General features: G+C 43.3%; 116 protein-coding genes (2 of these 116 cut by a window edge). 37 read left to right on the top strand and 79 right to left on the bottom strand.

The features are described from left to right. Positions 1-1,418 carry the 3' portion of a bifunctional tRNA (5-methylaminomethyl-2-thiouridine)(34)-methyltransferase MnmC2/FAD-dependent 5-carboxymethylaminomethyl-2-thiouridine(34) oxidoreductase MnmC1 gene (mnmC, locus tag QQK21_RS06025; RefSeq protein WP_284191292.1) on the top strand. The gene continues 595 nt to the left of window position 1, outside the view, so 1,418 of the gene's 2,013 nt are visible here — the last part of the coding sequence; its start codon lies beyond the left edge, outside the window; the stop codon is at positions 1,416-1,418. Between the two features lie 99 nt (positions 1,419-1,517). Here the strand turns inward: mnmC and QQK21_RS06020 are convergent, their stop codons facing one another. Further along, positions 1,518-2,048: an NADPH-dependent FMN reductase gene (locus QQK21_RS06020; protein WP_284191291.1), complete on the bottom strand. Its 531-nt coding sequence runs from the start codon at positions 2,046-2,048 to the stop codon at positions 1,518-1,520. Between the two features lie 134 nt (positions 2,049-2,182). Beyond that, a complete protein-coding gene (locus QQK21_RS06015) occupies positions 2,183-2,446 on the bottom strand; it encodes a YfcL family protein (protein WP_284191290.1) in 264 nt (87 codons plus the stop codon). 157 nt (positions 2,447-2,603) lie between these two features. On the opposite strand from QQK21_RS06015, the gene QQK21_RS06010 reads away from it, so the two are divergent. Next, positions 2,604-4,742 carry an LruC domain-containing protein gene (locus QQK21_RS06010; protein ID WP_284191289.1) on the top strand — a complete coding sequence of 713 codons (2,139 nt, stop codon included), beginning with the start codon at positions 2,604-2,606 and terminating at the stop codon, positions 4,740-4,742. A gap of 13 nt (positions 4,743-4,755) precedes the next feature. Continuing rightward, the gene (locus tag QQK21_RS06005) at positions 4,756-5,235 is read left to right on the top strand and encodes a hypothetical protein (protein ID WP_284191288.1); all 480 of its coding nucleotides are present in this window, start codon (positions 4,756-4,758) and stop codon (positions 5,233-5,235) included. A gap of 43 nt (positions 5,236-5,278) precedes the next feature. Here QQK21_RS06005 and QQK21_RS06000 read toward each other — a convergent pair whose 3' ends face one another. Further along, positions 5,279-5,809 (bottom strand): elongation factor P hydroxylase, encoded by a 531-nt coding sequence (locus QQK21_RS06000; protein ID WP_284191287.1) that lies wholly within the window; start codon positions 5,807-5,809, stop codon positions 5,279-5,281. Between the two features lie 211 nt (positions 5,810-6,020). On the opposite strand from QQK21_RS06000, the gene QQK21_RS05995 reads away from it, so the two are divergent. Further along, a complete protein-coding gene (locus QQK21_RS05995; protein ID WP_284191286.1) occupies positions 6,021-6,644 on the top strand; it encodes a trimeric intracellular cation channel family protein in 624 nt (207 codons plus the stop codon). Between the two features lie 48 nt (positions 6,645-6,692). On the opposite strand, the gene aroC is transcribed toward QQK21_RS05995, so the two are convergent. Together aroC and prmB are read right to left on the bottom strand one after the other, a co-directional pair. Continuing rightward, complete coding sequence (aroC, locus tag QQK21_RS05990) at positions 6,693-7,778, bottom strand: chorismate synthase (RefSeq protein WP_284191285.1); 1,086 nt, start codon at positions 7,776-7,778, stop codon at positions 6,693-6,695. A gap of 178 nt (positions 7,779-7,956) precedes the next feature. Continuing rightward, the gene (prmB, locus tag QQK21_RS05985) at positions 7,957-8,889 is read right to left on the bottom strand and encodes a 50S ribosomal protein L3 N(5)-glutamine methyltransferase (RefSeq protein ID WP_284191284.1); all 933 of its coding nucleotides are present in this window, start codon (positions 8,887-8,889) and stop codon (positions 7,957-7,959) included. Positions 8,890-8,951: 62 nt separating this feature from the next. Between prmB and smrB the strand changes: the two genes are divergently transcribed. Further along, positions 8,952-9,482 (top strand): endonuclease SmrB, encoded by a 531-nt coding sequence (gene smrB / locus QQK21_RS05980; RefSeq protein WP_284191283.1) that lies wholly within the window; start codon positions 8,952-8,954, stop codon positions 9,480-9,482. An 18-nt stretch (positions 9,483-9,500) separates the two neighbouring features. Here smrB and flhB read toward each other — a convergent pair whose 3' ends face one another. The 28 genes from flhB to QQK21_RS05840 all read right to left on the bottom strand — a co-directional run bounded on the left by flhB (position 9,501) and on the right by QQK21_RS05840 (position 36,837). Further along, positions 9,501-10,631, bottom strand: coding sequence for a flagellar biosynthesis protein FlhB (gene flhB / locus QQK21_RS05975; RefSeq protein ID WP_284191282.1), 1,131 nt, complete (start codon positions 10,629-10,631; stop codon positions 9,501-9,503). 9 nt (positions 10,632-10,640) lie between these two features. Then, entirely contained in the window at positions 10,641-11,423 is a 783-nt protein-coding gene (fliR, locus tag QQK21_RS05970; RefSeq protein WP_284191281.1) for a flagellar biosynthetic protein FliR, read from the bottom strand. Between the two features lie 11 nt (positions 11,424-11,434). Beyond that, positions 11,435-11,704, bottom strand: a complete 270-nt coding sequence (gene fliQ, locus QQK21_RS05965) for a flagellar biosynthesis protein FliQ (protein WP_284191280.1) — start codon at positions 11,702-11,704, stop codon at positions 11,435-11,437. A gap of 12 nt (positions 11,705-11,716) precedes the next feature. Beyond that, positions 11,717-12,592, bottom strand: coding sequence for a flagellar type III secretion system pore protein FliP (fliP, locus tag QQK21_RS05960; protein WP_284191279.1), 876 nt, complete (start codon positions 12,590-12,592; stop codon positions 11,717-11,719). Continuing rightward, positions 12,579-12,998 (bottom strand): flagellar biosynthetic protein FliO, encoded by a 420-nt coding sequence (gene fliO / locus QQK21_RS05955; RefSeq protein WP_284191278.1) that lies wholly within the window; start codon positions 12,996-12,998, stop codon positions 12,579-12,581. Before fliO ends, fliP begins: the two co-directional genes overlap by 14 nt. Before the next feature lie 3 nt (positions 12,999-13,001). Continuing rightward, positions 13,002-13,406 (bottom strand): flagellar motor switch protein FliN, encoded by a 405-nt coding sequence (fliN, locus tag QQK21_RS05950; protein WP_284191277.1) that lies wholly within the window; start codon positions 13,404-13,406, stop codon positions 13,002-13,004. A 17-nt stretch (positions 13,407-13,423) separates the two neighbouring features. After that, on the bottom strand, positions 13,424-14,476 hold the full coding sequence (gene fliM / locus QQK21_RS05945) for a flagellar motor switch protein FliM (protein WP_284191276.1): 1,053 nt from the start codon (positions 14,474-14,476) through the stop codon (positions 13,424-13,426). 7 nt (positions 14,477-14,483) lie between these two features. Then, positions 14,484-14,981: a flagellar basal body-associated protein FliL gene (fliL, locus tag QQK21_RS05940; protein WP_284191275.1), complete on the bottom strand. Its 498-nt coding sequence runs from the start codon at positions 14,979-14,981 to the stop codon at positions 14,484-14,486. 36 nt (positions 14,982-15,017) lie between these two features. Beyond that, positions 15,018-17,006, bottom strand: coding sequence for a flagellar hook-length control protein FliK (locus tag QQK21_RS05935; RefSeq protein ID WP_284191274.1), 1,989 nt, complete (start codon positions 17,004-17,006; stop codon positions 15,018-15,020). Positions 17,007-17,163: 157 nt separating this feature from the next. Continuing rightward, positions 17,164-17,604 (bottom strand): flagellar export protein FliJ, encoded by a 441-nt coding sequence (gene fliJ, locus QQK21_RS05930; protein WP_284191273.1) that lies wholly within the window; start codon positions 17,602-17,604, stop codon positions 17,164-17,166. Between the two features lie 3 nt (positions 17,605-17,607). Further along, entirely contained in the window at positions 17,608-18,939 is a 1,332-nt protein-coding gene (gene fliI, locus QQK21_RS05925) for a flagellar protein export ATPase FliI (RefSeq protein WP_284191272.1), read from the bottom strand. After that, positions 18,939-19,739 (bottom strand): flagellar assembly protein FliH, encoded by an 801-nt coding sequence (gene fliH, locus QQK21_RS05920; RefSeq protein ID WP_284191271.1) that lies wholly within the window; start codon positions 19,737-19,739, stop codon positions 18,939-18,941. Before fliH ends, fliI begins: the two co-directional genes overlap by 1 nt. Positions 19,740-19,763: 24 nt before the next feature. Then, positions 19,764-20,810: a flagellar motor switch protein FliG gene (gene fliG / locus QQK21_RS05915; RefSeq protein WP_284191270.1), complete on the bottom strand. Its 1,047-nt coding sequence runs from the start codon at positions 20,808-20,810 to the stop codon at positions 19,764-19,766. Further along, positions 20,800-22,488 (bottom strand): flagellar basal-body MS-ring/collar protein FliF, encoded by a 1,689-nt coding sequence (gene fliF, locus QQK21_RS05910; RefSeq protein WP_284191358.1) that lies wholly within the window; start codon positions 22,486-22,488, stop codon positions 20,800-20,802. Before fliF ends, fliG begins: the two co-directional genes overlap by 11 nt. A gap of 79 nt (positions 22,489-22,567) precedes the next feature. Continuing rightward, positions 22,568-22,879 (bottom strand): flagellar hook-basal body complex protein FliE, encoded by a 312-nt coding sequence (gene fliE / locus QQK21_RS05905; RefSeq protein WP_284191269.1) that lies wholly within the window; start codon positions 22,877-22,879, stop codon positions 22,568-22,570. Positions 22,880-22,975: 96 nt separating this feature from the next. Further along, a complete protein-coding gene (locus QQK21_RS05900) occupies positions 22,976-24,376 on the bottom strand; it encodes a sigma-54-dependent transcriptional regulator (RefSeq protein ID WP_284191268.1) in 1,401 nt (466 codons plus the stop codon). Next, positions 24,373-25,437 (bottom strand): sensor histidine kinase, encoded by a 1,065-nt coding sequence (locus QQK21_RS05895; protein ID WP_284191267.1) that lies wholly within the window; start codon positions 25,435-25,437, stop codon positions 24,373-24,375. Before QQK21_RS05895 ends, QQK21_RS05900 begins: the two co-directional genes overlap by 4 nt. A gap of 123 nt (positions 25,438-25,560) precedes the next feature. Further along, positions 25,561-27,027 carry a sigma-54 dependent transcriptional regulator gene (locus tag QQK21_RS05890; RefSeq protein ID WP_284191266.1) on the bottom strand — a complete coding sequence of 489 codons (1,467 nt, stop codon included), beginning with the start codon at positions 27,025-27,027 and terminating at the stop codon, positions 25,561-25,563. A 255-nt stretch (positions 27,028-27,282) separates the two neighbouring features. Beyond that, the gene (gene fliS, locus QQK21_RS05885; protein ID WP_284191265.1) at positions 27,283-27,693 is read right to left on the bottom strand and encodes a flagellar export chaperone FliS; all 411 of its coding nucleotides are present in this window, start codon (positions 27,691-27,693) and stop codon (positions 27,283-27,285) included. An 11-nt stretch (positions 27,694-27,704) separates the two neighbouring features. After that, on the bottom strand, positions 27,705-28,028 hold the full coding sequence (locus QQK21_RS05880) for a flagellar protein FliT (protein ID WP_284191264.1): 324 nt from the start codon (positions 28,026-28,028) through the stop codon (positions 27,705-27,707). After that, positions 28,012-30,036, bottom strand: a complete 2,025-nt coding sequence (fliD, locus tag QQK21_RS05875) for a flagellar filament capping protein FliD (RefSeq protein WP_284191263.1) — start codon at positions 30,034-30,036, stop codon at positions 28,012-28,014. Before fliD ends, QQK21_RS05880 begins: the two co-directional genes overlap by 17 nt. Positions 30,037-30,056: 20 nt before the next feature. After that, a complete protein-coding gene (gene flaG, locus QQK21_RS05870; protein ID WP_284191262.1) occupies positions 30,057-30,485 on the bottom strand; it encodes a flagellar protein FlaG in 429 nt (142 codons plus the stop codon). Positions 30,486-30,556: 71 nt separating this feature from the next. Beyond that, complete coding sequence (locus QQK21_RS05865) at positions 30,557-31,690, bottom strand: flagellin (protein WP_284191261.1); 1,134 nt, start codon at positions 31,688-31,690, stop codon at positions 30,557-30,559. Between the two features lie 228 nt (positions 31,691-31,918). Then, entirely contained in the window at positions 31,919-33,052 is a 1,134-nt protein-coding gene (locus tag QQK21_RS05860) for a flagellin (RefSeq protein WP_284191260.1), read from the bottom strand. Positions 33,053-33,289: 237 nt separating this feature from the next. Further along, complete coding sequence (locus QQK21_RS05855) at positions 33,290-34,423, bottom strand: flagellin (protein ID WP_284191259.1); 1,134 nt, start codon at positions 34,421-34,423, stop codon at positions 33,290-33,292. A gap of 74 nt (positions 34,424-34,497) precedes the next feature. After that, positions 34,498-35,250 (bottom strand): SDR family oxidoreductase, encoded by a 753-nt coding sequence (locus tag QQK21_RS05850; RefSeq protein ID WP_284191258.1) that lies wholly within the window; start codon positions 35,248-35,250, stop codon positions 34,498-34,500. A gap of 152 nt (positions 35,251-35,402) precedes the next feature. Continuing rightward, positions 35,403-36,311, bottom strand: coding sequence for a Dyp-type peroxidase (locus tag QQK21_RS05845; protein ID WP_284191257.1), 909 nt, complete (start codon positions 36,309-36,311; stop codon positions 35,403-35,405). A gap of 61 nt (positions 36,312-36,372) precedes the next feature. Then, the gene (locus QQK21_RS05840; protein WP_284191357.1) at positions 36,373-36,837 is read right to left on the bottom strand and encodes a DUF2919 domain-containing protein; all 465 of its coding nucleotides are present in this window, start codon (positions 36,835-36,837) and stop codon (positions 36,373-36,375) included. Between the two features lie 117 nt (positions 36,838-36,954). Between QQK21_RS05840 and QQK21_RS05835 the strand changes: the two genes are divergently transcribed. Beyond that, positions 36,955-37,296, top strand: a complete 342-nt coding sequence (locus tag QQK21_RS05835) for a DUF2956 domain-containing protein (RefSeq protein WP_284191256.1) — start codon at positions 36,955-36,957, stop codon at positions 37,294-37,296. Between the two features lie 40 nt (positions 37,297-37,336). On the opposite strand, the gene QQK21_RS05830 is transcribed toward QQK21_RS05835, so the two are convergent. Next, on the bottom strand, positions 37,337-37,624 hold the full coding sequence (locus tag QQK21_RS05830; protein ID WP_284191255.1) for a winged helix-turn-helix domain-containing protein: 288 nt from the start codon (positions 37,622-37,624) through the stop codon (positions 37,337-37,339). A gap of 200 nt (positions 37,625-37,824) precedes the next feature. On the opposite strand from QQK21_RS05830, the gene QQK21_RS05825 reads away from it, so the two are divergent. Genes QQK21_RS05825 through QQK21_RS05810 form a run of 4 tightly spaced genes read left to right on the top strand, consistent with a single transcriptional unit; the run spans position 37,825 to position 40,188 of the window. Beyond that, positions 37,825-38,178: an ArsC family reductase gene (locus tag QQK21_RS05825; protein ID WP_284191254.1), complete on the top strand. Its 354-nt coding sequence runs from the start codon at positions 37,825-37,827 to the stop codon at positions 38,176-38,178. 11 nt (positions 38,179-38,189) lie between these two features. After that, complete coding sequence (dapE, locus tag QQK21_RS05820; protein WP_284191253.1) at positions 38,190-39,323, top strand: succinyl-diaminopimelate desuccinylase; 1,134 nt, start codon at positions 38,190-38,192, stop codon at positions 39,321-39,323. Positions 39,324-39,325: 2 nt separating this feature from the next. Then, complete coding sequence (locus tag QQK21_RS05815; RefSeq protein WP_284191252.1) at positions 39,326-40,009, top strand: M15 family metallopeptidase; 684 nt, start codon at positions 39,326-39,328, stop codon at positions 40,007-40,009. Beyond that, entirely contained in the window at positions 40,009-40,188 is a 180-nt protein-coding gene (locus QQK21_RS05810; protein WP_284191251.1) for a DUF2897 family protein, read from the top strand. Before QQK21_RS05815 ends, QQK21_RS05810 begins: the two co-directional genes overlap by 1 nt. Positions 40,189-40,197: 9 nt before the next feature. On the opposite strand, the gene QQK21_RS05805 is transcribed toward QQK21_RS05810, so the two are convergent. Continuing rightward, entirely contained in the window at positions 40,198-40,974 is a 777-nt protein-coding gene (locus QQK21_RS05805) for a Zn-ribbon-containing protein (RefSeq protein ID WP_284191250.1), read from the bottom strand. 2 nt (positions 40,975-40,976) lie between these two features. Then, complete coding sequence (gene syd, locus QQK21_RS05800; RefSeq protein ID WP_284191249.1) at positions 40,977-41,522, bottom strand: SecY-interacting protein; 546 nt, start codon at positions 41,520-41,522, stop codon at positions 40,977-40,979. A 313-nt stretch (positions 41,523-41,835) separates the two neighbouring features. Here syd and QQK21_RS05795 point away from each other — a divergent pair, with 313 nt between their 5' ends. The 3 genes from QQK21_RS05795 (at position 41,836) to xni (ending at position 46,747) form a co-directional block, all read left to right on the top strand. After that, the gene (locus QQK21_RS05795; protein WP_284191248.1) at positions 41,836-44,103 is read left to right on the top strand and encodes a tetratricopeptide repeat protein; all 2,268 of its coding nucleotides are present in this window, start codon (positions 41,836-41,838) and stop codon (positions 44,101-44,103) included. A gap of 380 nt (positions 44,104-44,483) precedes the next feature. Beyond that, complete coding sequence (ppnN, locus tag QQK21_RS05790) at positions 44,484-45,848, top strand: nucleotide 5'-monophosphate nucleosidase PpnN (protein WP_284191247.1); 1,365 nt, start codon at positions 44,484-44,486, stop codon at positions 45,846-45,848. Positions 45,849-45,958: 110 nt separating this feature from the next. Then, positions 45,959-46,747, top strand: a complete 789-nt coding sequence (gene xni, locus QQK21_RS05785) for a flap endonuclease Xni (protein WP_284191246.1) — start codon at positions 45,959-45,961, stop codon at positions 46,745-46,747. Positions 46,748-46,775: 28 nt separating this feature from the next. On the opposite strand, the gene rlmM is transcribed toward xni, so the two are convergent. The 7 genes from rlmM to pomA all read right to left on the bottom strand — a co-directional run bounded on the left by rlmM (position 46,776) and on the right by pomA (position 53,504). Next, positions 46,776-47,867 carry a 23S rRNA (cytidine(2498)-2'-O)-methyltransferase RlmM gene (rlmM, locus tag QQK21_RS05780; protein WP_284191245.1) on the bottom strand — a complete coding sequence of 364 codons (1,092 nt, stop codon included), beginning with the start codon at positions 47,865-47,867 and terminating at the stop codon, positions 46,776-46,778. Beyond that, complete coding sequence (locus tag QQK21_RS05775) at positions 47,864-48,262, bottom strand: DUF423 domain-containing protein (RefSeq protein ID WP_284191244.1); 399 nt, start codon at positions 48,260-48,262, stop codon at positions 47,864-47,866. The genes rlmM and QQK21_RS05775 overlap by 4 nt, the downstream gene beginning before the upstream one ends. Further along, a complete protein-coding gene (locus tag QQK21_RS05770) occupies positions 48,252-48,875 on the bottom strand; it encodes an alpha/beta fold hydrolase (RefSeq protein WP_284191243.1) in 624 nt (207 codons plus the stop codon). The genes QQK21_RS05775 and QQK21_RS05770 overlap by 11 nt, the downstream gene beginning before the upstream one ends. Further along, the gene (locus tag QQK21_RS05765; RefSeq protein WP_284191242.1) at positions 48,868-49,776 is read right to left on the bottom strand and encodes a transcriptional regulator GcvA; all 909 of its coding nucleotides are present in this window, start codon (positions 49,774-49,776) and stop codon (positions 48,868-48,870) included. Before QQK21_RS05765 ends, QQK21_RS05770 begins: the two co-directional genes overlap by 8 nt. A 404-nt stretch (positions 49,777-50,180) precedes the next feature. Beyond that, a complete protein-coding gene (gene thiI / locus QQK21_RS05760; RefSeq protein ID WP_284191241.1) occupies positions 50,181-51,629 on the bottom strand; it encodes a tRNA uracil 4-sulfurtransferase ThiI in 1,449 nt (482 codons plus the stop codon). Positions 51,630-51,775: 146 nt separating this feature from the next. Then, the gene (locus tag QQK21_RS05755; RefSeq protein WP_284191240.1) at positions 51,776-52,729 is read right to left on the bottom strand and encodes a flagellar motor protein MotB; all 954 of its coding nucleotides are present in this window, start codon (positions 52,727-52,729) and stop codon (positions 51,776-51,778) included. Between the two features lie 10 nt (positions 52,730-52,739). Then, the gene (gene pomA, locus QQK21_RS05750) at positions 52,740-53,504 is read right to left on the bottom strand and encodes a flagellar motor protein PomA (protein ID WP_284191239.1); all 765 of its coding nucleotides are present in this window, start codon (positions 53,502-53,504) and stop codon (positions 52,740-52,742) included. A 264-nt stretch (positions 53,505-53,768) separates the two neighbouring features. On the opposite strand from pomA, the gene xseB reads away from it, so the two are divergent. Genes xseB through dxs form a run of 3 tightly spaced genes read left to right on the top strand, consistent with a single transcriptional unit; the run spans position 53,769 to position 56,806 of the window. Beyond that, a complete protein-coding gene (gene xseB / locus QQK21_RS05745) occupies positions 53,769-54,014 on the top strand; it encodes an exodeoxyribonuclease VII small subunit (protein WP_284191238.1) in 246 nt (81 codons plus the stop codon). A gap of 23 nt (positions 54,015-54,037) precedes the next feature. Further along, positions 54,038-54,922, top strand: coding sequence for a (2E,6E)-farnesyl diphosphate synthase (ispA, locus tag QQK21_RS05740; RefSeq protein ID WP_284191237.1), 885 nt, complete (start codon positions 54,038-54,040; stop codon positions 54,920-54,922). 18 nt (positions 54,923-54,940) lie between these two features. Next, a complete protein-coding gene (gene dxs / locus QQK21_RS05735) occupies positions 54,941-56,806 on the top strand; it encodes a 1-deoxy-D-xylulose-5-phosphate synthase (RefSeq protein WP_284191236.1) in 1,866 nt (621 codons plus the stop codon). A 42-nt stretch (positions 56,807-56,848) separates the two neighbouring features. Here dxs and truC read toward each other — a convergent pair whose 3' ends face one another. After that, on the bottom strand, positions 56,849-57,577 hold the full coding sequence (truC, locus tag QQK21_RS05730) for a tRNA pseudouridine(65) synthase TruC (RefSeq protein WP_284191235.1): 729 nt from the start codon (positions 57,575-57,577) through the stop codon (positions 56,849-56,851). Continuing rightward, on the bottom strand, positions 57,577-57,891 hold the full coding sequence (locus tag QQK21_RS05725; protein WP_284191234.1) for a YqcC family protein: 315 nt from the start codon (positions 57,889-57,891) through the stop codon (positions 57,577-57,579). Before QQK21_RS05725 ends, truC begins: the two co-directional genes overlap by 1 nt. A 75-nt stretch (positions 57,892-57,966) precedes the next feature. Between QQK21_RS05725 and QQK21_RS05720 the strand changes: the two genes are divergently transcribed. After that, positions 57,967-59,004: a DUF3549 family protein gene (locus QQK21_RS05720; RefSeq protein ID WP_284191233.1), complete on the top strand. Its 1,038-nt coding sequence runs from the start codon at positions 57,967-57,969 to the stop codon at positions 59,002-59,004. 3 nt (positions 59,005-59,007) lie between these two features. Next, positions 59,008-59,307 (top strand): DUF3301 domain-containing protein, encoded by a 300-nt coding sequence (locus QQK21_RS05715; protein ID WP_284191232.1) that lies wholly within the window; start codon positions 59,008-59,010, stop codon positions 59,305-59,307. Here the strand turns inward: QQK21_RS05715 and QQK21_RS05710 are convergent. Beyond that, entirely contained in the window at positions 59,273-59,773 is a 501-nt protein-coding gene (locus QQK21_RS05710; RefSeq protein ID WP_348541466.1) for a GNAT family N-acetyltransferase, read from the bottom strand. The genes QQK21_RS05715 and QQK21_RS05710 overlap by 35 nt on opposite strands. A gap of 522 nt (positions 59,774-60,295) precedes the next feature. Here QQK21_RS05710 and QQK21_RS05705 point away from each other — a divergent pair. Further along, entirely contained in the window at positions 60,296-60,583 is a 288-nt protein-coding gene (locus QQK21_RS05705; RefSeq protein WP_284191230.1) for a hypothetical protein, read from the top strand. Positions 60,584-60,658: 75 nt separating this feature from the next. Here the strand turns inward: QQK21_RS05705 and sucD are convergent, their stop codons facing one another. From sucD to sdhC, 8 genes are all read right to left on the bottom strand, one after another. After that, positions 60,659-61,531: a succinate--CoA ligase subunit alpha gene (gene sucD, locus QQK21_RS05700; protein ID WP_284191229.1), complete on the bottom strand. Its 873-nt coding sequence runs from the start codon at positions 61,529-61,531 to the stop codon at positions 60,659-60,661. Next, positions 61,531-62,697: an ADP-forming succinate--CoA ligase subunit beta gene (gene sucC, locus QQK21_RS05695; protein WP_284191228.1), complete on the bottom strand. Its 1,167-nt coding sequence runs from the start codon at positions 62,695-62,697 to the stop codon at positions 61,531-61,533. Before sucC ends, sucD begins: the two co-directional genes overlap by 1 nt. 198 nt (positions 62,698-62,895) lie before the next feature. Then, entirely contained in the window at positions 62,896-64,104 is a 1,209-nt protein-coding gene (odhB, locus tag QQK21_RS05690; protein WP_284191227.1) for a 2-oxoglutarate dehydrogenase complex dihydrolipoyllysine-residue succinyltransferase, read from the bottom strand. A 28-nt stretch (positions 64,105-64,132) separates the two neighbouring features. Next, on the bottom strand, positions 64,133-66,958 hold the full coding sequence (gene sucA, locus QQK21_RS05685) for a 2-oxoglutarate dehydrogenase E1 component (RefSeq protein ID WP_284191226.1): 2,826 nt from the start codon (positions 66,956-66,958) through the stop codon (positions 64,133-64,135). Between the two features lie 95 nt (positions 66,959-67,053). Further along, positions 67,054-67,764, bottom strand: coding sequence for a succinate dehydrogenase iron-sulfur subunit (locus tag QQK21_RS05680; protein ID WP_284191225.1), 711 nt, complete (start codon positions 67,762-67,764; stop codon positions 67,054-67,056). A gap of 14 nt (positions 67,765-67,778) precedes the next feature. Then, positions 67,779-69,545: a succinate dehydrogenase flavoprotein subunit gene (gene sdhA, locus QQK21_RS05675; RefSeq protein WP_284191224.1), complete on the bottom strand. Its 1,767-nt coding sequence runs from the start codon at positions 69,543-69,545 to the stop codon at positions 67,779-67,781. Further along, on the bottom strand, positions 69,546-69,890 hold the full coding sequence (gene sdhD / locus QQK21_RS05670; protein WP_284191223.1) for a succinate dehydrogenase, hydrophobic membrane anchor protein: 345 nt from the start codon (positions 69,888-69,890) through the stop codon (positions 69,546-69,548). It lies immediately after the preceding gene. After that, positions 69,884-70,276, bottom strand: a complete 393-nt coding sequence (sdhC, locus tag QQK21_RS05665; protein WP_284191222.1) for a succinate dehydrogenase cytochrome b556 subunit — start codon at positions 70,274-70,276, stop codon at positions 69,884-69,886. Before sdhC ends, sdhD begins: the two co-directional genes overlap by 7 nt. 395 nt (positions 70,277-70,671) lie before the next feature. Here sdhC and QQK21_RS05660 point away from each other — a divergent pair, with 395 nt between their 5' ends. Next, positions 70,672-71,961 carry a citrate synthase gene (locus QQK21_RS05660; RefSeq protein WP_284191221.1) on the top strand — a complete coding sequence of 430 codons (1,290 nt, stop codon included), beginning with the start codon at positions 70,672-70,674 and terminating at the stop codon, positions 71,959-71,961. A 73-nt stretch (positions 71,962-72,034) separates the two neighbouring features. Here the strand turns inward: QQK21_RS05660 and QQK21_RS05655 are convergent, their stop codons facing one another. Continuing rightward, the gene (locus QQK21_RS05655; protein WP_284191220.1) at positions 72,035-72,793 is read right to left on the bottom strand and encodes a Nif3-like dinuclear metal center hexameric protein; all 759 of its coding nucleotides are present in this window, start codon (positions 72,791-72,793) and stop codon (positions 72,035-72,037) included. Between the two features lie 121 nt (positions 72,794-72,914). Between QQK21_RS05655 and QQK21_RS05650 the strand changes: the two genes are divergently transcribed. Beyond that, on the top strand, positions 72,915-73,667 hold the full coding sequence (locus tag QQK21_RS05650; protein WP_284191219.1) for a DUF1853 family protein: 753 nt from the start codon (positions 72,915-72,917) through the stop codon (positions 73,665-73,667). Positions 73,668-73,743: 76 nt separating this feature from the next. Here QQK21_RS05650 and pgm read toward each other — a convergent pair whose 3' ends face one another. Next, a complete protein-coding gene (pgm, locus tag QQK21_RS05645; protein WP_284191218.1) occupies positions 73,744-75,390 on the bottom strand; it encodes a phosphoglucomutase (alpha-D-glucose-1,6-bisphosphate-dependent) in 1,647 nt (548 codons plus the stop codon). Between the two features lie 87 nt (positions 75,391-75,477). Next, a complete protein-coding gene (gene seqA, locus QQK21_RS05640) occupies positions 75,478-76,020 on the bottom strand; it encodes a replication initiation negative regulator SeqA (protein ID WP_284191217.1) in 543 nt (180 codons plus the stop codon). A 141-nt stretch (positions 76,021-76,161) separates the two neighbouring features. Here seqA and QQK21_RS05635 point away from each other — a divergent pair, with 141 nt between their 5' ends. From QQK21_RS05635 to fldA, 3 genes are all read left to right on the top strand, one after another. Further along, positions 76,162-76,926, top strand: coding sequence for an alpha/beta fold hydrolase (locus QQK21_RS05635; RefSeq protein WP_284191216.1), 765 nt, complete (start codon positions 76,162-76,164; stop codon positions 76,924-76,926). A 92-nt stretch (positions 76,927-77,018) separates the two neighbouring features. Next, positions 77,019-77,240 (top strand): DUF2788 domain-containing protein, encoded by a 222-nt coding sequence (locus QQK21_RS05630; protein WP_284191215.1) that lies wholly within the window; start codon positions 77,019-77,021, stop codon positions 77,238-77,240. A gap of 50 nt (positions 77,241-77,290) precedes the next feature. Then, positions 77,291-77,824 (top strand): flavodoxin FldA, encoded by a 534-nt coding sequence (gene fldA, locus QQK21_RS05625; protein ID WP_284191214.1) that lies wholly within the window; start codon positions 77,291-77,293, stop codon positions 77,822-77,824. Positions 77,825-77,860: 36 nt separating this feature from the next. Here the strand turns inward: fldA and QQK21_RS05620 are convergent, their stop codons facing one another. After that, positions 77,861-78,367, bottom strand: coding sequence for a DUF4442 domain-containing protein (locus tag QQK21_RS05620; RefSeq protein WP_284191213.1), 507 nt, complete (start codon positions 78,365-78,367; stop codon positions 77,861-77,863). 207 nt (positions 78,368-78,574) lie between these two features. Between QQK21_RS05620 and fcrX the strand changes: the two genes are divergently transcribed. Beyond that, complete coding sequence (fcrX, locus tag QQK21_RS05615; RefSeq protein ID WP_284191212.1) at positions 78,575-79,021, top strand: ferric iron uptake transcriptional regulator FcrX; 447 nt, start codon at positions 78,575-78,577, stop codon at positions 79,019-79,021. A gap of 97 nt (positions 79,022-79,118) precedes the next feature. On the opposite strand, the gene glnS is transcribed toward fcrX, so the two are convergent. After that, complete coding sequence (glnS, locus tag QQK21_RS05610) at positions 79,119-80,789, bottom strand: glutamine--tRNA ligase (protein ID WP_284191211.1); 1,671 nt, start codon at positions 80,787-80,789, stop codon at positions 79,119-79,121. Between the two features lie 252 nt (positions 80,790-81,041). After that, positions 81,042-82,529 (bottom strand): N-acetylglucosamine-specific PTS transporter subunit IIBC, encoded by a 1,488-nt coding sequence (nagE, locus tag QQK21_RS05605; RefSeq protein WP_284191210.1) that lies wholly within the window; start codon positions 82,527-82,529, stop codon positions 81,042-81,044. A 477-nt stretch (positions 82,530-83,006) separates the two neighbouring features. On the opposite strand from nagE, the gene nagA reads away from it, so the two are divergent. From nagA to QQK21_RS05580, 5 genes are all read left to right on the top strand, one after another. Continuing rightward, on the top strand, positions 83,007-84,143 hold the full coding sequence (gene nagA, locus QQK21_RS05600) for an N-acetylglucosamine-6-phosphate deacetylase (RefSeq protein ID WP_284191209.1): 1,137 nt from the start codon (positions 83,007-83,009) through the stop codon (positions 84,141-84,143). Positions 84,144-84,145: 2 nt separating this feature from the next. Further along, entirely contained in the window at positions 84,146-85,360 is a 1,215-nt protein-coding gene (nagC, locus tag QQK21_RS05595; protein WP_284191208.1) for a DNA-binding transcriptional regulator NagC, read from the top strand. A 78-nt stretch (positions 85,361-85,438) separates the two neighbouring features. Next, positions 85,439-87,025 carry a cation:proton antiporter family protein gene (locus QQK21_RS05590; protein ID WP_284191207.1) on the top strand — a complete coding sequence of 529 codons (1,587 nt, stop codon included), beginning with the start codon at positions 85,439-85,441 and terminating at the stop codon, positions 87,023-87,025. A 226-nt stretch (positions 87,026-87,251) separates the two neighbouring features. Beyond that, complete coding sequence (gene asnB / locus QQK21_RS05585) at positions 87,252-88,916, top strand: asparagine synthase B (RefSeq protein WP_284191206.1); 1,665 nt, start codon at positions 87,252-87,254, stop codon at positions 88,914-88,916. A gap of 393 nt (positions 88,917-89,309) precedes the next feature. Next, a complete protein-coding gene (locus tag QQK21_RS05580) occupies positions 89,310-90,698 on the top strand; it encodes a peptide MFS transporter (RefSeq protein WP_284191205.1) in 1,389 nt (462 codons plus the stop codon). A 56-nt stretch (positions 90,699-90,754) separates the two neighbouring features. Here QQK21_RS05580 and QQK21_RS05575 read toward each other — a convergent pair whose 3' ends face one another. Then, positions 90,755-93,412, bottom strand: a complete 2,658-nt coding sequence (locus QQK21_RS05575) for a beta-N-acetylhexosaminidase (protein ID WP_284191204.1) — start codon at positions 93,410-93,412, stop codon at positions 90,755-90,757. A gap of 374 nt (positions 93,413-93,786) precedes the next feature. On the opposite strand from QQK21_RS05575, the gene QQK21_RS05570 reads away from it, so the two are divergent. The 4 genes from QQK21_RS05570 to rluF all read left to right on the top strand — a co-directional run bounded on the left by QQK21_RS05570 (position 93,787) and on the right by rluF (position 96,795). Continuing rightward, positions 93,787-94,671, top strand: coding sequence for a TraB/GumN family protein (locus QQK21_RS05570; protein WP_284191203.1), 885 nt, complete (start codon positions 93,787-93,789; stop codon positions 94,669-94,671). Positions 94,672-94,814: 143 nt separating this feature from the next. Then, positions 94,815-94,955 (top strand): DUF3149 domain-containing protein, encoded by a 141-nt coding sequence (locus QQK21_RS05565; RefSeq protein ID WP_284191202.1) that lies wholly within the window; start codon positions 94,815-94,817, stop codon positions 94,953-94,955. A gap of 149 nt (positions 94,956-95,104) precedes the next feature. After that, positions 95,105-95,686: a DNA endonuclease SmrA gene (gene smrA, locus QQK21_RS05560; protein WP_284191201.1), complete on the top strand. Its 582-nt coding sequence runs from the start codon at positions 95,105-95,107 to the stop codon at positions 95,684-95,686. Between the two features lie 107 nt (positions 95,687-95,793). Continuing rightward, positions 95,794-96,795, top strand: coding sequence for a 23S rRNA pseudouridine(2604) synthase RluF (rluF, locus tag QQK21_RS05555; protein WP_284191200.1), 1,002 nt, complete (start codon positions 95,794-95,796; stop codon positions 96,793-96,795). A gap of 72 nt (positions 96,796-96,867) precedes the next feature. Here the strand turns inward: rluF and QQK21_RS05550 are convergent, their stop codons facing one another. The 15 genes from QQK21_RS05550 to QQK21_RS05480 form a co-directional block, all read right to left on the bottom strand. Beyond that, the gene (locus QQK21_RS05550) at positions 96,868-97,302 is read right to left on the bottom strand and encodes a hypothetical protein (protein ID WP_284191199.1); all 435 of its coding nucleotides are present in this window, start codon (positions 97,300-97,302) and stop codon (positions 96,868-96,870) included. A gap of 151 nt (positions 97,303-97,453) precedes the next feature. Continuing rightward, positions 97,454-98,077, bottom strand: a complete 624-nt coding sequence (gene prfH / locus QQK21_RS05545) for a peptide chain release factor H (protein ID WP_284191198.1) — start codon at positions 98,075-98,077, stop codon at positions 97,454-97,456. Continuing rightward, positions 98,074-99,246: an RNA ligase RtcB family protein gene (locus tag QQK21_RS05540; RefSeq protein ID WP_284191197.1), complete on the bottom strand. Its 1,173-nt coding sequence runs from the start codon at positions 99,244-99,246 to the stop codon at positions 98,074-98,076. Before QQK21_RS05540 ends, prfH begins: the two co-directional genes overlap by 4 nt. A 309-nt stretch (positions 99,247-99,555) precedes the next feature. Further along, positions 99,556-100,020 (bottom strand): hypothetical protein, encoded by a 465-nt coding sequence (locus tag QQK21_RS05535; RefSeq protein WP_284191196.1) that lies wholly within the window; start codon positions 100,018-100,020, stop codon positions 99,556-99,558. Positions 100,021-100,171: 151 nt separating this feature from the next. Then, on the bottom strand, positions 100,172-100,561 hold the full coding sequence (locus QQK21_RS05530; protein ID WP_284191195.1) for a hypothetical protein: 390 nt from the start codon (positions 100,559-100,561) through the stop codon (positions 100,172-100,174). Between the two features lie 18 nt (positions 100,562-100,579). After that, on the bottom strand, positions 100,580-100,951 hold the full coding sequence (locus tag QQK21_RS05525; protein WP_284191194.1) for a hypothetical protein: 372 nt from the start codon (positions 100,949-100,951) through the stop codon (positions 100,580-100,582). Positions 100,952-101,158: 207 nt separating this feature from the next. Beyond that, the gene (locus tag QQK21_RS05520; protein WP_284191193.1) at positions 101,159-101,305 is read right to left on the bottom strand and encodes a hypothetical protein; all 147 of its coding nucleotides are present in this window, start codon (positions 101,303-101,305) and stop codon (positions 101,159-101,161) included. Positions 101,306-101,628: 323 nt separating this feature from the next. Then, on the bottom strand, positions 101,629-101,997 hold the full coding sequence (locus QQK21_RS05515; protein ID WP_284191192.1) for a lysozyme inhibitor LprI family protein: 369 nt from the start codon (positions 101,995-101,997) through the stop codon (positions 101,629-101,631). A 289-nt stretch (positions 101,998-102,286) separates the two neighbouring features. Next, on the bottom strand, positions 102,287-102,763 hold the full coding sequence (locus QQK21_RS05510; protein ID WP_284191191.1) for a hypothetical protein: 477 nt from the start codon (positions 102,761-102,763) through the stop codon (positions 102,287-102,289). Continuing rightward, positions 102,760-103,719 (bottom strand): peptidoglycan-binding protein, encoded by a 960-nt coding sequence (locus QQK21_RS05505; protein ID WP_348541468.1) that lies wholly within the window; start codon positions 103,717-103,719, stop codon positions 102,760-102,762. Before QQK21_RS05505 ends, QQK21_RS05510 begins: the two co-directional genes overlap by 4 nt. 562 nt (positions 103,720-104,281) lie before the next feature. Beyond that, on the bottom strand, positions 104,282-104,719 hold the full coding sequence (locus tag QQK21_RS05500; RefSeq protein WP_284191189.1) for a hypothetical protein: 438 nt from the start codon (positions 104,717-104,719) through the stop codon (positions 104,282-104,284). After that, entirely contained in the window at positions 104,716-105,408 is a 693-nt protein-coding gene (locus QQK21_RS05495) for a hypothetical protein (protein WP_284191188.1), read from the bottom strand. Before QQK21_RS05495 ends, QQK21_RS05500 begins: the two co-directional genes overlap by 4 nt. A gap of 371 nt (positions 105,409-105,779) precedes the next feature. Beyond that, the gene (locus QQK21_RS05490) at positions 105,780-107,366 is read right to left on the bottom strand and encodes an AbgT family transporter (protein WP_284191187.1); all 1,587 of its coding nucleotides are present in this window, start codon (positions 107,364-107,366) and stop codon (positions 105,780-105,782) included. Between the two features lie 217 nt (positions 107,367-107,583). After that, on the bottom strand, positions 107,584-107,709 hold the full coding sequence (gene ykgO / locus QQK21_RS05485; RefSeq protein ID WP_284191186.1) for a type B 50S ribosomal protein L36: 126 nt from the start codon (positions 107,707-107,709) through the stop codon (positions 107,584-107,586). Then, a complete protein-coding gene (locus QQK21_RS05480) occupies positions 107,710-107,970 on the bottom strand; it encodes a type B 50S ribosomal protein L31 (RefSeq protein WP_284191185.1) in 261 nt (86 codons plus the stop codon). Between the two features lie 113 nt (positions 107,971-108,083). Here QQK21_RS05480 and tsaA point away from each other — a divergent pair, with 113 nt between their 5' ends. Then, positions 108,084-108,779, top strand: a complete 696-nt coding sequence (gene tsaA / locus QQK21_RS05475) for a tRNA (N6-threonylcarbamoyladenosine(37)-N6)-methyltransferase TrmO (protein ID WP_284191184.1) — start codon at positions 108,084-108,086, stop codon at positions 108,777-108,779. Positions 108,780-108,888: 109 nt separating this feature from the next. After that, on the top strand, positions 108,889-110,604 hold the full coding sequence (locus QQK21_RS05470) for a proline--tRNA ligase (RefSeq protein ID WP_284191183.1): 1,716 nt from the start codon (positions 108,889-108,891) through the stop codon (positions 110,602-110,604). A gap of 80 nt (positions 110,605-110,684) precedes the next feature. Here QQK21_RS05470 and QQK21_RS05465 read toward each other — a convergent pair whose 3' ends face one another. Then, positions 110,685-111,530 carry a class II glutamine amidotransferase gene (locus tag QQK21_RS05465; RefSeq protein ID WP_284191182.1) on the bottom strand — a complete coding sequence of 282 codons (846 nt, stop codon included), beginning with the start codon at positions 111,528-111,530 and terminating at the stop codon, positions 110,685-110,687. Positions 111,531-111,618: 88 nt separating this feature from the next. Continuing rightward, on the bottom strand, positions 111,619-112,197 hold the full coding sequence (lpcA, locus tag QQK21_RS05460; protein ID WP_284191181.1) for a D-sedoheptulose 7-phosphate isomerase: 579 nt from the start codon (positions 112,195-112,197) through the stop codon (positions 111,619-111,621). Between the two features lie 308 nt (positions 112,198-112,505). On the opposite strand from lpcA, the gene fadE reads away from it, so the two are divergent. Further along, positions 112,506-114,956 carry an acyl-CoA dehydrogenase FadE gene (gene fadE / locus QQK21_RS05455; RefSeq protein ID WP_284191180.1) on the top strand — a complete coding sequence of 817 codons (2,451 nt, stop codon included), beginning with the start codon at positions 112,506-112,508 and terminating at the stop codon, positions 114,954-114,956. Between the two features lie 55 nt (positions 114,957-115,011). Here fadE and QQK21_RS05450 read toward each other — a convergent pair whose 3' ends face one another. Continuing rightward, positions 115,012-115,343, bottom strand: the end of a protein-coding gene (locus QQK21_RS05450; protein ID WP_284191179.1) for a TIGR03503 family protein. The gene runs 922 nt beyond the window's last position; the window shows 332 of its 1,254 coding nt (coding positions 923-1,254); its start codon lies off the right edge, out of view — the gene reads right to left on this strand; its stop codon occupies positions 115,012-115,014.

Below are 115,343 nucleotides of genomic sequence, written 5' to 3'. Positions count from 1 at the left end.
CTAAACAACATTGTACCTGCGCTACTTTTACCTCCGCTGGTTTTGTTCGACGGGGATTAGTAGACGCGGGTTTTACGATGAAAAAAGTCAAAGGCTTTGGTACCAAACGAGAGATGATAGCTGGTCATATAGCTCAGAGACAATCATACACTAACTACAAACCTTGGTTTCAGCGCCACCGAAGCAGTTCAACTGAATCCATTGCCATTATTGGTGGGGGGATTGCCAGTGCAACGCTAGCAAAAGCACTGATACGTAGAGGACAAAGAGTCAGTTTATATTGTCAAGATCCACACCCCGCACAAGGCGCTTCAGGTAATCGCCAAGGGGCCGTATACCCCTTACTTAATGAAACACATACAGGAGTCTCAAGAGTCTTTGCGCCTGCATTTTTGTATGCTCGACAATTTATCCAGCAAGTGGCAAGTTCTGTATCATTCGACCACGATTGGTGTGGGGTTACTCAATTGATGTGGTGTGAAAAGTCACGCTCCAAACTACAGAAATTGCAAAAAGCTCATTTCTGCACTGACCTTGTCCAGTACTTAGATGCAGAGCAAACAAATGAAAAAGTTGGATTACCTGTCGATGTCGATAGCATGCACTATCCAAAAGGAGGATGGCTGTGCCCAGCCGAACTTACACAAGGGCTCGTGAGTGAATTGCTAGAACATCCCCTATTTAGCGCTCATTTTAATACCAAAATAAACGATGTGCTGCCAGACGGTGACGGTATTAAGTGGACTCTAGAAACGAAGGAACATGAATTTATTCATGATACCGTCATTGTGGCCAATGGCCACCAATTTCAGGAATTTAAACAAACCAAATCCATTCCTCTGGGTCAAGTTAAAGGGCAAGTCAGCCATATTCCAACAACCAACGATTTAAGCCGATTAAAAACCGTTGTTTGTTACGATGGTTATTTAACCCCTGTCAACGTTAACAATGGCCACCACTGCATCGGCGCAAGCTATGACAGAAACAATATTGATGACAAATTCGATCCTATTGCTCAGCAGGAAAATGCAGACAAATTAAGCAAATGTATTGCCAATCAAGATTGGCCTCAGCAAGTTAATATTTCTGGCAATTTGTCCCGTCAAGGTATTCGCTGTGTTAGCCGAGATCATCTGCCATTTCTCGGTAATGTGGGCAATTTGGATGAAATCAAACATATTTATCTAAATTTATCCAATAGCACAATAGAAAATGCAGAAGAGGTTGCTCAGTATCCCAACCTATTTTGTATGCTCGGGCTGGGATCTCGCGGATTAACCTCCTCACCTTTGCTAGCAGAAACGTTGGCATCACAGATATGCGGCGATCCTCTTCCTTTACCCATTGATGTATTGGAAGAACTTCATCCAAGTCGGATGTGGGTACGGAAACTGAGAAAGGGTAAAGCCATCACCTAATACATCATTGTTGAGATGAAAGCTCAATTGTTGGGCCTATATGCCTATCAGCCCAACAAGAGGAAACCGCCAGTAACAAGCTAAAAGGCCATAAAGTGCCTAATCCATACTCAACTGGGCCAAAGCCGTTTTTAGCTGCTCATCTAATGTTGGGTTGGTTAATTTTCCTGTTTTAAGGTCAAAATTTTCGTAAAAGCTAGCAATAGAAAGAGAAGCTTTTACTTGCGCGCCAAAGTACGGAGCTGACCCAATTGCCGCCGATAATACACTAGCAGCTCCGCCAGGCCCTGGTGAAGTGGAAAGGTAAACCGCTGGCTTATCTGCAAACACATTTCTTTCAATTCGCGTGGCCCAATCGAAGAGGTTTTTGTATGCCGCGGTATATGAACCATTGTGCTCGGCAAAAGAAATGATCAGAACATCAGCCCAAGCAATATCTGATAAAAATGCCTTTGCGCCGGCGGCTTGGCCAATTTCTTTCTCTTTGTCTTCACTAAACAAAGGGACTTCATAATCATTGAGATTTAAAACCTTAATTTCAGCACCAGAGATCAAATCAGCCGCATAACTAGCCAGCGTTTTGTTAATCGAGGTCGAACTGCTTGACGCTCCAAAAGCAACAACTTTCATGAATAAACTCCTTGTTATCATTCATTATACAAACAAGAGAATATCGATAGATACTCGCTCTAACAACAACAAAAAACACAACAGAATATTCAAAAATTTCGAACAACCTACAATATTATCGATGCTGTATTCGACTATGACTGGTTGACCAATTCAATCCAAAGATCATGAACAATAGTTCGGTCAGCTGGGGTCAACTCAGAGCGTGCAGCATCTAAACTCGCTTGTATGCGCCGTTTCAACTCATCAATATCATTGATACCTTCCTCTTCACACGATGCGGCAGACAAAGAGATATGACCTCGTAAATAGCCTCCAGCAAATAATTCGTCATCGGAAGCAGTGGAAATTCTTGCATCAATCAGCTCCAAGAGCTGCTCTTCATATTCAATAATCATTTGGGACTTATGCCTAATCAGTTTGCTTCTCAAAAAGAATGGCAAGCTTCTCACATTGAGAATTTCAACGCAAATCCCTGTAATATCAATACCTCGCATTCTGGCATGCCGTGTGCAATTAAGCTGATATTCAAGTCAGATTAGCGAGGAAGCATCGATGAAAATAAAGCCTTTGGCAATGAAAGTCTCTTTACTTACGTTGGCACTGAGTCAGAGTACCTACGCACTCGCAGAGACTCCTTTCACGTCATGTCCAACGCAGGCATTTCTCATCCAAAACCCCACTGGTACACCAGTCTCCTATGGAGTAAACATTGATGTAGGAAGCTACGTCACGCTTGACTCAAATTTAGGTGCCGCGAAAATAAATGGGGTTGGTTATAGCAAGCACGATGACTTTATTTATGGCTGGGATTATGGAACCAAATCTCTTTCTCGCATTGACTCAACATTCACTAAAACATTATTGAGCGTCACGAAACCCTCTGGCGCCCCAGCCGCTATATATGTTGGTGATGTATCCTTGGATGAAAACGCTTGGTATGGATATAAACCCAATTACGGTCTTTATCGCATCGATTTAGACACATTAATCATGGAGCTTACTTCACCGCCAAGCCGATTTGGAAACCCAGCGATTTTCGACTTAGCCTTTCATCCAGATAATGCTTTAGCCTATTCAGTTGACTCTAATGGTTACCTATGGGAGATCAACGTCAATACAGGCACAACGACAAGGCTGAATCAATTACTCAACAAGAATGCACTTGGCTATAAACTCACTTTCGGCGCTGTATATTTTGATGTGGACGGTAACTTTTATGCCAGTAACAACAGCAACGGCTACGTGTTCAAAATCAGCATCAATGGTACCAGCTCTTCCGCTGAATTTTTTGCCTATGGCCCATCAAGCAACTCGAATGATGGTGCACGCTGCGCTCTAGCCCCAGTTGAACCCACAGAGTATACAGACTTTGGTGATGCACCAGATAGCTACCAAACTATGTTCGCATCATCAGGTGCTCGTCACGGTATGACAGATCTTAAGTTAGGCTCAGTTATCGATGGAGAAACCGATGGTAGTCCATACCCACTGAGTGACGATGTCTCAGACGGCTCAGATGACGACGATGGTATCCAATTCCCAGTGCCAATTCAGGTAGGTCAAACGAGTAAAATCATAGCCACCGCATCAGGTACTGGTAACGACTCAGTGTTGAATGCATGGATAGATTTTGACCGTGACGGTGTATTTGAGTCGAGTGAGAAGATTATAAGTGATCATTCAATGACAAACTCCACCAGTAATATCTTCTTTTCGGTGCCAACTTGGGCTGTGACAGGAGAAACTTGGGCTCGTTTTAGGATATCCAACACCTCTGGTATAGGTCCCACAGGAGGCGTCCCCTCAGGCGAGGTCGAAGACTATCAAGTAGACATTACCGAAAGTGGTGTCGTCACTGAGATCTATCCTAGTGGAGGCGGCTATACCTCCTTTGCTTATGAAGACCAGTACCCTATGCGGGGGGACTATGACATGAACGATGTCCTCATGAATGTGAAATACACAGAGTATCAGCTCAATAACCAAGTTATAAGAATGAAAATCGAGGGTAAACTTGCTGCCCTTGGAGGAGATAATCACTCAGGTTTTGCAATTCGTCTCCCCAATATCGCTAAGGAAGACATCAAATCCGACTCAGTGCAACTATACGTAAACAACCAAATCAAATCAGGTACTGTCCTTGAAACCGATACGAACGATGCGGTATTCATCATTCAAGACGACCTAAAAGATATAGTCGAGTCAGGTGAAGCAGAGCTTTGTACTATGTTCAGAACCCAAGAAAATTGTGGTACTGCATACCGACCAAACTGGACGCTTACCTTCTCATTTAGCAATGCCGTAAACAACTCTGATATGCCAAGCTTTCCTTACGATCCCTTCATCTTCGCTGCTCCTGGTCACTACTACGGTGATATTGGTCACGAGGTCTCTGGAGGATACCCTGGTAGAGGCTTAGAAATTCATCTCAAAAACCAGTCTCCAACCAGCAAGTTTGACACTCGCTACAAATCCTATGGGGTAGATGCATCAAGCGGTGATACTCACTATCACGATGAAAAAGGCCTCCCTTGGGCAATAGAGATACCCATTTCATGGAAACACCCCTATGAACAAATCAACATTCTAGAGGCCTATGACAAATTTGACGAATACGCTCAAGATTCGAGTGGACGTACTGAGCCTACTTGGTATCAAAACTACCAAAACAGCAAAATATTCATAGATTAGAGGGGACGGAGCTATGCATAACATACATATAAAAGTGTTACTTGGGTTTGCGATGCTGATGACCATCTCCGGTTGCGGTGGCGGTGGCGGTGGCGGTGAAACTAGCAGCGGATCAATCAACTCAACAGCTAGCTCAACACCCAGCGCTGTCACAGCCAGCACAACTCGTATCGCCGATATCCAAATCGACCACAGCAATAACTTGGCTTCAGTGTATGATGTTGAGATTACAGTTTCTCTGCCACATCTCGCCGCTTCTCAAGTCTACATATCCGTTTGTGATAATGCTGGCGGTGGTATTGAATCTATCAACTATGACAACTGTCTGCTCAAAGCGGCTCTACAATCAGGGGCCGGTAATTATCAACTGCGAGTTCCAAACCACTGCGAATCACTGATTGCGGTCGTGAACATCATGGAACCCAATACCAATCCCTTAATTTACACATTAAGCCACAACAACCAAGCCGAAACGACCTGGCTCATTCAGTGAAAGCAAAATTCAGTCCCAAGCGAGCCATGCGACATGGCTCGTTTTATTTGATTTCAAACATTGAGTAATCCAGTTCTGGTTGATTATAAAACTGCCTCAAAGCGTCAGAAAGAAGGCTAACTCGCAGAGGAAAACCACTCACAAAAATTCTGCCTACCTCTTGGTGTACTTTGTTCATAAAAGCCAACCGATCAGGTTCAAATTCACCGTTAAGATTGTCGCAGCTTACAGTAAACGGAAAGCCCGCACTCATAGATAGTATCCATTCATAGGCCTGAGGGCGTATTTCTACTTTTTCAAATTCAGCTTGAGCACTTTCTGTACGGCCGTCAGGCTCATACCAATATCCAAAGTCTTCCAATAAGCGTCTTTTTGGCCCTGCTACACACCAATGGGCAATCTCATGAAGTGCAGATGCATAAAATCCGCGAGCAAAAATAATTCTATGATTCGCATGTGTTTCATCGGCTGGCAGGTATATCGGCTCATCACCTCCAAGCTCCAAGCGAGTGTTGTACTCAGGAAGAAAGATATGATTAAAAATATTGATTAGATCTTGATAGTGATGACTCATTCTTCAAACGTTGTGTTAAATACAGCTATGGGTATTCTCTCACTTTAACTTTTCGTTGTAACCACCGACTTATTAACATTAGAAATATTTATGCTAAAAGCGCTTTTTTTGTGAGAAAATATCATTCGTCATAGATCACATTTCACAATAGAATCCTATTGACTAAGTTTTCAATAGAAAGTTTACCAACCTCATCACCTAGGGTGAAACAATGTTATTAAGTATTTTGTATATCATTGGCATCACGGCTGAAGCCATGACCGGAGCATTAAGTGCTGGCCGGAGAAAAATGGATTGGTTTGGTGTTATGCTTGTGGCTAGCGCTACAGCCATCGGTGGTGGGACCGTACGCGATATCCTGCTGGGCCACTACCCACTTGGCTGGGTTGAACACCCTCACTTTCTCGCAATCACCTGTATTGCGGGTATAGTCACAACTGGCTTAGCTAAGTGGATTATAAAGCTAAAAGGGCTTTTTATCCGCCTAGACGCACTGGGTTTAATTGTGTTCAGCATTATAGGAACTAAGATTGCTGTGGGTATGGGTCTCCATCCACTAATTTGTATTGTATCCGCGTTGGTCACTGGTGTATTTGGAGGCCTACTACGAGATTTAATCTGTCGCCAAACGCCTTTAGTCCTGCATGAAGAGCTGTATGCCTCTGTCGCGATCATATCATCAGGATTATATCTCTCTCTTACTGAATTTGGCATTAATGACGTTACGGCAACTATAACCACATTGGTAGTGGGTTATCTCATTCGTATGGCTGCGGTGCGCTTTAAGTGGCGCTTACCTTCTTTTCACCTTGAGAGCGAAAGCTCACTTCACTAAGTAGCAAAACAATAAATGAAAATGGCTCCTTAGAAGGAGCCACTTAGTTTAAATTTTAGGTGTATCAGTATTAACCCCATGATTCTGGCCACGATGGCGCAGTAAATGGTCCATAACGACTATGGCCAACATAGCTTCTGCAATCGGTACCGCTCGAATACCCACACATGGATCATGTCGACCTTTCGTTATGAGCTGGGTAGGCTCACCATGCTTAGTAATGGTATCTCCAGGCACTGTAATACTCGATGTAGGCTTAAGCGCAATATTCGCAACAATATCTTGACCGGTAGAGATGCCGCCGAGAATACCACCAGCATGATTACTACCAAAACCATCAGGGGAAAGGGTATCTCGGTGCTGGCTGCCTTTCTGGCTAACCACATCAAACCCATCACCAATTTCCACACCTTTAACAGCATTAATACTCATTAAGGCATGCGCGATATCTGCATCTAAGCGATCAAAAACAGGTTCTCCCAAACCGACAGGAACATTGGTTGCGACAACTTGCAGTTTTGCGCCAATTGAATCACCTTGTTTCTTGAGATCTCGTATCAATTGGTCAAAGGCTTCAACTTTACTGGCATCTGGACAGAAAAAAGCATTGTTCTCAATTTCAGCCCAATCTACACTATCAATCGAGACATCACCCATTTGTGAAAGGTAAGCGCGAATTTCAATACCAAATTCTTGTTTGAGGTACTTTTTGGCCACAGCACCAGCAGCCACTCTCATTGCGGTTTCACGAGCTGAAGAACGACCTCCACCACGATAATCACGGATACCATACTTTTGGTGATAGGTGTAATCAGCGTGTCCAGGACGGAATTTATCTTTAATCTCTGAATAGTCTTTCGAGCGTTGATCTGTATTCTCAATGAGCAAACCAATCGATGTTCCTGTTGTTTTACCTTCAAATACTCCAGAAAGAATTTTTACTTCATCAGGCTCTCGACGCTGGGTAGTATAACGGGAAGTTCCAGGACGGCGGCGGTCAAGATCCACCTGAATATCTGATTCGGTAATTTCTAACCCCGGAGGACACCCATCAATAATGCAACCCAATGCGATACCGTGACTTTCTCCAAATGTGGTGACTCGGAAATGTTGTCCGATACTGTTTCCTGCCATTACTTCCTCTACCTCAGACTGTAAATAATAACTTACACTTTAAATTTTAATAATTTCATAGTCGCTTGATTAGTGATTGATGTAAAGCCCTAAACCGATCTATTTTTCGATTAGGATACCAAAACGCCAAGCTAGGATTGGCTTGGCGCTACTCATAAAATCAAACGATTCGAACTCACTAGTCTTTGTAGATGGAAAACTCTTGAGCATGTTCAAGCAATTGGGCTCGTGTCAGCATAAACACACCATGGCCTCCATTCTCAAATTCAATCCAAGTAAATGGAATATGTGAATATTGCTCCATCATATGAACCATTGAATTACCGACCTCGCAGATAAGTATCCCTTTTTCTGTTAAGTAATCAGGTGCATTCGCAAGAATACGCCTTACTATCTTCAATCCATCCGTTCCAGCGGCTAAACCCAGCTCGGGTTCATGGGTAAACTCATCAGGCAAACTATTCATATCTTCTTCATCAACATAAGGCGGATTCGAAACAATGAGGTTGTATTGCTCTTTATTGAGATCCCTAAACAGATCCGAACGAATAGGAAACACCTGCTGATCCATTCCATGATCCTGTATATTTTGTTCCGCCACCTGCAATGCATCAGAAGAAATATCAATGGCGTCCACTTCAGCCTCAGGGAAAGCATGGGCGCACGCAATCGCAATACATCCACTCCCAGTGCAAAGATCCATTATCCGGGTCGGTTGTTCAATAAGCCAAGGTTGAAAATCGGCTTGAATGAGCTCCCCGATTGGAGAACGTGGAATAAGGACTCTCTCATCAACAAAGAATTCCAAACCACAAAACCATGCACGATTGGTTAAATAAGCCGTTGGCGTTCGCTCGTTGATACGCTTTACGACCCTTTCGACAACACGTAGCCTTTCACTGCTGGTTAAGCGAGAATTCAAAGCGTGCGGAGGAACATCAATAGGTAAATACAGGGTAGGAAGAATAAGTTGTAACGCCTCATCCCATGCGTTATCAGTACCTTGTCCATAAAATAGGTTCGCAGCATTGAAGCGACTTACCGTCCAACGAATTACATCCTGAAGCGTGTGTAACTCAGACACAGCCTCTTCCACAAAAATCTTATCCAAAATTGCCTCCGAAAAGCGCTACAATACTGCCAATAGCATTTTATTTAAGTATCAATCACCGAATGAGCAAGAAAGACACCGAAATTAATGACGATTTCGCCCTTTTTAGGGATGCAGTACAAGGCGTTAAAAAGTTGCGTCAGGATACCATAGTCCAGCAAACAAAAAAAAACACTAAACAAAAAGAAACCATTCGCCAAGCCCGTGAGGCAAGCGATACCGAGTTTTACTTTTCTGACGAATTTGTGCCTTTGCTAAATGAACAAGGACCCACTCGTTATGCTCGAGATGACGTTTCTCAATACGAAGTAAAACGTCTCAGACGAGGTGTCTATGTTCCAGATGTATTTCTAGATATGCATGGTATGACACAGAATGAAGCCAAACGCGAACTCGGCGCAATGATCGCCTACTGCATCAAAAATGAAGTCAGTTGTGCCTGTGTTCAACATGGTATAGGCAAACATATCCTAAAACAGAAGACACCATTGTGGTTAGCTCAACATCCAGACGTTATGGCTTTTCATCAAGCACCTTTGGAATTCGGTGGTGATGGAGCACTGCTGGTCTTGCTTTCGATACCAGAAAAATGACAACATTATTCACCAAAACTACTTTCTGTATTGCGGCGGAATAGGTAAATCTGAGGATTTAAAGTTCGGTCTCTTGCCGCCCCGTTTGCGATATTGTTTTAATTGGAAAACATACGCTAAGACTTGGGCCACTGCGGTAAACAAACCATCAGGAATAGCCTGCTCTAACTCTGTGGAGTGATACAGAGCCCTTGCTAAAGGTGGAGCCGGAATGACATAGATATCATGTTCTCGGGCAATTTCTCGAATTTTTAGCGCCATATGGTCTGTGCCTTTTGCAACAACAATTGGCGCTTTATCTATATCTTGCTTGTATCTTAAAGCAACAGAGAAATGCTCAGGGTTGGTCACAATGACATCTGCTTGTGGCACTTCTGCCATCATCCTGCGTTGAGCCGCTTCCCTTTGTAACATTCGAATACGGCCTTTTACTTCAGGTCTACCTTCTGTTTCCTTGTATTCGTCTTTCACTTCCTGCTTTGTCATTTTTAGTTGATTGGCATGCTGCCAAATCTGAAATGGAATATCGATGGCTACGACAATTAGTAGTGAACAACTAATTAAAAATACAAAATTAAGTAATATGTCTAATGCATGGAAAATATTCTGAGGGTACACATCTAAACTCAACTGAAACAAATCTTCTTGGGCTGCGTCTATCAAATAAAAGGCCACTCCGGAGACCAAGGTTACCTTGAGTATTGATTTAATCAGCTCAACCCAACTTTGCACCCCAACCATGCGCTTTAAGCCGCTTAGCGGGTTCATTTTTGACCACTTAGGCATTGCAGCTTCAACAGAGAAGTTTATTCCGCCTATCCCCGCAGCCCCTGCTAAAGCGGCAATAAAGAGAACCAGAAGGATGATGATCAGAGGCGCGAGCAACTCCCCCATAGCACCAAAGGCAATATCAAAAAGTTTAGTTAGATCGAATATCTCTTCGCGGGATAGATTAAATAACCTTTTCATCAACGTAAACAGAGAACGAGAAAGCCACTCGCCAAACCACATAAGCGCAACCGCCCCAATCACCAACACTGAAACCGATGCGAGTTCCTTTGAACGAGCAACTTGACCTTTTTCACGTGCCTGTTGCAATCGTTTGGGCGTGGCCTCTTCGGTACGTTCTTGGCCGTCTGACTCTGCCAACTCAACCTCCTAGCAATTCAAACGAATAAAGCGACATACTTGCTGCTCTCCTTGCAACCAGAATAGCTCATAGTGGCTATACAAGCCCGAGATGATATACCAGCACAGCAGTAAACCAACAATCAGCGCAAAAGCAAAACCAAGAGAAAATATGTTCAGTTGAGGCGCTGCTCGGGTCATAACACCGAAAGATAGGTTAATGGTTAATAAGGCAATAATTCCTGAGAGAGACATACTCAGGGCTACCTGAAACATAATACCAAGCCAAAGTGCCAACTCTCTAAAATCGACGGTGTTAAGCGAACCACTACCTATGGGTAAGGATTTGAAACTCATCACGACCAGTGTGATCATTTTGAGATGTCCATCTGTTGCGAGAAAGAACATGGTTGCCAAAAACATAAACAATTGGCCCAACAAAGGCGTATTCTGACCGTTCGCTGGATCAACCATTGAAGCAAAACCTAAACTCGACTGCATACCTAATATCTGGCCGAGAATAACAAAGGTCTGAATCATAAACTGAGTGATTGTTCCCATCGCAACACCAATAATGATCTGCTCAAGAACCGTCATAAAACCTTGAAAAGAGAGGAGCTCAATATTATCAGGTACAACAGGAACGGCGGGCATGACGGCAAATGTGATCGCTAACCCCAAATAAAGACGAACACGTGTGGACACAAACCTTGCACCAGTCACTGACATCACCATCAGCATGGCTGCTATTCGGGTGTAAGGCCAAAAGTAATTGGCAATCCAATCCAGTATTACGCTAGTCGGATACTCCATTCCCCATCACCTTAATATAAAACCTGAGGTAAACGTTCTACGATAGAGAAAAAGTACTCCATTAGCATTTGTGTCATCCAATGAGCAAAAAGCATCATAGCCAATAAAGTCACCACCAAACGTGGTAAAAAACTCAATGTCTGTTCATTGATCGATGTTGCCGCCTGAAAAATTGCCACAACCAAACCAATTAGAAGGCTTGGAATTATAATGGCACAGACCATTATCAGCACCATCCACAATGCGTCTCTAAATAACTCAACAAAGAGTTCAGGCGTCATGCTTTCCTCCTGCTAAAGGGCAAAGCTACCAGCCAATGTTGATAGGATAAGATTCCAACCATCAACAAGTACAAATAGCATCAATTTAAAGGGTAAAGAAACAATCATAGGCGACAGCATCATCATACCCATAGCCATAAGAACGGAAGCAACCACTAAATCTATGATCAGGAACGGAAGAAATAACATAAAACCTATCTGGAAGGCTGTTTTCAGCTCAGAAGTAATAAAAGCGGGAATGAGTACCGCCATAGAGACATCCTCTGGCCTTCGAGCATCTGAACCCGAGATGTTGACAAACGTCTCTAGGTCCTTAACTCGGGTTTGTTTCAGCATGAAGTCTTTCATTGGTAACTGAGCTAAATCGAAAGCTTTACGTGCGGTTATTTGCTCATTGATATAGGGCTGGATTGCATCTGTATTTATCTTGTCGAGAACTGGCGACATAATAAAAAACGTCAAGAAAATAGCGATACCAATAATCACCTGATTAGAAGGGGTTTGCTGCAATCCCATCGCCTGACGCAAAATAGACATCACCACAACAATACGCGTAAATGAGGTCATCAGGATGACCATAGCAGGCAAAAAGCCTAACATAGTCATCAAAGCCAATATTTGCAGGTTTACCGAATAATCTTCGCTACCATCTGAGTTGGTGGTCATGGTAAAAGCAGGAATACCACCTCCACCGCCAGAAAAGCTGCTGGTTGAAATCGTTCTCGCGGCTCCTTGCTCCTTTTCCATCGCGGAAACCGTTACCGCTTGTGATGGTGCTGCATTGGAGGGAATAGGAGTCGATATGGATTCTTCAGACAAAGACAGTGTTGAAAACACGGTCAACAAAAACGCCAGTATGAAGGGTAGCCACCTGCTAGTGTTTATCATTTTTTTTCAATATCTGAGTGAGTTGAGTAGCGAAAGGAGCGCTTGCAAACGCCGATTTATTCATTTCTTCCTGCTTTAAAGGTGTCTCAAGTTTAGAAATCAATTGAACTGACTGAGAAGTCACTCCGACTAAAAACTGTTCCTCACCAGCTTGTACAATCACCACTCGCTCGCGAGTACCAACAGGAAGTTGGCGAACAATACTTAATCCACCTTGATTCATCATGGCAGGCACTCGCATGCGCTTTAATAACCAAGCAAGAAACAAAATAAACGCCACAACAAATATCAAAGAACCAAAAGTTGTTGCCCAGTCCAATTGTTGATTGCTAGGACTTTCAGCCAGAGCAAACGGAGAGATAGGTAACAGAGCCAAAAGCCTGATTCTGTTTTTGCAACTCACCATAACCTACCTTAACTTCTTAATTCGTTCAGTTTGGCTAATCACATCTGTCAGACGAATACCAAACTTATCGTTCACTACCACTACCTCACCATGCGCGATTAAGGTTCCATTCACCAAGACATCCAGCGACTCACCAGCCAAACGCTCCAATTCAACCACTGACCCTTGGTTAAGTTGTAATAGGTTACGAATACTAATCTTAGAACGCCCTACTTCCATTGATATGGTGACGGGGATATCGAGAATGGTATCAAGTTTGCGCCTCTCATCTTCCGAAATAGGCGATGAAGTGTCTTGAAGTTCATCAAGCTGCGCAGACATAACCTCATCTACGTCTATATCAGGTGCATCTGGGTCCTCTCCTAACGCTGCGGCCCATTCATCCGCCAATTTTTGATCTTCATCCATACCTAAATACCTATTTACTAATCTTCTATTTCACCGTCATCTTCTTCTAACTCAGAGATGACGTCCTTACCTAAAAATGCGATATCGGTTTTAACAACATCAGGGCGTTTAATTTTTTCAGAAACTTGCACTGCTAACATTTCTCCAGAACGCCCCATTTTGACTCGATATGTAGGGAGTTCTTCAACGAACATGGTAGCATTTTCCGGCATGTTTACAGGGATAATATCACCCGGTTGAAGCTCCATAAGATCTCGAAGAGAAATGTCTTGCTCAAGCAAGTTAACTCTAAAATTCACCGGAACATCCATGATTTCTTCACGCAGTGCGCTACTCCAGCGCACATCGGTTTCCATCTTGTCAGATTGTACACCTGCATCAAGCAGTTCTCGAATAGGTTCCACCATGGAATAAGGCATGACTACGTGAAAATCACCACCGCCACCATCAACCTCAATATGGAATGAGCTCACTACAATCACTTCTGTAGGACTGACAATATTGGCCATACTTGGGTTAACTTCTGAATCGAGATACTCAAACTCAACCCCCATGACAGGAGACCAAGCTTCCTTGTAATCTGCAAAGACAATTTTTAGCAGCAATTGAACAATACGACGCTCAGTTGGCGTAAATTCACGCCCCTCAATTCGAGCGTGATAGCGTCCATCGCCACCAAAGAAATTTTCTACTAAGATGAAAACTAAACGAGCCTCCATTGTGATAAGAGCAGTACCTTTTAGTGGCCTAAAACGCACCATGTTCAAACTTGTTGGTACATAAAGGGTATTCTGATACTCACCAAACTTCATCATTTGAACGCCGTTGATTGATACTTCAGCAGCTTTTCTAAGCATATTAAACAAGCTAATGCGCATATGTCTGGCAAAACGCTCATTTATCAACTCCAATGTGGGCATCCGACCACGGACTATCCGATCTTGAGACGAAAAATCGAAATCTACTGTCGGGCCACTACTGTCGCCATCCCCACCACCGTCACCATCGTCGACATCGTCGACACCATGGAGCAGAGCATCAATCTCATCTTGGCTTAATAGATCGGTCACTATTCACCTACTGTATTACAAAATCAGTAAACAACACACGTTCAATCACAGGTTGACCTACGGCGCGATTTAAACTTGCTTTAATGTCCTCTGTCGCTTTGTCTCTCAGCTCGACTCGTCCATTCACACTTCTTAATTGCTCTACCGTCGCTGAGGCAAAGGTACCGAGCAGCGAACTTTCAATTAACGGAGAGTGATAACGTGCCAAGTTTTCATTTTCAAATCCTCTAACCATCAATTGTACTTTTATTTGTACCAATCGCTCTTTAGTGTCACCAGTAACATTAAAAAGAAAAGGTTGAGCAATATTGACATAAGATACTGGTTCCGCCGACACTTCAGCCTCTTGTTGAACAGCTTGTTCAGCATCTCCAGCATCATCAGACCCCATCATAAAAAACGCAGCACCGCCACCACCGGCTAACAATACAACGACAGCGATGATGATAATTAACAGCTTACCTTTACCTTTGGGTGCTTCTGTTTCGATTTCTTCGTCGGCCATATCCGTGGTTCTCTATTTTGCTTACTTTTCTATAGTTTAAGCGTAATAACTGATTCCATCACGCTTTGTTATTACATTCAAATCAAGATTGACGTCTGGTTCAAGGTTTTCGTCGCCAGCAAAGGCTTGATTGCTGCTGCCTTGACCACTATCGGGGCCATTTCCAGCATAACGATTCTGTTGCCCTGAAGATTGCTGTTGAACAGAAGAGTCGCCTAATTGCACTCCTTGCTGAGCCAACATTTCCCTTAAACGAGGCATTGATTGCTCGATAACATCTCTCGCCTGTTGGTTTGCGACTGTGAAATGTACAGTCGCTCCATCACCTCCCATATTTAGGCGAATTTGTAATCTACCTAACTCTGGTGGATCAAGGCGGATATCCACGTTTTTAAGATTTTTCGACATCATCATCTGAACACGTTCAGCAACCTGCTCTCCTGCCATCTCTCGATTGAGAGGCATCGGGGCCTGAGCAACCATCTGCTCGGCTCGCAGTTGAGTTTGACCTGTGCCAGCCTGTTGACCACTTGCTTGAGCCAGTTGCTGAACTAAACTGGGCTCTGAGGCACGACTTGCTTCAGACTTAGAGCCTGTCTGTGATAGTTTTCCTAGTGATTCAACGGCCTTTGCCCCCATGGCTGTTTTTAACATAACCTGTTCACTGGCAACGGGAGTCGCGGCAACATGCTGTAGCTGATTTACGGAAAACTCATTACTAAATGGAGTACTTGCGCTAGCCTGAACAAGTTGCTGACCATTGATTGTTGCCGATGTTTGGTTCAGTTGTGGCGAAACTGATTGACTCCATTGAGCATGTTGCGCCTTATGTTTCACTTCAACTTTTTGTGGCACCTCACTCACACTTAATTCAGTCTCCTCAACGGAACTCGACCACGGAATCGCAGAGGCCATCATTGTCGGAGCAGCTTCCAATCCAGCCGCTGCGTTACCCTGACCGTCAACTTTTGAATTAGCAAAGTCTTGATTGGTGATATCTAAGTTCTGTTGACTAGCGGGCTGCTTTCTCAACTCACTGTTAACCGCTTTGGCTAAAGGAGAAACATGACTGGGCAGCGGCTCTGATAGCGCTTGAGCTTTCGCAAACTCTACTATTTGCTCAATCTCTTTGTCTGTCACTCCTTGCGCTTTCAGTTGAAGCTTAAGCTGTTCAATATCAGCACTATTCACTAGCTTGGCGTTTTCAATCTCGCCCAGATTGGCTCTTGCCACTTGTTCGACACCCAAATGGCCGTACTGATTCACCTCGGAATTCAAAGGTAAATTTGATGATAACGGCTCAGATTCAATAAGCTTTTCTGGAATGTCATTCATCAGCTTTTGCGAAGGGCCAATTGGCGCTTCTCTCGGCTGAATTTTTTCAACATTACCAATTACGTCAGTCGCAATATTAATATCAGCCACAACATTGTCTTTGGCGATTGTTTGCCTTAACTGAGCTTGATTATACAGCTTAGGCGTTACCATGTTAGCCGAATCAGAGGGAGCCTGCGCCAACTGAACCTCTGGTGGCAACTCCTTGCCGTGTGAAGATTGCAGTGCTCTGTTGGCACCATCAATTCTTTCAAGCAATTCGCTATTTTCCGACACTATTTTCTCGGCATCAGAATCAAATCCGTTAGCGGAAATGGAGGATTCACTTTGTGGAAGCACGGCTTCGATAGGTATCTCTGCTTTGTTTGAAGATTCTTTGTTTGCAGAGCCTGCAACCTCCACATCTATTGCCTTGTCAGATTCAGCGCTCTTTGAGACAGTGACAAGCTCTTCACCAATAGCATCTTCATCGAGATTAACCTGTTGTTCTAGCATTAGTTTCGTACTTTCATCTCCAACGGATGAAGAATCAGTCGTGACCTTTTTTGTCTCAGGCTTATCACCAGATTCGCCTTTTAAAAATGCGGCCAATTTGGAAAAGAAACCTTCCGATTGCTCAGTCTCTGAAGACTGAGAGGTGGACGTAGTGGCTTTAGAAGAGTCTGACACTGGAGTTAGATTTACATTCATAAACAGAGCGCTCACATACAATTGAGAGAACTGCCACGACCAAGCATTGAAACAACCAAACAGGGCGCAGCAATATTTAACAATATTTAACCAGCAAGAAATGAGCCAAATAAATAAAGAGCGTATGATTCATACCCGATAACCATGTTCGCTAGTCTCAATGCGCAGAACGACGGGCATATTGCAAGGTAGAAAACTCGTCCATCAGCTTTTGTTCTCTGATATGTTGTATTCGCTCTTTTTCGCTCCGTTTTTTCTCAATAAGCCATTCATATGAACGTCGTCTCTTTCGGCATTCAGCCCAATTTTGTTCACAATGGTCGACTTGCGAGAGAAAATGTTGCTCAGCCTGCTTTTGTTTGGACAAGGTCTCATCCAGCGTTGTTAGAAATCTATTTAGATGCATATACTGACTTGCCGTCAGGCCCTGTTTACCCTTTTCTACCAATTGGTCACAATAGTCTAAACGGTAATTTTCTATTTGTTTCAGTTGCTGATAATAATCTTGAAGTTCAGAGCGAGCTCGGCTCAGTGCAAGCAACGCTTGCTTTTCACGTTCTTTAGATTGTTCAAGAAGAAATGCAATCGCGTTATCCATCCGTTACTCCTCCACAGGTACTTGGAGTAGATTGCGCAACATACTAATACTCATATCATAAGGCACAGTTTCTTGCATACCTTGTTGTAGGAAATTATCTAACTTAGGCTTTAGAGTAAAGGCACTGTCTATCGCAGGATCAGAGCCTGGTTTATAAGCACCAATTGAAACCAAATCTTGATTTTTCCTACAGACTGACAGTACTTGTCTCACGGCCTTCGACATTAGGATTTGTTCTTCGTTTGTCACCTGTGGCATCACTCGACTGACTGACTTTTCAACATCAATCGCTGGATAATGACCAGCATCGGCCATTTCCCGCGACAACACAATATGACCATCCAGTATCGCTCGTGAAGCATCTGCAATGGGATCTTGTAAATCATCACCTTCTGTCAGAACAGTGAAAAAGGCCGTGATAGATCCATGTTCTTGACTGCCATTTCCTGCCCGCTCAACCAAAGCGGGTAATTTAGCAAACACAGACGGCGGATAACCTTTAGTAGCAGGAGGCTCACCAACCGACAACGCAATTTCTCGCTGAGCTTGTGCAAAACGAGTAAGAGAATCCATGAGAAGCAGCACATCAAGGCCTTGATCGCGAAAATACTCAGCGATAGTTAACGCTGTCTGGCATCCTTTTAGACGCATTAAAGGTGATGAATCGGCTGGAGCAGCAACAACCACTGAACGCTGACGTCCGTCAACTCCCAATATTTCGTCGATAAACTCTTTAACTTCTCGCCCACGCTCACCGATTAGGCCAACTACCACCACCTGAGCGGTTGTCCCCCGAGTCATCATGCCTAAAGTAACCGACTTACCCACGCCCGAGCCAGCAAATAAGCCTATACGTTGACCTTTACCGACCGTAAGTAACCCGTTAATGGCTTTTATCCCAACGTCCAAAGGTTCAGAAATGGGTTTTCGAGAAAGGGGATTGATAGGATCAGAATTAAATTTAGCGCGTTTTTCTGTATAAAGAGGCCCCAACCCATCTAGAGGATTTCCTACCCCGTCGATAACCCGCCCTAACAACTCCATCCCAACAGGCAAGCCAGAGTCGGTCGCAAGCGGTGTGACTTTAGCGCCTGGCAAAACCCCAGTAATTTGTTCACTTGGCATAAGAAAGAGGTTATCACCTGAAAAACCTACCACCTCTGCATCCATGTGACCATGAATCGTCTCAACTTGGCAAAGACTTCCAATCGGAGCTCGGCATCCTGTCGCCTCCAGTGTCAATCCTACGACTCTTACCAATTTACCGGATGCAACAGGACGACAAGTCAGCCCATCCGTTTGATAATGCGAAAGACGTTCTGCAAGCGCTAACATCAGTCACCACCTTGGTGATGATTTGTACCGCAGAAGTTATTGAGCACACTGCGAATTCTATCTTCTAAGCGGTAATTGACACTCGATTCACCGGCTTCAATCTGCAAATCACCACGATTTAATGCTGGTTCTGCGGCAAGCAACCAGTTGCGAAATTCAAGTTCACCTTCGCCATAAGAGGAACGCACGATGTCAATATCATCGGGATGAAGTTTAATCGTGATGGAATGCCCAGAGACAGGAAGTGCTTCAACAGACTGTTTGACGGTGTCTAACACAACTTTAGGATTGATTTGAGCTTCGACATGGACCACTTCCTTGACCAAAGTTAATACCATATCAACAATCTGCCTTTCAACTTGGACATTAAGTAACTCAAGTGGTTGAGCAAATTGATTCGCCAGTCCGACAAACGTTTGAATTTGCTGTTGCACAAGCTCTTGTCCAGCCTCTATTCCCTCAGTTTTCCCCTCTTCAAAACCTTCCTTATGACCTTCAACAAGCCCTTGTTCCTTTCCTTTTTCAAAACCTTGCGTAAACCCCGCTTCCTGACCTTGCAACAATCCGTTTTCATAAGCCTGTCGCTTGATTTGCTCAATTTCTTCTTCGGTGAGTTCTTTAGGTGGCTCGGGTTCTGGCTCGGGAAGAACAGGCATCCAACTAGGATCGTAATTCATGGCTGTTTCTTTAGCCTGAGAACGCGTTTCCGATGAATAGTCCGGCATCCCCCACAATTCCGTTTTATGGGCAAGATCGCCATCTTCTATGCGCAAATATCCACGCTTTCTTTCGTCTGACATTGCCACGTCACCTAACTTTCAAAACTACAAGAATTCATCAGCACCACCGCCAAGTACAATTTCACCGGAGTCAGCCATTTTACGTGCAATAGCCAGCACTTCTTTCTGTGCCGCTTCAACATCAGAGACCTTGATTGGTGCCATCGCCTCAAGGTCATCACGCATAAGCTCTGCTGCACGTTTGGACATATTCTTGAATATCTTTTCACGAAGAGCATCATCGGCACCTTTAAGTGAACGTTGCAGCGCATCTTGAGGAACATCACGCAGCAATTTTTGAATCCCTTGGTCATCCACTTCAATAAGGTTTTCAAACACAAACATTAGATCTTGAATCTGTGTTGCCATGTCTTCATCTTGCTCACGAATTTGCTCCATCATGATGCCTTCCATCTGGTTATCCATAAAGTTCATGATTTCAGCAGCAGCCTTAGTACCACCAATTTTCGCAGCTTGAGCACCGGCTTGACCTGCAAACTGTTTCTCCATAATTTCATTTAACTCAGCCAAAGCAGATGGTTGGACTTCTTCTAAAGTGGCGATACGCATAATGAGGTCAAGCGCGTCACGCTCTGCAAATTGTGTCAAAATTTCCGCAGATTGGTCCGGCTCCAAATAGGAAAGTACGATGGTTTGAATCTGAGGGTGCTCATTGATAATTATGCTGGCAACCTGACGGGGATCCATCCATTTAAGTGAATCCAAACCTTTTGAGCCTGTACCAAGTAATATCTGGTCAACAAGGTTATTGGCTTTGTCTTCACCAAGAGCGGCAACTAAAGCATTACGCATGAAGTCTTCACTGCCCATGCCTATATTGGTGTATTTTTGGATATCTTCTAAAAATGCTCGGTGAACAACACTGACCTTTTCTTGATTGAAGCTAGCAGCTTGCGCCATCGCACTACCGACACGCTGTACTTGCTTGGGTTCTAGATGGCGAATAATTCCAGCTGCGTCTTGTTCGTTGAGGCTCAACAACAAAATAGCGGCACGTTCTTCACCTGGTACACTTTCGATATCTAAGGTGTTTTCATCACCTTCCCCTTTCGGGGCTACGTCATTTGCCATCTTCCATCCAGTTCTTCACTACTTGCGCCGCTAGCTCAGGCTCATTTGCTACGAGAGCTCGAACTGCTTTGAGCACGTCTTCATCTTTGTGGAGATTAGGTAAGTCAATACTAGAGCCAAACTCAAATAACTCTCCACCATCCATGTCACCGCCAATGAGGCTTGTTTCTCCATCAGCACCAATGGGCAAGCCATCTGGGCCATACAAATCGTCGTCATCATCCGAAGCTGGATTGAGCAGTTTGGTCATTGCAGGACGAACCAATACAAGAACAATCACTATGATAACAAGTGCACTGGCCAACCATCTCATCCAGTCATTAAAGTTTTCATGTTCCCAGATAGGCACATCAAGCAAAACCTCAACCTCAGGCTCTGCAAACTGCATACTAAGCACATTCAACAAATCACCGCGATTTTCGTTGAAGCCAACTGCCCCAATCAGTAAATCTCGAATTGACTTTAACTCTGCATCAGAAATCGGTTGGTAGGTCGTCTCTCCTGTATCAGGATTAGTGGTTGGACGATTTTTTATCGCAACCGCGACGGTTTGACGATTGACTATCCCCGACTGGCGACGCTCATGACTGATTGTGGTATCCAATTCAAAATTACGTGTCGCTTCTTTGTGAACAGAACCTTGCCCAAGTAAAGAACCGTCCTTCATCTGCGCAACATCTTGAGGAATGGACGCATCCGCAGGCGGTTGATTACTGAGCGCCCCGGGCACACCAGCGACAACGTTACCATTATTATAGTCTTCGAGAGTGTACTCACTTCTCGTAGAGGGTGTATTAGGATCAAAACTTTTTCGAGTTTGCTCTACAGCGCTGAAATCTAACTGAATATCGACTTGTGCTGTGTAGTTCCCAAAGCCCAAAATTGGGATCAGTACCGAATCTATTTTTTCTCGTAAAGCTTCTTCTTGTTTGCGCTCAAGTTCATGCTCTTTTCTACGAGCAGCGGAGGCTGGGTCTTGAGAACCAGAACTCAACAAACGACCATGTTGATCCGTTACAGTGATGCGGTTGGTTTTCATTCCCGGAACAGCACTGGCGACCATATCCACAACAGCGTCTACTTCTTCCTGCTTGAGAGAAGCACCCATACGGAGGGTTAAAAATACCGAAGCTGAAGCTTCTTGATTGTGGCGAACAAACACACTTTGTTTAGGTAAAGCCAGCAACACACGCGCTTTACGCACATGCTTCATTTCTTCAATCGCCTTGGCAAGTTGTAGCTCACGACTCAATTTTAAACGTTCTTGCTCTAAACGCTGGGAAACGCCGAAGCCCATGTCCTGCATCAAAATCTCGTTTCCAGCCTGTTTTTCATTGTTCAAACCAGCTCGAACCATGTTGAGCTTGATTGAATTGTATTCACTAGCTGGGACTGAGATCGTATTACCATCAAGGTTATAATCTATTTTTTCCTGATCAAGATAATCCAATACAGGGATAAGTTCCTCGGTATCGTAAGCGCCCAGAGGACGCATTTCAGGCTCTCTGACCCAGAAAAACAACATCACTATCAAAGCAACACAGATGGAAATCGAGAACACAAGCACGACTTGGCGCAGAAGATCCAAATCGCCCACGGCCATATCGAATTTCTTCGAACTTTGCTCGTCTAGATCTGGATTCTGAATATCGTTATCCATATCTGATGTCGCAACCATGGCTGTATCCGGAGCACTCTCTGCCACAGCCAGCTCTGTTGATGGATTTTCTTCTTCTGACACGGTCAATACCTATCGCTTAAACTGGCATATTCATTAATTCTTTGTACGCTTCAACAAGCTTGTTGCGTACCTGAATTGTCGCTTCAAATGCAACACTCGATTTGTTTCGTGCAATCATGACATCAGATAATGAAATGTCCTCATCACCACGATCAAAACGCATTTGTAAGTCGCTTGATGTTTTCGACAGCCCATTGACATTGTTGATGGCGTTATTAAGTAAGTCTTTAAAATCAGCACCCACTTTTTGTCCAGTCGCAGTCGGTTTTGTATTTGCTGCTTCGAACATCATTGATTGTAATTCGCCTTGGAAACCATCTACTTTCATAGAACACCTCAACCGTCAACTCTTTGACTTCATTCCTTGTTGTTAGAATAATCTGCAATCTATATGCCACAAAAAGTCGGTAATACAAATTGCGCATTAATTGGGAATATCAATTCCCGCATCTCTCATTTTTGCTAGCTTGTAGCGCAGTGTACGAGGACTGATGCCCAATTTTTCTGCCATATCCTTACGCCGCCCATTACACTCTTCCAACGTGTCCAAAATAATGGCGAACTCCTGTTCCCTTAATTCTCCCCCTAAACCCGAAGACATTGAGAAGTCATTTTCAACTTCAGCTAAGGGTCGAATATTAGGCGCGTTAATTTGACCAGTTTCGACGATATACTGCAGGCTACACGCATCTTGCCAATCAAGACCTTCCAGCAGGATATGCTCAGCATCAATCTGGCTATTCTCACTCAAAATCAGGGCGCGCTGGACAACATTATCTAACTCACGAACATTACCGGGCCAATGATACGCAAGCAGCTTGTTTAAGGCACTGGCTGACAATTCAGGAACCGGAAACCCTAGCTTTTTGCAATGACGCTCTATCAGATGCTTAGCGAGTGGCTCAACATCGCCTTTGCGCTCGCAAAGTGCGGGCCAAGCCAGAGGGAAAACATTTAAACGATAATACAAATCCTCGCGGAAATTGCCTTCTTGTACATAAAGTTTGAGATCTCGGTTACTGGTCGCTAACACTCGCACATCAAGCTTTATGCTCTTCCGGCTCCCTAACCGTTCAACTTCTCTTTCTTGCAATACTCGCAATAACTTAGCTTGCAAATTCAAATCCATTTCGCTGATTTCATCGAGCAAAATAGTCCCGCCCTGAGCTTGTTCAAACTTACCAGGACAAGCCTGCACTGCTCCAGTAAAAGCCCCTTTTTCATAGCCAAATAAAGTGGCTTCCAACATATTGTCTGGAATAGCCGCACAGTTAATAGCCACAAAAGGACCGTCTTTGCGATTAGACACATTGTGAATATATCGCGACATAACTTCTTTACCTGAACCACTGGGGCCGAGCACCATGACATTCGCATCCGTTTTGGCCACTTTTTCTGCCATTGCCAATAATTTTAAACTCTTGTCGTCTGCCACTACCGCATCGCCATCATCTTCCGACTTATTGGGAACATAGCGGCTCACCATATTGAGTAAAACTTCCGGAGCAAAAGGCTTAGCCATATAATCGATAGCACCATCTTTCATTGCCGATACCGCATCTTCTATATTCGCGTAGGCTGTCATCAGTAGGACAGGAATATTTGGCCAATGCTGCTTGATTGTACGTAGCAGAGCTAATCCTCCCATGCCCGCCATCTGTACATCAGACACCACAATATCAACAGAGTGGGCTTTAAGTTTGAGCAAGGCATCTTCCGCGCTATCGGCTTCTAACCACTCATATCCTGCCAGAGCGAGCGTATCCACTAAGGCTTCGCGCAAACCTTCATCGTCTTCTACGATCAGTACTTTGCTTTGCATCATTGTCCTTCTCCTGTGATTGTTTTCGGGCTAGACTCCAAACTGGTTTCAAAAGGGATACAAACCGTGAAACATGCTCCTTCCCCTTTTTCTGAAATCAATTCCAGCCTCCCGTCATGAGCACGGCATACCATCTGCACAACAGCAAGTCCAAGCCCTGTTCCTTGGGATCGAGTCGTAAAGAACGGCTCCATAATTTGATTTTGTAATTCTTTCGGCACACCAGGACCGCTATCCGAGACAGATATCTTCAGCTCATTTCGTACAGGTCTAAAAAATACATCCACTTGAGAACCTTTCCCTGCAATCTGAATGGCGTTCATCACCAAGTTACTCAATGCTGATGCGATTGCGTTCGCATTGCCTAAGATCTCAATGTCGCTTTTTTCAACTTCTAGGTGATAATCGATTTGATTATTTTTCAGCGCGGTTTCAACCATAGGAGAAAATTCAGACACTAAGTCAGAAATTGTGAAAGGCTTAACTACCTTGTTATCACCACCTTTGGCAAACAGCAGCATATCGTTCACTTGCTTTTCTAAATCATGTAAACGGTCCATGAGCTTGGTTTGAAAACGTTGCTTAGTTGCAACGGGTAAACTTGGAGCACCAAGATTTGAGGCATAAAGCATGGCGCTAGACAGAGGGGTACGAACTTGGTGAGCCAGTGAGGCCACCATTCTTCCGAGAGAAGATAGACGTTGCAGATCGCTAATACGCGATTGCAATAGTCTTGTTTCAGTCAAGTCCGTGATAAGAATTAACTGCCCGGTGGTGGAAGCGGAAATTGCCAGCCTTACTTTGCGCCCATTATGCAGGGATACTTCATGACCATCGTCGTCTCGAGGAGCAAAGGCCCCCTGAATAACTTCAAACCACTTTTGTCCTATAAGAGGCATTTCTAGCAATCTCTGAGCTTCAGGGTTCGCTTCATGCACTACACCTTGTGTGTCTAACAAGATTACCCCTGCAGGCATAACATCCAGTACCTGCTTGTATCTCTCAACTTGCTCTTCAATAGTACCAAGTGGTTTCTGATCCATCATCGCTTGAGCTGCTTGCATGTCGTATTTCTGCCTTTAAAAACAACAATAGTCTGGAATGCAAAAAGCAAGCCAGACTATTATTCATTTAATTCAAACACTTAATATCAAGTCAGAATTTTGACGACGTGAATAATTGACGTCCTAACGTTGGACATTGTACTTACGCATCTTCTCAACCAGTGTTGTTCGTCGCATACCAAGCATATCTGCGGCTCGAGCCACTACACCGTCTTGTGCCTCTAATGCTTGGTTAATCATATTCAGCTCCAAATCCGCTAATATTTCCTTCAGGTTGACACCCTCAGGGGGAAGTTCTTGAGGTGTATGGATATGCTCATGCATTGTTTCGCTTTTATCGAGGCTAAAGCCCTCAGAAAATATATCTTGCAATACATCTCGCTCTTGCTCTTCTATGGTTGCAAATGCATTGTACTCAGGATGGAATTCAGGAATATCACTGTATCGATATTTGGTTGGTAAATGATTGACGTCCACCAGGCTATTAGGATAGAGAATAATCATCCTTTCCACCAAATTAGCGAGCTCCCTTACGTTACCCGGCCAATTATGTTCCATAAGCGAGTTGATTGATCTTGGGGTAAAACAAATCGATGATGTACCATCCGATTCCATACGAGCCATTAATTCTTGAAGTAATAGAGGGACATCATCAATCCGATCACGCAAAGGAGGCATTTCAATAGGGAAAACATTAAGACGATAATATAAATCTTCTCGAAACGATTCGTCTTTTATCATATTTTCTAGATTTCGATGAGTGGCCGCAATGACTCGAACATTAACTCTTATCGTCGTATTCCCACCAACACGCTCGAAACATCGCTCTTGCAACACTCGAAGAAGTTTAACTTGCATTGGCATTGGCATATCACCAATTTCATCCAAAAACAAAGTTCCTCCCTCAGCTAACTCAAAACGTCCTTTACGCGAGGTAATTGCACCAGTAAACGCTCCTTTCTCATGACCAAACAATTCACTTTCCAATAAGTCAGGAGGAATAGCACCACAATTTATTGGCACAAATGGGCCCGCCTTACGAGCCGAATGATAGTGGATATTACGTGCCACTACTTCTTTACCCGTACCAGACTCTCCCAAAATAAGCACGCTCGCTTCAGTAGAGGAGACTTGCTCTATAAGGTGCCTGACTTCCTGTATACCCATACTTTGTCCGACCAAACTTCGAAACAGAGCATTGTCACGAGAAGAGGCGGAGAAGTTAACTCCTTGACGTCCAAGGAATTCTTTACAGTGCCGTAGCGCTTCACTTACTTGTGGGTAGTTTAAGGGATATTCCAGTTCGCCGACATAATTTGTCATATCTTCAACTGGATGAGAGTTTGCTCCCAAAGTCAGTAAAGGAATATGATTGGCTTTTAATAGATGGCCATTGAGTTGAGAGGAAAGGCCTTGGTTATTCAAAGAACCCAGAATGCATCCAGCCCAACCATTAGACCAATCAACGTCGTCTAACTGTGCAGAACTTATCGGCTCGCACTGTTCTCCAACGAACTCTAATATGTTACTTAGATCGATACGTGCCTGCGCATCATCTTCAATTACGAGCAGCTTTGCTAAACCTTGCATAGGAGAGAATTATTGCCTTTATTTTCAAACGTTGTGGCTGATATTTTGTTCTGACGACTAATCTAACTATAGAACAGGATTAGTGATAGACAATTTATAAAATTTAGCAACAAATTTAGCCACTAAACAAGTTAGTGGCTTACATTCTATTTGATAAAAAAATAAAGGCAACCAAGCAATTAGGTGATTTGACATTTATACCCAAAGCTTTGCTACAAAATATGGTTATAAGTCTGCTTAATTCAAACTTATCGTTTAATTACCCACATCTGTTGCAGTTAAGTTGTGATACTCCGCAGGTATTTGCTCCCACGCAGACTTAATTTCTCGAATTATGTCGATAACATCATCAATTGGCTGAGGGTTATTTTTATGATTGGCTTCGGTTATTTGCGTAATCATAAACTCATAAAGTTGATCAAGATTCTTAGCAATATCACCACCATCATCCATTGACAAACAGCTTCGTAAACTAATAATGATATCCAGAGCTTTACCTAACCTTTCACCTTTAATTGGAATATTGCCCTGCTCCATTGCCGCTTTACCCTGAATCAAACGCTCAATTGCTCCTGCCATCAGCATTTGAACAATTTTATGCGGGGAGGCAGCACTGAGCTGGCTATCTACCGATACCTTCTTGTAAGCCTGTAACGAACCACGCATAACAACCCTCTTTATAAATATTTTTTGTACTGTTGAACCGACTTATTGCCGTAACGGTACTTTTTCAAATTACTGCCGAGTTCTGCCGTTTTACTTTGCATCAGCTCAACAGTTAACTGAGTGCGCTTTATGGCATCATGCCATTCTGGTAATTGCGCTAACTCATCATGCTTGCCTATTATACTAATCAAGGTTAGCAATATCTGTTCCCTTGTATCGACCTGATTGAGGATTTCTTCAGAATTAATCTCAGCTTCTGCAAGTTTACTCGCTATTTCGTGATCTAAATCACCAAGCTGAGAGAGCTTTTTCAAAAATTCATCCGCCAAGTGCATTCATCATACTCGCTAATTGCGATTGCATATTTGTTGTCGCATCTTGCATTGCCGTAAATTTGGCGTGGGTGCGCTTTTCAAGACTCTCCATACGTCTATCTAAAACTGCCTGATCATCATTAAGGCTATAATTACGATCAATCATGGTCTTTTCACGAGTCCTGAGTGTTCCCGTCACGCCAGTGATTCCTTGAATGGCGTCCTCTACCTTCTTAGCAAAGCCCTGATTACCTCCAAAAAAGTCTTCCAACTTATTGAAGTTCTTGTTGATTTGTCGATCCAACATATCATAGTTGATTTCTAGGGTTCCTTGCCGAGTGGTCGCAATACCAAATTCAGTGAGTGTCTTTAACTCCTCGGATGCCGGTTCTATGCGCGCAGAGAAAACCGATTTCAGCCTAGAATCAGCGTTACGGACAACGCTCTCTCCTGCTAGTGGGCCAGCCTGCCCTGTTCTAGGATCAACACCCGCCAACTCTTTAGATATCTGGTAAAACTGATTATAGGCTGCTACAAACTGCTCAATATCATCACGCACTCGCTGGCGGTCATATTCGATATCGATTTCAGAAGGCGCTTTATTCTTGTCTGAACGCCCTTTTAACGTTAGATCAACGCCTTCAATTGCATCTTCAATAATATTATTATCACTAGAAAGTTGCGCAACACCATCAAGTAGCACTTTTGAATCTTGCGCAGCTTGAACCTGTGTCATACCTCGATAGGCGTCGAAAGATTCCTGAGCCGACTGTAAGTCGGCTTGTGCTTTGTCTAAACGTTCCAAATATTCTCTTTCTTCTTGAGGCAATTTGGCAAGCTCAATTTGTTTTGCTTCTTCAGGCGTTAATTCTCCAGAAGATACTTTTGCATCCAGCTCTGCTTTTTCCTGAGCCAGTTTTTGTTCAATTTCAGCCTGCTTAGCTTCAAGAACCGCTTGAGCTTCTTTAGGCGTCACATAAGAGTCGGTCAACGTTCCAGAAGCGGATGGACTCCAACCGGGAATATCGGGCGCTTTTTCTAGTGCTTTGGCATCAAGCTGAGGTTCTGGTTCCCAATATGAGTCCAGTAATGTACCTGATGCGGTATCTGTCCAACCGGGTATTCTCTCTTCAGGCTTAAGATATTTATTGGCTTGAGTACCCGCAGCCGCAGCTGCAACGGCTGCGACGTCGGACAACTCATTACCCGCGCTTGCATCTTTAGCTGCATTGGGATCGACAGCTATTGCCGCCTGTTTTGAAGCATCGGCAATCTCTTGATCGACAAGTTTTGCCGCTTTAATATTGTTTTCTGCAATCCTATCCGCGACAGCCTGCTCGTCTTCTGTAAGCGGCTTGATTAGATCTTGCGCCGTTGCCCGCGCTTGTTCGAGATCTTTAACTCTTTGCTCTAGGGTTTTGTACTCGAGTCTTTTAAGCAGGTTGTTTGGTTCCGCTTCTGCACTCAAAGTGAGCGCATTTTTTTCACCTGAATTACTCGATGCAACAATCAGGCGTGGGCCTTCAACATCGTTGATCACTGAGGCTCGAACACCTGGGTTGGCTTTATTTTCATTGATACTGCGGACAATATCCGTCAGCTTTGAATTGTTTTTTACTTGGATTGTAAAGTCTTTATTATTTAGAGAAATCTGCAGCTTACCCGGGCCAAATTTAGCATCTTTAGGTAATACATCAGATGCAATTTTATGACTCTGGGCAAGCTGCAACACATCAATAGCATATCTACCAGCGATAGCTTCAGTGGTTGCTGTCGCAGACACGACGGTCTCATCTGTCGATTCAACCTTTCTGGCGGCAAAAGCTTTCTCTTGACGAAAACTCACCATCAAGTTTTTCATCGTATCCAACGACTCTCTGAGCCGACCGTAGGCACTGATACTGGAATCAATTTTGTCACGCTCGCTATCGATTCGCTGCTGCTTAGGAACACGCTCCGAATCAACAACTTTGTTGACCATGGCATTGATATCCATGCCAGAATTCATCCCTACGGGGCCAAAGCTCATTCAATCACCTCAAAATACGATCACACTGTGTGGTTCAAAAGTCCCGACGAATATCGAGCTGTCTGATCACGCAGGCGTCGCAGTATTGCTAACATTTCCTCATCGGGTATCTGACGAATAATATCACCAGTATCCGCTTCATAAATGGTTACTACATCTCTTCCCGACTCTTCATCGACCCGAAAAGATAGGCCAGTGTTTATGGACGAAATGAAATCATTCATTTGCTGTACCATACGTTGCCGCTCTTCCCTGTTAAGCTTTTCACGTTGTTGAGACGCTTCTATTGCTTGTTCAACAGCTTGAGCTGCTTGTTCTCTCACCTCGGCCGTAGAAACCTGTTCTTTACGCGAGGAAACTTGTTGTGCACCACCATACTTTGAAGCAACTTTAGTGCCACTTTCTGAGCCGTAAGGCTGGATGTTCGATGTGTTGGATGGTATTTCCATAACAATCTCCCTTCCACCTTAATAGGTCGGTAACTCAGTTACCTACCAATAAGCTCGTTCGAACCTATCGATTAACCTAATAAGCTAAGAGCTGCTGATGGTGACTGTTTGGCCTGCGCTAGCACAGAAGTACTCGCTTGCTGCAAAATCTGCGACTTAGTCATCTGAGTCGTTTCTTTTGCATAATCAGTATCTCGGATACGGCTACGAGAAGAGTTAACATTCTCGTTAATATTATCCAAGTTACTGATAGCATGACCAAACCGGTTCTGGAATGCACCCAGTTCCGCACGCTGACTATCCACCGTCGTCAAAGCACCGTCTATAATGGAAACGGCCATTTGCGACCCTGCGACAGTAGAGACATCAACATCAGCAACCGTTCTATTTTCTGCCGCTCCAAAACCGATTTCTCCGCCTAAAGCACCACCAATAGTCACATCAGAAGCAACTCGGTTATTGGATGCAAAAAGTTGCAATTTCCCTTCCTCGCCAACAGATGCCTTAATATCTTGGCTTTGACCATTAATGTAGGTGGCGAGCTGCTCAATATCATCGCCCACTTTCGCATTAATGGTTAGCTGCTGCGCATCGCCATATACATCAGTATAGTCCAGTGTTAAATCGGTTGATCCCTGAGATACAGTCCAATCCGTCGCTTGTCCTGCTTGAGCGATATAGGCTTTGCCGCCCATCCCCTCATTATCAGAGCGCATATTGCCCATAGTGAGCATAACAGCCTCACCCGAACCTGCCCCAATCTGGAAAGATTGGCTACCATAAGTACCGTTCAAAAGTTTGTTACCACCGAAAGAAGTCGTCTCGGCAATACGGTTGAGTTCATTGTTAAGTGCAGCCACCTCTTCTTGAATCGCAAGACGTTCCGAACGTGAGTTCGAACCATTTGACGATTGAAGTGATAGGTCCCGCATACGCTGGAGGATGTTGGTGGTCTCATTCATTGCACCTTCTGCGGTTTGTGCAATAGAGATACCATCATTTGCATTTTTCACCGCCATGTCCAAACCACGACTTTGCGATGTTAAACGGTTTGATATTTGAAGTCCTGCTGCATCATCTCGGGAACTGTTAATTTTGTACCCCGACGATAGACGCTCCATGGACCTCTGCATGCCGTCAGACGAACCATTAAGGTATCGCTGAGCAGTCATCGCAGACACATTGGTGTTTACGTTAATTGCCATACTGATCTCCTTAGGCATTAAGGGTGATGCACCTTAGCGTCTCTCACCTCGCTTTGGCACATCTCATTTCTCTCAGTCTTGTTAACGGCTGAGCAAATATATCCTTTAGAGAAAAATTTGAAAAAAAAATTTCAAATCGAGTAAGCAAGCAACAAATTCAATTTAAATCAGTTAATTAACACGCAAAAAAAATCCAGCCTAAGCTGGATTTTTTAGCGTATTTTGAGTTTAGCCAAGAAGGTTTAGCGCAGTATTTGGTGTTTCTTTTGCCTGAGCCAAGATTGAACTGGACGCTTGAGATAGAATCTGCGACTTGGTCAATGCCGTTGTCTCTTTGGCAAAGTCGGTATCTTTAATTCGGCTCTTCGATGCATTCACATTCTCGTTGATATTATCCAAGTTAGTGATTGCATGTGTGAATCGGTTTTGGAAAGCACCGAGTTCCGCACGATGACTATCAACATATTTTAAAGCTGAATCTACAATTGCCACCGATTCCTGAGCGCCGCCCACGGTTGTTACATCAATAGTATCAACCGTCACCGCTTCTCTTGGTCCCATATTCAAGTCGCCCGCTAGAGCACCACTAAAGGTCACGTCACCTTGCACTTTATCTGTACCAGCGAAGATTTGTAGCTTACCCTCGCCGTCCACTGAAGCACTGACTAGCTCTGTTTGACCATTGATGTAGGTAGCCACTTCTTCAATATCATCACCGACTTTTGTGTTGATAGTAATGGTCTGTGCGTTACCCTCATTATCAACAAGGTCCATAGTGATATCATTAGTACCAGCTTCGACAACCCAATCTTTGTCTTTACCGTTTGCAGCGTGGTACATGCCGCCTCCCATGCCAACATTGTCAGAACGCATGTTGTTAAGAGTTAACATGACCGCTTCACCACTGTTCGAACCAATTTGAAAAGCTCTGGTTGAATAAGTACCGTTAAGTAGTCTGTTACCACCAAACGATGTCGTTTCCGCGATACGATTGAGTTCATCATTAAGCGCCGTCACTTCCTCTTGTAGTGCAATTCGCTCAGATTTTGAATTAGAGCCGTTTGCCGCTTGAAGAGATAGGTCACGAATACGTTGCAAAATATTGGTGCTTTCGTTCATTGCACCTTCTGCAGTCTGAGCAATCGAAATACCGTCATTAGCATTACGAACCGCTACATGTAGGCCTCTGCTCTGAGAAGTTAATCTGTTTGAGATTTGGAGACCCGCTGCATCATCTTTTGCACTGTTAATCTTAAAACCTGAAGATAGGCGTTCCATTGAAGTTTGCTGCGCATTGTTTGCGCTGTTTAGGTAACGCTGTGCTGTCATTGCTGCTACGTTGGTGTTTACATTCACTGCCATGGTGATTTCTCCGTTTGATTTTCCTGTATTGCGATTCCCGACGTCTCGGAAAATCAAAGTAGTTCTCTCAAAGTTACTTTTTATAACGGCTCTGGTTGTAAAACCTTGAGCAATTTTTTTCGTTATTTTTGAAAAAAACATGCTGACGAGATGAAATTTGATCAAGGCTTAAAAAATATTAGAAAAACAATTTTTTTACTAAAGCTTTAACAAAGGATGCCGAGAGGGAGACTCCGCTTAACCAAGTAACGTAAGCGCAAGATTTGGTTGTTGTTTCGCTTGGGCAAGAATAGAAGCACTGACCTGTTGTAAGATCTGTTGCTTGACCATCTGGGTTGTTTCTTTTGCATAGTCTGTATCTTTAATGCGGCTATTCGACGCAGCTAGGTTTTCGTTAATGTTGCCTAGATTGCTGATGGCATGACCAAAACGGTTCTGCATTGCTCCAAGCTCAGCTCGGTGACTATCAACATACTGTAAGGCGGTGTCAATGACCGATACCGCTCGCTGAGCACCACCAGCGTCAGAAATATCGAGATTATCAACCGCTTCGTAGCCTACTAGCCCCATTTGTAATTCATTAGCTAAACTACCCGAAAAAGAAATGGTGCCCGATGTTTCTTTGCCTGCCATAAAGAGCTGCAACTGACCATCTTCATTGACCGATGCTGAAACCTTAGTTGTTTGACCGTTAATATAGGTAGCCAGCTCTTCAATATCATCCCCCACTTTCGCTTGAATCTGAATCGACTCCTGCTGCCCAAAAGCATCGGTATAGTCCAGAGTCAAAACGTCAGAATTTTGTTTCACTTGCCAATTTTTGTCCGCTTTGCCAGCGGCAATATAACTAAACCCACCCATGCCTAAAGTATCTGAACGCATATTGTTCAACGATATTTGAACCGCTTCTCCCGAACTGGCACCAATTTGGAAAGCAGAACTCGAAAATGAGCCATTGAGCAATTTTCGACCACCAAAAGAGGTAGTTTCAGCGATTCTATTTAATTCATCATTCAAAGCTGCCATTTCTTCTTGTAATGCCAGCCTTTCCGAGCGGCTATTTGAACCGTTTGCAGATTGTAAAGACAGGTCGCGCATTCGTTGCAAAATGTTAGTGGACTCGTTCATCGCGCCTTCGGCGGTTTGCATGATGGATATTCCATCGTTGGCATTGCGCATCGCAACACTCAAACCTCTCATTTGCGATTCCAGACGATTGGAAATCTGTAAACCAGCCGCGTCATCCTTGGCACTGTTAATACGATAGCCTGAAGATAGTCTCTCCAAAGATTGGTTCAACATATCGGTTGCATTGGTGAGATACCGTTGCGCCGTCATAGCTGAGACATTAGTATTAACAGTGATGGCCATAATGCTTGATTGTATTACTCATGAGGATTAATACTTATATCGGCAATAAAAGATTTTCTTTAGTTTTTTATCGCCTACAAGCCGCCCGCTAAATCCAAGTAGTTGCCGGTAGAAAACGATGATTTTTCACACGCAAGCCAATAAATCGCTTCGGCGACCTCCTCGGGTAAGCCTCCTCGCTGCATTGGGATGTGACTTTTTAGTCTATCGACACGCTCAGGCTCTCCACCATCTGCGTGCATTTGGGTATGAATCAACCCAGGGCGAACACAATTCACTCTTATCCCCTCTTTTGCCACTTCAAGGGACAAACCTTTGGTTAAGGTATCAATTGCGCCTTTCGACGCAGCATAATCGATGTATTCATTTGGAGAACCGGTTCGAGATGCTGTGGAAGAAACATTAACGATAACGCCACCTGTCCCTCCATTAAGGGTCGACATTCTCTTAACGGCCTCTTTACAACATAAAAAATAACTCGTTACATTGTTGGTCAAAATGGTGTTTATTCGTTCAGCGTTCATTTCATCCAAACGCATCTGCTTTTGCAAAACTCCTGCGTTATTAACAAGAACAGCCAATGAACCGAGTTCTTTATCGACTACCTTAAACAAACGGCAAACATCTACCTCTTGAGAAACATCTGCTTGCACAGCAATGCAACGTCCACCACTTAAGTTAATCTCATTGGCAAGGGCAGTCGCCGCGTTAGAGTTAGACTTGTAATTAATGCAAACGGCATAACCATGATAAGAAAAAAGCTTCGCAGTTGCCGCGCCGATACCACGGCCGCCACCAGTCACAATCACCACTTTAGAATTGTCCATAAACCTGCACTTCCAATCATGAAATATAAGGTTAAACATTATAAATAACATAACGTTAAATAACCTCTTCTATAAGAGTGAAGTGATATCACCCGCACAAAATAATAACAAGCCGAACACTAAGGTTCGGCTTGATTGAATTGAACGTGGTTTTACATTGACTTTATCTTCAATGTTTGCAGCATTGTGTCAGACGGTGCGAAGAAATAGGCGCCTGTCACGGCCTGTGAAAAACGCAGCAGTTGATCATACTTACCGTCGGTTACGCCGTACATGCTTTCTAACATAGCTTTAAAGTTATGTAATGTATGACAATAAGCAATAAATAGCAGTCCGTGGTCTCCGGATATCGTGCCATAAGGTAAGCTGTGGCGGACAATCTTAAGCCCTTTCCCCTCTTCTTTAATATCAACTCGTCCTACGTGAGAGGCTGCGGGTACATTATCTAATTCGATAGAGTCAGTCTTGGTACGCCCGATGACTTTTTCTTGAGCAGAAACGTTAAGTCGATTCCATGCAGGTAAGTTGTGCGCAAAACGCTGCACCATAACATAGCTCCCCCCCACAAAGTGGCCTTCGGGAACAATAGCCACTTCATGACGCTGTTTACCATGTGGGTTTTCGGTACCATCGATAAACCCTGTCATATCACGGGCATCTAAATAGCGGTAGCCATAAGTCTCATCCACGACTGAAACATACTCAGCAATTTTCTCAAATAATTTGCACAGCAGATGGACATGTAGGTCGTGGCGTGTTGAGTGGCAATGTATTAACACATCAACATCCGTGCTGGGTGCCAACATATCCCCTTCACCTAGCTGACAGAAATCGACTAATTCATCTGGAATAGGGCCATTAAGCTGACGCCAAAAAGATCGGGTAAAAGCAATCGAAAGCATTAAATCTGCGCCAGTTTGTTGGCTATTAAGTTCTTCAACCAAAGCAGGCAGTGATTGTAGCTGCTTTAAAACTTCTGCTTGATTTTGCTTCACTTTCAACAAAGTGTACTGAGCGAAAGGACTCGCTTCAGGAAGAATGGCACTTTGAGGGTTCGGCATGGTTATTTCCTCACATCTAAAAAATGACTCAGTGTATTGCGGTTATTGCAATTATATTCTTTTAACTGTTTGTAGGCTTGTTGGCCAAACAATCTCTCACATGACGACTCTTGTAGGTATAAAGCATAAACCATAACAAGATGATAAGGGTGACGGCGTTAGACCATCGAAAGGCGCCGTGTTCAAGATAAACGTGGTAAATAGTTTGAGTAAATTGTCCCGCGGCTATGGCTAAGGTCAATAATCTAGTAATACCAATGGCTTTATTTAACCAAGGCCTATCCGGACTTCGCAAACCAATGGCCCACATTAACATCAAACTGGGCAACCCCATAAAAAGATCAAAATAAAATAGCTGGTGGTCCGGATAAAGAATATCAAGAATTTGGGCACCGTTTTCCCTACTTGCTCCCGCTAGAATGAAGATCACCCAAGCTTTAGCGAGAAACAACCAACCAAGCCATAGCCATAACGGCGCCTTGAGAAAACCATGTTTGTCATATTGCTCTAAACTGTATCGCACGATAATTTCATAACTATTAATACTTCCACCACTTTAAACTATTCACCCTATATTGCTATCTCTTGATGAAACTAAACCGTGTTAGAATACTACCACCAAGATTGACTCATACTAAAACAGATGAAAAAAGCAGCGCCTCCCTCAATTGAAACTCAACAAGAAGCATTGAGAATTGCAAAAGCCACACAAAAGCCCGGCCAGACAAAAGAACAAACCAAACTGATCGCTCAAGGCATAGAAAAAGGCATTGCACAATATAAAAAGCAGCACAAAGAAAAGGCTCGTCAAGCCGATAAAGCGAAAAAGAAAGCCCAAAAAAGTAAACTGGCTCAAATCGATGCCGAGCAGCAACCTCATATTGGGAATAGTCACTCATCGGATGGCAGCTCAAAGTCTGCTCTTATCCCGTGGATATTGCTGATTTTAAGCTGGATCGGATTTATCCTCTATATTACCCAGTAGTGAATCGAAAAGGGCAATGAAATCATCGCCCTTTTGCGCATCAAACATTAAAACCCAAACTTGTTTCGATATCCGACTGCCTCTCAACTACCCATTTATAATCAAAAGGCCCCCAATTCGACAGTTGATAGTAACCATCATTATGACGACGCCCATCTTGGACAAATTTCAACTCGATACCAATTTTAGGTAGGGCCTTGATGACATCTTGAATCGTTCGGCGTGGCCACCCTGTATTCTCAATCAATTTGGGAACATTAGGCCTATCAAGATGTTGCACCAATAATGCCAAATATAAACGCCTTGCAAAAACAGAACTCAACTCCATTGATACCTCCTAGCGAATAAATCAAGTCATTATTTATGTTTTTCAGCCTTATGCGTTGCGTTTGATCAATAACTCCTACTTCATCAAAGATTGAAGGCATGTTTTGCGTAAACAAAATAGTTTGCTCACACTTTTGTCTATACGAACACTTCCTGCTAGGATGCCCAAAACGTCAATGAAGTTTATTTAAAGGTTGAGTTATGACAATCACCATGTATGGAATTCCCAATTGTGACACGATTAAAAAAGCTAGGAAGTGGCTCGAAGCTGCAGAAATAGAATTCCAGTTCCACGACTATCGCAAACAAGGTGTTAGTACGGATATGATTGCGACATTTTGTCAGAAACTCGGTTGGGAAAACGTCGTCAATAAACGTGGCACAACCTACCGCCAGTTAAGCCAAGAACAAAAAGATAACCTTAATGAAGAAACAGCAATTGAGCTGTTAAATGAACACCCCGCCATGATTAAACGCCCAATCCTAGTCAAGGACAGGGATTACTATCTTGGTTTTAAAGCCGAACAATACTCCGCCATTTTCTCTGCTGTATAAGGAATTAGAGGATGACTGACACACCTACTTTGGCACTTGCAAAAGATTTAATTAGTCGCCAGTCGGTAACCCCTGCAGACGCAGGTTGTCAAAATGTGATGATAGAGCGCCTAAAAGCACTAGGATTTGAAATTGAAGTTATGGTCTTTGAAGATACCACTAACTTCTGGGCACGTCGTGGGACAGAAGCGCCACTCTTCGCCTTTGCTGGGCATACAGATGTTGTCCCAGCAGGTAATTTAGAACTCTGGGATACTCCCCCTTTTGAACCTACCATTAAAGATGGGTTCCTTCATGGTCGGGGAGCGGCAGATATGAAAGGCTCACTCGCCTCTATGATTGTCGCTGTTGAACAATTCATCGCCCAGCACCCAAACCATAAAGGTTCGATTGGCTTTCTCATCACTTCTGATGAAGAAGGCCCATTTATCAATGGGACAGTCCGAGTTGTGGAAGCCTTGATGGAACGTGGTGAAAACATTGACATGTGTATTGTTGGAGAGCCCTCAAGTACGGAAATCGTTGGTGATGTAGTTAAAAATGGTCGCAGAGGCTCGATTACGGGTGACTTAACTGTGAAAGGTATCCAAGGGCATGTAGCATATCCCCATCTTGCTAAAAACCCTGTTCATCAATCCCTCCTTGCCCTAAATGAACTGGCTTCAACTGAGTGGGATCAGGGAAATGAGTATTTTCCACCGACAAGCTTTCAGATCCCAAACATCCAAGCAGGAACTGGCGCATCGAATGTCATCCCAGGAGAGCTCAAGGTTCAGTTTAACCTGCGCTTTAGCACCGAACTTAATAACGACATGATAGTAAAACGCGTCACTAAAACACTGGATAAGCACCATTTAGACTACCAACTTGATTGGACATTCAATGGCGACCCATTCTTAACCGACACGGGTGACTTACTTGACGCTGTTGTGAACGCCGTCGGCAATGTGAATCAAACCAATCCTGAACTGCTTACTACAGGTGGCACCTCAGACGGTCGTTTTATTGCTCGCATGGGAGGACAAGTTGTTGAACTGGGCCCTGTTAACGCAACGATTCACAAAGTGAACGAATGCGTCAAAATCGATGATCTTGAAAAATTGACTCAGATGTACCAAAAAACTCTGGAGAACCTATTGGCATGACAATGACGCCTGAACAGCTGGTTGGTAAAGTGACAACTCATCTCATCGATACCACTGTCGGAGAGCAATCTTTACTGGTACATATTATGGTCGAGTCTGACCTAAGTGCGTTGCGAGACGCAGCTGTTCAGGCAGGATTTGATTTCCATATTGCCAGTGGATTTCGCGATTTTGAAAGGCAAAAATCTATCTGGAATCGCAAGATGTCAGGTCAACTCCCAACCCTAGACCACAATAGTCAGGCGATTGATATAGACACACTGTCCGAACGCGAAAAAATTTACGCTATCTTACGTTGGTCCGCACTACCGGGAGCCAGCAGACATCATTGGGGTACAGACTTCGATGTATTTGATAAAGCGAGCTTACCCCAAGGTTCGCAATTACAGTTAGAACCTTGGGAGTACCTCACCGGACATCAATCGGACTTTTATCAGTGGCTAAAGAGCAATCTAACTCAGTTTGGTTTTTTCTTTCCTTACGAGCAAGATAAAGGGGGAGTGGCAGCGGAGCCTTGGCATATCAGTCACACCGCAACGTCGACTCAATGTTTATCTCGGTTTGATAAGAACATCTTAAGTAACCAACTGTCAAACTGCGAACTCATTGGTGAACAGATGGTACTCACTGAATTGGATACCATCTACAATCAGTTTATTGTTAACATCAGCACTGAGACAAACTAATGGATTTACTCACCAATCCTTGGGTTATCATTATCATCGTATTAAGCGTCGTAATTGGAAACATCGCTGCACTTAAATACACAGCTAAAATGAAATTTGGCCAAATGGAAAAAAAGGAACCGTCAGAAGAAGACTCTAAAAAGCCCGCTGAAAATAACGAACAGGACCCGCATCAATAGCGGGTTCTTTCACTTAATATGATCCCACGAAATATTGGACACAATGCGGCACTCATCGCATTTGAAATGGAAAATGTCGAGCTCAGGCTCCGGCAATAGCCACTCTCCTCCACATTTGGGGCATTGGCGCTGCCTCTCACTTTCTAAGCTTTCTCCCCCTACACGATATTGATAATAATATGTTGGTATCTTAGTGATGAATTCAATGCGGCCTCGTAAGTCCCATCCGCGTTTAAAAAGAAGACTACTCACATCACATATTTCATGCAATGCAGCATGCTCAGCTCTGCAAGCGCCAGCCATTTGAATTTCGTCGCAAGCCTGCCACTCAGTCTGCCACTTTATGACAGCTTTATGATCGCCATTGAGTGTGGCAGGATTTCGATAAAGAGGTATAGGCAGTAAAGTATCACCACTTCGAAGAGGAGAACAGGTATGGACATAGGTCGTATATAATACTTGCCAACTTGGTGGTTCATTTTCGGCCACCTGTTCTGAGTTAAGGTCACGACCAAGAAGACGAACTTTAGGCGCAAGTAGGCTCGCTTGAGACAATCGCTCCAAACAGACTTTCACAAAATCAGAGTGATAGCTTGGGTGCAAACTGTCTTGCTCTGGGCATACCACACGAACAAAAAATTCACCGTCACCCATAACAATCGGAAATTCCCGCCCAAGAACCTGACCATTGTAGCGCAGCGCGTCCATCAAACCATTAATTGCCTTATCAACGGCGGTAACTGTGGTGTTATCAAAACACTCGAATTGAAGTTCGATGACATACATAGTTACACCACTGGGCTAAGTTGTGCGAGAAATTCTGTAAGATCTTGAGCTAAAACATCACGTTGCTCAGTACCCAGCCGCTCAAGAATAACATTACCCGAGAGATTGCAGATAGATATCACATCAAGCTCAGCATCCGTTGTGGCAATAAAGACGGTAGGCTTTAGCTTTAAACGTCGCTGAGTCACCAAATGACCTAAGATATTTTCTTGCAGGCGAATGAAATCTTCATCATTCCATACTTGAAGCAAAGTGAGTTCATTACCATTCCATGTTGCGTCCATGTCAGCACTATACTGGCTGCCATAAAATGCCTTTATATCTTCATGAAGCGTGAGTTCAATCCCACGCTCAAGATCAGAAAAATCGGCATTCTTCTCACGCGAGCATGCTTGCCATTCCACTGCGTCATCTTTCTCGATTTGCGCACAAGGTGAGGGGAAGCCCGACAACTGATAGCTAGTCGGTGGATGCCCATGGTGTTCGATGTACGCCTTACGGTATATTTGGGTAAATGACGATAATGCAACAAGGGCTTGTTGGGCCATGAAATTCTCCGCTAAAGTAGTCGCTATTAAAAACAGCACTGCCTAAAATTCTGCCCATTCTAATCGAAATTAAAGCCAAAGTATGGGTAAATATTCAAACCTCCAAGCACCGACATAACCAGCGAGCTCAAGGTTGAATGCTATGCATATGGTGGTTTTGTTTTCAAACAACGACAATATCACGCTTTACCAAGTGAAAAATGCAGGCCACCAACAGTGGGTAGAGGGTGTGATTGCTGGTATCATCCAATCCTGATGACAATGGTAACTCGATATATACTATGAGCACACAGTTTAGGACCACAATGATTTTATGGAGATTTTGCGCTTGAGTCGACTGCTGACACTGTTTATTTGGCTGTTACCCGCGATGGTATCCGCTTCTACTGTTTATTCATCAGCCATGCTCAATGAAGCTGACTCTTTGGTTAATATAGTCCCCAAACAGTCGAAAATATTAGCCTCAAATTACCTGACTCAGAGAAGATTGATGGCCCAATCAGAAAAAGGGCCTTCAACCATATCTCGTGATGACTCAGATACGCGCTTTCGAACTCCCGGTAGTTCTATCGATGCACTTAAAATACTGGCGCGAGCGGAATTTAATCTCGGTAATCCAGCAGAAGCTCAGCGGTATATTCAACAAGCCACAGCTCTAACAGATGAATACAATTTACCTTACCTGCGCTTAGACATACGCCTGCTTGAAATACGTCTTAATTGGAGAATTGAAGGCAGCACTGCGTCAATTGAAACAAAACTCAATGAGCTCGAACAAGAGCTGAATTCGATAAAAAACCCTGAACAGCTTGCCAAAGGGCTCAGTTATCAACTTTTAATGCTAAAGGCCGACATCGCTTCAAGTCAAGATCAGGTCAAAATAGCAGAAACCTTGTATAAACAAGCGATTCCTTTCATTGAACAATCCAAAAACAAGCAAACCATTACCGCCTACCATATTTCACTCGGCAAACACTTTCTTGACCACAAAATATACAACAAAGCCTTATCGGAGCTCCTAACCAGCTACTGGAGTGCCATTGAAAACTCTTCGGGTTTACAGTTGGCAGAAGCCAATAGATTAATCGGCCAACTTTTTTACGAACGTAGAGTGTTTGATAAGGCCGCCGAGCACTTATCTCAAGCCGCAGACTTTTATGACAATTACGAAAGCTCTCCTCTTCTGCCGCCGATACTCAAACGCATGGGGGATATCTATTATCTCCAGGGAAAATACAATCTTGCATTGGTTCACTATTTCAATGCCATTGACCACGAACGAGTACAAAACAATATTGAAAATATCGTCGACATTCGTCTTGCTCTCGCATCAACTTACTTGCAACTCGTTAACTTCCCACTCGCTAAACAATATTTAACACGTGCACAAGAGCTGTTGAAGTACATCGACATTCCTACATTACAAGCAAAATCTCTTCTGCTTGAAGCGGGACTAGCAACGCATCAAGGCAAACCTGAAGATGTGGTAGAAAAAGCCAATCAAGCATTGAACATTGCACTAGAACTTAAGGACTTAAGTTTAGAGAAAACGGCCTATCAACTGCTTAACCAAGGCAACGAGCTGCTTGGCAACTACAAGCAAGCTCTGCGCAACCTCCAGCAATATAATGCACTGGCCGCAATTGAGCAGCAAGAACTCAACCTCATTAATGAAGATGATTTTAGACAACAGAAGGACGTGGTTGAACAAACACTGCATCTAGTGGGCCAAAAGGAACAACTTAAAAAAACTGAAAATGAGTATCATAAATTTCAAAAGATCTCCCTAACCTTATTCGTCACTTGTGCATTGCTTTTTGTTTTCTTACTCCGCCGCGGACATATTATCCGCATTCAGAAAGAGGAGATCGATGAGCTCAATGGCGAGCTTTACGCTCATTCACGTTCAGGCCTGAAAAACCTTCGAATGCTAAATGTAAAGTTACCAGCGTCCTTGGAAGCAAGTAGCCATAATTTTGAGAAATGGCATGCAGGTGATCTAATTCATGAGCCACTCAGTGACAGATTACATTTTGTGATGATCGACTTGCCGTTTCTGCGCAATTTATCTCTTCAACACGGTTACACTGAAGGATTAAAAATTGAAAAATCTTTTGGGCTATTTCTCAAACAAAAAATCGAACACCCGGCTCGCGTATACCATTTCTCAGATGCGAATTTACTCTATATTGAACCGGATAATGGTCACACCACAAAACCTGAACAAGTGTTTGAAAAAATCCAAACATGGGTGAATGAATTTACTCAAAAATATGGCCTTAGCAATATCATCAGAATTGGAATGGCAGACTACCCATTTTTGCCTCGCGCATACACAGCAATCAATGACAAAGAGCTGCTCGATATTCTTCTCATGTCGACAAATGCAGCGCGAACTTTGAGTATGGAAGAAAATACTAGCCAATGGGTGTATTTAAAAGCGATAAAAAATGCACCAGCGGCTAGTTTAGCAACAGGAAACATCCGAAAAGCTTGTAAACATTCGATTAACCAAGGGCTTATCAAAGTTCATTCATCGTATCCCAATGAAGAAAACATCAAAAAACTACTCAAAGGTTGAGAAGCATTACACCCTAATTTAGGCACGCACCTTGTGTGCCTGACAAAAAATAATCTGGCCACTTAACACGTAAACAGAAGAATCTGTATTGCTAGCCAAAGCCATCTACTGCTAGATGTATGTTCGTATTTACAATGAATTCAATCAAATCGGCAGACTTGGAGTCCTTCCCTATCGAGCAAAAAACACTTTAACCTTTCTATCACTAATGCTATTGGTGTATATATATCAATCAGTTAGCCTTTATTTATTGTCAAAGCGTGCTAAGCTTAGAAAAGTCTCTTGAATTTTACCTACTAGATTAAAACCGTTTTCATCACGAGACATACCCACAACATGATGTATTGCAGGGAAAATTATCTCTCATCAAGGAGGTCGCTATGATCACTCATATCAGTCCCGCAGGTAGTATGGATTTGCTTTCTCAACTAGAAGTTGAGCGTCTTAAAAAAACTGCCGCTAGTGATTTGTATCAGCTATACCGAAACTGTACTCTCGCGGTACTGAACTCTGGTAGCCACACAGATAACTCAAAAGAATTACTCGACAAATACAAGTCATTTGATGTCAATGTTGTTCGTCGTGAACGCGGTATCAAACTTGAACTCAGCAATGCTCCAGAGCATGCATTTGTTGATGGCAACATCATAAAAGGAATACAAGAACATCTATTCTCAGTGTTGCGTGATATTGTTTATGTCAATATGCATTTAGCTGACAATCAGCGCCTTAACCTAACCAATGCGAGTCACATCACTAACCTCGTTTTTGGTATATTGCGCAATGCAGGCGCCCTCACCCCCGGTATAGAGCCAAACCTTGTCGTATGCTGGGGCGGCCACTCAATTAATGCGACAGAATATCAATACACCCGTGAAGTTGGCCATGAACTAGGACTCAGAGAGCTCAACATTTGTACTGGCTGTGGGCCAGGAGCAATGGAAGGGCCAATGAAAGGAGCGGCTATTGGTCATGCTAAGCAGCGTTATTACGATCAACGCTATCTGGGTCTAACCGAGCCTTCAATCATTGCGGCTGAGCCACCCAATCCAATAGTGAACGAACTGGTTATTATGCCTGATATTGAAAAGAGGCTCGAAGCCTTCGTCCGAATGGGACACGGTATCGTCATTTTTCCAGGTGGAGCAGGAACGGCAGAAGAACTTCTCTACATACTGGGTATCATGATGCACCCAGATAACTCAGAACAACCTCTTCCAATCGTACTGACTGGGCCAAAAGAAAGTGAGGACTACTTCCGCTCAATCGACAAGTTCATTGGGGAAACACTTGGAAAAGATGCCCAGCGCCACTACCAAATTGTGGTTGATAACCCTGAGAAAGTGGCGAAGATAATGAAAAGTGCAATGGCCGATGTTCGTCAGTACCGTAAAGATACCGGTGATGCGTACAGCTTTAACTGGTCACTCAAAATAGAGCCTGAGTTTCAGCTACCTTTCGAGCCCACACACGACAATATGGCGAGCTTAGATCTGCACTTAAATCAGCGTCCCGAAAACCTTGCAGCAGCACTACGGCAAGCTTTTTCTGGAATCGTTGCGGGTAACGTTAAAGCAGAAGGGATTCGAGAAATAGAACGCTTTGGCCCATTTGCGCTAGATGGTGATGCCGCTTTAATGAAAAAAATGGATAAGCTACTCAGGGATTTTGTTGAACAAGATCGCATGAAACTTCCTGGTGGTAGTGCCTATGAGCCATGCTATAAGATAAAAACTCAAGACTAATAGCGTAACAATATGTACTGGGTCTGCTTATTTAAAACACGGAGCAGACTCTAGCATTCTACGCTTCATGCATTACAATAAGGGCTTTGTCAGCCCTTATTGTGGTTTCTATGTCTATTCATCTTGTTATCATTGATGCACTCAATCTCATTAGGCGTGTTCATTCAGCACAACCTAATCCGGATGATATCGCGAGAACGATAAGTACCACCTCTCGAACCCTGAACAACATTATCAGTGAATCTCAACCAACACATATAATTGCTGTTTTTGACCATCATCTTCAACAAAGAGGATGGAGAGCGGAACTAGTAAGTGACTATAAAAGTAACCGAAAACCTATGCCACAAGCATTATTTGATGGGCTTGACTCTATTCAAGAAGCATGGTGGAAATTAGGGATCGACTCTTTGCTCTCGTCAGGCGATGAAGCAGACGACCTTATTGCGACACTGGCGGTTAAAGTCGCCAGTCGCAACCAAAAAGTCACTATTATTTCAACAGACAAAGGATACTGCCAACTCTTATCACCGAGACTCCAAATCCGCGATTACTTCCAACATCGCTGGTTAGATGCTCCTTTCGTCGACAAAGAATTTGGCGTGAAACCATCGCAACTCCCTGATTATTGGGGACTCGTGGGTATCAGTTCAAGTCAAATTTCTGGCGTACCTGGAATTGGACCTAAAGCTGCAAAAGAAATACTAACAACATATTCTGATATCGAACAAGCCTATACCTCTGAAGATCTCGCCGAAAAGTATAGGAAAAAGCTCAATGAACACATTGATACCGCTCGCCAGTGTAAGAAAGTTTCCGCTCTAAAAACAGATGTGGCTCTTGGTTTTAATCTACAAGATATTCGCTACCAAGAGGTACTAGGAGAGAAGGCTGATTGAAGATTCCTCCACCAGCCACACTCTATTTTTAGCGAGGTGAAATGTTTGAAAGGCACTGTACATGTACCGTAATTTCTTCTCTATCATGGTATAAGTGCTTGGCTTGAAGCTTAAACTTAACTTTATTCTCAATCAGGAAGTATTTGAGATTTTCAATGTCCTCTAAAACTTCATCATAGCGGCCTTTCATCGGTAATTTGAGGTTAAAAATCGCTTCTTTTGCCCATCCCGAAATGAGCCACTCGCCCATTAACTGAGCGACTCTAGAAGGCTTTTCCACCATATCACATATTAACCAAGTAACATTTTTACGCGCCGGCTCAAACTTAAACCCATCTTCTTGATGATGTTTAACTTGACCTGTTTCCATCAAACTATCCGCCATCATACCGTTATCCACTGCGTGAACAAACATTGAACGCTTGACCAGCTGATAAGTCCAGCCGCCGGGACACGCCCCCAGATCAACACCCCACATTCCCGGAGCCAAACGCTCATCCCACTCGTCACGAGGAATAAAAACATGAAATGCTTCCTCAAGCTTTAAGGTTGAGCGGCTTGGTGCATCTGACGGGAATTTAAGACGTGGTATCCCCATAAAAAAGGGTGAATTATTATTAGGGAGCGAATAACCAATAAAACAGTGCCCTGATGCTACAAAGCAGAGGTGTAAGACAGGCTTTTTAGGACTATCTTTGGCAAATAAAAGCCCTGTAGCACGCATAGCTTGGCGCATAGGTACTGTGAATTTTCGACAAAATTTGAGCAACTCTTTGGCTTCATTCGTATCTGGCGTTTCAATACGTATGTCACCACACTTGGGAAAACCAGCGATCTCAGACAAGCTGGCTAAAATGGGCGAAATACGGTCCTCACGGGGAAGATCTTTAATCTCAGTAGCAACGACAAACATCTGACGAGCAAAGATCAGAGACTTAAAATCAAGCTCTTTTAAGAGGCGCTCTGTATCACCAGATTGGTAGCACTCAAAAAGTACGTAACCAGTATTATTTTTTAAGCGAGGGAAACCAAACACTTCAATCTGAGTGGCGCGATCCTGAATTTCTCCAGCACACTCCTTCTCAAAACCGGAGCGACAATAGAGCATTAAATGTTTCACTGATTTACCTTTTTAATCTGCATGGCTGCGAATACAAACAGCCCCCAACCCAGCATAAAAGCGAAACCGCCAATTGGAGTAACCGGTCCGAACCATCTCACCCCAGTCAATGCCAAAGCGTAAAGACTGCCACTAAAACAAAAGATGCCGATAATAAAACAATTAGCAGCAAGGGCGAAATATTTTTGTGGTTTCTCTGCAAGCTCCAAAGTCAGCAAAATGCCACAGATTAGGAGCGCGAGAGCATGAATAAATTGATATTGAACACCAGTGTGAAAAACATCAAGCATCTGCGTAGGTAATACTTTTTTGAGACCATGGGCAGCGAATGCGCCTAAAGCAACACCAAGCCCCGCCAATACCCCACCAAAACAAAGTATGGATTTAGCCTTCATTGTATACCCCCGAAATAAAGTCAGCTAAATATTGCGCCGCGGCAGTAATATTTTCAGCTTCACTGTGTCCTGAGCTTTTTCGGGGCTTGAAACTATGGTCACCATCGGCAATAAACTGGATATCCACTCGCTGAGAAAATTTAAAACCCGTACATTCCTCACGCCTGCCGAAGGTATCTCTTTCACCTTGAACAATTAAACAAGGTTTCTCCAGCGTCGCCAAATGCTCCCCTTTGTAATTTTCTGGCTTACCCGGTGGATGAAATGGAAAGCCTAGACAGGCGACTCCTGCCACTAAATTATCTGAGGCTAAAAGACTTGCCATTCTTCCTCCCATCGATTTACCCCCAATGACAACAGGCTTGTCGGCAAACTGATTAATCACATCTCGAAACGCTTCCAATAGCTTAGGTGCTCTATCTGGTGGGCGGCGCTTACCGTCACAAGACCGCTTTACCATGTACGGAAAGTTAAAGCGTACCACTTGAATACCTCTATGTACCAATTCCTTAGTGACTTTAACCATAAAATCATGTTCCATCCCCGCACCTGCACCATGAGCAAAAATAAACAAAGGGCTATTTGGGTCACCATCAATCAACACATCATTCATCCAACAACTCCTCTTGCTCACTTTGCGCTTTCGCTAGCATCCAATCTCGAAACGTGGCAATTCGTCCCATATCAGCCTGCTTTTCATGGCACACCACGTAAAACGCATTCTTCGAAACCAAAACCTGATCAAAAGGCGCAATCAAGCGGCCAGCCTCCATTTCTGGCTGTGCAAGAACATTATTTCCTAGTGCAACTCCCTGACCATGCGCGGCAGCTTGGAGAACCATAGTCGAATGACTAAAAATTGGACCATGATTAACGTTAATCCCTTCAATGTCGTATTCTTTGACAAACTGTTTCCAATCTTTGCGCGACGTATCATGCAATAGAGTATGCTGCTTTAAGTCACTTAACGTTTCCAATGACTTGTTTCCAAGAAGCAGAGAAGGTGAGCAAAGGGGGATTAAGAACTCTTGATACAATTTATCAGCTCTAAGGCCTGGCCAATTACCTCGCCCGTAATAAATCGCCACATCCACGTCATCGGTTAGAGACCCTTCATCCATGTCGACCGCTTTGATACGAACATCAATGTCCGGTTCTTGCTGGTTAAAGTCAGCCAGACGAGGAACCAACCACTGAATGGCAAAACTAGGAGGTAAACTGATCGTTAACGCTCCCTTTTCACTGCGTTCTAGTACTTTATCTGTCGCCTCAGCGAGTAACGTAAAAATATCTTTAATGTCGAGAAAATAGCTTTGTCCTTCCTCAGTCAGTAGTAGGGAACGATTGCGTCGCCTAAATAATTTTAGGCCTAAATACTCTTCCAATGCCTTTATCTGATGGCTTACTGCAGCCTGAGTCACAAATAACTCTTCAGCTGATCGAGTAAAGCTCAAGTGGCGAGCAGCAGCCTCAAACACTTTAAGAGAGTTTAAGGGGGGCAATCTTCTTGACATGTCAGTTGGCTCCAAGTTGGATTAGTTTTTCTTATCTGAAACATTATAAAATGTCCATTGCTTAGAGGCTAGAGAAATTCTATATTTCTTCCTGCAGCGAGAACCAGAACGGCTTTATTCCTGCTGGGAATGAATTGGCATATTGCTGCGATGTTGTGTTTGCAAACTCGTATTTCGAGTTAGGTAGATTTCTACCAAGTTTCGATTCTCTAACTGGAGTCGAAGCGATACTTCCTGTATTTATTTTTTGACCTGTCTGTCAAATTGTTTAGCACCGCCCTAGGGCGGTGTTTTTTTATTTCTCAAATGAGGATAAGCAAATGCTGACATAGAAAACTCAGCATCAACGATGAGGCAAGAGCGCTGACATGGTGGACAAGCAGCGCCTAAGATAGTGCTAATGACTAAGGACGATAGACCTTAATGTTAGTAAACCCTTGATCTTGAAGGTACAAAGCTTGCAATCGACTCATGACGCCGCGATCACAATAAAGTAAGTAGGTTTTGCTTTGGTCCAAATCACCAAATTGAGTACCCAGTTTGTAGAAAGGTAGGTGTACAACATCAACGCCCTCTATCTCAAGTGGGTTGTCCTCTTCTTCCTCTGGGCTACGAATATCAAGCACTATTGCATGCTGTTCAACTGCTTGAACTAACTCTACTTCAGGCGCCGCCTCCTGAGCTTCTTTAGCAATATCACGGATATCCATCTGGCGAGCATTCAGGACGACTTGATTCAGAATATCAAAATCAAACTTTGCTTCTTCTACTTCGAGCTTTTCTTTCACGGCTTTGACTGTTGGCTTCTTAGAAATGACGCCACAATACTCCGGCATAGTTTTGGCAAAATCTTCGGTACCAATTTCACGTGCCAGATCGATAATATCTTCTTTATCCCAATTAATTAGTGGACGCAAAATTAAGGTATCAGTCACCGTATCGATATGACGAAGGTTAGTCAGTGTTTGACTGGATACCTGGCCAAGAGCTTCACCAGTTACCAAAGCTTGAATCCCAAATTTGTCTGCAATCATACCCGCAGCACGCATAAACATGCGCTTAAGGATAACCCCCATTTGACCGTCATCTACTTTCTCTAGAATTTCTGCCACAACGGGCTCAAAATCCACGGAGATAAAACGCACTTTGGCAGAGGAACCGTATTTGTTCCATAAATAGTGTGAAACTTGCTTCACCCCAATTTCATGTGCAGGCCCACCTAAATTAAAGAAGCAGTAGTGCACCTTTGAGCCACGCTTAATATGAAGGTAGCTCGATACACCAGAATCAAATCCACCTGAAATCAAGCTCAGTACATCTTCCTGAGTGCCTAATGGGAATCCCCCTAAGCCTTTATGACGAGCAATGACATGATTGAGTTTATCACCCGCTACTTCTACTTTTATCGTAACGTCAGGGTTATGAAGTTTGACCTTTGCACTTTCAACTGCCTGATTGAGTCCACCACCAACATAACGTTCCAGTTCAATCGACGTAAAGTCATGTTTGCCACGACGCTTGGCTCGAACAACGAAAGTTTTGCCTTCGATGTGAGATCGATTGAGTTCTAAGACCTGCTCATATATGTCATGTAAATCGGTAAAGTCGGATTGCTTAACTTCTAAAACATGGTGGATACCCGGAGTATGGGTAAGAATTTCAACCGTCTCTTTGTAATAACGATCCGATTCTGAGGTAACTTCAATATGATCGCGGCGGTTAAACACAGCGACAGATTCAGTGCGACTCTTTATTATATTGCGAATATTACATTCAAGAATCTTTGTGAAGCGCTTACGCACCGATTCACTTTTAACAAAAATTTCTGGATGGGGCTTAACGATAAATTTCATAGTTCACTTCACAACTCAACAGTTTCGCTAATCAGAGTGTTTACAAATATCTCAATATAATTCTGCGAGATCTAGACTCTAAAGGCGCAAGATTATACATGAACCAAAGACCATAAAAAAGGCGAGCCTTTGACTCGCCTTGCTATTTAATTCGAGTTGGGTAAAGTTGGTACCTCATCGCTCAACATCGCCTCCCCTTGCATAATACTTATTTCGACGCGACGATTTCGCGAACGCTGAGCTTCTGTATCATTAGGCCCTAATGGTTGAGTATCAGCCATGCCTCGCACTTGAAGACGTTGATGAGAAAACCCTCGTACCTTTTCCATCTCTTGAGCAACCGATACCGCTCTTTGAGCCGATAAATCCCAATTTGAGCGATAAAGCTCAGAATCTATGGGCTGATTATCGGTATGACCCGAGACCCGAATAACACCTGGAACATCTTTAACGAGATCGGCGATTTGACGAACCAGAGGGCGAAATTTCGGTTGAAGAAACGCTGAGCCTTGAGGAAAAGCGCCTTTTTCCCTGATCCGAATATCGATCTGTTGACCGAGATTCTCTATTTCAATTGCACCTTCATCAATTTCTCGTTCCAACGCTTTCTTTATACTCTCCATAAGAGTTTCAAGCTCTTGGGACATCTCCGCAGATTGTTGTTGCTGACTTTCTGAATCGGCGTTCTGGCTATCTTGAGTTGAAGTATCCGGAGATTTGCCGCCAGTTTGCTTGCCTTCATCTTTTTGAGTGCCGCCTGCTCTGTCTTGATCTCCTTCTTGAAATTCTAGAGTTTGCTGAGTGATGTCAATTGTCTGTTGCATGATAACATCAATAGGCGTGGGTTCAGGACGCCCAGGACGAAACTCTTGAGCAATAATACTGGTCCCTTTAGGTATATCTTTTACTTCAAGTCGGTTTTGTACCCCAAATGCAAACTTCATCGAACCGGCGATCTGCTTGAATTTCAATACATCCATCTCGGAAAAGGACAACAATAGTACAAAGAAGCACATCAACAGTGACATCAAGTCAGCAAATGTTCCCATCCAAAGTGGCAACCCGGGAGGAGGACATTTACAACCTTCTTCATCATCCATAGCGGTTTCCTTACTCTGAGTCTACATCGAGAACACGCTTACCTTCATTTAGGTAATTCTTCAAATAGCCATCAATAACTCGTGGGTTCTGTCCATCTTGAATGGCAAGCACGCCATCCATGATTAAACGACGGTTGAGCTTTTCTTGCTCACGACGCAGTGATAATTTATCTGCGATAGGGAAAAAAACCATGTTAGAAAGGATCGCCCCGTAGAGCGTTGTCAGTAGTGCAACAGCCATCGCAGGTCCTATTGCTTTAGGATCATCCATATTCGACAGCATAGCCACTAGGCCCACCAGAGTCCCTATCATGCCCATTGCAGGGGCAACGTCTCCAAAGGCTCTAAATACGCCAGTACCAAATTCATGCCGTTCATCGGTTAGAACAATATCTTTTTGCAGTGCTGCCCGAACCACATCAGCATCATGACCATCAACGAGTAAATCAATCCCTTTTTGCATGAAGTTGTTGGTAATTTCCATCTCTTCAAGCGCTAAAAAGCCGCCTTTACGCGCCGCATCAGCCATTTCAACAACTTTGGCAATCAGATCTTCAGGTTCATCAACCTTAAACATGAATGCTTTACCAGCAATTTTTGCCGCTCCAAAAAATTGCCCCATAGTAAACTTCATCAGCACAACGAAGGTAGAACCACCTACCACGATGAGAATAGAGGTGACATCAATAAACATCATGATGCTTCCGCCTAAGATCATCGCCATGATGACAAAAGCGAAGCCTCCAATAAGCCCTAGCAGCGTTGCTAAATCCACAAAGCACTCCTCATGCTATTTTTATACGCCTCTGGTAAATTATATCGGCAACATCTTAAGATCTTTAGTTTTTTATTGGTACAATTCTCACACAACTATAGTTCTTATCGTTACAGAGTAAACCAGCCTCTGCTTATGATGCGATCTTATCACCACAATATAGACGCCTACCGTCGCTTTTTCGATCAATTTTCCTTGGTTAAATTTGACCATTACTACCTGCTCATGTAACTTTCGTGCATCTTCCCAAATGTAGATAGTGTTATGGCTAGTAAGAAACCTGAAAACATGTCCTTTGAAGCCGCGATAAATGAGCTTGATTCGATTGTCGAGCATCTTGAAAAAGGGGATTTATCTCTTGAAGATGCGCTGAAAAAGTTTGAACGTGGTGTCACTCTTGCTCGCGAAGGTCAAGCTAAGCTCAATGATGCTGAACAAAGAGTGAGTATCTTACTCAATAATGACGATAGTGCTCCGCTTGAAAAATTTACACCACCACAGCCAGAATAATCATAACCAGAAGAGTTGCTCTTATGCACGAGGCATTAACCTCTCTACAAAAACGAAATAATCAGCAGTTAGAATACTGGCTTAGCCAATTTCCTCATTCAGGACAGACGTTAATAGAAGCAATGCATTACGGCTTGGTACTAGGAGGTAAACGAGCTCGACCTTTTCTCGTGTATATCACAGGTCAAATGCTTGGATGCCAGCTTGATGATCTCGACACGCCAGCCTGCGCGGTAGAATGTATACACGCCTACTCACTTATCCATGATGACTTACCCGCCATGGACAATGATGCACTTCGACGAGGGCTGCCAACATGTCATATCAAGTTTGATGAAGCTACCGCAATTTTAACCGGCGATGCCCTTCAAACAATGGCATTCTCTATTCTTAGTGACGGAAAGTTGAGCTCAGAAGCCGAACAAAACCGCATCAAAATGATCAAAGTGTTAGCACAAGCTTCTGGAGCAAATGGTATGTGCTTAGGACAGGCACTCGATATCGAGGCAGAAGGACGCAGAATATCGCTAGAAGAGCTTGAGACCATTCATCATAATAAGACTGGCGCACTGCTAAAATGTGCGGTGAGATTAGGCGCTCTTGCAGCAGGAAGCAAAAGTGATGACATTTTGCCTCAATTAGATCAATACGCTGATGCCATTGGTCTAGCCTTTCAAGTTCAAGACGATATTTTAGACGTAATTGGTGACACCGATACTCTTGGTAAACCTCAAGGTTCGGATCAAGCACTGAAAAAAAGCACCTACCCTGCTCTTCTTGGTTTGGATGGCGCAGTTAACAAAGCTGACACTCTTTTGACAGAAGCCCTTCAAGCATTAGAAACAATCCCATACAATACGAAATTACTCGAAGAGTTCGCCCGATATGTCATCGAGCGCAAGAACTAGACAATAAGCGCCCTATATATGACTCTTGATATATCCAAATATCCAACCTTGGCACTGGCCAATACACCGGATGAATTACGCAGCCTTCCAAAAGAAGTGCTACCTAAACTGTGTGACGAATTGCGCACTTATTTACTGAATTCTGTTAGTCAATCAAGCGGACACCTCGCATCAGGCCTAGGAACCGTAGAGCTCACCGTTGCACTACATTATGTCTACAATACTCCATTTGACCAGCTCGTATGGGATGTTGGACATCAAGCTTACCCGCATAAGATTCTTACTGGCCGCCGCGATAGAATGCCTAGTATCCGCCAAAAAGGCGGGCTACATCCTTTCCCATGGCGCGAAGAAAGCAAATACGACACTTTATCCGTCGGTCATTCCTCTACCTCTATCAGTGCCGCGCTTGGTATGGCAATTTGCGCTGAAAAAGAAGCCAAGAATCGCAAAGTTGTCAGTGTTATCGGTGATGGTGCGATTACAGCTGGTATGGCTTTTGAGGCAATGAATCATGCAGGTGATGTACACTCGGACATGCTTGTTGTTCTCAATGACAATGAAATGTCTATCTCCGAAAATGTGGGTGCACTTAACAACCATTTGGCACAATTGCTCTCAGGTAGCTTATATACTTCTATTCGAGAAGGTGGCAAGAAAGTACTTTCTGGTCTTCCACCTATCAAAGAACTCGTCCGTAGGACAGAAGAACATCTCAAAGGAATGGTAGTACCGGGAACTCTATTTGAAGAGCTCGGTTTCAACTACATCGGACCTGTCGATGGACATGACGTCTGTGAGTTAATCAAAACCCTAACCAACATGCGAGAGCTTAAAGGGCCTCAGTTCTTGCACATCATGACCAAAAAAGGCAAAGGCTATGAACAAGCAGAGAAGGACCCAATAGGTTACCATGCGGTTCCCAAGTTTGACCCTAACCATACCTCTTTACCTAAATCTAAGGGTACGCAAGCCACGTTTTCCAATATTTTCGGCGATTTCCTCTGTGATATGGCAGCACAAGATCCCAAGTTGATGGCAATCACTCCAGCCATGCGAGAAGGATCGGGAATGGTTCGTTTTTCAAAGGAATTCCCAGAACAATATTTTGATGTAGCGATTGCAGAGCAGCACGCCGTCACTCTAGCGGCGGGTATGGCAATAGGTGGAAATCATCCGATAGTCGCCATTTACTCGACATTCCTACAACGTGGCTACGATCAGCTCATTCATGATGTCGCGATTATGAATCTGCCTGTAATGTTTGCAATTGATAGAGCGGGCTTAGTCGGTGCTGATGGACAAACTCACCAAGGTGCATTTGACTTGAGTTTTATGCGCTGTATACCCAACATGGTTATCATGGCGCCAAGCGATGAAAATGAATGTCGTCAGATGCTGTATACAGGGCATCAACATCAGGGGCCGAGTGCCGTTCGATACCCAAGGGGAACGGGAGTTGGGGTAGAAATCCAGCAAGAGTTTACTGCTCTCCCTATCGGCAAAGGGCGTGAAGTTCGCACTGGTGAGAAAGTTGCCATCCTCAATTTCGGTACCTTCCTCGACGATGCTCACCAAGCGGCAGAAAACCTTAACGCAACTCTTGCCGACATGCGTTTTGTCAAACCATTAGATGAAGAACTCATCAAAAAGTTAGTCGCAGCACATGATATTATCGTAACAATAGAAGAGAATGCCATTGCTGGCGGCGCTGGGTCTGGTGTTGTTGAGTTCATGATGCAAGAAAAACTCATAAAGCCAGTGCTAAATTTGGGGTTGCCGGACAAGTTTATCGCCCAAGGTACTCAGCAAGAGTTGCATACTGAGCTGGGATTAGATGCAAAAGGCATAGAAGAGTCTATTCGTGCATATTTGGAAAAATAATAACTAAGCTCTATTTTAAGCCCTCCAATGAGGGCTTTCAGTCTAATTGTTCTCTGCAACCTGCCAGCCAAATTCATCACATATTTTCTGCCAAGTTTGATCTACCTTTGCACAAATAGAGACCACCTGTTTTGAATAGGGATGGATAAATTCCAAATGTGATGCATGTAGCAGCAACCGATGAGAATCATATACCTCTCTAAACAACTTATTGTGCTTACCGTCTCCATGGCTAGTATCACCAACGATTGGATGGCGAAGATGTGCCATATGCCTTCTTAATTGGTGCTTTCGACCTGTTAGTGGGTTTAACTCCATCAAACAATAGCGCGTGGTGGGAAACTTACCTGTTGAGAAAGGGATTTCTACTTTCGCTATAGGACGATAGTCCGTTACCGCTTTCTGAGCCTCTTTATCTTGGCTCGCATGCTTGTCAGCTATTTTGTCAAGCTCCACTCTTAAGTCGTAGTCTAAACGCCCAGATTCCTCTACCCACCCCCGTACAATGGCATGATACGTTTTGGACATCTCGTGATTGGCAAACATAGGCATAGCCCGTGATGCAACATCCCTCGACAAAGCAAATATGAGCACACCTGACGTTGGCCTATCCAATCGATGTAAAGGAAAAACATGCTGATCGATTTGGTCTCGTAAAGTTTGCATGACAAACTGAGTCTCATGTTTATCAAGCCAGCTACGATGCACTAGCATCCCAGCGGGTTTGTTCACCGCAATAAAGTATTCATCACGGAAAATGATCTCTAACATCAAGTACAAACCTCATCAATGGCTTTAATTAAACGAATTAACCCACTGTAATCATGATTATTTTTCCAACATTCTTCAAAATATGGAGCCAAGCAGAACCCTTTGGGTAAGGGCATTTGATTGTCGATTAAATCGCTCATCTTAGGTATAAAGATCCATTGTAGCCACTCTTGGGGTTCCAAACTATCAACAGCAAATGGCTCGTTACTTTCTAACAAATGTTCAATCGGCCTTGTCGAGTGCCATAACTGTAAAGATTTCATAAGCTGAGTCAGTTGCGCTAAAAGCACCTTCAATTGTTGATTATCTGCCATAAAACATATTTGTGGGCCTTGAAATTAGGTCCAAGAATACCATCTATATAGGATATTTAGTTAGGACTATTAGCAATGGACACGATTCATACACTCAGCCAACTTCTGATCCACAGCGATTGCCAGTATCAGGTATACGATTTAGGGCGTCGTATAAAGCGTATTGATAGCAAGACTTTTTCAGATGTCGAGCATGGCCTTAAGCCTTACCCCTATCCGTTGCAACGTAAAGCTCATCTTGCCATTTGTTATTGGAATGAAAGCAAACAGCCATGGATCTGGTTTTTAAAATTTGAACTGGATGAGCGCGGCCTCCTAAAACAAGCAGAAGTAGGAAATTTCCTCAAATACGTCATTGAGGCGATGGGAACTCGTATCAGTAAAGAAATGACGCAAGAGCAACAGCAGAAACTGGCAAATAACCCATATACCTTTAAGCCAGCTGAAGACAAAATGGCCGTATTTCACAGTCAAATTCGAGCTCAACTTTCGCTACCTTGTAGTCAATACTACCAACACGCACAACACTACTTTTCGGGTGAATTAGGCTGGGATAAATGGCAAACGGTTGGACTGCAAGGTGTGACCGATATCTGTGCTCGATTAGATGAAGAGCAAAATGGTGTTCACGTGCGCAAAGCAATTAAACAACTTCCCAATGAACCTCTATATGCCCTTCTTGGTGCTCTTGAACACTCATGCCTACCAGACAAGCTCTCAGAGCGACTGCAAGAATTTGCTGTCAACAAGATCGATGATGAAAACCCTGATATATTCCTTATTGGTGCATTAACCCGAGCGCTTTCTGGAGCCAATGAGAAATACTCAAAACCGATAATCGAGAATGTTCTCTTATCGGCTCGTCTTAGCCATCAGGAAGTTCTCATTGGCATAGCAGGACGCTGTTGGCATCTGCTTACTAAACCTGATTTGGCTGAGCTGTTTTTACTCCGCTTAGCACAAACTGGCAATCAAACACTCTTTAACCAACTATTCGCCGACCTAGTTATGGTCCCTGAATTGAGAATGGTGTTGCTTCCTCTCTTACACTCCAAACCATCAGAAGAACTTGCGCATGCACTCACTATGCTTCAGCAAGCGACAAAGGGATAAACAATGATCGGAGATCTGCTGGCAATTATGGTCTTGTTTTTGATCGCCTTTGTTTTCTGGCAGCAAAGGCGTCAGGCGGAGCTGGCGAAAGAAATAGCAACAAGGAGATGCAAGCAGCTTGATCTGCAGTTGCTTAGTATCGCTTTAAAGGGACACTATGTGAAAATGCCTGACGGTCGCTGGTGTTGGCACTCTATCTATCAATTTGAGTTTTCTTCGCTAGGTGATGACTATTACCAAGGCCAATTGGTCATGCGTGGCTTGCAGCTTATTCGAGTGCAAGTTCCCCCTCACAGGATGTAAAGACATAGTGTCGATGTGCAGACTTTTGACTGCTAAGATCACTTTGTTGCTCAAATCCAATTTTTTCTAAGACACGAATAGATGCAATATGATGGCTATCTACACTAGCAATCACTTGATACAGGTGTAAATGGTGCAATGCTTGAGGTAAAAAAGCACTTAGTACTTCGCTTGCGATACCTCTACCCCAATAAGCTTTATCAAATAAAAAGCCCAGTGTAGGCCGTTCATCTAAATTGTAGATAAACACATGGCCAATATAATCACGTGATTGGTTATCGAGAACAGCAAGAGAATAGATACTGGGGTCATGCAAAATACGCTGAAAAAGTCGCTTCGCAGAAGATACCGTATAAGAACCATCCATTAGCATCCTATTCTTCGTACAATAATTTAGCATTAAGAATTCAGATTGTAGAGATTCGTTGTAGGGCATTAACAGAGTTCGACGAGTAGCAATAATCATGGCCTCACCTCATTGACAACGAGCCCCCTGCACAGCAGGGGGCTCTTTCGTTTCTCAAAAAGAGAAACAAGGCCGATAGACATACCAACTTAATTTTTTACATATTGTTGTAAGCTTTCATTCTTGACGTTGTTAGGTTGATTCATATCTCAGCAAAGACTCCAAGATGACGAAGCATCTTATTATCAATATGCTAATTTACTGCCTACAGTCACCAGTACATGAACTCAGCTTTTATAATTTTATCTTGAGTATCAGTGCCCTAGCGACGTATACACTCTATAACAAATAGTAATATAAACAATGTAAGAAAATACTTCCGTAATAAATTTTTATTTATCAAACAAAAAAAATCATTTAAATACAACAGGATACAAACAAACTCAGCGTATACTACTGATAAGATTAACTCTTGTCTCACATATACAGTAAGAGATCTCTCACACCAAGACTAAGTATTTTCTATTCGTATTCAAAGATAAGGTTAAGTATCATTAAGAGCAACTAAATTCAGGAGGACTTATGCTTACTCAGGATGTCAGTGAAGAGTTAACCAAAGTGTTACGACAAATCCAGTCGGAGGGTAAGGAACCCACCATTGCGCTAGTAAAATCTCGTTTGAATATCGTTGTCCCAATACCAGCATTAATCAAAGTGATTAAAAACTGGAAACAAAGTAAACAAGTTCCAAAAATAGAAGTCGCTGCTGAGGCTCATGATGATAAAGAGAGGATAGCCAAATTGGAAAAGCAAGTCGCAGACTTAACAACACGACTTAAAGAATTAGAAGAAAAGTTTGCGAAGCGTTAGTCTTTCAATTAAAAACTGACAAAAAAGAGCTTGGCAAAATGCCAAGCTCATCAATGATGTGACAAATCTAGGTTATTACCAACCTGTGACTTCACGTAAGCCTTTACCAATATCTGCTAATGACTTCACTGTCTTAACACCAGCGGCTTCTAGAGCAGCAAATTTGTCTTCTGCCGTACCTTTACCACCAGAGATGATCGCACCAGCATGACCCATACGCTTGCCTGGAGGAGCCGTTACTCCAGCAATGTAAGATACCACTGGCTTGGTCACATTTTCTTTGATAAATGCAGCTGCTTCTTCTTCAGCAGTTCCACCAATTTCACCAATCATTACAATGGCTTCTGTTTCAGGATCTTCTTGGAATAGCTTGAGAATATCAATAAAGTTAGAACCTGGAATTGGGTCACCACCAATGCCTACACAAGTTGACTGACCAAAACCTTCATCCGTCGTTTGCTTAACCGCTTCGTACGTTAAAGTACCAGAACGCGATACAATGCCGACTTTACCTTTTTTATGAATATGGCCAGGCATGATACCAATCTTACACTCGTCAGGGGTGATAACACCCGGACAGTTAGGACCTATCATGCGAACGCCAGTTTCTTCCAACTTCACTTTCACATCGATCATATCCGTTGTAGGGATACCTTCAGTGATGGTTACAATCAGTTCAATACCTGCATCAATGGCTTCCAAGATTGCATCTTTACAGAAAGGCGCTGGTACGTAGATAACTGTTGCCGTAGCGCCAGTTGCTTCCACGGCTTCACGAACGGTGTTGAATACAGGTAGACCTAAGTGAGTTTGACCACCCTTACCAGGAGATACACCACCAACCATCTGTGTGCCGTACGCGATAGCTTGCTCTGAGTGGAAAGTACCTTGACCACCAGTGAAACCCTGACAGATTACCTTAGTGTCTTTATTAATTAGTACCGACATTATTTGCCCTCCGCAGCAGCAACAACTTTCTGAGCTGCGTCAGTAAGTGACTCAGCAGCAATGATATCAACATCAGAATTAGCAAGAACTTGACGACCTAAGTCTGCGTTAGTACCTTCTAAACGAACAACAACAGGGACATTCACACCAACTTCTTTAACCGCACCAATAATACCTTCTGCGATCATGTCACAACGTACGATACCACCAAAGATATTGACAAGTACTGCTTTGACATTGTCATCAGATAAGATGATCTTAAACGCTTCTGCTACACGCTCTTTCGTCGCACCGCCACCAACGTCTAGGAAGTTTGCTGGTTTACCGCCATGCAGGTTAACAATGTCCATTGTCCCCATTGCAAGTCCAGCGCCATTAACCATACAGCCAACGTTGCCATCGAGAGCAACATAGTTGAGCTCCCACTGAGCTGCGTGAGCTTCACGCTCATCTTCCTGTGAAGGGTCATGCATTTCACGTAGTTTAGGCTGACGGTAAAGTGCATTTGAATCTATGTTGATCTTACCATCAAGACACAAAAGATTGCCTTCACCCGTTATCACTAGAGGGTTGATCTCAAGCAATGCAAGATCGTACTGAGCGAACATAGCACCCAGCCCCATAAAAATCTTAACAAATTGCTTGATTTGATCGCCAGCTAAGCCTAGTTTAAACGCCAACTCACGACCTTGATACGCTTGAGGACCAACAAGTGGATCGATCGCGGCTTTATGGATAAGTTCTGGGGTTTCTTCTGCCACCTTCTCGATTTCCACGCCACCTTCAGTCGATGCCATGAAAACAATCTTACGAGTTGCACGATCAACCACAGCACCTAAATAAAGCTCATTAGCGATGTTTGATGCTTCTTCAACAAGAATTTTTGTTACTGGCTGACCATTGGCATCCGTTTGATAAGTTACTAGGTTTTGACCTAACCACTTTTGTGCAAACTCCTTAACGCCATCTTTCGTGTCATGCAATTCAACACCACCAGCTTTACCACGTCCACCTGCGTGAACCTGACATTTCACAACTTTTTTTTCTGTGTTTATTCGACCTGCTGCTTCAAAAGCTTGCTGAGGTGTATCACACGCATAGCCTTCAGGCACAGGCAAACCGAATTCTGCAAACAGCTGTTTGGCTTGATATTCATGCAAATTCATTTTGTTATTCCGCTTATTTTCCCTTGAGGGGTTATTATTTCCATGACGTTTTCATCTATCGATTAGAACGTCTGTAGGGTCTTCTCAAATAAACCGCTAACCATTGTAGCGCTTCAAATGAAGGCGGAACGTTGAACATGTTCCGCCTTAAAAAACTTCACTTTCAGTTTACACGAGGCAAACGGTAGCAAGAGTCAACTATACGTTAAGAAGTAGACGTGCAGGATCTTCAAGTAGCTCTTTAATCGTTACCAAGAAACCAACCGACTCACGACCATCAATCAAGCGGTGATCGTAAGAAAGTGCAAGGTACATCATAGGCAAGATTTCTACTTTTCCATCCACCGCCATCGGACGATCTTGGATTTTATGCATACCAAGAATTGCAGACTGCGGTGGGTTGATGATAGGGGTAGACATCAATGAACCAAAAACACCACCATTGGTGATGGTGAAGTTGCCACCGATCAATTCGTCAACGGTTAGCTTTCCGTCGCGTCCCTTAATGGCAAGCTCTTTAATGCCTTTTTCAATTTCAGCAAAGCCTAAAGTGTCACAATCTTTTAGTACAGGCGTCACAAGGCCACGCGGCGTAGACACAGCCATACTTATATCAAAGTAGTTATGATAAACGATGTCATCACCGTCGATCGATGCATTCACTTCAGGATAGCGTTTTAGCGCTTCAGTAACGGCCTTTACATAGAAAGACATGAACCCTAAACGGATACCATGACGTTCTTCAAATTGACCTTGGTACTGCTTACGAAGATCCATAATTGGCTTCATGTTCACTTCATTAAAAGTCGTCAACATTGCCGTGCTGTTTTTGGCTTCTAGTAAACGGTTTGCAACTGTTTTACGAAGACGAGTCATGGATACACGTTTCTGACTGCGAGCTGCAGCTGGAGCTTCAACGCTTGCAGCTGTTCCCGCTTTAGTTGCTGACTGACCATTGGCAAGGTGCGCCTCGATATCTTCTCGAGTAATACGACCTCCGACACCGGTGCCCTTAACTTGACCCGCGTCTAGACTGTGCTCTGCGAGCAAACGGCGAACCGCAGGACTAAGCGCATCGCTCGTTTCTTCTGTCAAAGAGGCTGTATGACGCTTATCTGGTGAAGCCTCTGCTGACTCTGTTTTATCTTGGGTAGGCTCACCCGCAACTGCACCTGGATTAAGCTTGGCGATAAGTTGTTTGGAAAGCACAGTCGCACCTTCTTCTTCTATTATCGCTTCAAGAATACCAGCCTCTGGAGCAGGCACTTCCAAAACCACTTTGTCAGTTTCAATATCAACCAGTACTTCATCACGCTGTACTGTATCGCCTGGTTTTTTGTGCCATGTAGCCACCGTCGCATCTGCAACAGATTCAGGTAAATCTGGAACCAGAATTTCAATTGTCATATCTGTTTCTTCCTTTCACTTCTAGTTCTTAGTTCGAAGTTGTTGTATTAACGGTAAGCGCGTCTTCAACAAGCGCTTTCTGTTGTTTTAAATGTACTGACATATAGCCTACAGCTGGCGAAGCTGATGCTGGTCGGCCTGCGTATTTGAGATCCGCACCTGCTGGAATAGCAAGACGGAAATTATGCTGACTACTGTACCAAGCCCCTTGGTTTTGCGGCTCTTCCTGACACCAGACATAATCTTCCACATTAGTGTACTGCTCAATAGCCGCTTTCACTTCTTCCTGCGGGAAAGGATAAAGCTGCTCGATACGCACAATGGCCACGTCATCTTGTTCATTACTACGACGCTGCTCGAGTAGATCAAAATAGACTTTACCCGAACAGAACACAACTCGCTTCACTTTGCTTGGTTCAAGGTTATCAATCTCAGCGATTGCAGGCTGGAAAGTTCCTTCTGCTAAATCATCAAGAGTCGATGTACATAGTGGGTGTCTCAGTAATGATTTCGGAGACATAACCACAAGAGGCCTACGCATCGGCCTTACCACCTGACGTCTTATCATGTGATAAACCTGAGCGGGTGTAGAAGGCACAACAACCTGCATATTTTGCTCTGCGCATAACTGAAGGTAACGCTCTAGACGAGCTGAGGAGTGCTCGGGTCCTTGCCCTTCATAGCCATGAGGAAGCAGCATGGTTAAACCACATAAACGTCCCCATTTCTGTTCACCAGAAGAAATGAACTGATCAATGACAACTTGAGCGCCATTGGCAAAATCACCAAATTGCGCTTCCCAAATCGTCAAACCACCAGGTTCAGCTGTCGCATAACCGTATTCGAATGCGAGTACTGCCTCTTCAGACAACACCGAATCGTAGACTTCAAAGGGACCTTGCTTATCATGCACATTCGCAAGAGGAATAAAGGTACTCGCGTCAGTCTGATTATGGAGTACGGAGTGACGGTGGAAGAAGGTACCACGGCCAGAGTCTTGGCCTGAAATACGTATGCGTTTCCCTTCATCAACCAAGGTCGCATAAGCCAATGTCTCCGCCATACCCCAGTCTAGTGCTTTTTCACCACTCATCATTGCCATACGATCGTTGTATAGCTTGTTGACTCGACTTTGAAGTCTATGACTTTCTGGGTATTGGCAAACTCTGTGGCCTAATTCAACAAGACGTTCTTTGTTGTATGCGCTATTCCAAGCGACATCCCAGTCATGACCTAAGTAAGGAGACCAGTCGACAGAATGTAACGCCATTGGCCGCCATTCTTTAACAACAACTTCACCACGATCCAGAGCATCACGATATTCATTGACCAGCTGAGTGGCAGTATCAATGCCAAACTCACCACGCTCAATCAGTACGTCCGCGTATAGTTTACGTGGCGTTGGATGTTTTTTGATCTTTTGGTACATCAATGGCTGAGTTGCATTAGGCTCATCGGCCTCATTATGTCCGTGTCGACGGTAACAGACTAAGTCAATCACCACATCACGCTTGAACTCATTCCGATAATCCAACGCAATCCGCGTAACAAACGCTACCGCTTCTGGATCATCAGCATTGACGTGGAATATAGGAGCTTGGACCATCTTAGCGATATCCGTACAATACATTGTCGAACGGGTATCATTTGGATTAGAGGTAGTAAAGCCGACCTGATTATTCACCACAATGCGTACCGTACCACCAACGCGATATCCACGCGATTGAGACATGTTAAAAGTCTCAGCGACAACGCCTTGACCTGCAACTGCAGAGTCACCATGAATCGTAATTGGAAGTACAGTACTGCCATCAGTATCGCCAAGTCTATCCTGACGTGCTCGAACAGACCCTATCACAACTGGATTAACAATCTCGAGGTGAGATGGGTTAAATGCAAGTACTAAGTGAACATCACCGCCTGGGGTTGAAAAGTCGGCTGAGAAACCTTGGTGATATTTAACATCGCCGGTTCCCCATGTCTCATCATGCTTGCCAGCAAACTCATCAAATAGGTCTTGCGGCTTCTTACCGAGAACATTGACCAGCATATTAAGCCGGCCTCGGTGAGCCATACCAACAACAACCTCACGCATCCCATTCTTACCAGCATGCCTAATAAGCTCTTTCACCATCGGAATGAGAGCATCGCCACCTTCAAGAGAGAAACGTTTTGCTCCGGGGAACTTAGCACCAAGATAACGCTCAAGTCCTTCTGCTGCAGTCAATTCTTCCAAGAATTCTTGCTTTTCTTGCTTTGAAAAAGAAGGCTGACCTACCACTGACTCTAGTCGCTGTTGAATCCAGCGCTTTTGTTCAGTGTCTGTCATATGCATATATTCGGCACCAACAGAACCACAATAGATTTTATTCAACGCTGAATGGATATCTTTAAGCTGCATGGTCTCCTGACCAATGGCGAAAGAGCCGACATTGAATGATTCTTCAAAGTCTTCTGCGGTGAGATTGTGGAATTCTGGATCTAGCTCTACCACTGTAGGGCGTTGCCATAAACCGAGGGGATCAAGTTTAGCTGCTTCATGACCGCGAAAGCGGTACGCGTTGATCAGCTGGAGAACTTTTACTTGTTTTGCGTCGACATCTGGGTCACTAACTTGGACATTGTAATGCTTTGTTTCTTGAGCGAGACGCCGGAAGTAATCACGAACCCGTGAATGAGGCTGTTCTTTCACCTCTTCTGAAGGCTTAGGTAAGCCATCAAATACACGTTTCCATTCCTCACTTACCAGGTCGGGGTCACTTAGATACAGTTCGTAGAGATCCTCTACATATGTTGCATTGGCGCCAGCCAAGTGTGAAGACTCGAGCCATGCCTTCATCACGCCGTTGTGCATATTTTCCCTTAACCAGTAGTTTTCACGTTTGCTTCGGCCTAAACCGAGCTGTAGAAAGCCAGCTACATAATGTAGCTGGCAATTTTGTTATTAATTTAAACCGAACGATTGACCAGCATGGTCTTAATGTGACCAATAGCCTTCGTTGGGTTCAGTCCTTTAGGACACACACTTACACAATTCATGATGCCATGACAACGGAAAACGCTAAATGCATCATCAAGATTTGATAAGCGTTCATCAGTTGCAGTATCGCGGCTATCAATTAACCAACGATAGGCCGCCAACAAACCAGCAGGACCAATAAACTTATCAGGGTTCCACCAGAATGAGGGACATGATGTCGTACAACATGCACACATGATGCACTCATACAAACCATCTAAGTGAGCACGTTCATCTGGAGACTGCAGATTTTCACGAGATGGTGGCAACGCATCATCGTCAATCAAGAAAGGTTTAACCTTGGCATAGTTGTCGTAGAACTGTGTCATATCGACGATTAAGTCACGCACTACAGGCAAACCAGGCAGTGGACGAATAACAATTTTGTTACCAGTCAGTGCTGATAATGGCGTAATACATGCTAGACCATTTTTGCCATTCATGTTTAAACCATCAGAACCGCAGACACCTTCTCGACAAGAACGTCGAAAAGCAATCGTTGGATCTTGCTCTTTGAGCAGAATGAGAGCATCCAACACCATCATGTCAGAACCTTCTTCGACTTCAAGAATATAGTCCTTCATGTAAGGCTTTTTATCTGTATCTGGGTTGTAACGATACAAAGAGAAGTTCAGTTTCATAATTCAATCCTCCCTTAGTATGTACGAACTTTCGGCGGAAACGCTTCACGATGAACTGGTGTCATATTGACATCACGTTTCGACATTGCTTCCGTTTCAGGGTTGTAGATTGAGTGGCATAGCCAGTTCTCATCATCACGCTCTGGATAATCAAATCGAGCATGGGCGCCACGACTTTCCGTGCGGTAGTTTGCAGCAACTGCAGTAGAGAAAGCCGTTTCCATCAAGTTGTCAAGTTCCAGACACTCAATACGTTGAGTATTGAACTCTGAGGATTTATCAGCAAGATGGGCATCTTTAAGACGCTCACGAATAACTTTAAGTTCTTCCAAACCTGTAGCCATTGCATCACCTTCACGGAATACCGAGAAACTGTTTTGCATACAAGTTTGTAGATCTTTACGTATTTGAACTGGATCTTCACCACCAGTACTGTTTTCCCAACGCATAGTACGAGCCAGTGATGCTTCAATATCCGATTCAGTCGCGGGTCTCGCTTCTGCTTGAGCAGCAAGAGTTTCGCCAAGATGAAGACCTGTCGCGCGGCCAAATACGACTAAGTCGAGTAAAGAGTTACCGCCTAATCGGTTGGCACCGTGGACAGATACCGATGCAATTTCTCCACAAGCATACAGACCTTGCACTTCAACATCACTGCCATTAGCTGTTTGTTTGATCGCTTGTCCCGAAACCTGAGTTGGGACGCCACCCATCATGTAGTGACAGGTTGGGATAACTGGGATTGGCTCTTTAACAGGGTCAACGTGAGCAAAGGTTCTCGAAAGTTCACAGATACCAGGTAGACGAGATTCGAGGACATCTTTACCAAGATGGTCAAGTTTAAGTTTGATGTGTGGTCCCCACGGGCCATCACAGCCACGACCTTCACGAATTTCAATCATCATTGAACGGGCAACAACATCTCGACCAGCTAAGTCTTTAGCATTGGGAGCATAACGCTCCATGAAGCGTTCGCCGTCTTTGTTTAGAAGATAACCACCTTCACCACGGCAACCTTCTGTTACCAATACACCAGCACCAGCAATACCCGTTGGGTGGAACTGCCACATTTCCATATCTTGCATTGGTACGCCAGCTCGCAATGCCATACCTACACCATCACCAGTATTGATATGAGCATTAGTAGTAGAAGAGTATATACGCCCCGCTCCACCTGTCGCCAAAACCGTCGCTTTAGACTTGAAGTAGCAGATTTCACCACTCTCCATACAGATAGCGGTACAACCCATCACAGCGCCATCTTGATTCTTCACCAAGTCCAATGCGTACCACTCAGAAAAAATAGTGGTCTTGTACTTAACATTCTGCTGATAAAGTGTGTGAAGCAGCGCATGACCTGTACGGTCTGCGGCCGCGGCTGTACGAGCTGCTTGCTCGCCACCAAATTCTTTAGACTGACCACCAAATGGGCGCTGATAAATTGTACCATTGTCGAAACGAGAAAATGGTAGCCCCATTTTTTCTAGTTCAATAACCGACTCTGGGCCATTTTTACACATGTATTCGATAGCGTTCTGGTCACCAATATAATCTGACCCTTTTACCGTATCGTACATGTGCCATTGCCAATCATCTTTGTGTGAGTTACCAAGAGCAACCGTGATTCCGCCTTGGGCAGAAACAGTATGAGAACGAGTAGGAAACACTTTAGAAAGCAAAGCACAAGTTAGGCCCTGCTCTGAAATTTGTAGTGCTGCACGCATGCCTGCACCACCAGCGCCGATTACCACGGCATCGAATTCGCGAACTGGAATAGACACTTACGCACCCCACAAAATAAAAAGACCAGAAAAAAAGTAACCAAATAACACTGCAATTACACCTAACTGAAGGAAACCGCGTAACTTGGCACACTTGATGTAGTCTGTAAGAACTTGCCAGAGACCTATCCAAGCGTGGATAAGAATTGAGACCAAAGCAAGCATAGTAAATACTTTTGTGAACGTCCCACCAAAGAACTGGGTCCATGAAACGTAAGAGATATCCGCGAAAGCACAAAAGCTCACCAGATATATAGTGTAAAGCGTCATAATGATCGCCGATGCACGGATTAGCAAGAAATCATGCACACCGTTGCGACCAAAAGATGATATGTTTTTTACCATACTAAAATCCCCGCCAATACTGACAGAATGGCTGTCGCTGCAAATGCAACCTTAGCGCTCATCGCACCAGATTCCAGCTCTTCAAAATGACCTAAATCCATCAACAAATGACGAATACCACCTGCTATATGGTAGGACAAGGCTGTCAAAATGCCCCACAAAATGAATTTCACAACGAAACCATCGACAATGTCGACAGCCTGTGCGTAACCTATTGGGGAAGACAAGGATATGGATAGTAACCAAAGAAGTATTCCGATCGCGACAAACGTAATTACCCCCGAAACTCGGTGTAAAATGGATGCGATTGCGGTGATCGGAAAGTTGATAGTCTGCAAATCTAAATTAACAGGTCTTGACTTTCTTTCTTTCACGGGCTTGCTCACTCAGCTCCACTGAAGCATTTATTGTTATGAACGAAATCTGACTTCAAACCTACAAAAGTTAACATTTATTCAACAGCTAGCATGCCAAAAAATTGGAATGAAGTTGCAGAAAATACCAACAACAAGGTTTGAAACATCACCTCACATCTGTTCCAAACCTACATTTTATAAGGTTTCAGTCAAAATTTACGGCGCCAATATACGGCTGACAATATTTTAGCACAATTGGTGTAACAATTTTTGCTACATAGAACAGATTTTTAACCTTATACGTATAAAAAATCATAACAAGTGCACAAGTCGGAGCAGAATAATTGACTTTGATAACGAACACACGTACAAAAATGTTACACAAACATCCTGGACGGATTAAATAATAAACAAAGGAGATTGTTATGGCGGATAAGAAAGCGACCCTTCATATTGAAGGTCTAGCGCCTATCGAACTTCCTATTATGGAAGGTGCTCTTGGCACCCCTGTAATTGATGTTCGTACACTTGGAGCAAACGGCTATTTCACGTTTGACCCAGGTTTTCTTGCCACTGCATCTTGTGAATCTCAAATCACCTACATTGACGGAGGCAAAGGAATTCTTTTGCACCGTGGTTACCCTATTGATCAGCTTGCTAATAATGCTGACTATTTAGAGGTGTGTTACATTCTTCTTTACGGTGAAGCCCCAACAAGAGAACAATACGAACAATTCAAGCTGACTGTGACAAGGCACACTATGGTGCATGAACAGATCGCGAGTTTTTTCCACGGATTCAGACGTGATGCTCATCCAATGGCAGTCATGTGTGGCGTGGTTGGCGCACTTTCAGCGTTTTACCATGACTCAATGGACATCAACAACGATACGCACCGGGAGATCACCGCTTATCGCCTGTTGTCGAAAATGCCAACACTTGCAGCCATGTGTTACAAATACTCAATCGGTCAGCCTTTCATTTACCCACGCAATGATTTGACCTATGCAGAAAACTTCTTGCATATGATGTTTGCCAACCCATGCGAGGAATACGAGGTCAACCCTGTTGTCGCAAGAGCAATGGATAAGATCTTTACCTTACATGCAGACCATGAGCAAAATGCATCAACGTCAACCGTGCGTTTAGCAGGGTCGTCTGGTGCAAACCCATTTGCGTGTATTGCCGCAGGTATCGCGTCACTTTGGGGACCTGCACACGGTGGTGCTAATGAAGCCTGCCTGAAGATGCTTGAAGAAATTGGCAGTGTAGACAATATTCCTGAATACATCGATCGTGCCAAAGACAAAGATGATCCGTTCCGCCTCATGGGCTTTGGACATCGCGTCTACAAAAATTACGATCCTCGTGCAACTGTTATGCGTGAGACATGTCACGATGTTCTAAAAGAACTTAACATCAGTGATCCTCTGCTTGACGTTGCAATGGAACTTGAGCGTATTGCACTGTCTGATGAATACTTCGTTTCTAAGAAACTCTACCCTAACGTGGATTTCTATTCTGGTATTATTCTTAAAGCCATCGGAATTCCTGTTTCTATGTTCACGGTGATTTTCGCACTATCGAGAACAATAGGTTGGATTGCACATTGGAACGAAATGCATAGCGATCCTCTAAACCGTATTGGTCGCCCAAGACAGTTGTATACTGGTAGTACTCAACGTAACTTCAAACCTCTGCATGACAGGGACTGAGTAAAACCATAAAACACGTTAGGGCTGGCATTGTATGTCAGCCCTAGTTTTATCTCATGATTCTATTTTGCATCTAGACTGGATTATCTATATCAACAAACTCTACATCCAGACCATGCTGCTCTGCTAGCCACTCGCCTAACGCTTTAACACCATAACGTTCAGTCGCATGGTGCCCTGCTGCAAAGTAATGGATATCCATTTCTCTTGCTGTGTAGGTTGTTCTCTCGGATATTTCTCCGGAAATAAAGGCATCCAAGCCATGTTTCACCGCTAGCTCTATAAAGTCTTGCCCTCCTCCCGTACACCAACCAATGGTTTCAATCTTCTTATCTTGATTTACGGGGGAGATATGAAGTGGCGCACGATGTAAGACTTGATTGATTTTTTTGGCTAGTCCAGCCCCTGTTTGAGGAGCGCTAAATCGACCAAACATAGCGACTGACTGAGGATGCCCTTCGAGTCCACCCTCTACCTCAATATTAAGAAGTCGAGCCAATTGAGCGTTATTACCAAGCTCTGGATGAATATCTAGTGGCAGGTGGTAACCATATAAATTGATATCATGTTTAATCAAAGTACGAATGCGATGACCTTTCATACCTCGGATAGGTTCAGCTTCACCTTTCCAAAAATAGCCATGATGAACAAGTAATGCATCCGCTTTCTTTTCTACTGCTTTTTCAATTAAAGCTTGAGAAGCGGTCACACCTGTGATGATTTTTTTTATATCCGGTTTTCCCTCTACTTGCAGTCCATTGGGTGCGTAGTCTTTTACCAAATGCGGCGAAAGTTTTTCATGTATAATTTGCTCTAGTTGTATATTCTTCATCGTAACTTCCAAAAGTTAATCTTTGCATCCAGTGTATGGCAAGCGGAATTAGGATGCTAGTTTCAAACTATTCTGTATACAATACCTGTAGCGTTTTGTTTTAAGGGGATAAGCATTAGATATGCGTGAACTTTTACATTTTTACAACTGGATTACTAGCACGCCTTCCCTATTTAAACTGACGTCTCCCTTTGAATCTCTAGAGTCACTGCCTATCGGACTTGGGCTGGATACTGACTATACAGGCAACCCTCGCTTGGGCTTTATATATCAGTACCTATGTAGTCAATTGCTCACCAATAGTGGTCGCTATACCATTGAACTGGAAGAACTTCAGCTAAACAATAGTGATGGTCAAACCTTAGGCGCCATTGATCTTATTCTAAAGAACAATCAAACCCAGAAAAGAGAGCATTGGGAAGTCGCCATTAAATTTTACTTGCTCCATCAAGGGACTTGGTTCGGGCCAAATGCACATGATCAGTTGGACAAAAAGTTAGATAGAATGCTTTCACATCAACTACAAATGAGTAGTTCTAGCGAATTTTTAGCTCAACATCCTGAAATGCATAGTTTATCAAAGCATCTACTACTGCAAGGGAGGCTTTACATCAATCCTTTTTCCTCGGAGGTGATTCCTACGCATTGCTTGGGATATGAAATAGACCAATCTCAAGTTTCAGGGTACTGGTGCTATGAACATCAATGGCATCAAATTGCTGAGCCGCTATTTGAACTTGATAAAAGATATTGGGCAACTGGCCTAGAAAAGTTTGAACAACCACTGACTCAGCCGAAAGAACGCTTTGTTCATGCGCAGACTCAACAAGGAACCTTTTGGTTTGTCGTCCCTAATAACTGGCCAAATACATAGGCGGCTTTTAAAAATACTCCCCCTTATAAAAGCGAAAAGGGTGAGCTATTTTCAGCTAACCCTTTTTGAACTAGGTTTACAACCCCATACTTTTAAACACCTGATCCACTATTTCTTGCGCTTCTCGTTCAATACGCTTTAAGTGCTCGGTGTCTTTGAAACTCTCGCAATATATTTTATAAATATCTTCGGTCCCCGAAGGACGAGCAGCAAACCAGCCATTTTCTGTCGTGACTTTTAGCCCCCCGATCGCCGCCCCATTACCGGGTGCATGAGTCAAACGAGCGATAATTTTATCTCCCGCGAGTTCTTGGGCTGCCACCCTGTCAGGTGATAACTGTTCTAACACTTCCTTTTGCACACCATTGGCCGTTGCTTGAAGGCGGCTATAGTAAGAAGTTCCATGCTTAACAGTAAGATTCTGATAATACTCTTGGGGGTTCATCCCTGTCACAGCTGTGATTTCTGCTGCCAACAGACAAAGGATAATGCCATCTTTGTCTGTTGACCATGGTGAGCCATCCATACGTAAGAATGAGGCTCCTGCACTTTCTTCACCACCAAACCCCAATTTGCCCTTGTATAAGCCATCAACAAACCACTTGAAGCCCACTGGCACTTCACATAGCTCTCGGCCGAGGTCCGTCACTACACGATCAATCAAGGCACTGGATACGAGTGTTTTCCCTATCGCGACTGTCTCTCCCCAAGCTTGGCGATGCCGGCACAAATAATCGATACAAACTGCAAGAAAGTGATTAGGGTTCATCAAACCATCGGGAGTAACAATTCCGTGTCGGTCATAGTCTGGATCATTACCAAATGCTAAATCAAAGTGATCTTTGTGAGCAAGAAGACCACTCATTGCATATGGTGAAGAACAATCCATACGAATGACACCGTCTTTATCCAGACACATAAACTGGAAAGAAGGGTCAATGTCTTCATTCACTAACGTTAAATCTAATTCATAGCTTGTCGCGATTTGGCGCCAATATTCAATACCACTACCACCAAGAGGGTCCACTCCTATCTTAAGATTTGCCTTCTTAATCGCTTGCATATCAACGACATTCGTCAAATCTTGCACATAGGGAGTGATTAAATCACGCTCAAGAAACAGTTTTGATGACTTAGCCTCCGTAATAGATACCCGATTGACACTCACAAGTTTTCCAGCGATTAACGTGTTAGCGTTTTCTTCAATTATTCTCGTCAGTTCACCTTCAGCAGGCCCGCCATGGGGCGGGTTATACTTTATGCCACCGTCTTGTGGTGGATTATGAGACGGGGTAATAACAATACCATCCGCTTTCGCCAAATTGACTCGGTTGTGGGTCAAAATAGCATGAGAGATACCTGGAGTTGGCGTGTAACCATTTTCTTGCTGAACAATCACCTCCACCCCATTAGCGACTAGAACTTCAATAACACTTAAAAAAGCGGGTTCTGAGAGCGCGTGAGTGTCTTTACCAACAAACATAGGGCCAGCAATACCATTTTGGGCTCGCACATCCACGATAGCTTGAGTAATAGCTAAGATATGAGCCTCATTGAATGTGTACTTACCAGATGTACCACGATGGCCTGAAGTGCCGAACTTAACGTTGTGGTTAGGGTTGTGAGGGTCAGGTTGCAGAAGATAGTAATTTGAAACGAGCTCAGGAATATTACAGAGATCTTGCTGCTGTGCTTTTGTTCCTGCGCGAGGGTGTATCGCCATTGTAGACATCCTTTATACAGCCGGAAAAATCACAAACCTCACAATACTCGAAAAACGGAATATTATGAGGTTAGGAATCAAGAGTGATTAGATTGAGTTAGTCACTTTCTCAATCAAATCAGCAGGAAATTGCATCCTTGCCATCAATTGATCGACCATTTGACGCTTACGACTTGTGTTATTGTTGGTTATCACCCAAAAAGGTGAACCCGGGATTGCTTTTGGCTTAGTCGTGTTACCACTTTCGAGCAAAGTTTGCTCATTATTCGCAAAATAAACTCGTTTACGCCCTTTCACTTGAGTCGCTTCTGAAAACCCTTGAGGATCGATTCGATTCAACGTTGAAAGCACTAACATAAACCGATCAATCGCTTTTTTAAGACCTGCAAATTCATCTGAAATAAGCAAAGTTCGCATCGCTTTAACGCTATCAATTTTCTCTTCTTTTGACGCGTCTCGGCTCACCACAATTCCTTTCGCCCGAACCGCTGCTTGCATCGGCGTTGGTTGCTGCGCTTTAACGTCAACATCCAAAAGGCGTCTTAAGATATCTGAAGCACTTTCACCAATGTGTTGGGTTTGACCTGCAATATAACGGTATAGATCCTCATCAACCTCAATTGTTTTCATTCGCTTTTCACAATCTCTATGATTAAACTCTGTGGGATTATATACCCAACTCCCCTCAATATGCGAGTTTCAGATCTGTTATGCAAAGCAGATTCATGACCGAATGAGGTACTACGTTAAATCAGTCACGAATATAGAAAAATGTCACAACTACTGAACTATAAAATCGAAGGCGAAGGCCACACAATCGTATTACTGCACGGTTTATTTGGTAATCTGGATAACTTAGGCTTACTTAGCAGAGAATTGCGCCATCATTATCAGGTTGTTAGCTTGGATCTTCGCAACCATGGACTCTCTTTTCAATCTACTCAGCACAACTACCAACTTATGGCTCAAGATGTGCTTAAAACACTCCAGCATTTAGATATAAAACGCTATACATTGATCGGCCACTCAATGGGCGGGAAGGTTGCAATGAAACTCGCAGAACTTGCTCAATCTGATGTTGATAAGCTCATTGTACTCGACATGGCACCGGTTAGTTACTCACAAAGACGCCACGACAACGTCTTCAATGGCCTCAATGCCGTACTTAACCACAAGCCGACATCTCGCCAACACGCGATGGAAATTCTTGCCGAAAATATCGAGCTGGAAGGGGTAAGACAATTTCTAGGTAAGTCGTTATACAACAATGGGCAATATTTTGAGTGGCGCTTCAATGTGACAAGCCTGAGCGAAAACTATTGGAGCATATTGGGCTGGGAAGTTATCAATACTATCAACACCCCCACTTTATTTGTCAAAGGAGGAAACTCCGATTACCTAGCTAGCGAATACCAAACTGACATACAAAAACAATTTTCAAATGCCAAGGCACATATCATTGCTAACACTGGTCATTGGCTACATGCAGAGAAACCACAGGAAGTATTGCGCGCAATTACTAAATTTATTCAATAATCATATAATGAGCTTCGTTTATCTATAGCCGTTAACTTTACCTTTTAACAATGGTATAGTTCGGCGCAAGTAATTTGGCATAAAGGGATTCCATGCTATACGACTATATGAACATACTGGAGTCAATCGGACTCGACTTGCTTTTTGCGTCTATCTTTTTCTTAATAGGTATGGCTATAAAAGATGTTCTCAAAGCTGGGAATGTCCCCCCGTTTGGTCGTCGTATTGTTTGGCTCGTGCTGTTTCTTGGCTGTGCAGGCTTTATCACCAAAGGCCTGATTCAATTAAGCTGGGAAGGCACAGGGCTAGGTTAAATTCCCCTGATTATTAAGCCACAACACAAAACGGTAAAGGTAACGAATTTATGGCAAGTGTAGGCATCTTCTTTGGCAGTGACACAGGTAACACCGAAGCTGTTGCAAAGATGATTCAAAAACAGCTAGGTAAGCAGCTAGTTCACGTACAAGATATCGCTAAAAGCAGCAAAGAAGACATTGATAACTTCGATTTGTTGCTTTTGGGCATTCCAACTTGGTATTACGGTGAAGCTCAGTGCGACTGGGATGACTTTTTCCCAGAGCTTGAGCAAATTGATTTCTCAACCAAGCTTGTTGCTATTTTTGGCTGCGGCGATCAAGAAGATTATGCAGAATACTTCTGTGACGCTATGGGCACAGTGCGCGATATTGTTGAAGCCAAAGGTGGAACCATTTTAGGGCATACATCCACTGAGAGCTACGAATTTGAAGCATCGAAAGGCCTTGTGGAAGGTGACGATAGTTTATTTGTTGGTCTGTGTATCGATGAAGATCGCCAACCAGAACTCACCAATGAACGCGTCACAAATTGGTGTAAACAAATACACGAAGAAATGTGCTTAGCAGAGCTAGAAGGCTAACACCTCGAATATGGAAAGGCCTCATACGGAGGCCTTTCATGCCACATGTCTTTCTGTTTCCTGTTGATTCCGATATTCAGGTTTCTTGCGCACATATAACTTACGCTGCACCTCAGATACGACATTCCCATCACTGTCTTTAACATAAATTACGAACTCAGGAAACGACTTATCTCCGCTAGCCGTTGTTTGCAGAATGCTATCCAACACTTCTTGCGTAATGATAAAATCAGCATAAAGATCGCTATGACCCGGTTTGATAAAGTTGATGCTCGCTTGTTTATCCCACACAAAATAACCATCTCCCAATATCCCTAGTAACATCAGGCAATAAATAGGATCAGTCAACGAAAAAATACTCCCGCCATACTGAGTGCGATTGGCATTTTTGTTCCACCAACGAAGCTTTAGTTTTACCCTAACCTGACGAAAATCCTCACTAATCGATAAAATTTTTATTCCAGCCCCCCAAAAAGGTGGCCATACATTCAAGGCAAATTTAACGATCTTCGGAGTGTATAACTTAGCCACAGCTTTACTCATGTATTTATTCCATAATTTCATTGTCTTCGATACATTGTTAATCAATTGTAACTGGTCTAATGAGTTTCTTCAGTGATGTTAAACTAGGTTATGAAAATAATAATAGTAACCCTTTGAACTTCGTGGTTTATTGTTACCTTCTACTGCCCTATAATGGTAACAATAGTGAATTCTGCTCATTGCAGCAGCGAATCAACGGGAATTTTTATGTCGGACAACAACCAAGCTCTAAAGGACGCTGGTCTTAAAATCACCTTGCCAAGGTTAAAAATCTTGGAAGTACTACAGCAGCCTGAATGCCAACACATCAGTGCCGAAGACCTGTATAAAAAACTGATAGATCTTGGTGAAGAAATCGGCTTGGCCACGGTTTATCGTGTTCTCAACCAATTTGATGATGCGGGTATTGTAACTCGCCACCATTTCGAAGGTGGGAAATCAGTATTTGAGCTATCAACTCAGCACCATCACGACCATCTAGTATGTCTAGATTGTGGTGAGGTCATTGAATTTGCAGATGAAATCATCGAAGAAAGACAAAAGCAAATCGCTGCCGAGTACAATGTTACTCTGACCAACCACAGCTTATATCTATACGGAAAATGTAATGCTGGCAATTGTAAAGAGAACCCAAGCGCTCACAGCAAGAAGTGAGGCTTAACAGAAATCTCTTACATACTGTGTAGCGATAACTAAGAAATAAAAAAACCATACTTTTGTATGGTTTTTTTCATCGATTTAACTTATCAAGTTACTTAGCTTCAATCTTGGCCCAAGTATCTCTTAATCCAACAGTACGATTAAATACTAACGCATCGGGCTTAGATTCTTTTGCATCTGCACAAAAATATCCCATACGTTCGAACTGAATGCCTGTTTCGGCTTCAGCATCAACCAAGCTCGGCTCTACATATCCCTTCATTACAACAAGAGATTCAGGATTGATGACTTGAGTAAAGTTTTCCGCGGCAGCTGGGTTTGCCACCGTAAACAAACGATCATACAAACGAATTACCGCTGGGACACCTTTCTCAGCAGAAACCCAATGGATAACCCCTTTAACTTTACGCCCGTCCTCAGGATTTTTTCCTAAAGTATCAGCATCATATGAACAGAAGATTGTCGTAATGTTACCTTGAGCGTCTTTTTCAACACGTTCAGCTTTAATCACATATGCACCACGCAAACGCACTTCTTTACCCAAAACAAGGCGCTTATACTTCTTATTGGCTTCTTCACGAAAGTCTTCACGTTCAATCCAAAGTTCACGAGAAAATGGAACCTTACGTTCTCCCATTTCAGGTTTATTTGGATGATTTGCCACCGTAAGTTGCTCTATCTTCCCTTGCTCGAAATTTTCGATCACGATTTTAACAGGATCGAGTACCGCCATCGCTCGCGGGGCATTTTCATTCAAGTCATCGCGAATGCACGACTCAAGCGATCCCATTTCGATCATGTTATCTTGCTTAGTAACACCGATACGCTTACAAAATTCACGAATAGAGCCTGGCGTAAAACCACGGCGACGCAGACCGGAAATCGTTGGCATACGTGGATCATCCCAACCGTCGACTAAGCTTTCAGTAACTAGCTGATTTAGCTTACGCTTAGACATCACAGTATATTCTAGGTTTAGGCGGCTAAATTCATACTGATGCGGCTGGCAATCAATCGTAATATTCTCCAAAACCCAATCATACAGTCGGCGGTTATCCTGAAATTCCAATGTACATAGTGAGTGGGTAATGCCTTCCAATGCATCAGAAATACAATGGGTGAAATCGTACATAGGATAAATGCACCACTTATCGCCCGTTTGATGATGCTCAGCAAAGCGTACTCGATACAGTACTGGATCTCTCATCACCATAAATGATGAGGCCATATCAATTTTCGCACGTAAACAAGCCGAACCTTCTGCAAATTCTCCCGCACGCATTTTCTCAAATAACGCTAAGTTTTCTTCTATGCTGCGTTCGCGGTAAGGGCTATGCTTGCCCGGCTCGGTTAAAGTCCCCCGGTACTCTCGGATCTGCTCAGGACTTAGCTCTTCAACATACGCCAAGCCCTTTTCAATTAATTCAATCGCAAACCCGTAAAGCTTATCGAAATAGTTTGATGAGTAGCACACTTCACCATCCCATTCAAAGCCTAACCAGCTCACATCATTCTTAATAGACTCAACATATTCTACGTCTTCTTTTTCTGGATTGGTGTCATCAAAACGAAGATTACATTTACCCTGATAGTCCTGAGCAATACCAAAATTTAAGCAAATTGACTTGGCGTGACCTATGTGTAGGTAACCATTCGGTTCCGGTGGGAAACGAGTATGCACGCTAGTGTGTTTACCATCCGCTAAATCCTTATCTATGATTTGGCGAATAAAGTTCGATGGACGAGCCTCAGCTTCACTCATCTATAGCACCTCAATGGTTGTAGTATTGTTCAGAAAAATAGTCAGCAGAAGGCAAAGCTCCTGCTGTTTGCATATAGCGCCTAATAATCCACAATTCTTAGCCATTACACAACTACAACCTACCGTTTATTAGTAAATATTGGCTCATTTTTACCAATCTAACTCAAAATGGCCTAGAGTTTGATGCCAATAAGGATTACGGACTAAAAACAATAAAGCCTCCCGAAGGAGGCTTTAGTATCAAAAGATGGTCTAAGTCGGGATCACGACAGAAGATAGATCTTCGTCTTTAGGTATTTTCTTCATTTCACCCGCAACTATCTCAGCTAAAGGACCTAAGATAACTTGCACATTATTTGAGCCCAATCTAACTACCCCCATAGCACCAAGGCTTTTGAGTGTTGACTCGCTAATTATGCTGGTATCTTTAATTGTTAAACGCAAACGCGTAATACAAGCATCAATTGCAGTCAGGTTCTCATGCCCGCCAAGTGCTTTAAGATATTGCTTAGCTAGCTCAGACGAGCTTCCTGACGCCACTAGTTCGGACGAATCATCATCTTCACGACCTGGCGTTTTAAGGTTGAACTTAACGATGACAGTACGGAAAACAAGGTAGTAGATGCAGAAGAACACCAAACCTTGAACAATCAACATATACCAGTTAACCGCCAGTGGGTTGCGAGAAGAAAGAACCATATCGACAAGGCCAGCAGAAAAACCAAAACCCGCAATCCAGTGCATTGACGCTGCGATAAACACCGAAATTCCTGTTAGCACGGCGTGCAAAACATAAAGTAACGGTGCTAGGAACATGAATGAGAACTCTAGTGGCTCTGTCACACCGGTAAAGAAAGAGGCGAAGGCTGCAGCAATCATGATTGATGCAACTTTTTCTTTGTTCTTAGATTTCGATGTATGGTAAATCGCTAGCGCAGCGCCTGGTAAACCAAACATCATAATAGGGAAGAAACCAGCTTGATACATACCAGTCACACCAATAACACCAGTACCTTCAGCAATGGATTTTGCTCCGCCAAGGAAATTAGGAATATCGTTTATGCCTGCCACATCAAACCAAAAAACCGAATTCAGTGCATGGTGAAGGCCGACAGGGATCAGAAGTCGGTTAAAAAATGCATATATGCCGGCACCCACTTCACCCATTCCTTGAATCGACTCGCCAAAGCTCACCAAACCACCGTAAACCGAAGGCCAAACATACATCAAAATAAAAGCAATGAAGATACCCGCAAATGAAGTCAAGATTGGCACTAAACGTTTTCCTGAGAAAAATGCCAAGGCTTTGTGAAGTTCAACATCTGAAAAACGATTGTAGAGCTCTGCCGATACAATACCCACCAAAATACCGACAAATTGGTTGTTGATCTTGCCAAATGCGGCGGGCACTGCATTTAAATCAATACCTTGAATTTGAGACACAGCTGCGGGAGAAAGCAAAGTGGTAACCACAAGAAAGCCGACAAAACCAGATAAGGCAGCAGCTCCATCTTTATCTTTAGACATGCCATACGCCACACCTATAGCGAAAAGTACGGACATATTGTCGATAATTGCAGCTCCTGCTTTAATGCAAAAAGCCGCAAAAGCGTTATTTGCCCCCCACCCTGTCGGGTCTATCCAATATCCAATACCCATCAATATTGCTGCGGCGGGAAGCGTTGCGACGGGTACCATCAACGCCTTACCTACTTTTTGAAAATATCCTAGAACATTCACCGTCAGTTCCCCCTATAGGATTTTATATTTGGTTTAGACGACTTTTTTTAGCCGCTCAATTTAGTCTCTCCAGTGTATGACTTTAATTTCGCCCTGCAAATTTAAACCTTATCAATTGTGACAATTATCACCAGAATCGGAGCGAGATTAAGGTTTTTGCTAGCAAGATCATAAAACTTATTTTACAATTCGAAAAAATGACAGGATAAGCACCTTTGAGTAAGGCTATACGTTATTTTTCAATAACAATAGATCCTATGGAATTGTTCAATCAATATCTGTATAAAAGCTATAAATAGCAAGATATTAAGTGAGTTTCATATGGATATATGACCTTGTTCTATTATCGGTTACACTCCCTTGCTTTCGGTAAGCTTCATCTAATTACAGCTCACAAATAAAGTGAGAAATTTATGCATCTTTATGTCAACGATAGTGATGAATGCATAACATCAGATCTATGAGGATTCGCGAACCATGTATGCGCTAACTAATTGTAAAATATTCACCAGTAACGACATTCTGACGCGTCACGCTGTTGTGATCAAAAATCAGATGATTAGCGCCGTGTGCCGAGAAGCCGACATCCCGCAAAATATAAAAGTCATTGATCTCAAGGGAGCCAACGTAAGCCCAGGTTTTATCGATCTGCAACTCAATGGTTGTGGTGGTGTTATGTTCAACGATGCGATCAATTCTGAAACGCTGGATATCATGCACCAAGCCAATTTGAAATCAGGTTGCACTAGCTACCTCCCTACTTTGATTACCTCATCCGATCAAGACATGATTCAAGCGATAAAAGCAACTCGAGAATATCACGCCAAATATCAGAATCAGTCTCTTGGACTTCACCTTGAAGGGCCCTATCTGAATAAGGAAAAAAAGGGCATCCATAATGTCGACTATATCCGCCCTTCAGATGATAAGATGATCGACCTTATCTGTGATAATGCCGATGTCATTTCTAAGGTAACATTGGCACCAGAACGCAATAGTGCTGAACATATTCAGCGCCTCACACAAGCTGGGATAGTAGTATCAATCGGGCATTCGAATGCGACCTATGCCCAAGCTCGCAAAGGTTTTGAATCAGGCATTACTTTCGCCACCCACTTATTTAACGCCATGGCTCCTATGGAAGGACGCGAACCGGGTGTGGTCGGGGCGATTTACGATACGCCTCAAGTTTATGCGGGGATTATTGCCGATGGCTTCCACGTAGACTACGCCAACATCAGAATTGCTCAAAAAATTAAAGGTGAAAAACTGGTATTAGTGACAGATGCCACAGCTCCTGCAGGTGCAAACATCGATTCCTTTATTTTTGTTGGTAAGAAAGTATATTACCGCAATGGCAAGTGTGTAGATGAAAATGGCACACTCGGTGGCTCCGCATTGACCATGATTGAAGCGGTCCAAAATACAGTAGAGTATGTCGGTATCGCTTTGGACGAAGCACTACGAATGGCAAGCTTATATCCTGCAAGAGCAATAGGAGTCGATGACCGACTCGGTCTTATAAAGCAAGGTATGATAGCAAACTTGGCCATTTTTGATCGTGACTTCAACGTTCAAGCGACAGTTGTTAACGGACAATATGAGCAAAATTGAGAATGAATGGCGGACAAATAGGTAATGTAGACTTAGTAAAACAGCTAAACAGTGCAGCCGTTTATAGACTGATCGATCAACAAGGTCCGATATCGCGAATTCAAGTCGCCGATATTAGCCAGTTAGCACCAGCAAGTGTTACAAAAATCACCCGCCAATTACTAGAGCGAGGCTTAATCAAAGAGGTCGCCCAGCAAGCTTCAACAGGTGGCCGACGAGCAATTTCGCTTACGACTGAAGTGGCACCATTTCACTCGGTCGCCATTCGCTTGGGAAGAGATTACATTCAATTTAGCCTCTACAACTTAGGCGGTGGAGAGCTGGTTTCTGAATACCAAGAGTTTTTTTACACCACTCAAACTGAGTTGGTTGAAGGACTCACTCGCTATCTCAAACATTTTATTCAATCTAATCAAGCAATTATTAATCAACTTATTGCTATTGGTATTGTGTTACCGGGCCTTGTAAATCCTGAGACAGGCGTTGTTGAGTACATGCCCAATATCACTGTCGATAATCTAGAACTTGCAGAGCTCATAGAAGATAGTTTTCACGTCCAATGTTTCGTTGGCAATGACGTTCGCGGAATGGCTTTAGCAGAGCACTATTTCGGCGCTAGCCAAGACTGTCAAGATTCCATTCTAGTCAGCGTTCATAGAGGCACTGGTGCAGGCATTATTGTTAATGGGCAAGTTTTTCTTGGTTTTAACCGCAATGTCGGTGAAATTGGCCACATTCAGATTGATCCTCTTGGTGAACAATGCCAGTGTGGTAATTTTGGCTGCTTAGAAACCGTAGCGTCTAATCCAGCCATAGTTGAGCGAGTTAAAAAGCTCATCAAACAAGGTTATGAATCAACGTTAAGTGAGAAGGAAAGTTTAACCATACAAGATGTCTGCGAGCACGCCAATATGGGTGATGAGCTTGCCAAACAAAGCTTAGTCCAAGTGGGTAATCAGCTTGGTAAAGCAATCGCAATTACTATTAACTTATTCAATCCTCAGAAAATTGTTATTGCTGGCGACATTACCCAATGTGAGAACATTATTTTTCCAGCCATTAAACGCAATGTGGAAAGTCAGTCTTTAACGACTTTCCACAATAAGCTCCCAATCGTCGCCTCTGAAATTGATAAAAAGCCGACATTAGGTGCCTTTTCTATGATAAAGCGTGCAATGCTTAATGGCGCGTTATTGCAAAAATTACTTGAAGATTGAACCTCATATATTCCATCATAAGTTACACTTACGGGTTACATAGGTAACCCGTTTTTAATTGTATAAGACTCAATTTATATGGAACTTATTCTACTCACTGGCGCTTTTATTGCCGGATTTATTAGCCTCAAATGTCACTTACCGCCACTGGTTGGGTTTCTTCTGGCGGGCTTTGCTCTTCATGGACTTGGGTTTGAAAGCAACCAAACCATAGTGACTCTCGCCGACCTCGGTGTGACCATACTGTTATTTACTATTGGGCTAAAACTGGATGTAAAAACGCTCTTGTCCAAAGAAATCTGGGCTGGTGCAAGCATTCATAACCTGCTTTCAACGTTGATCTTTTGCCTAGCTCTGATGTGTTTGAAGTTTCTTGGTATAAGCTCTCTCGTCAATATGTCGATTGAGCAGCTTGTGTTGCTAAGCTTCGCACTCTCTTTTTCAAGCACGGTTTTTGCGGTCAAAACCTTACAAGAAAAAGGTGAGATGAACGCGACTTATGGCACCATCGCCATAGGTATTCTGGTCATGCAGGATATTTTCGCCGTGATCTTTCTTACCGCCTCTACAGGCAAACTTCCTCATTGGTACGCCATTATATTGTTTGCCCTACCGTTAATACGCCCGTTGTTTTACAAAATACTTGATTGGGTCGGACACGGAGAAATGCTGGTTTTATTTGGAATTTTCTTCTCATTAGTGGTGGGCGCGGGTCTGTTCAAATTAGTCGGCATGAAGCCTGACTTAGGCGCCTTGATACTTGGTATGCTTTTAGCCAGTCACGACAAAGCGTCGGAACTTTCCAAAGCCTTGTTCAACATAAAAGAGCTTTTGCTGGTATGCTTTTTCCTCAATATTGGCTTGGCTGTTCAACCAACACTGACAGGGTTAGCCTTAGCCTTGATCTTTCTGATCCTATTACCCATAAAAGGTGCATTGTATTTTGCTGTACTTAACGCCTTTAAATTTAGAGTGCGAACTTCACTGCTGGCGTCACTAAGTTTGTTCAACTTCAGTGAGTTTGGCCTAATTGTCGGTGGTCTTGCGTTTAAGCTGGGTTGGCTGAGCAGCGACCTGCTAGTTGCTTTGGCAATTGCCGTATCAATTTCTTTTGTTATCTCGTCTCCATTAAACCGCAAAGGGCATGAATTGTACCGACGCTCAGCGCACTGGCTGAAAGAACACGCAGCGGAGAGGCTCAATGTCCGTGATAAGTTAATTAATCCAGGCCATGCTCAAGTACTAATTCTCGGTATGGGCCGAATAGGAACGGGGGCCTATGATGAATTGGTCAATCGCTATGGGAAAATCAGTTTAGGCATTGAAGTGAGAGAAGATGCCGCCGAAGAGCATCAACGAGAAGGCCGTAATGTCATATCAGGAGATGCCACAGACCCGGACTTCTGGGAAAGAATTTTGGATACGGTTAATGTCAAGTTAGTTTTGCTTGCGATGCCGAATCATCAGGGTAATCAAATCGCTTTAGAGCAATTAAAACAAAGACGCTTTAGTGGTCAAATTGCGGCTATTGCAGCCTATCCAGATCAGATAGACAGTTTAGTCGAAGGCGGGGTAGATGCGGCTTTTAATATCTATAGTGAGGCGGGCATCGGTTTCGCCAGACACGTTTGTGATCAATTAAAACCTCAATTTACACCGCAATAGAGTCTTCATTTATCGGGCAGTCATCTGACTGCCTTTACTGACTTAATTCCCATTTTGTTTACAATAACACCCACTATTAGAAAAATTTTAATTAAAAATCAAATTTGATAGATAATATTTAGTACCAAGTGGTTTATATAAATTTTTTTGTTATCTATTATTGATTTTTTTAACCAAAATGGCAGATTTTAGCTAACAGGTTAAAAAGATTGATCAAGGAAATCCTATGTGCTCTATTTTCGGTATTCTCGACATAAAAAGTGATGCTCAAACATTACGCCCTATCGCACTCGAAATGTCCAAAAAGCTTCGTCATCGCGGGCCAGACTGGTCTGGTATTTATTCTTCTGACAAAGCCATTCTCGCTCATGAACGTCTTGCGATCGTTGGGCTAAACAGTGGCGCACAACCTTTGTACAGCCCTGACAAAAAACACATTTTAGCGGTCAATGGCGAAATTTATAACCACAAAGAGCTACGAGCACGCTACCAAGGTAAATACGATTTCCAAACCGACTCTGACTGTGAAGTGATCTTAGCTCTCTATCAAGATATGGGTGAGGATCTACTTGAAGAGTTAAACGGCATTTTTGCATTTGTTCTATACGATGAGGAGAAAGATCAATATCTCATCGGTCGTGATCACATTGGTATTATTCCTCTTTATCAAGGATACGACGAACATGGAAACTATTATGTTGCTTCAGAGATGAAAGCATTAACACCCGTTTGTAAAACCGTTAGCGAATTCCCCCCAGGTTGTTTCTACAGCTCTAAAGACGCAGAACCACAGCGTTACTATATTCGAGATTGGAATGAGTATGCGGCGGTCCAAGGCAACACCACCAGTAAGGAAGAGTTGGCAGCCGCACTTGAAGCAGCAGTTAAGCGTCAGTTGATGACCGATGTTCCATATGGCGTCCTGTTATCTGGTGGCCTGGATTCATCCATCACTTCGGCTATAGCCAAACGTTTTGCGGCGATGCGAATCGAAGACGACGAAAAATCGGAAGCTTGGTGGCCTCAGCTTCATTCATTTGCTGTTGGTCTTGAAGGTGCCCCCGATCTCAAAGCTGCTCGTGAAGTGGCTGAAAAAATAGGTACTGTGCACCACGAAATGACGTATACCATTCAAGAAGGCCTTGATGCGATTCGTGATGTCATCTACCACATCGAAACTTATGATGTCACCACAATCCGCGCGTCAACCCCCATGTTCCTAATGGGACGTAAAATTAAAGCCATGGGCATAAAAATGGTCTTATCTGGTGAAGGTGCAGATGAAATCTTCGGTGGCTATCTCTATTTCCATAAAGCACCAAACGCAAAAGAATTTCACGAAGAAACGGTGCGTAAACTACTGGCACTCAACATGTTTGATTGTGCCAGAGCCAACAAATCATTAGCTGCTTGGGGCGTCGAAGGGAGAGTACCATTCCTTGATAAGGAATTTATTGATGTTGCAATGCGTTTAAATCCAGAAGATAAAATGTGTGGTAACGGAAAAATGGAAAAGCACATTCTACGTGAGTGCTTTGAACACTACTTACCAGACTCCATCGCATGGAGACAAAAAGAGCAGTTCTCGGATGGTGTGGGCTATAGCTGGATAGATACACTAAAAGAAGTCGCAGAGAGTAAAGTGACCGATCAACAAATGGAAACCGCGAAATTCCGCTTCCCATACAATACGCCTACTACAAAAGAAGGCTATGTCTACCGAGAAATATTCGAAGAGCTCTTCCCTCTTCCCTCGGCAGCAGAATGTGTCCCCGGAGGGCCTTCTGTCGCTTGCTCGTCAGCCAAAGCGATTGAGTGGGATGAGTCGTTCAAAAACTGTGTCGATCCATCCGGCAGAGCCGTTCAAACCGTGCATAACGACGCTTACTAAATAAAGCATAAGTTCCAACACTTTTTATTGAGCACTCAGTAGCTCGATGGTAATAATATCAAATATTATCAATGAGCTACTGATTTCTTAGCGTTAATCTACCAAGCATCACACCGCTATAAATAAGCATTGACATTTAACACAGCACAACAATCACTATCAAAGAAAACACACCGAAGTGACAGAGAAGTGTCAAAACACGAGACTCAAATTTGAAAACTTAGTTTCATTAAAAATACACGCATTAGTAACAAAGTTAATTACACCTATTTTTCAAGCGGTTATACCCAAACCATAAATGACGCTGATAAATCACTATATTGCAGATATTTCAACTAATTAGTATATGTACTAGCATATTAAATTCTTTAATGGACTAGATTAGTAAAATTTATGGCAAATCATCGACAAATTCTCGGCCATCCTCGAGGCCTATTTCTATTGTTCGGTACCGAACTTTGGGAACGTTTCTCATACTATGGTATGCGTGCCATTTTGGTGCTTTACTTAACAGACAAAACAATCAATGGCGGACTGGGCTGGACCACCAAAGATGCGCTAGATTTGTACGGTATCTACACAGGCCTTGTCTATATCACCCCTCTTATTGGCGGCTGGTTAGCCGATAACTTCCTCGGCCAGCGTAAATCCATATTAATGGGCGGTGCGCTTATGGCCGCGGGTCAATTCACTTTGGCATTACCTGCCGACATGATTGGTATGAGCACTCTACACAGTTTCTATCTTGGTCTCGCTCTACTGATTGCTGGTAACGGCCTATTTAAACCCAATATTTCGACTATGGTTGGCGACCTTTATAAAGAAGGTGATAACCGCCGTGATGGTGCCTTTACTATTTTCTATATGGGCATCAACATTGGCGCGCTGCTGGCGGGTATCATTGTCGGCTCTGTGACCGATGTGTTTGGCTGGAAGTCAGGATTTGTCGTCGCTGGTGTCGGTATGCTCATCAGCCTTGTCATGCAAATGAGCTTAGCGCAAGCTTGGCTTGGCAATATAGGCATGGAGCCTTCCGCAAAACGCGAACTTGCTAATAAAAAATCTCACCGCAAAGAGGCTTTGACTAAAGAAGAGTTTGATCGAATCAAAGTCATATTGGTTATGAGCGTGTTTACCATCGTCTTTTGGGCCGGTTTTGAACAAGCTGGTGGTCTGATGAATATTTACACTCAACAATACACTGACCGTATGGTAGGTGGATTTGAAGTGCCTGCGGCTTGGTTCCAATCACTTAACCCATTTTTTATCATTACTCTAGCACCATTGCTTGCCATTTTGTGGGTTAAACTGGGTAAGCGCGAGCCTAACTCGCCAGTTAAATTTGCACTTGCTATGTTCTTCTTAGCTTTAGGCTTCCTATGTATGGTTGGCGCGGTTATGGAACAAAGTGGTGATACTAGTGTGAAAACATCCATGTTTTGGCTGGTTGGTGCTTTCTTCTTCCATACACTGGGCGAACTGTGCCTATCTCCAATTGGCCTATCTTTAGTGACTAAGCTAGCTCCACTTCGTTTAGCTTCCTTGATGATGGGGGCATGGTTTGGCTGTACAGCGATTGCTAACTATGTCGCCGGTTACGTTGGCTCACACGTTGGCGAACTTGGTGCCATGGCTATCTTTAGTGGCATTGCCGTTACCGCCATCATATCTGGCGTTATCTTATTACTCTTCGCTAATACGTTAGTCCGCTGGATGCATGGCGCTGAGTCTCCGGTTAGCAACGCAGAGCAAGTAGAAGAGCAGCAAAGCCTCGCGGTATAACTGCTACAAAATGACCAAAAGAAGCGCCCAACTTATTATGTTGGGCGTTTTTTATTTTAACTATGGCTGACCTTAGTCACTCGACTCGATTTATTTCCACTGGCCGAGACAGAGCGAATATAGACGTCCCCAGTGACTATAGGACGCGCGCTGTCCTTATACATCTGCCAGTTGTCACCGTCTAATGAATATTGCAGCCCTACTCCGGGAAAAGAACTATTCATCCTCAGCCTGCCCATCTCAATTTTTGCGCCAGGTATTGGCAGGCGATAATCAATGCCTGATTTTTCCAATTTAGCCAATTCTCGTTGACCTAAAATATTGGCAAAACGATTATAATCCTTAGCTAATTGAACCTTATCGACTCGATTGGTGGTTTGAGAATACTCCACACCCACTTTAACATCATTTTCCCAAGTTCCTTTGTGCCACGCTCGTTCAGCCGCGGCTAAGACTCGTGGAAACACCATGTACTCATATTGTGCATCCGTTCTCACTGTCTCAGACCAAAGTTGAGCAGATAAGCCATAAAGTGGCCTTGCCGCTATATCCGTAGTGCCAGAAAAGCCCTTACCATCGCGATCAAGTGATGTTTCTGCATTCTGCGGCATGTTTTCGGGGGCAAAGCCAAACATTTTCCTGCTGTCAGTGGCACGGGTTGCCCAGTAATAACCACGTTCTTTAGGGTCCACCTCGTAAGGCATGTCCATATAAACATAATCAGGGTTGGAAACAATGACATCAAAGCCCTTATCCGCCCATTCGTAGACAGACTTAGTCCCTCCCCAATAAAGCACATCCCAGAAGTTCACACGCGTATTCGTGGTAGCGAAAGCCTTCGGCCCATCACTGTATTTAAGACCATCTTGCCATGCCTGAAAGTTGTCTATTTGCTTATCTTTAACAATCTTGGCCACCTGCTCTGCAAAGTAACTTGGTAAATGGGCAAAATCACTCACCTCGCCACTAGCAACCAATGCCTGACATTGAGGAGACTTTGCAAATGGCTTATCTTGTTTTGCAACATCAATATTGCCTTTCCAAGCCACCTTGTCTGTGGCATTGATATCTTGAAAGCCTGCTCCGAGTTTAATGTTTTTCGCTTCATCGCCACCAAAATGCCATGTGGATAGCGTCGCACCCGCATCCTTATACATGGCAGAGACTTCTGAAATAACTTTATCAACAAACCTCGCAGATGACGGTAAACATGGATTGATAAAGCTCTTTCTATCGTAGAACTGTACTGTGGTAACATTGGAGGTATCTCGCGGGTCCAACAAGCGATATTCATCCGCCTGCTGTGGTTTATTTTCTTGCATTAGGCGCTGATACCTTGCTTCCATTGAGACAACGGCCGCTCGCGCGTGCGCTGGCATATCAATTTCAGGGATCACCTCAATATTCCGCGCCGTAGCGTACTTTAAAATCTCAACAAAATCGGCGCGACTGAAATACCCACTGCCAAAATTATTCGCCGAAGGTCCTGATCCTAGCTGAGGCAACAAACAGTTTTGCTCTTGCTCGTCAAAGCAGCGCTGACCACCGATATCCGTCAGCTCTGGCAAGCCTGGAATTTCAAGACGCCATCCCTCATCATCCGTTAGATGAAGATGCAACTTGTTCATTTTATACGCGGCCATTTGCTCAAGAGTGGCTATGATCGCCTGTTTAGAATGGAAATTACGCGCCACATCAACCATCACCCCGCGGTAATCAAATCGAGGAGCATCTTTTATTGAGACAACGGGTAATGACTCTGGGTTTAAGCTATCGACAAGAGCAAAAATAGATTGCACGGCGTAGAACGCCCCGACTTGATCGAAAGCACTGATCGTTATTCCACTGCTACTGATTTGCAGTTGGTAAGCGCCTGATTTGGCAAACTGACCAGAAAACGCATTGGGTGTCATTGCTATATCAACGGGCCGCTGACCATCAAGATCAACACCCAGCGTATTAGCACGCTCTACAAGTGCTTGATACTGCTCTGGCAAGAAGACGCCTGATGGCAGGGCTATACCCTTGGTAATATCGAGCAGACCCCGCCCGATCTCGACGCGAACTGGAGTGGGAATGATGTGCGCTGATACATCTTGCTTTGCTAAGTCCTGATTTTTTTCAAACCGAGAAATAGCACTAGCAAAAATATTCTCATCATCTGGCGTGCGTTTTAGATTATTCCCTTCTAAACCCGAGACGAAAGAATCAATATTTTCTGTATCTAGAGAAGCAATCACTTTCGGCTTAGCTTGAGGCGCACTGACAAATGCTCGCGGCATAAAGTCGGTGTCAAATAGTTGCCAGTATTCACCAATTAGTGGCAGCTCCACTTGTTCACCCGCAGCGAAACCATCAAACTTTTCGGTTGGCTGCAACTTATGAAGATCGCCAGTGATATGAGACACTTTAAATTGATCGCTGTCGACAGCCAAGATCAAGCGAATGCTATGGAAATAAATTGACCAATCTTTTGAATCAACCGCTGGACCTTGGTTCACTAAAGTCATCTTAACTTGATTACAAGACGCCCACTCTGCACCCAGATTCTGGCACTCTAGTCCTTGGCTTGCCCCGTGATTGGTGATCACTTGATAATCAATATCTAGGTTCTGTGCCAATAAATTCACTGCACTTTGCTGTGAAGATTGCAAAGCGCTGCACCCTACTAATGCCGCAATGATTGATGTTGCGAGCAGACCTTTTTTTACCATCTTAACGCTACTCCTTATTAAACCGCTTGTTCCAGCATATTCCGGAATCTTTCGACAGGTAAAATACTCAAGCCACGAAAGTGATCCTGCTCGAAGTTCAACTTTGGTAATGATAAAAATCAAATTAAAAACAGCAAGTTAGATAAGACGTTAAATTTGTTATTAAGAAATCAACAATCTTTCTATGAAAGACATCACATTAATTTTCCATCGACTTAGGTGGGATTTAGAGACCGCTCACAAGACCTGCGAGATAAGATTAAGCTAAGCTATATAACAAAATATAAAAATGTGATTTTATGCTCAAATAACCATCGTCAAATCACGTTAAAAACGCCCTATTTCAACAATTTTTCCGTAAGGTAAACCGCTACATGCAAAATATATGGCTATCGATTTTTCTTATCACTCTTTCGCTACAATCCATTGCCGAACCTCTTTTTTGGCAAGTTGAGAAAGGCAAAACTCGCTATCTTATCTTTGGCTCTGTGCACGTTGGCGACGAAAGCATGTATCCGTTACCCAAAGCCATAACCGAGACGCTAAGCTCTAGCTCAGGCCTGATTGTCGAGTCTGATGTGCGAGCCATGCAGGATGTAACCTATCCTGAGATAACCCTAGTGACCAAAGAAGTCTTAGATAATAAACAGCAAAAAACACTGCGCGGTTTAGCCAGCCTGTTTAATATCGATGCACAGCAACTGCTAAACAGTCCTCCATGGGCGAGCGCTTTAACACTACAAATGAAGCAGTTTGAGTATCTTGGCTATCAAGCCTCGCAAGGAATAGATACACATTTGATGTACAAAGCAGCCGCAGAGAATATCCCAATATTTGGCCTCGAATCTCTTCAATTTCAAATTGATCTGCTCACAGGACAAAAAGACTCGGGCAAAGAGCTATTGATAAGCGCTTTAGACGAATTTGAACGTTCAGAAGATCTCACCAAATGTTTAATCGAGAGCTGGAAGGCTGGCGACTTAGCAAAGCTCAATCAATTTTCAACACTCACCGAAATGTCACCAGAGCTAGAAAATGCCTTTATTACCCAAAGAAATCGAGATTGGGCGAAGCAATTGGCTAAACCAACTTGGTCAAGAAAAAGTAAAGCCAACTATCTTGTCGTTGTTGGCACTTTGCACCTCATCGGTGAAAATAGCTTGCTCGAAATGCTTAAAGACAAAGGGTTTACAGTCAGCCAAAAATCAAAAAGTGATAGTGCCAATTGCAAGTTTGAGCATTCACCGTTATCCAATTAACCTAGCAGTTTCAGGCAGGTAAAACAGACCTAGAAGCAACAACTTAGACAACTAATTGAATATCATTGATCCAGATCAGTAACCGAGTCGGCGTTATGTTTTAACGTACCTATTGTCATCACGACTTGGATACTGGAGGCAACATGGATTTATGGCTAAATCTCCTGTTTGGTAATGCAGTTGGACTGTCTTCGATGTTGGTCATCTTTGGCGCTTTAAGCCTGATGCTGTTCTATGGTGGTTACTTCTTTTACAAGGTAATGCATGACAAATCTCCTCACTAGAATCGCCTAGCCCTATCTAAGAATAGGTTGTTGCTATGCACCGAAGTGGATTCCCTGTCTGCTTCGGTTTTTTATTCCACTAATGAAAATCTCTCAATACAAATGGGATATAATCACAATACTGATTTTCCTGTTTTGATATCACCACTATGTCTCACAATGACGATTTGTCCCTGTTTCAAACTATGATGGGAGATGTTACCCCACTCAGACAAGACACGACTGAGCATAAAAAGCACCATCATGTTACCGACGCGCACATTGCACGTCGTGAAGCCGCCATGTGGTTAGATGAAAATGATCCGCAATATTTATCCCTTGAACATGCCTCTATGCTCAAACCTGAAGATCTGATCGAATTTAAACGAGATGGAGTACAAGATGGCGTTTACCGTAAACTTCGTTTGGGTAAGTATCCAATTCAAGCCCGTTTAGATCTTCATCGCAACAGCCTAAAAGAGGCCAGAGATGCACTGGTTAAATTCTTAAAGCAATGCATTCAAATGGACATACGCAGTGTGCTTATTGTTCACGGGCGCGGTGAAACATCCAATCCTCCCGCTTTGATGAAAAGTTACCTCGCAAACTGGCTCACCCAAATTAAGGACGTACAATGCGTTCACAGCGCGCAAGCGTTTCATGGCGGAACTGGCGCCGTTTACGTTATGCTGCGTAAAAGCTCCGAAAAAAAGCTGGAAAATCGCGAGCGCCACCAAAAACGCCGCAGTTAGTCACCTCTTACTCAAACCGAACAATAATGTTAGAATCGCCCCAACCCACAGCAAGATTTTATCAAGTCCTGACTGCATTCCGTTGTGAAACGTTAAGAGAGAACACAATGTCATCAGATTCTAAGCGCCTAAATAAATTTATTAGTGAAACGGGGTTTTGCTCACGCAGAGAAGCAGACCGCTTAATCGAGCAAGGTCGCGTCACGATTAATGGTCTCATCCCAGAAATGGGCACCAAAGTACAAAGTGGCGATGATGTCTGCGTCGATGGTAAGCCGATTTGTGAGCCCACCGAGCGCCCTATCTATATTGCATTAAATAAGCCCGCAGGTATTACCTGTACCACAGAAAGAAACATTGCCGGTAACATCGTTGACTTTATCGGCCATAAAAAACGTATTTTCCCGATTGGACGTTTAGATAAACCCTCTGATGGTTTGATCTTTTTGACTAACGATGGCGATATCGTCAACAAGATCCTTCGTGCAGGTAACAATCACGAGAAAGAATACGTGGTGCGAGTCAATAAGCCCATCACAGATCAATTCATCAAAAAAATGAGCGCTGGCGTTGATATCCTTGATACCACCACCTTGCCTTGTAAAGTCACCAAGGAAACCAAGTTTTCATTTCGCATTGTGTTAACACAGGGGCTAAATCGACAAATTCGCCGAATGTGTGAAGCGCTCGATTATGAAGTGTTTAAACTGCGCCGCGTTCGCATTATGAATATTACCTTAGATGGTATTCCAAACGGCCAGTGGCGCTATCTAACAGGCAGCGAAGTAGAACAAATTCTGGCGATGTGTGAGCACTCTAGCGGCACAGAAGATGCCTCCAAAACCGATACTCACGGCAAAACAATACGCAGAGCAACGGACGCTAAGCTATTTGATAGCCGCGAGGAAAACCAAGGCTCAAAAGCAAGACGTAATCAAAAAACGCGCACTTTTAAAGGCAAAGATGCCGACAAGTTTCGCCGTAGCCCAAATGCTAAAAAGGCTCGCTCTGAATCCTCTGAGACAAGAGCAAAACAAGGCAAATCTAGCCCTCATTCAGGCCAAAAAGCCCAGCCTAGAAAACCAGGCACATTAAGCCTAAAAAAGTAGCCTGCGAGCGAAACTATCCGTTTTGGAAATCAACGCTATTTAGCCCACGCTAAATAGCGTTTTATTCATGAGTCACCAAAGACGCTTATCTTTACGATTTGGTAAGGACTTTAGCCATACTAAAACAGGTAACGTCATTAGGCTGGTCAGCGCCATATCGGCTAGGGTGTGATAACCTTGATACAGCATCAATAAACAGTAACAAAGCATGGATATCACTGTGATACGTCTGACCTCTTTGCTAATTAATGCAAGGGTTGTGACGAACACCAGCGCCAAGGCAGTATGCGTACTATAATCAAGCCCAATTGACGCATAGGCTGCAAAATAAGCATCGAGAAACATTAAGGCGTAGATATACATCACACCCAGTGAAGTCGTTACGGCCTCAATAAGCGCACTTTTTATCCCTAGACGACTCGCCTTTATCAGTAGCCAAACCAGTGTCAGAATACCCAGCAGAGGAATATATAAATCCGCGATAGCGTCCAGTTGTTGATAAGTCACCTTTAAAATCCCCTAACCTTGGTTTGTGTTTATTCAATAGCGCACCAACGTGCGCCGTTATACTAGCCATATAAGGAAATATGTATGGATGGCTTAACAGAAACCCTCACACCAAAAGGTATCGACGTATTACTATCATACCTCCCACCTATTAAACTAGAGCAAACTTTTCTCCTTTAAATGTCTTCACAGGGTTCCCTCGCTCAAGATCCATATGCTGTTGCCAACGAGCTTTATCCTGAGAGGTCATTTGCTCTTGTTTTAACATCTCCAATTTCTGAAATAGCATAATTTTTGCCAGCCGCTTATTGGCATGCTGGCTACGTTCACTCTCTACTCGCACTGAAATGCCAGTATCATTATGCACGGCTCGAACAGCAGATTCAGTGGTATTCACGTGTTGGCCACCCGCTCCAGATGCTCGGCAAGTTTGAAACGTCACACCGTCTACTAACTCGGCTTCATTAACCTCAAACATTTGTCCACTGAAGAACCAATTTTTACGCTTATTTTTTGGCCTAAAGCGACTTTGACAAATCCACAGCATTCCTCCCTGCCAAGAAGTTCCCAACTGTCTGGCTTTGTTCATATCTGCCGATTCAAGCTTCAATAATACCGACTTAAAACAGCCTTTTTGTCCTTGTGGAACGGCTTCAATTACACTCAAGTCGACATCAAGTGGACGACATTCCTTTTCAATAGCCCTTAACGCTAAACCTATGGCTTTACAGCATTCTACCGGACCTTGCCCGGATGATAATTGCAGTAATATCATGACGAACAACCCCCATTGGTTTTAAACGTTAGAACAGGTCGTAATTTAGCGATTGGTTCAATCAAACCAGCATTCACCATAGCATTTATAACCGATTCACAGTTTTTGTAGGCTTGCGGCGCTTCGTCATAAAGAAGCTCTTTATTGCCACATATTACACGGCTACCTAGTGGTGTCCGGTACAAATCATCACGTTTATATTTGTGACTAAGGCGTGCATGACACTCACCACGCTTCCACTTTCTTCCAGCACCATGTGCCAATGAGTACAAACTAGTCACCATAGAGTCATACCCGCTTTCAACGGGCTTGACCAAATAGCTATAGTCGCCACGTGAACCAGGTATAACAACATAACCTTGATCACTGGGTGTCGCGCCTTTTCTGTGCAACCAACCTTGCTTTCCAGCTATCTCTTTAGCCGAAACCAGATTATGATTGACATCCAGAGTACAGTGGCCATCCGAACGAATTGCTTGCAAAAAACGTTTAGCGATAAACTCTCGATTCAGTTCTGCCCAGCGGACAGCTTCATCATGCTTTGCCATATATTCATTAAAGTCATCATTCAAACTATCCACTTGGATACCATCATGATTATGAGATGCTATATGCTCCATCAATATTGATTGACCTAAGCCTCTTGAGCCAGAATGCACAAGCAGTTGCAACTGTTTTCTATTCAGACCAAGCTCGTCCAGCGATGCTTGGTGATAGACTTCTTCAATGGCTTGAAATTCAGCAAAATGATTACCGCCTCCAATTGTGCCTAACGCATGGTCGTAGGTATTGATTGTTACTCTTTTTGCGACTTTTCTTGACGCTACGCTCTCTTTCCAGCTCTCATCTAGTGGTGACTCAACGTGCTCAAACCTTTTGATCATTTTGTCCAAGTTCACCTTGGATAGTTTTGCTGAAGTTTGCCAAAGTGACATACCACAACCGATATCGTTGCCAACCAGCGCAGGGTAAATTTTGTCTGTTGTAAAAAACGCAGCCCCAATCGGGTAGCCTCTGCCTGGATGCAAATCAGGCATGCCAGCAACATGCTGCATTCCTGGTAACTGTGATGTTTTAATTAATTGTTGTACTGCTAGCCCTTCAATCCACGTATCGGCAGATGCAATTAGGCTAACGTTATCAGTGATGTTTTGGACGGATTTGCCCATAATACCAATTCCTTTTTCATTATTTTGAAAACAAGGATTTAAAACGAAAAACGTATTGGCAGGTCAATTGACCGAGGCATTCCTTTACTAGAAGACGAAAGGATTATTAGATAGCTTTGAACTATTTAACGGACAAGACCTGCAAAGAATAATTTTGTATATGTCATAATTTTTACTCCTTTGCAGTTGGTTGGTATTTAGTTAAGTGGCCGAATCATAATGACTTTTCATTTGTTAATCAACTAGATTATCAGCCAAATTTAAATATATTGAATCAAATGCAGAATGCTATTTACTAAAACATCAAATTTATGGAGAAAAATAACGCGCGCATTCTGCAGCAGAAAGACCGACACATGTAACAGCTTGCGCATCAAGTGCCTTGCGCACTTTCTTCTTATGTAGGCCTTGGATAACTAAGTAGCCCCAATAACCTTCTCGTGTACTTACTGTAATTTTTTCTCCTACAGAGAAATAGTTAGAAGCAATATCATTTGATTCAAATTTAAGCTCTTTTTCACCATCATCTATGCACAGATAATTAATGACGCCACCCTTTGCTAAACGCTGACCTTTACACGTCACCGTATAGTCAATTTTAACCACTTCATCATCCAAATATTTTTCATTAGAGATTGTGGCATGTTTAATAATCAGATGTTCATCTCGTTGATTCCTTGCTCTTATGAAAAGACAAATAGACACAACAATAATGGTTGAAAATAAAACTGAAACATAAGTAAAAACACCACTATCGAGTGTATTTCCGCTCACAGTAAAACTGGCTTTAAAAGCAATAAATAGGATAAAAACCAATGATCCTATGACTGATATATACTGAATATTTCCTCCGAGATAGCAGATAAGTGTCAAGTTTTAAGGTGTATAATATAATTTTTCGACATAAAATACTTCTATTACCTGCCTACTCACAACTCACTGCCTGAGTTTGAATGTCAATGGTACATGATAGATCTGACCAAGGAGTAGCTACTGTAAATGTTACGTCACCACTCCACATGCTTAAATCCACGACATACGCTGTAGGATAGTCTCGCTGTAAGTGGGTTAATGATATATCACCATGTACAGAGCTTGCCTTTTTATCTTTATTCCCCAATTCGCAATATTGGACTGACTTCCCTGTTTTAAATTCATATACAGTGATACATGGATTATCTTTCAAAACATAAGCAGCAAAATTTTCTTTCTTCGTTTTAACTGAATAATCGGAAGCATATAGTCGATATTCAGAAGCACTTGTATAAGCTGATACCAAGACCAAATATACCGTTAAAATACGTTTAAGTTTCATTCTCTTTTACAAACTCTTTTAACGAATAAAATTTTCAAATTTGGGTACATAAAGAACGGATAGCTCAGTCTCCCAAACAAGCAATTCATTTTTCTTACATAAAGTCACCATAGTTTTTTCATCATTGAAAAAGTCATTAACCTCACCACTCCAACACTGCGGAGATGCTTTTTTCAACAACACTTTCTCTGAGGTATGATCATTGATCTTTCTTCCTCGATCATAAATAAAGACATATGATAAAAATATATCCTTACCCATTTGAGTAAGTTCTATCGAGTAAACATGCTCTGTACTATTTGACTGCCCCTTCCACTTACCAACGATCGAGTCTTCAGCAGAAAGAAATTGAGAGAACAAAAAAGCCAATAAAACAAAAATTTTAAACATTAATATGCCTTAAAATTCTCAGCCTAGAGACCCAACCATCTCTAAAAAACGAGCTCTTCCCAAATTAGTTGACAACTACAAACTAAAACTGGGGTGTGCCTTATACTATTGACCTTCCGCGATTTTTATAAGTTTTCCAGAACTAGGTTTATAGCAATCATAGTCATAAAACGCAGAATCATATGCACTTTTACCAGTTACGACTGGCTAGGGATTCACTGTACTCGGTATACCAATAACAATATCACTCGAATTACGCCATGAAATATCAATAACTTCATCGGAGTTATACACAGACTTATAAATAAGTTCATACCTAGTCGCACTGACATCCGGTTGAAGAGACACTTTCATTATATTATCACTATCTGAACACTTAGAATATTGTGCATAGATTACTCGTTTCCCCTCTGGAATAAATACTTTATTGCTTTCTCCAATTAAGCAAATTTCTACAGCACGTTACTTTCTGAATTCTTGGCTATGAGATACAGACAAATAAACAGTTGAAATTCCGATAACAGCTAATATATTGATAATGACCAGATAAATTTTTTCCACATTTAGTATATACCCAAAATACTTATGTGTTCGTATTTTAATTTGGGTGCAATTAAGGTTGCAACACCCAAAATTTGGTGTTGGCTACGCAACACCTTAATCCTTATTTATTATGCTTAAAGTTTGCTTGACTGGCATCCAGTTGCTTTACATTCTCGAACTCTATCGAGCAAATGATTTGTCCTTGCAACTGTCATTGATGTTGTGCAACCCAAACTTACAAAAAAGTCTCCATCCATTTTAAAGCTACACTCGTCATTTCGGTTCTTTATCCAAGATATCTGTGTTTTCTTCAATTTATTCTTTTCTTCGTCATTTAAAAAAGAACGAAGACTTTTATAAGCAGAATTTAATTCTTTATCAGATTCTTGATACACCTTATTTAGACAATAAAGATCATCAAAATCATCTCTAGGTTTATCGCAATTGTCTGCAAGTACAGCCCCTGATACAAGTATAGTGATTGCTGTGATAATCTTTTTCATAACTATTCCTTAGTTTGTAGTGGCATAAAGCCTTAAACACCAGCTTTATTTGCTCACATTGTTGAATAAAGTATAAGAAATCATAGCAATTTTCCTTGGTGTATAAAATAGGCAACCTATTAAATAGGTAAATTCACTGTCAAAAACAACATTTAGAAGTCTATCGAGAGAACAATAATTCAGGACACACACCCATAGTTGTGGTAATTCATCAAAACAACACTCAAGGTGATTTGGTAAACATATCTTTCTTTTTACTGGTGTGTGTCCAATATTTTTACGCAGAAAACTAATCCCATGCTTCAAATTTGTTGGGTTCGACTCTTTCTATTTGGAGTCTCACATCAGGGTCAAATGCTGTTGCTGTTTCATCAATACAGTAATAAGTAATAGCATTATCATCTTCGTGAAGTCGTTCAGCATCCATAATACGTAGACTTACCCCACCTTTAGTCATTCTGAAGTACGCGTTACGCCTATCGTCTATTTTAAACCTCAACGGCACATACTCAGGATCCCGAGCGGAGATATAAACCCACTGATAGTTATCTAACCCCATGCCTTCCTGTGGTTGATAAACAGTTTCCCGTTCGTCACCACTGACTAAAAAATACAGCGTTTTGTCAATTCGTTTAAAATAGGCCAAAAGACGATCATGACTTTCTAAATCACAGGAGAAAACCAACTCTTCATTTTTTTTAGGTGCCGCTGATGCATAAGCAATAAATGAGAGTAACCATAAAAATGAAACAAAAAATAACCTCATTCAAAAACCTCCTTTGAGTAGAGTTGATTAAAGTTCTTAAATCTTTGTTGGTAACTATCTGTATGAAGATTAACAACTTCAGTAATTGACTTAGACACAGGATAACCAGCGCCATTGTCTGCAAGTTGATACAACTTGTTACTAACCCAGAAAAAAGCCGCCGAGCGCACAGCATACTTTATCTCTAGCAATAGGTCAGGCTCTTCGACAAAAGACAAATTAGCGTCTTCAGGCCACTCACCGGAGTTTTTTTGATGCCACTGAGCTAAGGCATTGTAGTTATATTTACCTGTTAATTGTTTTAAACCTCGTCCTCTATACTTCCAGCCGTCCCCATCATCGGTATTACCCATCCTGCTACCATAGGCAATGTTGGCTATCTTCTCAAAATCCGCCGATGATAATGGTTCACCATTCCTCTTTGTATTTTTACCTTTTACCGTCTCGTCGTAAGATAACGCCTTAGCTAAACTTGGGTTTTCTTCGAACCTCTTATAGGTATTCACTAAACCATTAAAGCTATACCGAAATGACTCTTCCATTGATAAGCTAGAGCCAGTTTCTTGCATTATCTGCGCAAAAAAATGAGTCCTACGCAAAGGGGTATCGAGCTTATAAAACTCAATATGGTCATTGAGCTCATCCACGATACCTTGCAACAGATTTTGCTTGCTACTGCTTACCCTTGGATACACTGCCCGTAGCATCTCAAGTGTAAACACAAACGAATACTTCCACTCTTCAACAACCGCCTCATCTAAAGCAAGAATGGTATTTTTGCCGACAATCCCATCAATGTCACCAAATTGGTAACTTTTATGCGTGGTATGTGTGGGTTCATAGTGGGTTTGAAACTGTTTAACTGCACCTTCTGTCGCGTGGCCAAAATCACCACCTGCACCAAATTCACCTAAGTCAAAACCACAGTCAATCAGAGCCTGTTGGACTTTTTTAATCTCTTCAGTATTTGTAGAGCCTTTTTTAAGGGGGTTAAACTTACCGGCCGCTAGCTCATTGAGCGGCTTGGATTGTTTTAGCGATGATTTGAGGATCAGTTCATCTTCAGGGCTATTTTTCGCAGAAGCAGCCGCTTGTTGCCTCTCTCTTAAAACTCGTTCACGGTTCTCAGCCCAACGTTTCTGATCTTTATCGGTATAGGTTAATTCTGCTCTGCGCTCTTGTCGTTGACGCTCTGCTCTTTCTCTTGTGGTTTCTTGCCGTTCTTGAGGAATAAAAGGGGACGATTGGTATCGCATAAGAATCTAATCACATAAATAAAAATATGATACCAAGAGTTTGATTGGCTTATCATACCTTCCACACCACTCTGACACATTCACCAAGAAAATGGTTATTTTAACTATTAAAACGCTCGAAATGACGGTCGGGTTTCTTTTGATTGGAGGTGGGAAGGTTATGTGCTGGCTTAGGGTTGGACAGAAACGTCTTAGAACTGATTCTCTACAGCGTTTCTGTCAGATTAGGAAAAGTATGTTGATGTCATAGTCTCTTGTTAGATTATTTTTCACCTTCGCTTGCTGAAGCAATAGAGTTTATAGTCTTAGAAAGTTCTTGTTGCTCTTTATTTAGAAGAACGTTATCTAAAACTTTATTGTGAAGGTTTCTATACATTTGCTTTGCTTGCCATTCATCTATATGACCTAATTGCTTTTGCGTTTCAATGTATGAAATTGCTTCATTAATTGATGGATCCACCTTGTAACGATTTAAAAACGGTCGAATATTAAATATAAAGACTCCTAAGCCAATCAAGTGCCATAGCTTAACAACACTTATGTTGATGATTGAAATTGTTTTCAAAAAAGGACTAAACAAACCTATCAGTCCATCTAGCACAATCCCCGTCAGCACCCCTAGGCTAGTACCCCTAGGATTAGATACAAATAGAATATTAATTGCTTTTCTAGTAAATACTGTTAGTTGTTCTGAATTCATATAACTACCTTTCCTTTACTAGCTTCACATTCAGTTGCTAGATCAATCTCTGGATTTGGTATGATTCTCTTTGCACCGCTCCCATCATTGAAATCATCCTTGTCAGAATGCAAGGTAATAAATTCAATAAGCTCTCTTGTCTCAAATTCATTGCTACCGTACCATCCTTTGCGAACTCGAAACTCCATTAGCTTTTGATCCACAAACACAGCTAGCAATAAAAATGCTAGAAAAAGCAACACAAACTGATTTATATCACTATTCATAAACCAAACGCTAGATACGTAGACAACTATACTGGAAATTAATATTGCTTGTTGCACTGTTCCTTTTTTAGCTTTTTCAAGCAGCATAACACCAACTATAGTATTTTTTTTGTTGTCTTTTGCGTCTTCTCCTGAATCTGCAATTCTTTTCGCTAAAACTTCAACAACAGTAAATGTACTTGAATTTAATAGCATAGAAGCATTTAACAGTATCGAATTTGCTTTAAATACACGCTTCACTATTGTTACTGTGATACTGTTAGTTTTTCCCATTCCGTTGACATAAGACTCAAGTGCTTTCTTTAGCAACTTGATTACATTTATTGACTTAAACAAAGAATATACAATAGCAATAACTAAAGTACTTAAAGTCGTTGTACTCATAGTTTTTGCAATCTCTGTAAGTTCTGTAAAAATTGACATCAAGACTCCTTATTTAATCTAACAGTGTCTTTTCAGCAGACATTGTCTTTATAATATTTTCAGAAAATACAGACACCATAAAAGTAAGATACTGTTCTATAAGTTTTTACTCTTCCTTCCACTCACAAATTGCAGAACATGTCTGTATAATCATAATTACTCAATTAAGCTCATATTCTTCTATTAGTATATGTAGGTCAAGAACTGACATGAGAATGTGGTCAGGAATTGAATGCTGGATGATTTTGGGGCAAAAACCTCTTACCTGCACAAAACCGTTCAGCGAATTAAAAAAGCCCCTAAACGCCAAAGCGTTTAGGGGCTAGTTCGATTAAAGGTTTGGTCTTTATCTTGTTACGGCGTGCAGTAGGTTACGGCGTGTAGTAGGTTGCCGCGCCTGGGCCGACGGGTAGGCCGAACACAAATACCCAAACGTAGAAAAGTAGGCTCCAGCCGACGATAAAGCACAGTGAATAAGGCAGCATGGTGGCGATTAGGGTGCCAATGCCAAGGTTTTTCATATAGCGGGTTGCCACCGCCAGAATCAGGGCGAAGTAGCTCATCATCGGCGTGATAATATTGGTGGTCGAATCGCCAATGCGATATGCCGCTTGAATGGTTTCTGGCGCGTAGCCAACCAGCATCAGCATAGGCACAAAAATAGGCGCCGTCACTGCCCATTGAGCCGAAGCTGAGCCAATCATCAAGTTAATAAAGCCGCACATCAAAATAAAGGCAAAGAACAACATTGGCCCTGTTAAGCCAATCTCTTGCAAAAAGCTTGCACCCGACACGGCAAAGACTTGACCAAAGTTGGTCCACTTAAAAAAGGCGACAAACTGGGCGGCGAAAAACACCAGCACAATGTACATGCCCATTGAGGACATCGACTTTGACATGGCATCAATCACATCACGATCGGTTTTCATTGTGCCAACAACTTTACCGTAAACGAGCCCTGGAACGGCAAAAAAGACAAAGATAAAGGCAACGATACTTTTCAAAAATGGAGAGCCCGCCACTGTGCCGGCATCAGAGCGTAAAATGCCATCGGCAGGTACTATGGTCCAAGCGAGCAAAGCACACACAACCAGCAGCGCTAAGCCCGCGAGCTTCATGCCTTTTTTCTCAATGTCTTTTAGTTTGCCCATTGAGTCGTGGGATAAATCTTCGGACGCTTCATCTTCGCTGTATTGGCCAAGTTTAGGCTCAACAATTTTTTCAGTGACAAACGCACCCATCGCAGCAATGAAGAAGGTTGAGACAAACATGAAATACCAGTTAACTTCAGGACCAACCGTGTAACTTGGGTCAATCAGTTGCGCCGCGGTTTCGGTGATCCCCGATAACAAAGGATCGACAGTGCCAATCAGCAAGTTGGCCGAATAGCCGCCCGACACACCAGCAAACGCGGCGGCAAGGCCAGCAAGAGGGTGACGGCCTAAAGAGTGAAACAGCATGGCGGCAAGAGGAATCAATACCACATACCCCAGCTCAGACGCCGTATTTGACATAATGCCTGCAAAGACAACGGTTATCGTCACCATGCGCCTGGAAGCGCCCATCACCAGACCGCGCATCACTGCCGAAAGCAGGCCAGAATACTCAGCGATTGCCACGCCCAATAGCGCAACAAGCACGGTTCCCAGTGGTGCAAATCCAACAAAGTTTTTCACTAAGTTGGTGACGATTAATTCAAGACCATCGGCATTTAGCAAACTCACCGCGTGAATCATGCCGTCCGCCGCTCGCCCTTTTATGCCTTCAGGTCTTGGGTCAACAACAGAAAGCTCAAAATATCCAGCAATGCCAGATGCCACTAATACAGCAGCACAAAGTATCGCAAACAATGTAATGGGATGAGGCAGTAGATTGCCTAAGTACTCGACCATATCTAAAAAGCGCGTAAACATCGGCTTTTTCGGTGAGTTAGGTGTAACTGAAGCAGATGACGTCATCTGTTCCCTCCTTGTAAGTAGTTCCTGCGCGCTTTGTAACAAATTTTCAACAAAACTCGCGCAGATTACTCGACAAAGAAATCAATTAAAAGTCGTAAATATAACAAATCGTTAGTCTGATCATGATATCTCAGGGGATAAAACCCTAAAATTAGTGATATACCCCATATAATCGACAATAATCAATATAATCAGTTACACCGCTAATTTTGTTTGTTCAGCGCTGAACCGCTTTAAAACGTGGGTTGGCTTTGCAAATCACATACAGCCGCCCTCTTCGCTTTACGATTTGGCAATCTGGGTGACGCGCTTTGGCACTCTTTAGCGATTTCAATACTTTCATTTACTCATCTCCTTTGGAAAATTGACCAAAGCGGCGCTTAAAGTTCGCCACGCGACCTTCTTTATGGATAACGCGCTGCTTACCGGTATAAAAAGGATGAGATTTAGACGATACCTCAACGGTAAAATAGGGGTAAGTTTTGCCATCTTTCCATTTGATGGTGCGATCAGTTTGTAGCGTTGAACCAATCAAGAAGTACTCATCTACGCTGGTATCGTGAAAGACTACAGTGCGGTATTTTGGGTGAATATTATCTTGCATAACGACTCCTTAATAAATGTTATGTTATAACATAAAGTATGATAACTATTCTCAATAAGTATTGCTAGTGGTTTTGTGATACTTTTACTCCATTACCATTTTGAGAGATAAGTATGTATTCCATAGAGCCAATCGGTTTTATTGAGAGCCCTTATAAAGAGAAATTTGCCGTCCCTCGCCAACCACGACTTGTGAGTGCTGCGCGCTCTAGAGTCCGGTTAGTTGGCAGCGCAAATACCCCAGAAGCCGTGCGAGAGCTGGAGCAGTTTTCACACATCTGGTTACTGTTTTTATTTGATCAAAATTTAGAGGCTGGCTGGAAACCCACGGTGAGGCCGCCAAGACTGGGGGGGAATCAACGAGTTGGCGTGTTTGCGTCTCGCTCAACGTTTAGGCCCAACGGTATAGGCATGTCTGCGGTTGAACTCAAGGGTATTGGTAAACACGATGAGCACATTTATATTGATCTTGGTAACGTCGATTTGGTCGATGGCACCCCCATTATCGATATCAAACCTTATGTACCCTACTCAGATTCGATTACTCATGCTCAAGGCGGCTACGCAGAACAAGAGCCCATTGCGCTGCCTGTACGTTTTTCACCCTTGGCAGTCAGCCAGCTAGAAAAGCGTGCTGATGCCCGTTATGAACAAACTGTTATCGAGCAAGTTTTGGCTCAAGATCCTAGGCCTGCCTACAAAAAAGGCAAACCAGATGACAAACAATACGCGGTCAATTTATTTGATTTAAACATCAAATTTGTCGTCAACAATGACTTAGTCACAGTAACCGCAATTGAATGCTTTTGACAAAGGCTTTTGGCTGATATTATAAGCGGCTAACCATTTCCCAAGTGGGAATTTGACGCTCCTGCCCATCTTGGCTGGAGAAACTAACTTTAATCAACGGATAAAATGAATGCGTACCAGTAATTATCTTCTTTCTACTCTTAAGGAGACTCCAAACGACGCAGAAGTGGTGAGCCACCAGCTCATGCTGCGTGCAGGTATGATCCGTAAGCTGGCTTCAGGTCTCTACACCTGGCTACCTACTGGTCTACGTGTACTGCGTAAAGTCGAAAACATCGTTCGTCAAGAGATCGACAATGCAGGCGCTGTCGAAACCTTGATGCCCGTTGTTCAGCCGTTTGAACTTTGGGAAGAGACAGGCCGCAGCGAAAAAATGGGCCCTGAGCTACTTCGCTTTACTGATCGCCATACTCGTCCGTTTGTTCTCAGCCCAACCGCTGAAGAAGTGATCACTAGCCTAGTGCGCAACGAAGTCAGCTCGTACAAACAGCTCCCGCTGAACTTGTACCAGATCCAAACGAAATTCCGCGACGAGCGCCGCCCTCGCTTTGGTGTGATGCGTGCACGTGAATTCTGTATGATGGACGCTTACAGCTTTGATATCGATAAAGAAAGCTTAGAGAAATCTTACCAAGCCATGCATGATGCTTATTGTAAAGCGTTCGATCGTATGGGGCTTGAGTATCGCCCTGTACTGGCGGATTCTGGCGCTATCGGCGGGAGTGGCTCACAAGAGTTTCACGTACTGGCGGAAAGCGGTGAAGATTTGATCGCCTTCTCAACCGAATCGGATTACGCGGCAAACATCGAAAAAGCCGAAGCCGCGGCACCTGTCGGTGAACGTGCCCAACCCACTCAAGAAATGACGCTGGTTGACACGCCAAATGCCAAAACCATCGCTGAGCTTGTAGAGCAACATGACCTGCCGATTGAAAAAACGGTTAAAACTCTGTTCGTTAAAGCATCAGACGAAGTCGATGCCGATATTATTGCCCTGATTATTCGTGGTGATCATGAGCTCAACGAAGTCAAAGCTGAGAACCTTCCTCAAGTGGCGGCTCCATTAGAGATGGCAACAGAAGAAGACATTCGCGCTCTGATTGGCGCAGGACCAGGCTCTCTAGGCCCAGTTAACTTAACTCTGCCGTTTATTGTCGATCGCACCGTTGCCGTCATGAGCGATTTTGGGGCAGGCGCTAATATTGATGATAAGCACTATTTTGGTATCAACTGGGGCCGTGATGTTGAGCTTGGCCAAGTGGAAGATCTGCGCAACGTCGTTGAAGGCGACCCTAGCCCTTGTGGTAAAGGTACCCTAATGCTGAAACGTGGTATTGAAGTGGGTCATATTTTCCAACTTGGTAACGTCTACTCTCAAGCAATGAACTGTGGTGTGCTTGGTCCTGACGGTAAGAACGTCATCTTAGAAATGGGGTGTTACGGTATTGGTGTTTCTCGCGTTGTTGCTTCTGCTATCGAGCAAAACCACGACGAACATGGCATCATCTGGCCAGACGCACTTGCTCCTTTCCAAGTCGCTATCGTGCCGATGAACATGCACAAGTCTGAAGAAGTCAAACAAGCGGCTGAAACGCTCTATGCAGAATTAACCGCTATGGGTATTGAGGTCCTCTTTGACGACCGTAAAGAACGTCCAGGCGTTATGTTCTCTGATATTGAGCTTATCGGCATTCCTCATACTATCGTAATTGGCGATCGCAGCATGAAGGAAGGCAACTTCGAGTATAAGAACCGCCGCACCGGAGAGAAAACACCGGTTGCAATGGCTGAGATCATCAACCATTTAAAACAGCAATTGGCGTAAGTCCAAGTACGCGATAACATCGAATAAACCCAAAAGGCTGATGCAAGCGCATCAGCCTTTTATTTTATGCTTATATCTCTTTACTCTAATGGCTCACTGGGTGCTTGGCATGCCACTTTTTTCGGTGCAAACGGAACATCAACTAACTTATCCGTATTGCCATCGGTGAGTTCACCGCAGTGAAATAGGCCGAACTCTCCCGGTTTCATTCGGTGCCACTCTTCATTATCAGTCAATGGCTGAGTGGCGATAACAGAAACCACATCATTAGGCGTTGTCTCTTCTTGAAAATTTATCTCAACATCTTCATCAATCAACGACGCTTTACCAAATGGTGCCCGACGCGTGATCCAATACAAATGGTTGGTGCAGTAAGTCATCACGTACTCACCATCAGACAACAGCATATTAAAGACGCCCTTTGCGCGCAATGTGTCACAGCACTGAGCGATAAACTTAAACACACTGGCCATATCTTGAGGTGGCTGTGGATACTTGTCTTCCATTTGCTTTAACAGCCAACAAAAAGACAACTCACTGTCTGTTTGCCCAACAGGACGATGACGCCCTGTTGCCAAATCTTGGTAATCACTTAGCTGACCATTGTGGGCAAATGTCCAGTAGCGCCCCCACAATTCACGAGTAAAAGGGTGCGTATTTTCAAGATTCACCGCACCGCGATTGGCCTGACGAATATGACTGATCACAGCGCAGCTTTTTATTGGATAGTTCTGTACCAGCTCCGCAATTTTTGAATCACAACTTGGGGTCGGATCTTTGAAGTTGCGAAAGCCTTTCCCTTCGTAAAAGGTAATCCCCCAACCATCACGGTGTGGGCCTGTATTTCCACCGCGTTGCATTAATCCGGTGAAACTAAAACAAATATCCGTTGGCACATTGGCGCTCATTCCGAGCAGTTCACACATAGCTCTACAAGCTCCTTATAAAACAACAATACCAGTGCTTAACACTGGTATTATATAAGTTCAATGACACCTTAACCATCGAGAAAGGTTACTTCTCCATCTCTTTTTCGATCAACTGAATCACTATGTGAATGATCTTGATGTGCACTTCTTGAATGCGGTCAGCGTACCCAAAGTGAGGAACACGAATTTCGATATCCGCTAGCCCTGCCATTTTACCGCCATCTTTGCCAGTAAGAGCAATGGTTTTCATGCCTTTGGCTTTAGCTGCTTCAATGGCTTTAAGAATATTGCCTGAGTTACCGGAGGTCGATAAACCAAACAAGACGTCACCTTTGGCTCCCACAGCTTCAACATAACGAGAAAATACATGGTCGTAACCAAAGTCATTACTCACACACGACAAGTGGCTAGGGTCGGAAATCGCGATGCCCGGATAGCCTGGACGATTTTCACGGTAGCGACCTGTTAGCTCTTCAGCAAAGTGCATGGCATCACAATGTGAACCGCCATTACCACAAGATAGCACTTTGCCACCTTGCTTGAATGAGTCCGCAAGCATTTTTGCTGCGGCTTCAATTTGAGCGATATTATGATCGTTACTTAGAAATGCATTCAGTACTTCAGCCGCTTCGGTTAATTCGTTTTTGATCAAATCCTGATACATAGCTTGTTCTCTAATTATTGAGTATTCAAAGGGCCGACGTTTATGTCGCCATGGTTACAGTCAGAGTTTACCCAAACAATTCTCACTGTCGATAGCTGCCAGCAAACAATTCCAATTTTGTCGTGATTATGCGTTCAAAAAACCCGTAGCCCCCGTCATTTTTAGGTTTTTTACTCTACCAAGATCACTTTTTGGACACATTTGTGTTTTACATTTATTTAATATTTTCATTACACTATAACTGGTTGGACCTCTATCTGCATTACAGCGTATAAACAAAGAATCACGCTGAACAAGGAACATAAATTATGGACACTTTGCTTTCTATACTTGGATTCTCTGCCGTACTGGCAGTCTGTCTCTATCATCGAACGGCCTTGGCCAAATCCGTGGCTGCTCTCACTGCAACCTTATTGATTCTCTCCATCTTTGGCAACGCTGGCTCACTGAGCTGGATCTTGTTTATCGCCTCAACGGTGGTGCTCACCATTCCTTCGATAAGGCAATCGCTTATCAGTCAAAAAGCGCTGACTGTATTTAGAAAAGTGTTGCCTGAAATGTCGCAAACAGAAAAAGAAGCCTTAGACGCAGGTACAGTATGGTGGGAAGCAGAACTGTTCAAAGGTAAGCCAAATTGGAATACGCTGCATGATATTCAAGCGCCGACACTCAGCGCTGAAGAACAAGCTTTCCTTGACGGGCCTGTGAATGAAGTGTGTGCCATGGTCAACGACTATCAGGTCACTCATGAGTTAGCTGACTTACCGCCGAAAGTCTGGCAATTTCTAAAAGACCATAAATTCTTTGCCATGATCATTAAGAAAAAGTACGGTGGCTTGGAGTTTTCAGCCTATGCTCAATCGCTTGTATTGCAGAAACTGACTGGCGTTTCATCGGTACTGTCTTCAACCGTTGGCGTACCAAACTCTCTTGGCCCTGGCGAGCTTCTTCAGCATTACGGTACAAAAGAGCAAAAAGAGTATTACCTGCCTAGGCTGGCTGAAGGTAAAGAGATCCCATGTTTTGCTTTAACCAGCCCAGAAGCTGGCTCCGATGCTGGCTCCATTCCAGATTTTGGCATCGTGTGTAAAGGAGAATGGGAAGGCAAACAAGTAATAGGTATGCGCTTAACTTGGAATAAGCGATACATAACCTTAGCGCCTATTGCAACCGTCCTCGGTTTGGCATTTAAACTGCGCGACCCTGAGGGCTTGCTTGGTGATGAGCAAGATATCGGTATTACTTGTGCGCTGATCCCAACCGACTTAAAAGGTGTTGAGATAGGTAGTCGTCATTTCCCACTCAACGTGCCTTTCCAAAATGGGCCAACTCGAGGTAACGACTTATTTGTTCCTCTGGATTTCATTATCGGTGGCCCAAAAATGGCAGGCCAAGGCTGGCGTATGCTGGTTGAGTGCTTATCGGTAGGACGTGGTATTACACTGCCTTCTAACTCCACAGGTGGCATCAAAACCGCAGCGCTGGCCACCGGTGCCTACGCACGCATTCGCCGCCAGTTCAAGCAACCTATCGGTCAAATGGAAGGCGTTGAAGAGCCGCTAGCACGTTTAGGTGGCAATGCCTACGTGATGGATGCAGCCAGTAACCTCACTGTGGCGGGTATTGATCTGGGTGAAAAGCCATCCGTCATCTCAGCCATTGTAAAATACCATTGTACTCATCGCGGCCAGCAAAGCATTATCGACGCCATGGATATTGTTGGCGGAAAAGGGATCTGCTTGGGCCCATCGAATTTTCTCGCTCGCGGTTATCAAGGAGCGCCAATTGCCGTCACGGTCGAAGGCGCAAATATCCTGACCCGCTCGATGATTATCTATGGTCAAGGGGCCATTCGCTGTCATCCATACGTACTTGAAGAAATGGAAGCGGCGTATTCTGACTCTTCTGATGCCCTAGAAAAGTTTGATACAGCCTTAGCGGGTCACGTCAGTTTTGCGCTAAGTAATCTGGTTCGTAGCTTCTGGCTCGGATTGACTGATGGTCGTTTTTCATCGGCACCGGTCAAAGATTCAACCAGTCGTTATTATCAGCAACTTAATCGCTACAGTGCAAACATTGCGTTTTTATCGGACATTTCAATGGCCGTACTTGGCGGCTCATTAAAACGTAAAGAGCGCCTATCCGCTCGCTTAGGTGACATCCTAAGTCAGCTGTATCTCAGCTCTGCGACACTGAAACGTTTTGATAATGATGGCCGTATCGCAGAGGATTTGCCACTGCTTCACTGGGGACTTCAAGATAGCTTGAGACAGGCTGAAGTGGCCGTCGACGAGCTTTTAGCTAACTTCCCAAACAAGTGGCTAGGAAAAGCGTTGAGACTGGTTATCCTACCTTTTGGTCGAGTAAGAAAAGCACCAAGTGACCAACTTGATAACCAAGTGGCTATGATTCTGCAAACACCATCTGCCACTCGTGATCGTCTAGGGCGTAATCAGTACTTCCAAGCAAGTGAATTTAATGCAGCAGGAAAAGTCGAGCAAGCATTACACATCATTTTGCAAGCTGAACCGATTTTTAACAAAGTATGCAAAGCAATAAACGAAAGGCGTCCATTCTTGCAATTGGATCTGATTGCTGACATTGGTTTGGAAAAAGGCATCATTGATTCAGATGAAGCCAAACTCCTGCGTCAAGCCGAGCAACATCGCTTATACGTGATTAATGTGGATGACTTTGACCCAAAGCACTTGGCTGCGGCACAAAACGAAAGAAAGCCTCTACTGGAAGAAGTGGCGTAGCACAATAACAACCATCAGGGCTGCACTAGGCAGCCCTGATTCCAACTAGCGCACGTTATTTCTTTGGCATCTCTAATTGCATTTCAGGCATTTCTTCTTTCTTCGGTCTTAACTTCAATTTTCCGACGCCAAACCACATTGCAAAACCAATGAGAATCACCACAATGTTCGCAACGGTAATCATGATAATGGTATTTGTGCGTTTTTCTTCTCTCATTTCAAGTAACCGCATTTCTTCCATCAACTTCTGTTGCTTTAACCTTTCTTCCTCTTGAAGTCTGCGAGTTTCCGCAAAATCCACCTCTTCAAGCACACTGTATGTTTGCTCTTTTATTGGGAAATTGAGTGGGCGACCAGAACCTAGCTCGGTGGCAAACGCCCTACCCA

Origin of the sequence: Vibrio zhanjiangensis (assembly GCF_030161235.1) — a bacterium.
Lineage (GTDB): Bacteria > Pseudomonadota > Gammaproteobacteria > Enterobacterales > Vibrionaceae > Vibrio > Vibrio zhanjiangensis.
The sequence above is the reverse complement of the archived record's forward strand: the minus strand, read 5'-3'. Positions and strand labels throughout refer to the sequence as shown.

Excerpts from the sequence above, each read along its gene's own strand:
- QQK21_RS06020 (WP_284191291.1), bottom strand. The coding sequence starts at position 2,048 with ATGAAAGTTGTTGCTTTTGGAGCGTCAAGCAGTTCGACCTCGATTAAC.
- QQK21_RS06015 (WP_284191290.1), bottom strand. The coding sequence starts at position 2,446 with ATGATTATTGAATATGAAGAGCAGCTCTTGGAGCTGATTGATGCAAGA.
- QQK21_RS06010 (WP_284191289.1), top strand. The coding sequence starts at position 2,604 with ATGAAAATAAAGCCTTTGGCAATGAAAGTCTCTTTACTTACGTTGGCA.
- QQK21_RS06005 (WP_284191288.1), top strand. The coding sequence starts at position 4,756 with ATGCATAACATACATATAAAAGTGTTACTTGGGTTTGCGATGCTGATG.
- QQK21_RS06000 (WP_284191287.1), bottom strand. The coding sequence starts at position 5,809 with ATGAGTCATCACTATCAAGATCTAATCAATATTTTTAATCATATCTTT.
- QQK21_RS05995 (WP_284191286.1), top strand. The coding sequence starts at position 6,021 with ATGTTATTAAGTATTTTGTATATCATTGGCATCACGGCTGAAGCCATG.
- aroC (WP_284191285.1), bottom strand. The coding sequence starts at position 7,778 with ATGGCAGGAAACAGTATCGGACAACATTTCCGAGTCACCACATTTGGA.
- smrB (WP_284191283.1), top strand. The coding sequence starts at position 8,952 with ATGAGCAAGAAAGACACCGAAATTAATGACGATTTCGCCCTTTTTAGG.
- fliR (WP_284191281.1), bottom strand. The coding sequence starts at position 11,423 with ATGGAGTATCCGACTAGCGTAATACTGGATTGGATTGCCAATTACTTT.
- fliQ (WP_284191280.1), bottom strand. The coding sequence starts at position 11,704 with ATGACGCCTGAACTCTTTGTTGAGTTATTTAGAGACGCATTGTGGATG.
- fliP (WP_284191279.1), bottom strand. The coding sequence starts at position 12,592 with ATGATAAACACTAGCAGGTGGCTACCCTTCATACTGGCGTTTTTGTTG.
- fliO (WP_284191278.1), bottom strand. The coding sequence starts at position 12,998 with ATGGTGAGTTGCAAAAACAGAATCAGGCTTTTGGCTCTGTTACCTATC.
- fliN (WP_284191277.1), bottom strand. The coding sequence starts at position 13,406 with ATGGATGAAGATCAAAAATTGGCGGATGAATGGGCCGCAGCGTTAGGA.
- fliL (WP_284191275.1), bottom strand. The coding sequence starts at position 14,981 with ATGGCCGACGAAGAAATCGAAACAGAAGCACCCAAAGGTAAAGGTAAG.
- QQK21_RS05935 (WP_284191274.1), bottom strand. The coding sequence starts at position 17,006 with ATGAATGTAAATCTAACTCCAGTGTCAGACTCTTCTAAAGCCACTACG.
- fliJ (WP_284191273.1), bottom strand. The coding sequence starts at position 17,604 with ATGGATAACGCGATTGCATTTCTTCTTGAACAATCTAAAGAACGTGAA.
- fliI (WP_284191272.1), bottom strand. The coding sequence starts at position 18,939 with ATGTTAGCGCTTGCAGAACGTCTTTCGCATTATCAAACGGATGGGCTG.
- fliH (WP_284191271.1), bottom strand. The coding sequence starts at position 19,739 with ATGTCAGACGAAAGAAAGCGTGGATATTTGCGCATAGAAGATGGCGAT.
- fliG (WP_284191270.1), bottom strand. The coding sequence starts at position 20,810 with ATGGCAAATGACGTAGCCCCGAAAGGGGAAGGTGATGAAAACACCTTA.
- fliF (WP_284191358.1), bottom strand. The coding sequence starts at position 22,488 with ATGGTTGCGACATCAGATATGGATAACGATATTCAGAATCCAGATCTA.
- fliE (WP_284191269.1), bottom strand. The coding sequence starts at position 22,879 with ATGAAAGTAGATGGTTTCCAAGGCGAATTACAATCAATGATGTTCGAA.
- QQK21_RS05900 (WP_284191268.1), bottom strand. The coding sequence starts at position 24,376 with ATGATGCAAAGCAAAGTACTGATCGTAGAAGACGATGAAGGTTTGCGC.
- QQK21_RS05895 (WP_284191267.1), bottom strand. The coding sequence starts at position 25,437 with ATGCAAGCAGCTCAAGCGATGATGGATCAGAAACCACTTGGTACTATT.
- QQK21_RS05890 (WP_284191266.1), bottom strand. The coding sequence starts at position 27,027 with ATGCAAGGTTTAGCAAAGCTGCTCGTAATTGAAGATGATGCGCAGGCA.
- fliS (WP_284191265.1), bottom strand. The coding sequence starts at position 27,693 with ATGCGTGGTTCGTTACAGGCTTACAAGAAGGTATCGGTAGATAGCCAG.
- QQK21_RS05880 (WP_284191264.1), bottom strand. The coding sequence starts at position 28,028 with ATGCACTTGGCGGATGAATTTTTGAAAAAGCTCTCTCAGCTTGGTGAT.
- fliD (WP_284191263.1), bottom strand. The coding sequence starts at position 30,036 with ATGAGCTTTGGCCCCGTAGGGATGAATTCTGGCATGGATATCAATGCC.
- flaG (WP_284191262.1), bottom strand. The coding sequence starts at position 30,485 with ATGGAAATACCATCCAACACATCGAACATCCAGCCTTACGGCTCAGAA.
- QQK21_RS05865 (WP_284191261.1), bottom strand. The coding sequence starts at position 31,690 with ATGGCAATTAACGTAAACACCAATGTGTCTGCGATGACTGCTCAGCGA.
- QQK21_RS05860 (WP_284191260.1), bottom strand. The coding sequence starts at position 33,052 with ATGGCAGTGAATGTAAACACCAACGTAGCAGCAATGACAGCACAGCGT.
- QQK21_RS05855 (WP_284191259.1), bottom strand. The coding sequence starts at position 34,423 with ATGGCCATCACTGTTAATACTAATGTCTCAGCTATGACGGCGCAACGG.
- QQK21_RS05850 (WP_284191258.1), bottom strand. The coding sequence starts at position 35,250 with ATGGACAATTCTAAAGTGGTGATTGTGACTGGTGGCGGCCGTGGTATC.
- QQK21_RS05845 (WP_284191257.1), bottom strand. The coding sequence starts at position 36,311 with ATGCCGAACCCTCAAAGTGCCATTCTTCCTGAAGCGAGTCCTTTCGCT.
- QQK21_RS05835 (WP_284191256.1), top strand. The coding sequence starts at position 36,955 with ATGAAAAAAGCAGCGCCTCCCTCAATTGAAACTCAACAAGAAGCATTG.
- QQK21_RS05830 (WP_284191255.1), bottom strand. The coding sequence starts at position 37,624 with ATGGAGTTGAGTTCTGTTTTTGCAAGGCGTTTATATTTGGCATTATTG.
- QQK21_RS05825 (WP_284191254.1), top strand. The coding sequence starts at position 37,825 with ATGACAATCACCATGTATGGAATTCCCAATTGTGACACGATTAAAAAA.
- dapE (WP_284191253.1), top strand. The coding sequence starts at position 38,190 with ATGACTGACACACCTACTTTGGCACTTGCAAAAGATTTAATTAGTCGC.
- QQK21_RS05815 (WP_284191252.1), top strand. The coding sequence starts at position 39,326 with ATGACGCCTGAACAGCTGGTTGGTAAAGTGACAACTCATCTCATCGAT.
- QQK21_RS05810 (WP_284191251.1), top strand. The coding sequence starts at position 40,009 with ATGGATTTACTCACCAATCCTTGGGTTATCATTATCATCGTATTAAGC.
- QQK21_RS05805 (WP_284191250.1), bottom strand. The coding sequence starts at position 40,974 with ATGTATGTCATCGAACTTCAATTCGAGTGTTTTGATAACACCACAGTT.
- syd (WP_284191249.1), bottom strand. The coding sequence starts at position 41,522 with ATGGCCCAACAAGCCCTTGTTGCATTATCGTCATTTACCCAAATATAC.
- QQK21_RS05795 (WP_284191248.1), top strand. The coding sequence starts at position 41,836 with ATGGAGATTTTGCGCTTGAGTCGACTGCTGACACTGTTTATTTGGCTG.
- ppnN (WP_284191247.1), top strand. The coding sequence starts at position 44,484 with ATGATCACTCATATCAGTCCCGCAGGTAGTATGGATTTGCTTTCTCAA.
- xni (WP_284191246.1), top strand. The coding sequence starts at position 45,959 with ATGTCTATTCATCTTGTTATCATTGATGCACTCAATCTCATTAGGCGT.
- QQK21_RS05775 (WP_284191244.1), bottom strand. The coding sequence starts at position 48,262 with ATGAAGGCTAAATCCATACTTTGTTTTGGTGGGGTATTGGCGGGGCTT.
- QQK21_RS05770 (WP_284191243.1), bottom strand. The coding sequence starts at position 48,875 with ATGAATGATGTGTTGATTGATGGTGACCCAAATAGCCCTTTGTTTATT.
- QQK21_RS05765 (WP_284191242.1), bottom strand. The coding sequence starts at position 49,776 with ATGTCAAGAAGATTGCCCCCCTTAAACTCTCTTAAAGTGTTTGAGGCT.
- thiI (WP_284191241.1), bottom strand. The coding sequence starts at position 51,629 with ATGAAATTTATCGTTAAGCCCCATCCAGAAATTTTTGTTAAAAGTGAA.
- QQK21_RS05755 (WP_284191240.1), bottom strand. The coding sequence starts at position 52,729 with ATGGATGATGAAGAAGGTTGTAAATGTCCTCCTCCCGGGTTGCCACTT.
- xseB (WP_284191238.1), top strand. The coding sequence starts at position 53,769 with ATGGCTAGTAAGAAACCTGAAAACATGTCCTTTGAAGCCGCGATAAAT.
- ispA (WP_284191237.1), top strand. The coding sequence starts at position 54,038 with ATGCACGAGGCATTAACCTCTCTACAAAAACGAAATAATCAGCAGTTA.
- dxs (WP_284191236.1), top strand. The coding sequence starts at position 54,941 with ATGACTCTTGATATATCCAAATATCCAACCTTGGCACTGGCCAATACA.
- truC (WP_284191235.1), bottom strand. The coding sequence starts at position 57,577 with ATGTTAGAGATCATTTTCCGTGATGAATACTTTATTGCGGTGAACAAA.
- QQK21_RS05725 (WP_284191234.1), bottom strand. The coding sequence starts at position 57,891 with ATGGCAGATAATCAACAATTGAAGGTGCTTTTAGCGCAACTGACTCAG.
- QQK21_RS05720 (WP_284191233.1), top strand. The coding sequence starts at position 57,967 with ATGGACACGATTCATACACTCAGCCAACTTCTGATCCACAGCGATTGC.
- QQK21_RS05715 (WP_284191232.1), top strand. The coding sequence starts at position 59,008 with ATGATCGGAGATCTGCTGGCAATTATGGTCTTGTTTTTGATCGCCTTT.
- QQK21_RS05710 (WP_348541466.1), bottom strand. The coding sequence starts at position 59,773 with ATGATTATTGCTACTCGTCGAACTCTGTTAATGCCCTACAACGAATCT.
- QQK21_RS05705 (WP_284191230.1), top strand. The coding sequence starts at position 60,296 with ATGCTTACTCAGGATGTCAGTGAAGAGTTAACCAAAGTGTTACGACAA.
- sucD (WP_284191229.1), bottom strand. The coding sequence starts at position 61,531 with ATGTCGGTACTAATTAATAAAGACACTAAGGTAATCTGTCAGGGTTTC.
- sucC (WP_284191228.1), bottom strand. The coding sequence starts at position 62,697 with ATGAATTTGCATGAATATCAAGCCAAACAGCTGTTTGCAGAATTCGGT.
- odhB (WP_284191227.1), bottom strand. The coding sequence starts at position 64,104 with ATGACAATTGAAATTCTGGTTCCAGATTTACCTGAATCTGTTGCAGAT.
- sucA (WP_284191226.1), bottom strand. The coding sequence starts at position 66,958 with ATGCACAACGGCGTGATGAAGGCATGGCTCGAGTCTTCACACTTGGCT.
- QQK21_RS05680 (WP_284191225.1), bottom strand. The coding sequence starts at position 67,764 with ATGAAACTGAACTTCTCTTTGTATCGTTACAACCCAGATACAGATAAA.
- sdhD (WP_284191223.1), bottom strand. The coding sequence starts at position 69,890 with ATGGTAAAAAACATATCATCTTTTGGTCGCAACGGTGTGCATGATTTC.
- QQK21_RS05660 (WP_284191221.1), top strand. The coding sequence starts at position 70,672 with ATGGCGGATAAGAAAGCGACCCTTCATATTGAAGGTCTAGCGCCTATC.
- QQK21_RS05655 (WP_284191220.1), bottom strand. The coding sequence starts at position 72,793 with ATGAAGAATATACAACTAGAGCAAATTATACATGAAAAACTTTCGCCG.
- QQK21_RS05650 (WP_284191219.1), top strand. The coding sequence starts at position 72,915 with ATGCGTGAACTTTTACATTTTTACAACTGGATTACTAGCACGCCTTCC.
- pgm (WP_284191218.1), bottom strand. The coding sequence starts at position 75,390 with ATGGCGATACACCCTCGCGCAGGAACAAAAGCACAGCAGCAAGATCTC.
- seqA (WP_284191217.1), bottom strand. The coding sequence starts at position 76,020 with ATGAAAACAATTGAGGTTGATGAGGATCTATACCGTTATATTGCAGGT.
- QQK21_RS05635 (WP_284191216.1), top strand. The coding sequence starts at position 76,162 with ATGTCACAACTACTGAACTATAAAATCGAAGGCGAAGGCCACACAATC.
- QQK21_RS05630 (WP_284191215.1), top strand. The coding sequence starts at position 77,019 with ATGCTATACGACTATATGAACATACTGGAGTCAATCGGACTCGACTTG.
- fldA (WP_284191214.1), top strand. The coding sequence starts at position 77,291 with ATGGCAAGTGTAGGCATCTTCTTTGGCAGTGACACAGGTAACACCGAA.
- QQK21_RS05620 (WP_284191213.1), bottom strand. The coding sequence starts at position 78,367 with ATGAGTAAAGCTGTGGCTAAGTTATACACTCCGAAGATCGTTAAATTT.
- fcrX (WP_284191212.1), top strand. The coding sequence starts at position 78,575 with ATGTCGGACAACAACCAAGCTCTAAAGGACGCTGGTCTTAAAATCACC.
- glnS (WP_284191211.1), bottom strand. The coding sequence starts at position 80,789 with ATGAGTGAAGCTGAGGCTCGTCCATCGAACTTTATTCGCCAAATCATA.
- nagA (WP_284191209.1), top strand. The coding sequence starts at position 83,007 with ATGTATGCGCTAACTAATTGTAAAATATTCACCAGTAACGACATTCTG.
- nagC (WP_284191208.1), top strand. The coding sequence starts at position 84,146 with ATGAATGGCGGACAAATAGGTAATGTAGACTTAGTAAAACAGCTAAAC.
- QQK21_RS05590 (WP_284191207.1), top strand. The coding sequence starts at position 85,439 with ATGGAACTTATTCTACTCACTGGCGCTTTTATTGCCGGATTTATTAGC.
- asnB (WP_284191206.1), top strand. The coding sequence starts at position 87,252 with ATGTGCTCTATTTTCGGTATTCTCGACATAAAAAGTGATGCTCAAACA.
- QQK21_RS05580 (WP_284191205.1), top strand. The coding sequence starts at position 89,310 with ATGGCAAATCATCGACAAATTCTCGGCCATCCTCGAGGCCTATTTCTA.
- QQK21_RS05575 (WP_284191204.1), bottom strand. The coding sequence starts at position 93,412 with ATGGTAAAAAAAGGTCTGCTCGCAACATCAATCATTGCGGCATTAGTA.
- QQK21_RS05570 (WP_284191203.1), top strand. The coding sequence starts at position 93,787 with ATGCAAAATATATGGCTATCGATTTTTCTTATCACTCTTTCGCTACAA.
- QQK21_RS05565 (WP_284191202.1), top strand. The coding sequence starts at position 94,815 with ATGGATTTATGGCTAAATCTCCTGTTTGGTAATGCAGTTGGACTGTCT.
- smrA (WP_284191201.1), top strand. The coding sequence starts at position 95,105 with ATGTCTCACAATGACGATTTGTCCCTGTTTCAAACTATGATGGGAGAT.
- rluF (WP_284191200.1), top strand. The coding sequence starts at position 95,794 with ATGTCATCAGATTCTAAGCGCCTAAATAAATTTATTAGTGAAACGGGG.
- prfH (WP_284191198.1), bottom strand. The coding sequence starts at position 98,077 with ATGATATTACTGCAATTATCATCCGGGCAAGGTCCGGTAGAATGCTGT.
- QQK21_RS05540 (WP_284191197.1), bottom strand. The coding sequence starts at position 99,246 with ATGGGCAAATCCGTCCAAAACATCACTGATAACGTTAGCCTAATTGCA.
- QQK21_RS05530 (WP_284191195.1), bottom strand. The coding sequence starts at position 100,561 with ATGAAACTTAAACGTATTTTAACGGTATATTTGGTCTTGGTATCAGCT.
- QQK21_RS05525 (WP_284191194.1), bottom strand. The coding sequence starts at position 100,951 with ATGTTTAAAATTTTTGTTTTATTGGCTTTTTTGTTCTCTCAATTTCTT.
- QQK21_RS05520 (WP_284191193.1), bottom strand. The coding sequence starts at position 101,305 with ATGAAAGTGTCTCTTCAACCGGATGTCAGTGCGACTAGGTATGAACTT.
- QQK21_RS05515 (WP_284191192.1), bottom strand. The coding sequence starts at position 101,997 with ATGAAAAAGATTATCACAGCAATCACTATACTTGTATCAGGGGCTGTA.
- QQK21_RS05510 (WP_284191191.1), bottom strand. The coding sequence starts at position 102,763 with ATGAGGTTATTTTTTGTTTCATTTTTATGGTTACTCTCATTTATTGCT.
- QQK21_RS05500 (WP_284191189.1), bottom strand. The coding sequence starts at position 104,719 with ATGAATTCAGAACAACTAACAGTATTTACTAGAAAAGCAATTAATATT.
- QQK21_RS05495 (WP_284191188.1), bottom strand. The coding sequence starts at position 105,408 with ATGTCAATTTTTACAGAACTTACAGAGATTGCAAAAACTATGAGTACA.
- QQK21_RS05490 (WP_284191187.1), bottom strand. The coding sequence starts at position 107,366 with ATGACGTCATCTGCTTCAGTTACACCTAACTCACCGAAAAAGCCGATG.
- ykgO (WP_284191186.1), bottom strand. The coding sequence starts at position 107,709 with ATGAAAGTATTGAAATCGCTAAAGAGTGCCAAAGCGCGTCACCCAGAT.
- QQK21_RS05480 (WP_284191185.1), bottom strand. The coding sequence starts at position 107,970 with ATGCAAGATAATATTCACCCAAAATACCGCACTGTAGTCTTTCACGAT.
- tsaA (WP_284191184.1), top strand. The coding sequence starts at position 108,084 with ATGTATTCCATAGAGCCAATCGGTTTTATTGAGAGCCCTTATAAAGAG.
- QQK21_RS05470 (WP_284191183.1), top strand. The coding sequence starts at position 108,889 with ATGCGTACCAGTAATTATCTTCTTTCTACTCTTAAGGAGACTCCAAAC.
- QQK21_RS05465 (WP_284191182.1), bottom strand. The coding sequence starts at position 111,530 with ATGTGTGAACTGCTCGGAATGAGCGCCAATGTGCCAACGGATATTTGT.
- lpcA (WP_284191181.1), bottom strand. The coding sequence starts at position 112,197 with ATGTATCAGGATTTGATCAAAAACGAATTAACCGAAGCGGCTGAAGTA.
- fadE (WP_284191180.1), top strand. The coding sequence starts at position 112,506 with ATGGACACTTTGCTTTCTATACTTGGATTCTCTGCCGTACTGGCAGTC.